The sequence below is a fragment of the Brenneria sp. hezel4-2-4 genome (assembly GCF_013155275.1).
Classification (GTDB): domain Bacteria; phylum Pseudomonadota; class Gammaproteobacteria; order Enterobacterales; family Enterobacteriaceae; genus Brenneria.
Genome location: NZ_JABJXS010000002.1, coordinates 287,880 through 403,222, shown reverse-complemented (window position 1 = coordinate 403,222; position 115,343 = coordinate 287,880). Strand labels below are relative to the sequence as shown.

The window sequence follows — 115,343 nt, the reverse complement described above, 5'->3', positions numbered from 1 at the left end:
AAACGTTTTCGGACTGCGCGCCATCAGCGGCGCATAGCTTTCCACCCCGGCCACCAGATAATCCCTCACCGGGCGTAAATAGCGGGTGTGATACAACTGTAGGAAGCGGGAGCGGAAGCCGGGTACGTCGATCTTAATCGGGCACTGCGTCGAACAGGCTTTACACGCCAGACACCCCGACATCGACTCTTTTACCTCATGAGAAAAATCATACTCTCCCTGTCGGGCATGCCAGGTATTGCGGGTTTTCTGGATTAGCGCGCGCAGGCTGAGTTTCTGCTGCGGCAGCGTTTTCTCCAGCGCTACCGGGTCGACCCCCTGCTCCGCCAGCAAACGCAGCCACTCGCGCACCAGCGTCGCCCGCCCTTTCGGCGAATGAATCCGGTTGCCGGTGATTTTCATCGACGGGCACATCGGGCTGCGGGCATCAAAATTAAAGCATAGCCCGTTGCCGTTACACTCCAGCGCGCCGCGAAACGACGTGCGAACCGCCAACGGAATGACGCGATCATAGGTTCCGCGCTTGGCGGCATCGACTTTCATCATCGGCGCATCGACATCCAGCGGCGCGCAGATTTTACCCGGATTCAGGCGGTTGTCAGGATCGAACGCCGCTTTGATGCGGCGCAATTCGGCATACAGTTCGGCGCCAAAAAACGCCGGACTGTACTCGGCGCGAAACCCTTTGCCGTGCTCGCCCCAGAGCAAGCCGCCGTATTTCGCCGTCAGGGCGACGATTTGATCGGAAAGCTGCTTCATCAGCATTTCCTGTCGCGGATCGCACATATCCAGTGCCGGACGCACATGCAAAACGCCCGCATCCACGTGACCGAACATGCCGTAGGTCAGATTATGGCTATCGAGCAACTCGCGGAATTCAACGATATAGTCCGCCAGATGCTGCGGCGGCACGCAGGTATCTTCGGCAAACGGGATCGGCTTAGCCAGCCCTTTGCTGTTGCCCAGCAAACCGACCGCTTTCTTGCGCATGCCGTAAATGCGTTCAATGCCCGCCAGATCGTTACAGGTTTGATAACCGATGACGCCCGCCTCACCGGCCGCCAGCAGCGCATCCAGCCGTTCACACAGCGTGGTCACCCGCTGGTTAATCAGGGTCTCGTCATCACCGGCAAACTCGACGATGTTCAGCCCCAGCATGTCCTGATTGGGAACATCGGTGATCAATTCGCTGACGGAGTGCCAGACAATATCCTCGCGCGCCAGATTTAACACCCGGGAATCGACGGTTTCGACCGACAGCGCTTTCGCCTCCACCATGAACGGCGCATTGCGCAGGGCTGAATTGAAAGAGTCATATTTGATATTGACCAGCCGCCGCACTTTCGGCAACGGCGTAATATCGAGTTTGGCTTCGGTAATAAACGCCAGCGTCCCTTCGGAGCCGGTAAGGATACGCGTCAGGTCAAAGGTTTGCAGGTCGTCGCTGAAAACGTGGCGCAAATCGTAGCCGGTCAGAAAACGGTTCAGTTTGGGGAATTTATCGAGGATCAACTGACGCTGTTCACGGCAGCGGTGGAGCACGGTACGGTATATCCGCCCCATCGGGGAGTCTTCCCGCGCCAGTTGCTCCGCCAGTTCAACCGGCATCGCCTGGGTATCCAGCATTTCGCCACCCAGCAGCAGAGCGCGCAGACCCAGCACATGATCGGACGTCTTGCCGTAGACCAGCGAGCCTTGTCCCGAGGCATCGGTATTAATCATGCCGCCCAGCGTCGCCCGGTTGCTGGTGGACAATTCAGGGGCAAAGAAATAACCGAAAGGTTTGAGATACTGGTTTAGCTGGTCTTTAATCACCCCCGCCTCGACCCTTACCCACCCCTGCTCCGGGTTAATCTCCAGAATGCGGTTCATGTAGCGTGACATATCCACCACAATGCCCCGGTTCAGGGCCTGGCCGTTGGTTCCGGTGCCGCCGCCACGGGGCGTGAATGTCAGACTGAGAAAGCGTTCCTCACCGGCCAGACGCGTCAAAATTGCAACATCGGCGGTGGAGCGGGGAAAAACAACGGCATCCGGCAATAGCTGATAAATACTGTTATCTGTCGCCATCGTCAGGCGATCGGCGTAGTTTGTCGCAGTATCGCCGGTGAATCCATTTTGTTTCAATGCTTCCAAAAAATTAAGTACCGGCTGAACCAGCCCGGGTGACTGAGAGATCTGTGGGATCATTATCTTTTGACCCTGTCCGTACAATAGAGAAGTGTTTGCCAATATGACGTTAGGTGCCGGTGAATGAATGATTTACGCTAGCTATCCCTGAAATCCCGCTTTCCGTTTATCCAACCAGCAGACTTAATACGTTTTATCATATTTCCCCTGGTCGCGCCGCTGGATCGATAAAAAACACATTGAGTATTGGGTTTATACTGTTTGACCGACAAAATGTTCAACAGACTGTCAAAAATCACGGAAATATCTCATGATAAATCATCGCCGTTTCCATCGCCTTGCTATAGCGGCGTTGCTTTCAGACATTATGTCTACTTACAGAGGTACTATTCATTGATAAGAAAATCTCAACAACAGCGTTTCGACCTGGCCAGGATATTGTTTAGCCTGCTGTTTATTACCATCATGATCATTGCCTGTTTTTGGGTCGTTCAGCCTTTCATTTTAGGCTTTGCCTGGGCCAGCATGGTGGTGATTGCAACCTGGCCGTTGTTAATCAAACTTCAAAATCTGCTGTGGGGGCGTCGCTCTCTGGCCGTTATCGCCATGACGCTACTGCTGATCCTGCTGTTCGTGATGCCGATCGCCATACTGGTCGGCAGCGCTATCGATAACAGCTCGGCATTAATGAACTGGGCGGCCAGCCAGGAAAATTTCTCACCGCCGAAGCTGGAATGGCTGACGTCGATTCCACTGGTTGGAGACCGGGTGTACAACAGTTGGCAAACCCTGCTGCAAAGCGGCGGCAGCGGCCTGTTTGCCAAAGCGCAGCCTTACGTCGGCAAAACGGCGACCTGGCTGGTGGCTCAGGCCGCGCATGTCGGCCGCTTCCTGATGCACTGCGCCCTGATGCTGGTATTCAGCGCACTGCTCTACTACAAAGGGGAAGCCGTCGCCAAATCGGTACGCCACTTCGCGATTCGTCTCGGGCATGAACGGGGCGATACCGCGGTCATTCTGGCCGCCCAATCCATTCGCGCGGTGGCGCTGGGCGTAGTGGTGACCGCCATTGTTCAGTCTCTGTTGGGCGGCCTCGGGCTGTTCATTTCCGGAATCCCCTATACCACTCTGCTGACCGTACTGATGTTTCTGTTCTGTCTGGTGCAGTTGGGGCCGCTTCCGGTACTGATCCCGGCCATTATCTGGCTTTACTGGAGTGGGGATACCACCTGGGGAACGGTGTTGCTGGTCTTGAGTTGCGTGGTCGGCACCATTGATAACTTCATCCGCCCGGTATTGATTCGCCTCGGCGCCGACCTGCCGCTGCTGCTGATTCTGTGCGGCGTGATCGGCGGATTACTGGCTTTTGGCATGATAGGGCTGTTTATCGGGCCGGTGGTGCTTGCCGTGTCCTATCGCCTGCTTTTCGCCTGGATGCGGGAGATCCCGGAACCCGGCGGAATCATCCGCGATCCTCTTAATCCGAACAGCAACAAAGAGTGACCGACGTCAAACGCCATCCATTGCCACGGGAATTTCTCTCGTGGCACCTTAATTGATAAATAAATTTAATGTTTAGCCTGCGTTTTTGCGGGATTATTCCTAAAAATTTTACTTATTTTATATTATTAGTTCAATTTCGCTGAAATCCGCCTTCTTTTTCCCATTCAAATATTAAAAAACGATTAACCATTAGGATGATTCTTAATGACTCCGACGGGCATAATCCCTAGCATGTATATCGGAGCTAGTTTTAACCTACTGTTTGTCAATGAGGTTTCCTCCTCGTCAGAGTTAGTAACGAATTGCTGTGTGTAGTCTTTGCCCATCCCATGAGATGGGCTTTTTTTTTATGGCGGGCTATCCCTGCCCGCCCCCTCCGCGCCGCCACTAGGTGACGTTGAAAAACGCTCCCGGCGTTTTTTTATGGCGAATAAATTGCGGCCAGCCAGGTTTTTGTCAATCTGCTATTTGCATTTCACGTACTTTGCTTTATTTGTTAGCAGGTTGCTTTGTTCCTGGGAGTTTTTTCATGACTAATCTTACTATTAAGGGATTAATACTGGGCGGCTTGCTCAGCCTGCTTACGGCCTGCGATAACGCGCCGCAGACCACATCACGTCCGTTGCTGACCATTGAAGGAAAAACGATGGGGACGTTTTACAGCGTAAAAATCAGTGGCGAACTGACGGAAAGCAAGGAGCAGCTTCAGCAGGAGATCGACGGTTTGTTGGAACAGGCAAACAACGAGATCTCGACCTACCGTAAAGATTCAACGCTATCGCAATTTAACCAATATCGCGGTTCCACCCCCCAGCCCATCAGCAACGGCATGGCGGATATCATTCTGGCCGCCCAGCGTATCGGCAGAGCAACCGGCGGCGCGATGGACATTACCGTTGGCCCGCTGGTCAATCTGTGGGGATTCGGGCCGGATAAACGGCCGGTGCAGATCCCCAGCCGGCAGCAGATTGATTTGGCAAGGCAAAACGTCGGGCTGAATCATCTGAAGCTAATCAGCGATGAGCATGGCGAATGGATACAGAAAGATCTGCCCGATCTGTATGTCGATTTATCGACGCTGGGCGAAGGCTATGGCGCCGATGTGCTGGCGCAGTTGATGGCGCGCAAAGGCATTACCAACTATCTGGTTTCCGTCGGCGGAGCGATATCCAGCCGAGGCGTCAATGGCGAAGGCATCCCCTGGCGCGTGGCGATCCAGAAACCGACCGACCGGGAAAATGCCATGCAGGCGGCCGTCGATTTACAGGGATACGCCATCAGCACAGCCGGCAGCTACCGCAATTACTTTGAGCAGGACGGCAAACGCTATTCCCATGTCATTGACCCGGCCACGGGGCAGCCGATCGCCCACCAATTGGTTTCGGTGACCGTTATCGCGCAAACGGCGTTGGAAGCCGACGGTTGGGATACCGGATTAATGGTGCTGGGCAGTGAAAAAGCGTTGAAACTGGCGGAGCAAAAAGGATTGGCCGTTTACCTGATCACCAAAACCGACAACGGTTTTAATGCCGTGATGACGCCGCAGTTCAGCTCTTTCCTGATTGCACAGTAAAAAACCCGCCTTCTCTGAAAGCGGGTTTGAGCGTGATGCCCCTGGCACAGAGGCTGGGAGGGGCATCACTCAATTACTTCTGGTGTTCAGCCAAATTCAACCAGGTCTGCACCACGGTATCCGGGTTCAGGGACAGGCTATCAATGCCCTGTTCCATCAACCAGATGGCGAAGTCTTCATGATCCGAAGGCCCCTGACCGCAGATGCCGACGTATTTACCCTGTTTTTTAGCGGCGTTAATCGCCATTGACAGCAATGCCTTCACCGCATCATTACGTTCGTCAAACAGCGCGGACACCACGCCTGAATCGCGATCCAGTCCCAACGCCAATTGCGTCATGTCGTTTGAACCGATGGAGAAGCCGTCAAAATGTTGCAGAAACGCGTCCGCCAGCAGCGCATTGGACGGAATTTCGCACATCATAATGATTTTCAGCCCGTCCTCGCCGCGGCGTAACCCTTGGCGAGCCAGCTCTTCAATCACGGCTTCCGCCTGCTCAACCGTGCGCACAAACGGGATCATGATCTCCAGGTTCTTCAGCCCCATATCGTTTCGTACCCGTTTAACCGCATCGCACTCCAGCGCAAAGCAGTCTTTAAAATCCGGGGAGACGTAACGGCCCGCGCCGCGGAAGCCCAGCATCGGGTTCTCTTCTTCCGGCTCATAGCGTTCGCCGCCCACCAGATTCGCATACTCGTTGGATTTAAAGTCGGATAAACGCACGATCACCCGTTTCGGCGAGAACGCCGCCGCCAGCGTGGCAATGCCTTCCGTCAGCCGGCCGACATAGAACTCCACCGGATCGTCATAACCGTTCATCAGCGCTTTGATTTCGCGTTGCAGTTCGGGCGGCTGTTGATCAAATTCCAGTAATGCGCGTGGATGCACGCCAATCATCCGGTTGATGATGAACTCCAGACGCGCCAGCCCGACGCCTTCGTTCGGTAAACAGGCGAAATCAAAGGCCCGATCGGGGTTGCCGACGTTCATCATGATTTTCAGCGGTAAATCCGGCATTTCATCGATTTGTGAGCTTTTGACGGTGAAATCGAGCAGATCCTGATAGACATAGCCGGTGTCCCCTTCGGCACAGGACACGGTCACTTTCTGCCCGTTATGCAGATGTTCGGTGGCGTCTCCGCAGCCGACGACCGCCGGGATCCCCAGCTCACGGGCAATGATGGCCGCATGACAGGTACGCCCGCCGCGGTTGGTTACGATGGCCGCCGCTTTTTTCATGATCGGCTCCCAGTCGGGGTCGGTCATGTCCGTAACCAGCACATCGCCCGCATTGATGAGATGCATTTCGCCGATGTCATGAATCACCTTGACCTCGCCGGCGCCAATACGATGGCCGATGGCGCGCCCCTCAACCAGCACGTTGCCGCCGGAGGGCAAATGATAGCGCTCCATCACCTGGCCATTGGATCGAACCGTTTCCGGGCGCGCCTGAACGATATACAGCTCGCCGTTGTGACCATCCTTCGCCCATTCGATATCCATCGGCCGGCCGTAGTGCCGCTCGATCAGCAACGCCTGACGCGCCAGCGCCTGCACTTCGTCATCCGTCAGGCTGAAACGGCTACGCTGCTGCTCGGGAACATCTTCAATCCTCACCTGCTTGCCATGCTCCCGGCTGTCGGCATAAACCATGCGGATTTTCTTCGACCCCATATTGCGGCGAACAATGGCCGGCTTGTTGTTGAGCAATGTGGGCTTATGCACATAAAACTCATCCGGGTTAACCGCCCCTTGCACCACCATCTCCCCTAAACCGTAGGCGGAGGTGATAAATACCACCTGATCAAATCCGGACTCCGTATCAATGGTAAACATTACCCCCGCGGCGGCCAGATCGGAACGCACCATCCGCTGCACGCCGGCCGACAGCGCGACGCCGCGATGGTCGTATCCCTGATGCACGCGGTAGGAAATGGCGCGATCGTTAAACAGGGAGGCAAAGACGTGCTTCACGGCGATCATCACCGCTTCGATGCCCTGTACATTCAGGAAAGTCTCCTGCTGCCCGGCGAACGAGGCGTCCGGCATATCTTCCGCCGTTGCGGAAGAACGCACGGCAAACGAGGCTTCTTTTTCACCGTCGGCCAATTGCCGGTACGCATCACGAAGCGCATTCTCAAGTTCAGGCTGGAATGGCGTATCAATAATCCACTGACGGATCTGCGTACCAGCTTTCGCCAATTGACTCACATCATCAATATCGGTGTTATCCAGCAACGTATAGATGCGCTGATTGATTCCGCTTTGATTAAGAAAATCATTAAACGCCTGTGCCGTTGTCGCAAAACCATTGGGAACGGCGACGCCGAGTTCTGAAAGGTTGGTAATCATCTCACCCAGAGAGGCATTTTTGCCGCCCACCCGCTCAACGTCGTGCATTCCGAGTTGGTTATACCAGAGGACATTACGCAAATCAGGGCCGTTATTGGACATCGGAAATAATCCTTTCTGCATACAATTAGGGTTTGAAAGCGTTTGATTGAGAATTTGTCTCAACTTAATCAGGGTAGCATAGCGTTTTATAAATCAGGGACAGGTGAATCGATCAACCTATAAAAAAAACTAATTTAATCGCCAATAATTGATTAACACGATAAAAATGCAATAGTGTAAAAGAATGTTATTTTTATCATTGAAATGATGAAATATCGTTTCAATAAAAGTATTTAAAAATGTAACTTTGGCGAAGTAGTGCTTTATTGTAGAAAACACCATAAGGGGTTCAGGTGGAAAGAAGCGTATTTTATGTCTCAGACGGTACGGCGATTACGGCAGAAGTGCTCGGCCATGCGGTGCTGTCACAATTTCCGGTGAATACCGTGAGTTATACTTTACCTTTCGTTGAAAGTGAAACTCGGGCCAAAGCCGTTCGTGAACAAATTAATCAGTCATACCGGCAGAGTGGTTTACGCCCGCTGGTATTTTATTCGATTGTTACTCCTACCGTGCGTGACATTATTATCAGCAGCGAGGGATTTTGTCAGGACATCGTGCAAGCGCTGGTCGCGCCGTTACAAAAAGAACTGAATATCGCCCCCACCCATGTGGCAAACCGAACTCATGGTCTGACCGCCAATAATCTGGGTAAATATGAGGCGCGCATCGCCGCCATCGACTATACGTTGGCGCATGACGACGGTATTTCATTGCGTAATCTCGATCAGGCCCAGGTCATTTTGCTCGGTGTATCACGCTGCGGTAAAACGCCGACCAGCCTTTATCTGGCGATGCAATTCGGTATTCGGGCCGCCAATTATCCTTTTATCGCCGATGATATGGATAATCTACGCCTGCCCGACGCGCTGAAACCTTTCCAGCACAAGCTGTTCGGCCTGACTATTGATGCTGAGCGGCTGGCGGCGATCCGTGAAGAGCGCAGGGGCAACAGCCGTTACGCGTCTCTGCGCCAGTGCCGTATGGAAATCAGCGAAGTCGAAGCCCTGTTTCGCAAACATCAGATTAAATACATCAATACCACCAATTATTCTGTAGAGGAAATTTCCGCCAAAATCATCGATATTCTTGGTATGAGTCGCCGTATGTATTAATACGGAAAATACAGTCGATATGACTTTAAATTTATTACGGCAAGGAGGCCGTTAAATAATAAACCTGCTAATAATGATTTTTATTTTTTAACATCAGTTTTAATTATTAATCTTATGACTACTTTGCCATCACGGAATTACAATAGTTATTGAGAATAAAAATTACATTTGCAATTATAAGTTGACCGTAACTGATTGCACTGTAAAACTTCCCCGCAGCCAATATTCGGCTAATTTCGATAGAAAATAATTCTATATCATAACTAATTATGAGTAATATATGACTATGGTTAAAAGACGTTTAAATATTAGTATCGCATTACTGGCGGGGTTAACTTTTTCTGGATTATGCAGTGCGCAGCCGCAGAATAATGCAGATGATGACTCGTCAGTCATCGCGATTAATGATGGCGTATCCGCTCGCCCGGCCTGGTGGAAAGAGGCCGTATTTTATCAGGTTTATCCACGCTCGTTTAAAGACAGCAATGGCGATGGTATCGGCGATCTTAAAGGGATTACCGAAAAGCTGGATTATTTAAAAGATCTTGGTATCAACGCTATCTGGATTAATCCCCATTACGACTCTCCCAATGTGGATAATGGTTACGATATTCGTGACTATCGCAAGATAATGAAAGAATACGGAAATATGGAGGATTTCGATCGCCTTATTTCTGAAATGAAAAAACGCGATATGCGCCTGATGATTGATGTTGTGGTCAATCACTCCAGCGCTGAGCACCATTGGTTCCAGGAAAGCAGAAAATCGAAAGATAATCCTTATCGTGACTATTATATCTGGCGCGACGGTAAGGACGGCAATCCGCCCAATAATTATCCCTCCTTTTTTGGCGGTTCCGCCTGGCAGAAAGATAACGCGACGAATCAATACTATCTGCATTACTTCGGTATTCAACAACCCGATCTGAACTGGGATAATCCCAAAGTGCGTGAAGATATCTACGACATGCTGCGCTTCTGGGTTAATAAAGGGGTGTCCGGTCTGCGGATGGATACCGTCGCCACGTTCTCGAAAAATCCGGCGTTTCCCGACCTCACTCCCGAGCAACGGGCAAACTTCGCCTACACCTACACTCAGGGGCCTAATCTTCACCGTTATATTCAGGAAATGCATCAGAAGGTGCTGGCAAAAAATGATCTGGTTTCCGCCGGCGAAATTTTCGGCGTGCCGATTGAAGAAGCCGCGCCGTTTATTGACCAGCGTCGTAAGGAACTCGATATGGCTTTTTCCTTCGATCTGATCCGTCTCGACCGCTCGGTTGAGGAAAGATGGCGGCACCATGACTGGACATTGTCTCAGTTCCGGCAGATAAACAATCGGCTGGTGGACATGGCCGGGGAATACGGCTGGAATACTTTCTTTCTCGGCAACCATGACAACCCGCGCGCCGTCTCACACTTTGGCGACGATCGTCCGCAGTGGCGCGCCCTTTCAGCCAAAGCGCTGGCGACGTTGGTATTAACCCAGCGCGCTACTCCGTTTATCTTTCAGGGGGAGGAATTGGCGATGACCAACTATCCTTTCCAAAATATCGACGAGTTTGATGATATTGAAGTGAAAGGCTTCTGGCAGGACTTTGTTGAAACCGGGAAAGCGAAGCCGGATGAGTTTCTGGAGAATGTGAAACAGACCAGCCGCGATAATAGCCGTACGCCGTTCCAGTGGAGCAATAGCAAGAATGCCGGCTTCACCGATGGCACGCCGTGGTTCCGCATTAACCCCAACTACAAAGAGATTAACGCCGCCGATCAAGCCAAAGATCCGGATTCCGTGTATAACTTCTATCGTCAGTTGATTGCCATCAGACATGCGACCCCGGCACTGACCTATGGCGCTTTTCAGGATCTCGATCCCGCCAATAATGATGTCTATGCCTACACCCGCATTCTTAACGGCGACAAATATCTGATCGTGGTGAATTTCAAGGAGCAGCCGATCGACTATGCGCTGCCCGCGGAGTTGTCGATCAAAAAAGCCGTAGTGGAGAGCGGCATGAAAGCCGCCGTGCAGCCAAATGCAACCAAACTTGAACTGCAACCGTGGCAGGCGGGCATTTACCAGCTTAATTAATCCGCCATCCTGACGGTATTAAGCTTAAATCCCGAACCGGCTAGCCCCTGATGGGTTAGCCGGCTTGCGTTTGCGGCCAAGCCGTCGTTTCCCTCGCCTCACAGGGCAAGTTTGTTGCGCTGCATATAAAAGTTCACCTGATAGTTATTCACGTTACAAAGCATGATGGAAAAATCAAGGTAAGCCCCTTCGACGGATTGCGTTAATGAGGTCATTTGCAATAGCGGCGAACCATCCTTTACGCGCAACAGCCTGGCAGCGGACGCATCCGCCAGCACCGGGGAAAAGGTTTCATAACAGCCGGCAATCACGATGTGCTTTTCATCTTCGATGTAAGCGAATTTAGAGCCTTGTAAATGTTTAATCGATAACTCTGGGAAGGGCTTCACCGGCAGGTAGCTGTCTTCAACCATCAGCGGTTTTTCATCAATAAAACGCACCCGCCGGGAAAAATAGATTTTCTCATCGACCCGCAAACGCAGTTGACTGGCGATGGAAGGCGGCGCCGGGATAATGCGAAAATCCACCACTTCATTCTGGGCGGTACGCCCGATGCGTCGCATATGCTCGGCAAAACTGTTCAACGCCCGGCTCTCATGCTGGAAGTCTTTTTGCTGGATATACGTACCGCTGCCATGACGGCGCTGCAATAAACCGTCCTTTACCAGGATCTCAATGGCCTTACGGATCGTCATCCGTGAAACACTGAACTGCGCCGCCAGCGTCTTTTCCGCCGGAATGGCGTCTCCCGCGCTAAACTCAACTGAATTTATCCGCGAACGGAGCTGTTCCGCGATAGATTTGTAGATCACTTTTAGACCTCTATTCCGCCTGTTTGGCCTTTATGCTGCCCGTATCCATTTCTAAATCACTATTTTTATCATAGCGTTAGATTGAAACCTTTTCTTCTGCACCCTTTCCCGCCGCCAGAGATCTGCAACAAAGCAAAAAAGCAGACCACTCAGGCTATCACCAATTCATGACCCGGCTCACAAATCTCTGGTTAATTTGCGACTCGCCGATGCGAATATTCATATTCTCAACGCACAGGAAACGAATTCCTATTTACAGAAAAAAATAATATCACCCTATGTAAATTACAATGAAGGACAATACCATGCTAAGTCAAATCCAACGATTTGGTGGAGCGATGTTTACTCCTGTTTTATTATTCCCCTTCGCCGGTATTATCGTCGGCATTGCCATTGTGTTGAGCAATCCGATGTTTGTCGGCGAATTAGCCAACCCGGACAGTCTATTTTTTCAGATCGTTAATGTTATTGAAGAAGGCGGATGGACGATATTTCGTAATATGCCGCTGATATTCGCCGTCAGCCTGCCCATCGGCCTTGCCGATCGGGCGCCGGCCAGAGCCTGCCTGGCCTCGCTAGTATCTTACCTCACATTTAATTATCTGATTCAGGCGATGGCGACGCAATGGGGAGGCTATTTTAATGTTGATTTCAGCGTTGAGGTCGGCGGCGTCAGCGGATTAACCACGATTGCCGGAATAAAAACGCTGGACACCAGTATTATTGGCGCTATTGCTATTTCCGGTCTGATAACGGCGATTCATAATCGTTTTTACGAGAAAATATTACCGGTTTATCTCGGTATATTTCAGGGAACGGCTTATGTAACGATGATTAGCTTCCTTATTATGATCCCAGCCGCTTGGTTAACCCTGCTTATTTGGCCGAAAATTCAAATGGGAATTTCGTCATTGCAAGACTTAATGCTGGCGTCTGGCGCGTTAGGGGTCTGGGTATATACCTTTTTAGAACGCATTCTGATCCCGACCGGCCTGCACCATTTTATCTACGGACCGTTTATCTTCGGCCCGGCGGCGGTGGAGAACGGGATTCAGATCAGCTGGATTGAGCATATCCAGGCCTTCAGCCAATCCACGCTTCCGTTGAAAGAGCTGTTTCCCGTGGGAGGATTCGCCCTGCACGGAAATTCAAAAATATTCGGCGCTATCGGTATCGCCGCTGCCATCTATTCGACCGCCAGCGCGGAGAATAAGTCCAAGATCGCCGGCCTGCTTATTCCAGCCGCGTTAACCTCGGCGTTGGTGGGGATCTCCGAACCGCTGGAGTTTACCTTTCTATTTATCGCCCCATTCCTGTTTGCCATTCACGCCATTCTGGCCGCGACCATGGCTACGATAATGTACATGATGGGCATCGTCGGCAATATGGGGGGCGGACTGATTGAAATCGTCACCCAAAACTGGCTGCCGATGTTTCATCACCATGCGATGAACATGGTGCTCCAGATCGGCATCGGCGTCGCGTTTTCATTCCTCTATTTTCTCATCTTCCGCAGCGTGATTTTGCGTTTCAACATCAAAACGCCGGGCCGCGAAGACAGCGAAGTCAAACTTTACTACAAAGCGGATCTACGTAATAAGCAGGCCAATCAAGCGGTTGTTCAACTTCAACAAGCGCAGGCTTACCTGGATGCGCTGGGCGGAACGGCCAATATCGTCACCCTGGCCAATTGCGCCACACGCTTACGCATCACCCTTGCCGATCCCGCGCTGATGCAGCCTGATGAGGTATTCCGCCAGCTCGGCGCGCACGGCGTCGTGCGTAACAGTAACGCTATTCAAATTATCGTCGGCCTGTCGGTTCCGCAGGTTCGCGATCGTCTGGAAAATCTGATGCAACATTCACGTCTTACGGAGGTTCACTCATGAAAAAATTCTCAATCGTTATCGCCGGCGGCGGCAGCACCTTTACCCCGGGTATCGTCCTTATGCTGCTACAGAATCAGGATCGCTTTCCTATCGGCAGCTTGAAATTTTATGACAATGACGGCGCAAGACAGGAAACCATCGCCGAAGCCTGCAAGATCCTGCTCAAGGAGCAAGCGCCGGATATCGCGTTCAGCTACACCACCGATCCGCAAGAAGCTTTTAGCGATGTGGATTTCGTAATGGCGCATATTCGCGTCGGGAAATACCCCATGCGCGAGCTGGATGAAAAAATCCCGTTGCGTCACGGCGTGGTCGGTCAGGAAACCTGCGGCCCGGGCGGGATTGCCTACGGTATGCGCTCCATCGGCGGCGTGCTGGAACTGGTGGATTATATGGAAAAATATTCGCCGCAGGCCTGGATGCTCAACTATTCAAACCCGGCGGCGATTGTGGCGGAAGCGACGCGAAAACTGCGCCCGCAGGCCAAGATCCTCAATATCTGCGATATGCCGATCGGCATCGAGGGACGGATGGCGGAAATCATCGGTCTGAAATCGCGTAAGGAGATGAAAGTCCGTTACTACGGGCTGAACCACTTTGGCTGGTGGACTTCCATTCAGGATAAAGACGGCAACGAACTGCTGCCGAAAATACGCGAACACGTGGCGAAATATGGCTATATTCCGCAAACCAGCGACACCAACATTGAGCCGAGCTGGAATGATACCTTTGCCAAGGCGAAAGATGTTTGCGCCCTCGATCCGCAAACGCTGCCAAACACCTACCTGAAATACTATTTTTTCCCCGACTATGTGGTGGCGCATTCCAACCCCGAATATACCCGCGCCAATGAGGTGATGGCCGGTCGTGAAAAACATGTTTTCGGCGCCTGTAATGCGATTATCAACGCCCGTTCCGGCGCGGCGGGCGATCTTGAAATTGACGAACACGCCTCCTATATCGTCGATTTGGCCCGGGCCATCGCCTTTAATACCCAGGAAAGGATGCTGCTGATCGTGGAGAACAACGGGGCGATCAATAATTTTGATGACGATGCGATGGTGGAAATTCCCTGCCTGGTCGGCAGTAACGGGCCGGAACCGTTGCAGGTGGGCGCTATCCCCACCTTCCAGAAAGGCTTGATGAGCCAGCAGGTGGCGGTGGAAAAACTGGTGGTAGAGGCCTGGGAGGAACACTCTTATCAAAAACTGTGGCAGGCCATCAGCCTGTCGAAAACCGTACCGAGCGCCAGCGTAGCCAAGGCGATTCTGGATGACTTGATTGAGGCCAACCGCGACTACTGGCCGGAACTGAACTAATCACCCCGCCCCTCTCTGGTCACGGTCGATTGATCAGAGAGGGGCTTGCTTTTCACTACCGGCGCGTGCGCATCTCTCCCTAACTGGCCGGCCTTCCCCTCCGATCCAGTGGTTATCATTCATTCCCGGCGGATTAAGAAAACTTCACTTGATGTAACTTTTTTGTTACATGAAAATGATTCTCATTCATTTCCGGCTATGCTGTGATTAATACCAAAGATAAGGAAGTAAGAATGCAGACGTCGATTTACCAACAATACCTGCAAGCCAAGATTGCGCACCCACGTAAATATGCCCGCGATCTGGCGGCCCAGCTCGGCATCAGCGAGGCGGAATTAACTCACGCCCGCGTCGGGCACGATGCTCAGCGTCTACAGGGCGATGCCAAAGCCTGGCTCGGCGCGCTGGAGCAGGTGGGGAATACCAAATCGATTACGCGTAACCACTACGCCGTACATGAGCATGTCGGCTACTATCGAAATCAGCATCTTGACGGTCACGCCGGCCTGATCCTTAATCCGCGCGAGCTGGATCTGCGCCTGTTTCTGCACCAATGGGCGTCGGCTTTCGCGCTGCGGGAAGTCACGCCGCGCGGAGAGCGTCACAGCATTCAGTTTTTTGATCGCCAGGGCGACGCCATCCTTAAAGTCTATACGACCGACACAACCGATATGCCGGCCTGGCAGCAGTTCATCGAGAAATTTGTCAGCGCTGAAAATCCGGCGCTGGCAATTGACGTTCTTCCCGCCAATCCCGCCGCCACGCCATCGGCGGAGCCTAACCCGCAATTTGAAGCGGAATGGCGGGCGATGACCGATGTACACCAATTCTTCATTCTGCTAAAACGCTATAATCTGACCCGCCAACAGGCTTTTCGCGCCGTCAGCGACGACCTGGCTTATCAGGTTGATAACGGCGCATTATCACAGATCCTGTTCGCCGCCAGAGAAGAGCAGAATGAAATCATGGTATTTGTTGGCAACCGTGGCTGCGTGCAGATTTTTACCGGTAAAATCGAACGCGTGGAACGCATGGAGCAGCATGCCGAATGGATCAACATTTTCAATCAGGATTTCACGCTGCATTTGATTGAAAATTCGATTGCCGAGAGCTGGATTACCCGCAAACCGACCGCCGACGGCATCGTGACCAGTCTGGAATTATACGCCGCGGACGGTACGCAGATTGCGCAGTTATTTGGGCAGCGTACCGAAGGCACGCCTGAACAACAGCAGTGGCGCGAGCAGATCGGCGCGCTGAAACCGCTTAAGGATCTTGCCGCATGAAAAACTGGTTAATACCGTTATTGATGGCGCTGCCGTTCAGCGTTTCAGCCGAGGAACGCATTGTGTCCATTGGCGGCGATGTGACGGAAATCATCTATGCGCTCGGCGCCGAAAAAGATCTGGTCGCCAGAGACAGCACCAGCCTGCATCCTGACGCCGCCACGGCGTTACCCGACGTTGGCTACATGCGTCAGCTCAACGCCGAAGGCATCCTGGCCATGAAACCCTCACTGGTCATTGCCAGCGAACTGGCCCAACCGTCTCTGGTATTAAAGCAGGTGGCGGACAGCGGAACCAAAGTGATTCACGTTCCGGCCAAACCAGCGGTGGAAACGGTGCCGCAAAAAATCAGCGTGATTTCCCAGGCCCTGCATAAAGAGGCCGAAGGCAAGAAGCTGACCGAGGCTTATCAACAACAAATCGCCAACGTCGCCCAAACGCCTCTGCCGGTTAAGGCGCTCTTTGTTCTCAGCCACGGCGGCATGACCGCCATGGCCGCCGGACAGAATACCCCTGCCGATACCATCATCCGGCGCGTTGGGTTAACCAACGCCATGCAGGGCATCGAACGTTATCAGCCCTTGTCGCAGGAAGGCGTGGTAGCCAGCGCGCCGGATTTGGTGCTGATCTCCAGCCAGGGGTTAAAAAGCTTGGGCGGCGAAGAACAGATATGGAAATTACCAGGCCTGGCGCTGACGCCGGCAGGTAAAGCGCGTCGGCTGCTGGTCGTTGACGACATGGCCATGCTCGGCTTTACGCTGGAGACGCCGGCGCTGATGGCGACGCTGCGCCAGGTCGCAGAAAAAATACAATGACGCAACGGTTCAATCCCCGCTATTTACTGGCGGGTTTGCTGGCGCTGATGCTGATACTGGTGGTGTGCGCGGCGAATATGGGCGCGCTCGCCCTGTCTTTCAAGACACTGTGGCAGACGCCGCTTGACGACCCGCTATGGCATATCTGGCTGAATATTCGTCTTCCCCGGGTGTTGCTGGCCGTGTTGGTCGGCGGCGCGTTAGCCTGTTCAGGCGCCATCATGCAGGGATTATTCCGCAATCCGCTGGCCGATCCCGGTCTGCTGGGGATCAGCGGCGGCGCGGCGCTTGCCGTGGCGTTGAGCATTATTCTGCCGCTCAGCCTTCCGCCGCTGTTGGCGCTTTACAGCCCGATGTTCGCGGCTTTTGCCGGCAGCCTGACGATTACCGCCATCATTTTCATCCTTAGCCGCAGCGAACAAGGCGGATTGACCCGGCTGTTGCTGGCGGGGATTGCGCTTAACGCTCTGTGCGGCGCGGCGGTCGGCGTGCTGACTTATATCAGTAACGACCAGCAACTGCGCCAACTTTCGCTGTGGGGCATGGGAAGTTTGGGACAGGCGCAGTGGCCGATGCTGTTGGTAGCGGCCACGCTGGCGCTTCCCGCCATCGTGATAACCCTGTTTCATACCCGCCGCTTAAACCTGCTACAGCTGGGCGATGAAGAAGCGCATTATCTTGGGGTTAACGTTAAACGAACCAAGTACACGCTGTTGCTATTAAGCTCGCTGCTGGTGGGCGTCGCCGTCGCAGTCAGCGGCGTTATCGGCTTTATCGGGCTGGTTATTCCGCATCTGATACGCTTGCATCTGGGCGCCGATCACCGCTGGCTTATTCCCGGTTCGATACTCGGCGGCGCCTGCCTGCTGGTGGCGGCGGATACGCTGGCCCGCACGGTGTTATCGCCGGCGGAAATGCCCGTCGGGCTGTTAACCAGCCTGATTGGCGGGCCTTACTTCTTATGGCTGATCGTGCAGCATAAAGGACGCGGCAATGAATAACCTCGTTCCGGATAACGCGCTGGTGGCGCGTAATCTCCATTTCCACACCGCCGGACGATGCCTGACTGACGATATTTCGCTGGAAATCAACTGCGGTGAGATCGTGGCCATTATCGGGCCGAATGGCGCAGGTAAATCCACGCTGCTGCGCTTATTGACCGGCTATCTGACGCCCGATCGGGGCGAATGCCGGTTAGCCGGTAAGCCATTTGCACAGTGGAACCCTACCGCGCTGGCGAAAACCCGTGCGGTGATGCGCCAGCACAGCGGCATGGCCTTCGCATTCAGCGTACAGGAGGTGGTCGCTATGGGGCGTTCACCCTATAGCCGCGATCGGCGGAATGATGAGGTCATCCGCCGGGTAATGGAGCAAACCGGCTGCTTAACGTTAGCCAATCGCGATTACCGCCAGCTCTCCGGCGGCGAACAGCAGCGCGTGCAGCTGGCGCGGGTACTGGCTCAGCTCTGGCACCCGCAGCCGACGCCGGGCTGGCTGTTTCTGGATGAACCGACGTCGGCGTTGGATCTCTATCATCAGCAACACCTGCTGCGGCTGTTGAAGCAGTTGACCCAACAGCAGCCGCTGGCGGTATGCTGCGTACTGCACGATCTCAATCTCGCCGCCCTCTATGCCGATCGGATTTTACTGCTGCACGACGGCAAACTGGTGGCGCAAGGCACGCCGGCTCAGGTACTGCAAGCAGAGATCCTGACCCGCTGGTATCAGGCCGACCTGAACGTCAGCCCGCACCCCGAATACCCGATCCCACAGGTTTACCTGCGCCAGTAGCCGGATTCAACTGGAACAGGATATCTCAAGATGTTTGCCCCACTCTGGCGGTAATGCCGCCAGGTCGTCCATCTCAGGACGATCCTCATAGGGTTGACACAGCGCCTGGTGTAATCGGGTCAGCACGCTGATATCATCTTTTTCCGCCTGCGCAATCGCGTTCTGCGCCAGATAGTTGCGCAGAATAAACCTCGGGTTGGCCGCTTTCATTCGCCGCTGGCGTTCGGCGTCGCCCCGCTCTTCCTGCATCAGCCGCTGGCGATAACCGCTAAACCAGTGGTCGAAAGCGGGACGATCGATAAACTCATCGCGCAACGGCGACTGCGCGCTGTGCTGCTCGCTCTGCGCCAACAGGCGAAAAGTACGGGTATAGTCGCTTCGTTCCTGCTGCATCAGGCGCAGTAACCCCTGAAGAATAGCGTTATCCGTCTCCTGTGCGCTGAACAGCCCGAGTTTCGCGCGCATCAGTTCGCCATATTTCTGCATCAGCGCCGGCTCATAACGGGCCAACGCCGTTTCCAGCTCGTCGGCGCTCATCAGCCCCGACAGCGACTGCGCCAGGCGATGCAGATTCCATAAACCAACCGCGGGTTGATTATCGAAAGCATAGCGTCCCTGATGGTCGGAGTGGTTGCAGATATAATCCGGCTGATAGTCATCCAAAAACCCGTAAGGGCCATAATCGATGGTCAAACCGAGAATCGACATATTATCGGTATTCATCACGCCATGGGCAAAACCGACCGCCTGCCACTGCGCCATCAGTCGTGCGGTGCGCTCCACCACGTCACCGAACCATAAGGCATACCGCTGGCCGTCATCCTGCCACTGCGGCCAGTGGCGGGCGATAACGAAATCCGCTAGTTGACGGACTTTTTCGCCTTCGCGACGATAATAGAAATGTTCAAAGTGGCCGAAGCGTATATGGCTCTCCGCCACCCGCAGCAGCATCGCCCCCGGTTCTTCCCGCTCGCGCTGTATGGTTTGATCGCTGGTGACAATGGTTAGGGCGCGTGTCGTCGGAATGCCCAGATGATGCATCGCTTCAGAAGCCAGAAACTCACGGATAACCGAGCGCAATACCGCACGGCCGTCTCCCATCCGGGAATACGGGGTCAGGCCGGCGCCTTTCAGGTGCCAGTCCATGCTGCGGCCGTCCGCCAGTTGCTGTTCACCCAGCAGAATGCCGCGTCCGTCGCCCAGTTGCCCGGCCCACATGCCAAACTGATGACCGCTGTAAACCTGCGCCAGCGGCGCCATGCCGGGCAATAATCGTTCGCCGCGCCAGACCGCTTCATGCTCGCGGGTAAACCACTCAGGCGATAGCCCGAGCTCATCCGCCAGTCCCGTACTGTGATACAGCAGACGCGCGCCCTGAAGCGGCGTAGGATGCAGTGCGGTATAAAACCCCGGCAGCTGTTGAAAATAGTGATTAACGAACGATAGTGTCTGCGGCATGTTCTCTCCCTTTACCGGAAAGTGTAGAGCGGTAAGCCGGGAATTAACACGGAGTAAGTCTGTGGTTATTATTTATCCAGCGCGCCGGCTGGCAAACTAAGCCGAATTGAAAAGAAATTCGCGAACGAAAAAAAGGGCTTATGAGAAAAAATCAGCCTGCGTTTTTAGTTCATCAAAGTGAACCGCCGGCCAAAGATTTCCCTGCACCGCGTCGATATCCAGCAGTCTGGCCTTGTTGAGATACTCAGGCGTGTCGATACCTTTGGCGATAATTCTTACCCCTTGATAATGGTTTTTAATGACTCGCAATAACGGTTCCATGATCAAGGTATTCGCCGATCGGGATAATAAATGCCCGACAAAGTTCGGATCCATTTTCACCGTATTAAGCAGCCCATCATGCAGCGGTTGCAGATTAATTTTCCCCGAACCAAAATTATCCAGCCACAGATCAAACCATTCACTCAGTTTTAAAAGGCGGGCATCTCTTTTACCCCGAGATAAATTCGGGAATAGCTCATTAATTTCTAACTGAATGAACGGCATGGTTTTAATCTCGTCGCACACGCTTTTCGAACCTACCAGGAAATCGGCTATTTCATGGTCAACCTTTAGCACCAGCAACGTGTTGTTCTGCGTAAACCAGTCGGCGCTGTTTTTTATAAAACCGAGTTGTTCTTTAACAAAATCATGTTTTTGCGATTTTTTCAGCATATTAATCAGAATATCTGGCGGTATACTCAGGTTCCCCGACAGGCTATTAAATCGGCTGATCATTTCTACCGCCAATAGCCTGCCTTCCAGGCTATACATAGGCCAGAAAACATAATCATTTACATAATCCACTTCCAGACGAATACGCATAAAGCCGTTATAGCCTATAAAAATACTCTCTAATTTATAGACTAAAAAATGCATCTTTCACACCGAGGGAAGATTTCAAACTAAAGTTTCTGTTTGTTAACGGCGCCGGTTCGCCGGCCACGCTTCCATTTGCCGCCCTTCACCACCGCTGATAGGCATCACGCCTGCCCTGAAATCGACGCTCTGATTAATAAAATAGATGAACGGCGAAAAAGTCATACTTGACGTTATCAAGAAGATAGTTGGACTTATATTTTATCAACTTGCATTTTTTCATTAAGCCTATTTTTTTATTATTTTGTATCTACTTTTCGTTGGATATGCGCCCTGAAGTGAAAAAATAATCCACTTATCAATAGCCGTTGTCGTGATGTTTATAATTGGAAAATACTGTGATTGCCCTGATAAAAAATAGAATAGCAATATATTCCTGTATCACTGCGCCACCATGCCAACGAGCTAAATAATAAAAACCATCAGATACGCCGCGCTTGCCAGTATGCCCGCTTCCAATAGACATTTTCCAGTGACGATCGAATAACGCCCTGGCTGGTGGAGGCATGGATAAACTGATCGTCTTTATCATAGATGCCGACATGCAGCCCGTTGCCGCCGCTGCCGGTTTTGAAAAACACCAGATCGCCGGGCAACAGGTTGTCGCGATCCACCCGTTCACCCAATTCGGTTTGATCCTCGGTGGTACGCGGCAACTGCAAGCCGAACCGATCGCGGAACGTCAAATAAACAAAACCGGAACAGTCAATACCGTTTCGATCTAATCCGCCGTAGCGATAAGGGGTGCGATACCATTGACTAAGCTGATCGTGAAGCTCCGCCACCACCATGATCGAATCACTCAGGCGCGCATTGGGCGGCGGGTTGTTGTGGCTGCTGCATCCCGCCATGATCAGGCTTGCCAATACCAGCCAGAGTCGTAAACGTATCATGCTTGTTACCTGAGAAATCTGCCGGATCGCGCCTGCGCTCGGCAGAGGTTATCTATCAGAATGATATTTCTGTTTAATTTAGCGTTGAAAGGGCATAACTGGCAAGTAAAGCCGGTTTCTGCTGATTTTCGCTCAGGCGCGACCCGCAATCACCCAGAAGCGGCCATCCACCATAAGGCGCTGGAAATCGACGCCAAACACCGGCGACAGCGTTTCCGGCGTCATTACCTCAGTGGCGTCGCCCTGCGCGACCAGTCGTCCGGCGGACATCAGCCAGATGCTGTCGGCATGGTGCAAACTGTGGTTTAGATCGTGGGCGCAGACAATCACGCTTAGCCCCGCCTGACGCAGCATATGCAGCAGTTCGTCCAACGCGGCCTGCTGCGCGACATCCAGACTGTTGGCGGGTTCATCCAGCAGCAGCAGCCGTCCGTTAGGATTCGCCGCCGGCCAAATCTGCAATAGCGCGGCGACCAGCCTGACGCGCTGCCACTCGCCGCCGGAAAGCCGGGTTAACGAACGCGTCAGTTTATCCGTCAGCATCAGGCGGGCGGCCAGAAAACCCACCGCCTCATCGACAACCGCCTCATCGGCCGTGGGAGGCTGGTGCAAACGCAAATATTGAAACACCGGCATCATCGATGACGGAGGCTGTTGCTGGGCGAGATAGGCCCGCCGCAGCGCCAGATCCGGCGCGGACCAGTCCGACAGCGGCTTACCGCACAGATAAACGCTCCCCTCGCCGGCCAGCATGCCCGCGACTCGGGCAAGCAAGGTGCTTTTCCCCGCGCCGTTCGGGCCAATAATATGCAGCAGTTGACCCGCGCGGCACTCGACATCAACCGGAGACAGGCGGGAGGAAACGCCGGCCTGCCTCAGTTGCAGCAAGGGCGTGGATTGCGCAGCCAATTACTTTGCCAGCGCCGCTTCAATGGCATCGGTAATCGTCGCGTCGTCGGGGGCCAGATCCGGGGCAAAACGCTGAATTACGCTGCCATCGCGGGCGATCAGGAATTTTTCAAAGTTCCAGAGGATATCTTCCGGATTCGCCGGCTTGCGGCCTTTATTGACTAAGCGAGCGTAAAACCCGCTCAGCAACGAGTTGGTCGCTTTAGGCTGTTCGCGGATCAATAGCTGGTACAGCGGATGTCGTTCGGCGCCGTTAACGTCGATTTTGCTGAACATCGGGAACTGAACGCCAAATGTCGTCCGGCAAAACGCCTGAATTTCTTCATCGCTACCCGGCTCCTGTCCGGCAAATTCATTCGATGGAAACCCCAGCACGACAAATCCCTGGTCACGATAGGTTTCGTAGATTTTCTCCAATGCGTCGTATTGCTTGGTCAAGCCGCACTTTGAAGCCACATTGACAATTAACGCCACCTTGCCCTGATAGGATTCAAGCGTCGTCTGTTGTCCGTCAATGGTTTTCAGTGGAATGGCGTAGATTTCATTACTCATCGTCTTAATCCTTTTTATTCTGTCAGATAGGGGCCGTCGGCCATTGCTGGCTGTGCGGTGAGCTAAATCCTGTTACGTAACAACAACCAGATAAACCATGGCGCTCCCAGCGTAGCGGTAACGACGCCAATCGGCAACTCGGCGGAAACCAGCGCCACCCGCGCCACGGTGTCGGCCAGCATAAGAATCGAACCGCCGGCCAGCGCGCAGCCGGTTAATAAATAACGCTGATCGGTTAACCCGCACAGCCGCAACATATGCGGAATAATTAATCCGACGAACCCAATCACCCCCGCCAGCGCCACGCTCACGCCGACCAGCGCGCCGATAACCAGCACCAGCACGTTGCGCCAATAGTAAACCGACACCCCCAGTTGGCGCGCCTGTATCTCATCCAGCGCCAGCCCGTTCAGCACAGTCCCCCGACGGCTCAGCCATAGGATCAAGGGCAGCAGCGTCAGCATCAGCCAGCCCTGCCGCCAGTCGATCCCGCTGAACCCGCCCATCATCCAGTACATTAGCTGCCGCAAATCCAGACTGGTGCTGAAGTAGACCGCCCAGGTCATCATCGCGCTACAGATAATTCCCAGCGAAACGCCAATCAGCAGCAGACGGGCATTGGATACTTGTCTACGGGCAAAACGCAGCAGCAGAAAGGTGATCAGCAGCGCACCGGCGATAGCGCTGAGGCTTAATACCCATATCGGCAGCATACCTTGTCCCAGCAGGACGGTAAGCACCAGCGCCACCCCCGCGCCGTTGGCGACGCCCAGTAATCCCGGCTCCGCCAGCGGGTTATCGAATATCGCCTGCATCACCGCGCCGGACATCGCCAGACTCGCGCCCACCAGCATCACGGCCAACGTTCTGGGCAAGCGCAACTGCCAGATAAAGATGCGCTGTGCGTCATCCAGCCAGTATAACGGCCAAATCCAGCGGTCGCCGGCGCACAGGCCGATCGTCAGCGTAAATAATGTCAGAAGAAACAGCAGGATTAATCGCCGACGATCATCAGTGCGCTGCTGTCGTTTTAACTGGGTATACCCCGGATTCAATGGCTGCATAGTCCATCCGCGACAAAGGAAAAGCGCCTGTCCCGACAGACGCCTGCGCTATGGTAACCGATTTTATCCGTCGCTTTCGCATTGGATTGTCATTCCCTGATTATCCGGATATCGACTACGCTTAATCCTATGAGAATAGCTCTCATTCATTTCGGTTGGTGGTGATCCACGGCAGGCTTCAGTGAGGGTATGGCGATGTTGACGAGTTTGCGGAATTTTGTCCAGCGGGTGGGCTCTCCCCGAGATATCCCCCCCGCGGAGACGGACACGCACGCACGCTGCCGCGAGTGCGAGTTCTGTTTCTTCAACCACTCGGCAACCTTTGCGTTTGACCAGGTCAACGAATGCGAGAATTACGCCTTGCCGCGGGAGGAAAAAACCACCTCGCCGAGCGTGCGGGATTGATGACGAAAGTCAACGATCTGGTTCGCCAGGAAGCTACCGAACCAGATCGTTTAAGCGAAGACAATAAAGCTTATTCGCTAATCGAATAAGCGGCAGGATAGACGAATCATCAGAACACGATCGTTTTCCGACGCGTCAACCAGGCGCTGACAAACTCGGGCACCACGGTACTGGCCGGGCCGTAAATTTTTTCGTCAAACTGACTCTCCACCAGGCTGGGTTCAAGATTCAGTTCCAGCGTATAGGCACCATGCGCATGCGCTTCATGCACAAACCCGGCGGCAGGATATACGTGCCCGGACGTACCGATGGCGATGAAATAATCCGCCTGCGCCAATGCCTGAGAAATTTTATCCATCTGAAGCGGCATTTCACCGAACCACACGATATGCGGACGTAAAGGCGCCGGGAACTGACAGCAGTGGCATCGCTCCTCGGCGGAAAGATCCCCCGTCCAGTCGAAAATCTGCCCGCTCTGACAGCAGCGCACCTTCAGTAACTCGCCGTGCATATGGATAATCCGCTCGCTGCCGGCCCGCTCATGCAAATTATCGATATTCTGCGTGATGAGTAAAAAGTTATCCCCCAGCAATGCTTCCAGATTAGCCAGCGCCAGATGAGCCGCATTGGGCACGATGTCGGGCTGCTGTAACTGGCGGCGGCGGGCGTTATAAAATGCCTGCACCAGCTCGGGGTTGCGATGAAATCCCTCGGGGGTGGCGACATCCTCAACCCGATGCTCTTCCCACAGACCGTCGGCCGCCCGAAAGGTACGGATGCCTGATTCCGCGGAAACCCCCGCGCCGGTCAACACCACTACTCTTGGCTTTTTCACTTCGGTCGCCGCCAGATAATCTCGGTGGAAAATACGTGCACGCAGACGCTGCTGACGCATTCGTTTCCCTTTATGAAAACGTCCTAACCGTTGATGCGTTTGCATATCTGCTCCTGCTATTGATCCATTAAGTGTAGCAATGCCGCGCCGCGAATGCCGCCCGCATCGCCATAACGCGCTTTTTCTATGCGTGGAAGTTTGGCAATCGGTAATAATCGCGCCGGCAAACGCGTCGGTAATATCTGATAAATTTCGTCGAAATTCGATAACCCGCCTCCCAGCACCAGCAGATGGGGATCGAGAAGCGTCAACAGATTGCCTAAACAGGCCGCCAGTAAATCCATAAACCGATCGACGAACGCCAGCGCATTGTTATCGCCCGCGCGATAGTGCCGGATGATGGTCACCGCCGGCAACGTCTGTTGATAAAAATGCGCATACAGCCATTCAAATCCGCGGCCTGAAATATAGTTTTCAATACACCCGGACTGCCCGCAGCCGCATTTAACCCGCGGAATATCCTCGCCGAGGATCGCCAACGCGTCGGACGGCAAACGGAAATGCCCCAGCTCCCCGGCAATGCCGTTTCGCCCGTCCACCGGACGTCCGTTCACCACCAATCCGCCGCCGACGCCCGTACCGAGGATTACGCCCAATACGACCGGGTAAGCGCGAAATTCCTCATTCCAGGCTTCAGACAGGGCAAAACAGTTGGCGTCGTTATTAATACGGATCTCGCGCTGTAATAACTGCCCCAGATCCGCGCCCAGCGGCCGCCCCATGGTCGCCGGCAAATTGGCGGTAAACAGGGCGCCGTTGTCGCCGGTTTGCATACCCGGCACGCCAATGCCGACCTTGCCTTCCATGCCTACCTGCGCATCGGCTTCTTTGGTCATTTCAACCAGCGTATTCAGCAGCGTTTCATAGCTGTTGCGAGGCGTGGGAAGGCGCTTTTGCCAAACCATATTTAGCCCGGCATCAAATACGCCCAGCTCGATTTTCGTGCCGCCCATGTCAAAACCGTAATACATGACCGCCCCTTAAATGGTTGATGACACATTTCCACGCCGCACGGCTGTGAGTGTGGATGTACAAGGTTACTGCCCGCTCAATACCCGCGCGGGATCAATCCGGCTGGCGCGCCGCGCCGGATACCAACTGGCGATCAGGCTCAGCGCCAGTGCCGTCGCCAAAACGCTGATAACATCGACCGCATGTAACTCTGACGGCAGGAAATCAATAAAATAGATATCGCCGGATAAGAAACGATGACCGGTTATTGATTCGATACCGCGAATAATATTGGTCAACTGTAGCGTGGCGATCACCCCCGCAATCACGCCGATCACGCTGCCCAACAGTCCGGCCAGCAAGCCATACCAGACAAATATAGCGCGGATCAACCCGTCCGTTGCTCCCAGGGTACGCAACACGGCAATATCGCCGCTCTTATCTTTAACCGCCATCACCAGCGTGGAAACAATATTAAAACACGCCACCCCAATCACCAGCACCATCGCCAGATACATAATGGTTCTCACCATCTGGATATCACGGTACATATAGCCATAGGTGCCGATCCAACTGCGGATATAGACATGGGCGTTGGTGACCTCGCCCGCATCGCGCACCAGTTTATTGGCGCTGAAAACATCCGTGGCTTTAATGGCGATCCCCGTGACGCTCTCCCCCATATCCAGATAGTGCTGCGCGTCGGCCAGCGGCACCAGCGCCAGACTGTGATCGAGCTGACCGCTGAGTTGCAGAATCCCGCTGACGTGCAGCCGGATACGCTTTGGCTGCATCAGCTTCATTTCCGGGTCATTATTGGGGATCATCACCGTCACCCAATCGCCTTCGCTGACGTTCAGCGCGTTTGCCACGCCCTGACCGATAATCACCTGCTGTTCGCCGGCGCGAAAGCGCTGCCAGGCATCGTTGATCACAAAACGGGGTAATGCGCTGAGCCGGCTCTCCTGTTGCGGGTCAACGCCTTTCATCTGAATGGCGCGCAGGTTGGCGCCGTATTCCAGCAGACCGGTAAAATTGATATAGGGCGCTGCCGCCGCCACGCCCGGCACCCGTTCTATTTTGGGCAACAGCGCCTGCCAGCCGGCAAAGGGTTGATTGACCGGTTCGATTTCACCGTGGGGAACCACGGCCAGAATACGGTTGTTCAGCTCACGCTCGAAACCGTTCATCGCGCTTAAGCCCACGATCAGCACCGCCACGCCCAATGCAATCCCGATCGTCGAAATAACCGAAATCAGCGAAACCATGCCGCCGCGCCGCCGGCCCCGGCTGAAACGCAGGCCAATCAACAGGGAAAGCGGAGGAAACGTCATTGCCCGACTCCCGTTAGCGTCAGTTCCTGCTGCAACTGACCGTCACGCATTTCCAACTGACGACTCAGGCGGCCGGCCAGTTGTAAATCATGGGTCACCACCAGAAACGCCGTCCCCTGCCGCACATTCAATTCGCCCAGCAGTTCAAAAATCGTATCCGCGGTACGCTGGTCGAGGTTGCCGGTCGGCTCGTCCGCCAATACCAGCGACGGACTGTTCACCAGCGCTCTGGCAATGGCGACGCGCTGACGTTCGCCGCCGGACAGCTCCGCCGAACGGTGATGGCTGCGATTTTCCAACCCAACCGCCGCCAGCATCTCACGGGCTTTGTCTTGCGCCTGCGACGCCGGCACATGACCGATCAACAAAGGCATAGCTACATTTTCCAGCGCGGTGAAATCCGGCAACAGGTGGTGAAACTGGTAAATAAAACCCAGCTCGCGGTTACGCAGCGCCGATTTGTCCGCCGCCGACAGCTTACTCATCTGCTGCCCTTTAAAAATCACCTCACCGGAGGTGGGCGAATCCAGCCCGCCTAACAGATGCAATAAGGTGCTTTTCCCCGAGCCGGAACTGCCGACAATCGCCATCATCTCCCCGTTGCGCATTTCAAAGGTCACATCGCGCAGGACATCCGTCGACAGCTTACCTTCCTGATAGCGTTTGCACAGGTTATTGCACTGCAACAACAGTAAATCATTCATAACGTAAAGCCTCAGCGGGTTGAACGGCGGCGGCGCGCCATGACGGATACAGCGTGGAGAGAAGAGCAATGACCATCGCGGTCAGCGCGATGGTGACGACCTGTAGCGGTTCTATCGCCACCGGCAACGCCGCGCCGTCAAGCAATAATCCCAACATCGGCATCAGCGTATTTAGCTGGCTGGCCAACAGCGCCCCCAGCAGCGCGCCGAGTAACGCCCCGACGATCCCGGCGCTGCCTCCCTGCACCATAAACACCGTCATAATCTGACGCTGGGTCAATCCTTGCGTTTGCAGAATAGCCACCTCGCCCTGTTTTTCCATCACCAGCAAACCCAGCGAGGTAATAATATTGAACGCGGCGACGGCGATAATCAGACTCAGCAGCAGCCCCATCATGTTTTTCTCCATCCTCACCGCCTGGAATAACTCCCCCTTGCGCTCACGCCAGTCTTTCCACACCAGCCCGTCCGGCAATGTCTGGCGGCTCAGCGTATCGACCGCCAGCGGTTGATCGAGCCACAGGCGCCAGCCGGTAATATTGCCGGCCGGATAGCGCATCAGCCGTGAGGCATCCTGCTGATTGACCAGCAGTTGGTAGCCATCAACCTCGCTGTTGGCGGCAAAGGTTCCGGCGACGGTGAATAACCGCTGGCTGGGGATACGCCCCATTGGGGTGAGCTGGCTGGCGCTGGGCACCATCAGACGCAGTTGTTCGCCGCGTTTTACGCCCAGTTGAGACGCCAGTTGATCGCCGAGAATGACCTGATAGCCTCCCGGCTGTAGCTGCTGTTGCCTTACGTTCACCAGATAGCGCGATAAAGGTTCCGCTTCATCCGGGTTGACGCCCAGCATTACGCCCACGGCGACGCTGCGGGCGCTTTGCAGCACCACCTCCCCGGTGGTTAAGGGCGCCGCGCGGTTAATCCCCCGCAACGCATCCAGGTTCGAGGCTGGCTGGGCCTGCGGATCAAGCGAGCCTTGTGGCGTGGTGATCAACGCCTGCGGCATCAGCCCCAGGATATTGTTCTCCAGTTCACGCTCGAAACCATTCATAACCGACAGTACGGTTACCAGCGCCATCACCCCCAGGGTGATGCCAATGGCCGATAACCAGGAGACAAACCGCCCGAAGCGGTCCGATGCTCGGCCGCGCATATAACGCAGGCCAATGAATAATGCGACAGGTTGATACATGAAATCCGTCTGGATGAGGTTGCCAAAGCAAAGTGATCAAGGATAATAAAGGGTAGCACCGCTTTATGGAACCCTAACACCCTCACTCTCCGGCTTTTTCTTAGCGGACACCGGGGTCGAGACCTGATAATCAGATTATGCCTGAAAAATATCGTTATCCGTTGCCGCTCAAATCGGGTGAGCAACGCCTGCTGGGGCAATTAACCGGCGCCGCCTGCGCCGTAGAATGTGCAGAGATCATTGACCGCCATAGTGGACTGGTCGTGCTTATCGCCCCTGATATGCAGAACGCCTTGCGTCTGCGCGATGAAATTCAACAATTTACCGAACAACCCGTCACCAGCTTGCCTGATTGGGAAACGCTGCCTTACGACAGCTTTTCTCCCCATCAGGAAATTATTTCCAGTCGGCTTTCCACCCTGTATCAGTTGCCGTCGCTGGATCGGGGCGTCTTGATCCTGCCGGTCAACACCCTGATGCAGCGGGTATGCCCGCATAATTTCCTGCACGGTCATGCGCTGATGCTGAAAAAAGGCCAGCGCCTATCGCGCGACAAACTGCGTTCGCAGCTGGAACAGGCGGGCTACCGCAGCGTCGATCAGGTGATGGAGCACGGGGAGTTCGCCACCCGCGGCGCGCTGCTGGATCTGTTCCCGATGGGCAGCGAGGAGCCGTACCGAATTGATTTCTTTGATGATGAAATCGATAGCCTGCGGCTGTTTGATGTCGATACGCAGCGGACATTAAATGAAGTGCCGCACATCAATCTGCTGCCCGCGCATGAATTTCCAACCGATAAAACCGCCATCGAATTGTTTCGCAGCCAGTGGCGGGAACAATTTGACGTGCGCCGCGATGCGGAGCACATCTATCAGCAGGTGAGCAAAAGCGCCTGGCCCGCCGGTATTGAATACTGGCAACCGCTGTTTTTTAATCAGCCGCTGCCTTCGCTGTTCAGCTACTTCCCCGACAATACGCTGGTGGTGAATACCGGCGATATCGAACAGAGCGCCGAACGTTTCTGGCAGGATGTTCAGCAGCGCTTTGAAAGCCGTCGCGTCGATCCCATGCGCCCGCTTCTGCCGCCGGAATCGTTATGGCTGCGGGTTGACGGCCTGTTTTCCGAGCTAAAAGCCTGGCCGCGGGTGCAATTGCGCACCGACACCCTGCCGGAAAAAGCCGCCAATGTGAATCTTGGCTATCTGCCGTTGCCGGATCTGGCGATTCAGCACCAGCAAAAAGCGCCGCTGGACACGCTGCGCCGCTTTATCGAACAATTTGACGGGCAGATCATCTTTTCCGTCGAAAGCGAAGGCCGGCGCGAAACCCTGCAAGAGTTGCTGGCGCGAATCAAGCTCAACCCCACGCCGATTAACCATCTGGATCAGGCCAAAAAACGCGGCGCCAATCTGATCATCGGCGCCAGCGAGCACGGTTTTATCGATACCCTCCGCCAGCGGGCGCTGATTTGTGAAAGCGATCTGCTGGGTGAGCGGGTCAGTCGCCGGCGGCAGGATAACCGGCGGGCCATCAATACCGAGACGTTGATTCGTAACCTGGCGGAGCTTCGGCCTGGGCAGCCGGTAGTGCATCTTGAACACGGCGTGGGGCGCTATGCCGGATTAACCACGCTGGAAGCGGGCGGCATTAAAGCCGAATATCTGATTCTGACCTATGCCGGCGAAGATAAACTTTATGTACCGGTATCCTCGTTGCATTTGATCAGCCGTTATGCCGGCGGCGCAGACGAAAGCGCGCCGCTGCACAAACTCGGCGGCGAGGCCTGGTCGCGCGCGCGACAGAGAGCGGCCGAAAAAGTACGCGACGTCGCCGCCGAATTATTGGATGTCTACGCGCAACGCGCCGCCAAAAGCGGTTTTGCCTTTAAGCATGACAAAGGGCAGTATCAGCTGTTCTGCGAAAGTTTTCCCTTTGAAACCACGCCCGACCAGGCGCAGGCCATTAATGCCGTGCTGAGCGACATGTGCCAGCCGCTGGCGATGGATCGTCTGGTATGCGGCGATGTGGGCTTTGGTAAAACCGAAGTCGCGATGCGCGCCGCGTTCCTGGCCGTGGAAAACCATAAACAAGTGGCGGTGTTGGTGCCGACCACCCTGCTGGCGCAGCAACACTACGATAACTTCCGCGATCGCTTTGCCAACTGGCCGGTTAAAATCGAAATGATCTCCCGGTTTCGCAGCGCACGCGAACAAACGCAGATCCTGGAAGAAACGCGGCAAGGCAAAGTCGACATTCTGATCGGCACCCATAAGCTGTTGCAGAACGATGTCCACTGGCACGATCTGGGATTGCTGATTGTGGATGAAGAGCACCGCTTCGGCGTGCGCCATAAAGAGCGGATTAAAGCGATGCGCGCCAACGTGGATATTCTTACGCTGACCGCCACGCCGATCCCCCGCACGTTGAATATGGCGATGAGCGGAATGCGCGATCTGTCGATTATCGCCACCCCCCCGGCGCGTCGGCTGGCGGTGAAAACCTTTGTGCGGGAATACGACAATCTGGTGGTGCGCGAGGCCATTCTGCGTGAAATTCTGCGCGGCGGTCAGGTTTATTATCTCTACAATGATGTGGAAAACATCGAAAAGGCCACCCAGCGACTGGCTGAACTGGTGCCGGAAGCGCGCATCACCATCGGCCACGGCCAGATGCGTGAACGCGATCTGGAACGGGTGATGAATGATTTTCATCACCAGCGGTTCAACGTACTGGTTTGCACCACCATCATTGAGACCGGCATCGATATTCCCAGCGCCAATACCATTATCATTGAACGGGCCGACCACTTCGGGCTGGCGCAGTTGCACCAGCTACGCGGCCGCGTCGGGCGCTCGCATCATCAGGCCTATGCCTATCTGCTGACGCCGAATCCCAAGGCGATGAGCACCGATGCGCACAAGCGTCTGGAAGCAATCGCCTCGCTGGAAGATTTGGGCGCGGGCTTTGCGCTCGCCACCCACGATCTGGAAATTCGCGGGGCGGGCGAGCTGTTGGGTGAAGACCAAAGCGGTCAGATGACCAGCGTGGGCTTCTCGCTGTATATGGAGTTGCTGGAAAGCGCCGTTGAAGCGCTGAAGGCCGGTCGTGAACCGTCGCTGGAAGACCTGATCAGCAGTCAGACGGACGTTGAACTGCGGTTACCCGCCCTGCTGCCGGAAGACTTTATCCCTGACGTTAATACCCGGCTGTCCTTTTACAAACGCATCGCCAGCGCCAAACAACCGCATGAGCTGGATGAACTCAAAGTCGAGCTTATCGATCGTTTCGGCCTGCTGCCGGACGCCACCCGACATCTGTTACAGATTGCCGCGCTGCGTCAACAGGCCCAGTCGCTGGGGATAAAACGCATTGAAGGCCATGAAAAAGGCGGGTTTATCGAATTCAGCGAGCAAAACCGCGTCGATCCGACCCATCTTATCGGGCTGCTTCAGAATAACCCGGGCATTTACCGATTAGACGGCCCGACGCGCCTGAAATTCATTACCGATTTAAGCGCCCGACCGCAGCGCATTGAGTTTATCCATTCACTGTTAACCAATATGTCCCAGCATACGCTGGCCGCCTGAGCTATAGAAACCGCCTCGCCCTTCCTTACACCGGAAGGGCATAACGCCGGCAACCGGCGTATGTCGTTCTTCCCCCTTTACAACCACGGGATTAACGCAGTAAAGTCCCCACCCTTTTTTATGACGGGCCGTTGCTGCGCAACGTTGAAAAACGTTCCAGACGTTTTTTATGACATGGGTAATTCAGGATGTTTATAGGTTTTGACTATGGCACGGCCAACTGTTCCGTGGCGGTAATGAATGCCGGTACACCGCAACTGGTGCCGCTGGAAAACAAGTCCCCTTATCTATCCTCACTGCTCTGCGCCCCGGCGCGCGAAGCGGTCAGCGAGTGGCTATGGCGCTGCCATCAGGTAGAGGCCACGGGAGAAAACGCCCAGTTGCTGCGGCGCGCCATCAGCGTTAACCGCGACGAAGATATTCGTGTGCAGTCGGACAGCGTGAAATTCGGACGCGCCGCGTTAGCGCACTATATCGTCGATCCTGAAGAGACCTGGTTCGTTAAGTCCCCCAAATCGTTTCTTGGCGCTGTCGGCCTCAAGCCTCAGCAGATCGCGCTGTTTGAGGATCTGGTCTGCGCCATGATGCTGCACATACGCCGGCAGGCCGAGCAACAGCTTGGGCAATCCATCACACAGGCGGTGATCGGCCGGCCGATCAACTTCCAGAGTATTGGCGGCGAAGAAGCCAACCAGCAAGCCCAGGGCATTCTGGATCGCGCCGCGCAGCGCGCAGGTTTCCAACAGGTGATGTTTCAGTTTGAACCGGTCGCCGCCGGATTGGATTTTGAAGCTACGCTCAGCAGTGAAACCCGCGTGCTGGTAGTGGATATCGGCGGAGGAACCACCGACTGCTCAATGCTGTTGATGGGCCCTGACTGGCGCCATCAACGAGAGCGTCAACAAAGTTTGTTAGGGCACAGCGGCTGCCGGGTAGGCGGTAACGATCTGGATATCATGCTGGCCTTCAGGCAATTGATGCCCATGCTGGGTATGAACGGCGAGACGGAAAAAGGCATCCCCCTGCCCAGCCTGCCCTGGTGGAATGCGGTGGCGATCAACGATATTCCGGCGCAGAAAGACTTTTACAGTGCGGCGTGTCGTACCCTGATCGATGAAATGATACGCGATGCACAACGACCCGATGCAGTAAGACGCCTGCTTAGCGTCTGGCGTCAGCGGCTGGGCTATCGCCTGGTACAGCTGGCGGAAGAGAGCAAAATCACCTTATCCGACGCAGAACAGACAAACGCCGACCTGCACTTTGTCGAACCGGGCCTGACGACCATCATCGACAATAGCGAATTGAACGCGGCGATAGCCCAGCCGTTGCTGCGCATTCAGCAGCAGATCGAACAAGCGCTGAAGACCAGCCAAACCCGGCCGGATGTCATCTATCTGACCGGCGGTAGCGCCCGCTCCCCGCTGCTGCGCCAGGCAATTGAACGCCAGTTGCCGGGTATTCCTATCGCCAGTGGAAACGATTTTGGCTCCGTCACTGCCGGCCTGGCCCGTTGGGCGGAGATTTTATTCCGCGATTAACGCCCCAATGCCGGATGAGGTTATCCTGCCGCGGCCCCCGGCAGCCAGTGTATTCGCAAGCGGTGCACCGCACCGCCCCCCGATAGTGCATCGCATCATTCAGCCCTGCTCTATCCATCAACCTGCCGCGATTATGCCTGCGCGTTATTAAGACTCCGTGCCCATTTCCCGCGCGCCATAGCCCGGGAGATGATTTGCCGCCTGTCCAGAGTCCACATATGGCACTAATATTGCTTTATACCCGGCACCCTAAGCAGGCGATCCTGCCTATTCGATGTCGTTTTACCGCGGGCACTCGCCCCTGCCAACAAGCCTTACCGCGCTCGCCACACGTATAGGCAAGCGCTCAGACATCACAACGGAGAACGTAATGAAAATACAAACGCTGGTATCGCTGGTTCTGTTCGGAGTCGTCGGCAACGCCGCCCAGGCTGCGAACGCCGAAACCGGAGCGGTTCAAACCGACACGCTTAAGAAGATTCAGGATACCGGCACCATCGTCGTCGGCCATCGTGAATCCTCCGTGCCCTTTTCCTACTATGATAACCAGCAGAAAGTCGTCGGATACTCGCAGGAATATGCCAATGCGATTGTCGAAGCGGTGAAAAAACAGCTTAATCAGCCCAATCTGACGGTGAAAATGCTGCCTATCACCTCACAGACGCGTATTCCGCTGCTGCAAAACGGCACCATTGATTTTGAATGCGGCTCCACCACCAACAATGCGGAACGTCAGAAACAGGTGGCGTTCTCCAACTCCATCTTTATTGTCGGGGGGAAATTATTGGTTAAAAAAGACAGCGGCATCAACGATTTTCAGGATCTGTCAGGAAAACCGGTCACGACGACCGCCGGCACCACCAACGAAATTCTACTCAACCAGTTGAATGATAAAAACAGCATGAAGATGCGCATCATTTCGTCCAAAGATCACAGCGATGCATTCCGTACGCTGGAAAGCGGACGGGCCGTTGCTTTCTACATGGACGATCCGTTGCTGGCCGGTGAACGCGCCAAGGCGAAAAAACCCGACCAATGGGAAATCGTGGGAACCCCGCAGTCTCATGAAGCCTATGGCTGCATGTTGCGTAAAAACGATCCCGCCTTTAAAAAGCTGATGGATGAAACTATCGAGCAGGCGCAAACCACGGGTGAGGCGGAAAAATGGTATCAGCGCTGGTTTACCCAGCCGATCCCACCCAAAAATATCAATATGAATTTTGCCATGTCGGATGATATGAAAACGCTGTTCAAAGCCCCCAACGATCATATCCTGTAACACGAGGAAAGCCGGTTACAGCGCTTACGCGACACTCCCGCCCGATAAATACCGGGCGGGACGACCGTCGATAGGACGAGATGGGCGTGTCTTAAAAGGTTTCCCAGTTATCGTTCGACGGCCGGGCGGCGGATGCCGTCGCCAGCCGCGGCACCGACGGCCGGGGCACCGCGGCAACCGGCAATGCCCTGTCGGATGAGGCGACCGAACGGCCCTGTTTGAGTTGGAAACTGGCAACGGACTGCATTAACTGCCGCGCCTGCTCTTCAAGCGAGGCCGCGGCTGCGGCCGATTCTTCAACCAGTGCGGCGTTCTGCTGGGTAGATTGCTCCATTTCGCCAATCGCCAGCGCGACCTGATGGATGCCTTTACTTTGCTCGTCGGAAGCAATACTAATCTCACCCATAAGATCGTTCACCTGCGTAACCGACTGCACGATATCCTGCACCGTCTGCCCGCCATTTTCCGCCTGTGTGGCGCCGCTGCTGATCTGAATAACGGACTCGCCAATCAACCCTTCGATCTCCTTGGCGGCCTGCGCGCTACGCTGAGCAAGATTGCGAACCTCGCCAGCCACCACGGCAAACCCGCGCCCGGACTCGCCGGCACGCGCCGCTTCCACCGCCGCATTAAGGGCCAGAATATTGGTCTGAAAGGCGATGCTGTTGATTACCGAGGTGATTTCACCGATACGCCGGGATCCCCGTTCAATGTCGCCCATCGTTGCGACGATACCGCCGACCTGTTCGCCGCCTTTTTTGGCCGTCTGCGCCGCCTGGTCGGACAGTTTATTGGCGATCTGGGCATTGTCGGCATTCTTCTTCACCGTGCCGGTGAGCTGTTCCATACTGGCGGCGGTTTCTTCAATGGCTGACGCCTGCTCTTCGGTTCGCGCCGCCAAATCCGTATTGCCGGCCAGAATCTGCCCCGATGCGTTGAATACTTGCTCAGCACTGCGGCGAATATTATCGATCATACCGTGCAGATTATCGCTCATCTCCGACATCGCACCGATCAGTTGCCCCAGCTCATCACGACGTTCACTGTGCAACGCCACGGTCAGATTACCGGCCGCAATGGCGCGGGCGGCCTGAACCGCCTCCCCCAGCGGGCGGACGATCTGTCCGGACAGTACAACCGCCGCCAATACGCCGAGCGCAATGGCGGCCAGCGTAATGATCAGCAGTCGGTAATTCCCGGAAGAAATATTTTGGGCGACACGCTCCCCTTCCTTGTAATACACCTTGTTGATATCTTCCTGAATCGCGCCGAGAAGTCCGTTAAGCATTAACAGATCGTCTTTGCTGACGGCCGTGGCTCTCGTATCCCGGTAGCTGACCAGGTAGTTATCCACATGGGTATTCAGCTGTTTTACCAACTCAAGGTCTTCCGCCGGCCAGTCGCCGGAGGCAATTTCGTCCTGTAACAATCGCAGGGTTTTAACAATATTATCAAGGGATTGCATATGCCTTTCGATGTGTTGCGGATTGTTATCCAGCGCATACATAAAGTTGGCGTCACGGGCGGCGACGCTTCCGTCGTAAAGCAAACTCAGCCGATCCAGCCGCTGCGTGGATTGTCCGCTATTATGCAGCCCCCAAAGACCAACTAGCGATAGCCCCAGCGCCACTACCAGCAATAAGCCGAAACCAAGAGAAAGTTTTTTTGACACGGAAAGATTTTTGATTGAAAGGCTGTGTGACATATAAGTTTACTCATTCCCCATTATTGTATTTTTTTATCACTATATAGATGCAGGTAGATCCGAAGCGGATAATACAGGGTCTGATTTATTTGTTGCTAATTGTTTTTCCTTTTGTTAACAAGAACCCTAAAAAACTCGGTAATTACGTTTTTCGTCAGCGTAATTTACTGCAATATATAAAGATTCTTTTATTTCACCGGGAGGCAGGCGAGTGAGAAAAGAGAAGGCAAGCGGAGGAGTGACGGAAGAAAAACGCTGCTCAGAGAATGGCGCTATCTGCGCAGCGTAAAAAAGAGCGCTCGCTCGAACTGACGCGTATCAGGTCTGCTGGTTAAGAATCAGCTGACCCTTTTTGTCTACCGGGATCTGTGTGCCGGGATCGCGGTCCATACGAATTTTCCCCTGCTGATCGCCAATTTTATAGGTAACGTCATAACCCAATACTTTTTGCGATTTGTCATACACGGTCTGACAGCGCTGCTGCGTCGTCGTGTAAGTATCATTATCCTGCATGCTGCCCTGAACTTTGTTGCCGGCATATCCCCCCGCTAACGCGCCGGCCACCGTCGCCACATCTTTGCCGCGACCGCCGCCAATCTGGTGGCCCAGCACACCGCCCGCCACCGCGCCCAACACTGAACCGGCGATTTTATGTTCATCCTGAACCGGACGACGATGCGTAGCCGTGACGTTACGGCACTCCTGGCGAGGCGTCTTAACCGTTTCTTTGATTGGTGTTGCCGTAAGCACCTGCGCAAACTGCGGCTTAGATGAAAAAACATCCATACTCGCTACCGCCGCCACACCCAACGCGGCGGCCACACCGATACCCACACCCGCTAACATTGACTTGTTCACAGGATACCTCCCGAATATATTCTCACGCATTCCCACCTGCAATACCGCATTGATGAAGATTCACATCAAATACCTTGGATCCGGTGATTTTTTCCTGAATACCCCGGCATTCAGGATGTGCGACGTGCGTACTACGCCGTCTGTAAACGGTGAAAAGTCTGCACAATGTTGCTGAGCGCCGCAATAAGACTAATTAACCAAATATGTTATTTCGATGATAAAAAGTCTTTATTTGAGAATTATCTTAACAGGAAGGGCTAATCGGCAATATTTTATACTACCGGAAGGCCTGTCTGGCAGTGCGGAATAATACCGCCTGCGGCAGGCAGGCGGCGGGGAACGACAGCATCAATGCAATTTAAGGCGGGGACGAATAACCCGGTTAATACCGCCCACCAACATCATCAGACCGGTTTTAACATAGCCGTGCAGCGCAACCTGGTGCATGCGATACAGCGAGATATAGACGAAACGGGCGATGCGCCCTTCCACCATCACCGAGCCGCGCATCAGGTTCCCCATCAGGCTGCCGACCGTACTGAATTTAGACAGCGAAACCAGCGAACCGTGATCTTTATAGACGTAGGGTTTCAGCGTATGACCGTTCAGCAACGCGACGATATTGGCATGGCAGCGCGACGCCATCTGGTGAGCCGCCTGCGCCCGCGGCGGCACAAACCCGCCGCCCTCTTGCGGACAGGAGGCACAGTCGCCAATGGCGAAAATATCGGGATCGCGGGTAGTCTGTAAGGTTGGTTCCACCACCAGTTGATTGATGCGGTTGGTTTCCAGACCGGCGATCTCTTTCATGGCGTCCGGCGCTTTAATCCCGGCGGCCCAGACCATCAGATCGGCGTCGATAAACTCGCCGTCTTTGGTATTCAGCCCACCCGCTTCGGCGCTGGTCACCATCGTTTTGGTTAACACCCGGACGCCGATATTGGTCAGTTCCTGATGGGCGGCCGCGGAAATGCGCGGCGGCAAAGCGGGCAAAATACGCTCGCCGGCTTCCACCAGCGTGACATTCAGCGTTTCTTTATCCAGACCATTAAAACCATAGCTATGCAGTTGTTTCACCGCATTATGCAGCTCGGCCGACAGTTCAACGCCGGTCGCTCCGCCGCCGACGATGGCGATATTAACCCGGTCTTTCTCATCCGTTCTGGCCGTGAATTTCAGGAACAGATTCAGCATTTCATTATGGAAACGTCGCGCCTGTTTCGGGTTGTCCAGGAAGATACAGTGATCTTTTACGCCCGGCGTGCCGAAGTCGTTCGAGGTACTGCCTAACGCAATCACCAGAATGTCATAGGGAATTTTACGGGCGCTCACCAGCACGTCGCCCTGCTCATCACAGATTTCCGCCAGTTGAATCGTCTTCTGTTGGCGATCGATATCCGTCAGCATTCCGAGCTGGAACTGGAAATAGTGATTACGCGCATGGGCCAGATAGCTCAATGCATCCATATCATCATCCAGCGATCCGGTCGCAACTTCATGCAGCAGCGGTTTCCACAGATGGCTATGGTTACGATCCACCAGCGTCACTTCCGCTTTCTTCTTACGGCCTAACGTGTGGCCCAGACTGGTCGCCAGTTCAAGTCCACCGGCTCCCCCGCCGACAATCACGATTTTTTTACTTGGTAATGTCAAAATGACCCCCTAAATTGTGAACCAATGGTTAATAAAGGGTAAAATAATAATATCCTTATATTACATAGGGTTCGAGTAGGTTAAATTCGATATCTGCCGCAAGAATAGCATGCCAGGTTATTTGGTCATACCAAAATTGATATATATCAATTTATTTTCAGTTAGAGGAACGGACAGCCTGAAATTTCATTTTTATTTCAGCAAATTAGCCGTTTTGACAAGCATAATAAAGTGACAGCGTCACTACAAACGGCGCAACGCGCGACCTCAACCGGTCGCTGGTCAGCCCAGCACTTTAAACGCTTTCATACGTTGCAGATGAGGAGAGATGTTTTTGAATTTGTGCGTCTGGATATCATCCCAAATGATTTCATAGTAGTCGCTCAGCGTCTGCTCGCTACGCTGACTGTCGAGCATTTCGTCCTCACGCGATAACACCACCAGGCAGCGTTTGCGGTTTTTCTCACGAAAATTGGCGACACATTTAGTCGCAATATCCAGATATTCTTCCGGACGATCGATTTTACCCGCCATATTTTCCTGCGGGTAAAGGTTGGGGTTAAAGATCACCTGCCGTATATTACACAGAAAACCTATCCGTTCAGCCCAGAAACCGCCCAATCCGACGCCGCATATCAGCGGATGTTCGTCGTCAACCTGCTGGATCATTTTATCTACCTGTTTCAGCAGGTGTTGCATATCATGACGCGGATGCAGCGTGCTATAGCTCAGCAACCGAACGTCATCATCGATGAACTCAAGCTGTAGCACTTTCTCATGGTTGCCGGGACTGGTTGAATCAAAACCATGCAAGTAGATAATCATCGGTATCCTCACTACTGTTTTGAGTACGCCGCGTGGCAGACGACGTACCTAAGTACCCTATTTCCCGTTGTCTTTGTACGCTTGCCAGCGCGCGCTGAGTTCCGTAAGCGCCTGATTTGCCTGTTTCCATCGCGGCGAATCCAACAACTGCCGACGGGAGAACGCTCCCTGATGATATAAGCGGCTCAAGCGATCCGCTTTGACCGGGGACAGATTATCCAAAATACTTACCGCGCCGCCCCGCTGGTTACATACCAGAATCATGTCACAGCCGGCCTCTATCGAAGCCTGCGCACGCTGCGGATAACTTCCCATCACCGCCGCGCCTTCCATTGACAAATCATCGGAAAAGATGATCCCGTCAAAGTCCAGTTCCTGCCGCAGCACCTGCTTTAACCAGAACGGCGATCCGCTGGCCGGGCGTGGATCGACGTCGGTATAAATCACGTGGGCGGGCATAATCGCATCCAATTGCCGTTGCTGAATCAGTTCTCTGAAGATCAGCATATCACGGGCGCGGATTTCATCCAGCGGCCGCGGATCCAGAGGCGTCTCTTTATGCGAGTCTGCGCTGACCGCGCCATGACCGGGAAAATGTTTACCCGTCGCTTTCATTCCGGCAAGGTGCATACCGCGAATAAAGCTTTGGGCCATCATGAGCGCCGTCTCCGGGCGATCATGGAACGACCGCTCGCCAATCGCGGCGCTTTGATGACCGATATCCAATACCGGCGCAAAGCTGATATCAATATCCATAGCGATCATCTCCGCCGCCATTACCCAACCGGCGTCCTCGGCCAGTCGACGCGCTTCAGGTTCGGCATTCAACGCGGCAAAAGCCTGGGCGGCCGGCAGGCGGGTAAATCCTTCACGGAAACGCTGAACCCGCCCGCCTTCCTGATCGACCGCGACAATCAGACGATCGCGCGATGCGGCGCGGATCTGCCGCACCAGCTCACGCAGTTGTTCGGCATCGTGAAAATTTCGGCTAAATAAAATCACTCCGCCAACCAGCGGATGCGCCAACACGTCTCGATCTTCTGCATCCAGCTCATAGCTGGCCACATCTAACATTACCGGGCCCACGGAAACCTCATTCAATACTTAATGCAATTAATTCATCATCCTGACAGGATGCGAACGCCATTATTCGCCAATCCCCAACTGCCGACGCAACGGCGCCAGCGCGCGCAGAAAGCGATCCTGTCCGGTTTGACGCCAGCGGACTTCGTACCACATCAGCGCCAGATAATCGACCCACGGCAACCACTGCGCCGTATGCTGTTGCAGGCAGGCAATGGAAAATCCCGGACGCTGCTGGCGATAGGTGTGCAAAAAACGCCGCTGCGTCTCAGGATCCAGTTGATTAGCGCGAAAAATAAACGCCAGTTCCAGCGCGATATCGCCATCCGCCGCATATTCCCAATCGATAAGCATCATCTTCCCGTCCGCCAGCAACAGATTTTCCGCATGAATATCCAGATGCAGCGGCGCAACGGCCAGCATGCGGGGCAACGCCTCCCGCTGGAAATGCTGATGAAGGCGCAGCAGCGACGGTGAACGGCGGCGGCCGTCCATCTGTTGCCAATGGCGGGCAAATAGCGGCTTTAACGCCAAAGGGCAGCCACTGCGCGGCCGTTGATGAATACGGACGAGATAGCGCGCCAGATCGCCATTGCACAGCAGGTCAAAAAACTCCGCCGCCGTCGCCGCGCGTCCCGCCGCCCATTCGACAATCAGCCAACGGCCGTCCCACAGCAACGGACGCGGCGCCAGTCCTGCGCCCGCCATCTGCCGCAATAGACGAAACTCCCGCTGACGATCGGTGCCAGACAAGCGCCCGGCCGCCGACTGCCGGCGAGCAAGCCCGGCGAAACCCGGCGCGCTGATGCGCCAGCTTTCGCTGCTTAATCCGCTCACCGGGGCAAAATGAAAACCTGCGGGTTCCACCGCCGGAAAGTGCTTACCGAGCGTGTCGATAAGCTGTTGCTTAATGTTGGACGGCGCCATTACCCGACCATACGATTTCCCCGGTCTGAACCAACATCAACTGCATATCCAACACGGGTGATTTCACATCGCCGCTCACATCGCTATACAGCACATACTGCGCGCTGACATAGCGAGCCAGGCCGATCGCTTTACTGCGCGACCCCAGACTGTCGTCAACCGACAGGCCCAGGGTTTGTTTAGCCGCGGCCATCTGTTCACGCGGCACCAGCGTGAAAGCCTTGCCGTTTGACAGCGCATTGTACAGCGCGTTGTTGGCCTTCGCCGTCTGCAATGCGCCATTGGTATTATTTTTTACGCTGTCCAGCAGCAGGATGCTGCCCGGCGTTACGCCATCGGCTTGCAACATCTGGGCGACCAGTGGATTAATGGTGGCATCCCAATTCAAGGTTTGAATTTTGGGCGGTGGCGGAACCGGCTCACCCGGCGGCGGAGTGGTCGGAACCTGAGGTTCCGCCGGCTCGATCGTTGCGGGCGGCTCAGTCGGTTCCGGCGGGCGACTAGGACACCCCGTCAGCACCAGCGTTGCCAGTACCACCCATAGATACTTTTTCATGTTTCCTCTCTCAACACACCATTATAAAAATAGATGAAGGCGGACCTGACGCACATCCGGACTGCTGCGTAGTGAAAAAACGCGAACTTCCGCCTGAGGTGGGATCACGATGGTTTGTACTTCTTCGTAAGGCAATACATCCAATCCACTGCCATCATACCAATAGAAACGATAATGCACGGCGACGGGTTGCCCCATCTCGTTGCCGACAACCGCGGACGCGCGTTTTGCATCGTTTACGGTATCCAGCACAGGCTTGCCTGCCGTAATCCCCGCCGTTAGCAAAGGCGCATCCATTATCAGCGTTTGCCGTTCGTTGATCGTCAGCACCTTAGGCGCGCTGCATCCAGCCAGCAGCAACGCCATCAGGAATACGGGCAGATATTGAGTCATGAGATTATATCCGCTCAGCCAGCAACGGCCCTAATGGCTGGCCCCCGAGCAGGTGCATATGAATATGATAAACCTCCTGCCCGCCGTGTCGGTTGCAGTTGATAATCAATCGATAACCCTCTTCAGCAATCCCTTCCTGCTCGGCGATTTTCCCGGCGACCGTAATCATCCGCCCCAGCGCGGCTTCATGTTCAGCCGTGGTCTCATTGACCGTCGGGATCAGTATGTTCGGTACGATCAGAACATGTGTCGGCGTGCGTGGCGCAATATCACGAAAGGCTGTCACCAGTTCATCCTGATAAACGATATCGGCAGGAATTTCCCGGCGGATAATTTTACTAAAAATGGTTTCTTCAGCCATGATTGATTTCCTTTTTAAAACAAGCGCAGAACAAAGTCGTATAGGCAGTATGAGTGACATATTCCGTTTCTTTCAACCTTCTTCGACGATTTCTGGCGCAGGTGGTCAAAATACGACGGGTAGTACGCGCGCATCGTCTGCTTTCGCCGAGTGATACTCGCTTATCGCACGTATAAAAAAAGGGGCTTTCGCCCCTTGGAAACTCTCCAACACCCGATTAGTTATTACGGATGTAATCGTCCATATCGGTTTTCAGGTTATCGGATTTGGTGCCGAAAATTGCCTGAACCCCCGAACCCGCGACAACCACGCCGGCGGCGCCCAGTTGTTTCAGCCCCGTCTGATCCACCTTGGACACGTCCGCCACGCTGACGCGCAGACGCGTGATGCAGGCATCCAGGTTAGTGATGTTTTCTTTGCCGCCGAACGCGATAACCAGCGCAGAGGCCATCTCCGTGCCGCTCTGAGCGGACTGTTCGGAAGTGGAATCTTCACGACCCGGTGTTTTCAGATTCAGCTTGGCAATCAACACGCGGAAAATAGTGTAATAAACCAACGCATAGCCCAGACCAACAATCGGGAACAGCCATAGATTACTGCCGTTGCCGCTCAGTACGATGAAGTCAATCAGACCGTGGGAGAAGCTTGTTCCGTCACGCATGCCCAGCAGAATACAGATCGGGAACGCCAGACCGGCCAGAATCGCATGGATCACATACAGGATCGGCGCAACAAACAGGAAAGAGAACTCGATAGGCTCGGTGATACCGGTCAGGAATGCCGTCAAGGCGGCGGAGATCATAATGCCCCCCACTTTGGCGCGATTTTCCGGTTTAGCCGAGTGCCAGATGGCGATAGCCGCCGCCGGCAGGCCATACATTTTAAACAGGAAACCACCGGATAATTTACCCGCGGTCGGGTCGCCGGCCATGTAGCGAGGAATATCGCCATGGAACACCTGACCGGCCGCATTGGTGAATTCGCCGATTTGCATCTGGAAAGGGACATTCCAGATATGATGCAGGCCGAAAGGCACCAGCGAACGCTCCACCAAACCATACAGACCGAATGCCACAACCGGGTTCTGATAGGCGCCCCATTGAGAGAACGCCTGAATTGCGCGTCCGATCGGCGGCCAGATAAAGGACAGAAGCACACCCAGGAGAATCGCGGCCAGACCGGAAATGATCGGCACAAAGCGTTTGCCGGCGAAGAATCCGAGATATTCCGGAAGTTGAATGCGATAGAAACGGTTAAACATATAAGCCGCGACTGAACCAGCGATAATACCGCCTAATACGCCGGTATCGGCCAGATGCTGCGATTCAATCTCCGTCGCCGACAGATGCAGAACCAGCGGCGCAACCACTGCTATCGTTTTCACCATGATGCCGTACGCCACGACCGCGGCCAAAGCCGATACGCCATCGTTATTGGTGAAGCCCAATGCCACACCGATAGCGAAAATCAACGGCATATTGGCGAAAACCGATCCGCCGGCTTCCGCCATCACATGGGAAACCACCGCAGGCAACCAGCTAAAATTTGCCGCCCCGACGCCCAGCAGAATACCTGCGATAGGCAATACGGATACCGGCAGCATTAGCGACTTACCTACTTTTTGCAGGTTTGCGAATGCATTCTTGAACATAATTGAGTGTGCTCCTGAGTAATAGTGCTTTTACTTCTGATGTTTCATAGACGCAAAGGTGGAGAAAATAGCCTTTACAGTTTGAGGTGTCTTAGCACCCTTTTAATTTTTACGAAGAGTAAAATAAATAGCGCGACTAATGTTTGACTGCTATCACGTTTCAATGAGCCGACATGTCGGAACAGAACATAAATTGAGCATATTTGCGATATATCGCTAAAAAATACACATTCCTGGCAAGGGATCAGCAAGCCAGGACACATATTCTTCGCTATTAATTACACAGCAGAAAAAAACTCGGCTATTCTCAACCACTATGACGCAGCGGTCAACCGTGCCGGATCGATATGAAACAGACGGGAAAAATTCTCGGTGGTGGCCACAGCCAGATTTTCCAGCGTGACGCCTTTCAGTACCGAGAGATACTCCGCCACCTCGCGCACATAGGCGGGTTGATTTTCCTTTCCACGAAAAGGAACCGGCGCCAGCCAGGGAGAGTCTGTTTCTATCAGCATGCGATCCAGCGGTACATAACGGGCGACGTCGCGCAATTCTTCCGCAGTGCGGAAAGTGACGATGCCGGAAAAGGAAATATAGAATCCCATATCCAACAGCGTCTTGGCGGTGGCTAAATCTTCCGTGAAGCAATGCAACACGCCGCCGCACCTCTCCGCGCGTTCTTCTTTCAGAATCGCCAGCGTATCTTCCCGCGCCGCCCGGGTGTGGACGATCACCGGCTTATTCAGATCGTTGCCAATACGGATGTGCTCGCGAAAAGACGCCTGCTGCTGCGCTTTTGTCTCTTCCTGGTAATGATAATCCAGCCCCGTTTCCCCCATCGCCACCACCTGACTGGCCGCGGCAAGTTGACGCAACTCGGCGTAATCATAGGATTCGGCCTGATTTAATGGATGAACGCCGCAGGAAAACGCCACATTGTCCCGGTCGCCGATCAGTTCGGTCATGGCGCGAAATCCGGGCAGCGTAGTCGCGACGGCCAGGACGAAGCCAACGTCACGGCTTTTGGCTTTATCCAGTACGTCAGAGACATTTCTATGTAAGGACTGATAATCCAGCCCATCCAGATGACAGTGGGAATCAACTAACAACATGATAATTACTCGAAATTAATTAAGCAGAAAAGGGATGAAAACGCCGCTGAACAGCGGTTGACAGGCTTTGTTCGCCATCAAGCAATCGTTCCGTTAACAGTAACTCACGGTTCACGCCGGTTACCGTCAGTAATTTTTGTCGGCAGGTCAGCCACTGGTGCAGCTCGTACTGTAGCTGAGGATTTCCTGATTGCGCAGCCAAACGTTCAACCAGCGCGACCTGATCCTGATTCACCAGATACTCCCCCGCCCCTTGCTGCCATTTTACGGCATCCAATAGCAACGATGCCAACCAGTGGATCCGCTCATCGGCATCATCATGGTTAAGCTGCGGCGTTAAGAAAAGCAGATCGTGCGAGGTAAGCGCGGCAGAGAATGCCTGGCATAAAGCGGCGCGCTGTTTCCAGCGTTCCGCTTGCAAGAGTTTCTCCGCCGCCAGCGGGGCGCCCGCCTGTAGCCTCAATGCGGTACGCAACGCCTGAATATCATGCTTATGGCGTGAATTCAGCCATAGCACGCTCTGCGTTTCACTCGGAACGGCCAGATAATGGTATAGACAGCGGCTGCGCAAGGTTGCCAACAGCCGCGCCGGCTCACGGCAGCCAAACAAAAAATAGGTACTCCGCGGCGGCTCTTCCAGCGTTTTCAGCAAGGCATTGGCCGCGGCTTCCGTCAGTTGCTCCGCCGACGGCAGCCAGATAACTTTAACCCCGCCCTGGCGGGAATGCTGATACAGCTTATCCAGCACCTCTCGCACCGGGTCAATTCCCAAACTCTGTTTGCCTTTTTCCGGACTCAGCACATACCAGTCGGGGTGCGTCCCGGCCATCATCAGATGACAGGAATGGCACTTACCGCAACTCTTCATCCCTTCGGGATGCTGGCACATTAACCAGCGGCTCAGCGCGTAAACCAGCGAGTCATCTCCCATGCCCGGCAATGCATGTAGCAATAAAGCGTGATGACCTCTTCCCGCCTGATATTGGCCAATCATTTGACGGTAAGGCGCATTAAGCCACGGATACCAGTCCATCAGGCGCGATCCTGTGTCAGCGCCTGCGGCTGAAATCCCTGGCTTTGCAGCCATTGCCCTAGTGCCGTCTGAATGTCGGCGCTGACGTTTTCCATCGGCTGCGCGGCGTCAATCGTCACAATACTGCGGTCTTCCGCCGCCAGGGCCTGATAGCGCGCCCGGGTACGCTCAAAGAACGCAAACGACTCCTGCTCGATGCGATCCAGCTCTCCGCGCTGGCGGGCGCGTTGTAATCCAACAGCCGGCGGTAGATCAAGATAGAGCGTCAGATCGGGGCGAAAATCGCCCAGTACCGTATCGCGCAGCGACAGCAACAAGTGTTGATCGATCCCGCGCCCTCCCCCTTGATACGCCTGAGAGGAGAGATCGTGCCGATCGCCGATTACCCAGTTCCCTTGCGCCAGCGCCGGTTTAATCACATTTTCGACCAGTTGTACTCGGGCGGCATACAACATCAGAATTTCAGCTTTATCCGTCACCTTTTCATCGGCAATGCCCTGCTTGATCAACTCACGTAGCTTTTCAGCCAGCGGCGTACCGCCGGGTTCGCGGGTAAAAATCACCTTATGAATGCCATAGGCGTGTAGCGTCTCAACCACGCTGTTTCTGGCGCTGGTCTTGCCCGCGCCTTCCAAACCTTCCAAGACGATAAATTTACTGTTGTTCATCCCGTTCCTTTAACGCTGAGCGGTATAGCCTCACAGCACGGTTATGGTCTGCAAGGTTGGTGGTGAAACTATGTCCGCCTTTACCGTCCGCCACGAAGTAAAGGTATGACGTTTTAGCCGGGTGGGCGGCCGCATCCAATGAGGCTTTTCCCGGCATCGCGATCGGCGTTGGCGGTAACCCGGAAATTACGTAGGTATTATAAGGCGTCGGCGTATCCAGTGCTTTACGGGTAATGACCCCCGCATATTCATCGCCCATGCCATAAATGACGGTGGGATCGGTTTGCAAACGCATACCCACGCGCAATCGATTGATGAAAACAGAAGCGACCTGAGTACGTTCCTGGCTAATCGCCGTTTCTTTCTCAATGATCGATGCCATGGTTAACAGATCATCCGGCGTTTTATACGGTAATCCTTCCTCACGCCCCTGCCAGACATCATCCAGCGTTTTCTTCATGCGCTGATGAGCGCGTTGTAGCAACGCGCTATCGGTCGTATTGGCCGTATACAGATAAGTATCGGGATAGAACCATCCTTCAGGATTGGGTTTATCCTTCATGCCAAGCTGCTCGGCAATCTCCCGCACGCTTTTATCCGTCAGCGTCTGCTTAATATAGGATGACTGACGCAAGGTTTCGAGCCATTCCTTCAGCCGGGAACCCTCAACAAAACGAATGGCAAATTGCGCCTCTTTTCCGCTGGATAGCAATGCCAGCATCTCGCGCACCGTCATCGCCGCCGTGAAACGGTATGTTCCGGCCTTAAAATTCGCCAGTTCCGGTTCGACGCGCAGCAACCAGGGGAAAAAGGTTCCGTCGTTAATAATTTTCTGATCGAGTAGTAAGGTTTCTAATCCATCACGACCGGTACCGGCCGGGAGGGTAAAAATGGTTTCCTGCTTGATGGCAAGCGGCGAAACGGCGAAATGCTGTATTTTCTGCCACAGAAACAGCAGAATCAGCAGCAATAGCGCCACAACCACAATACCGATCTTTTTTATGTTCATAAATCAACCAACAACTAACAGTTAGGGCTCAGGAACCGATACAGTTCTCTGGAGCGATAACACCAGGATTGCGCCTGGTTTACGGGAACAATCGGCATCAAGGCGTTACAAATCACCACCTCATCCGCATCCGCCAACGCCGACACCGGCTCGGTAACGACGCGCAATTCGAAAGCCGAGTCAGCCAGCAGCGCGATAATATGCCGCCTGGCGACCCCATCGACGCCGGCGTAGGATAAGTCCGGCGTATAAACCTGATTTCCTTTACGCCAGAACAAATTAGCCGCACAGCATTCCACTAGCGCCCCGGAGGTGTCAAGCACCAATGCCTCATCAGCGGAGGTCTGCTCAAGATGAGTGCGGATCAATACCTGTTCCAGCCGGTTCAGATGCTTTATTCCCGCCAAAAGCGTACTTCTGGCTAACGCCACCGGGCTTAGACTCAGGGTGATGCCTTGCTCGCGCCAGCGAACATAATGATCGGGGTAATCCGCTTGCATAACAATGCGTGTCGGATCATCACATCCCCGGGCGCTATATCCTCGCCCACCGCGTCCCCGTGTCAGTATTGCCTTAACGATGCCCTCGTCACGGCCTTGCGCCGCCCGATTCATTTCAATCTCCAACAACGGCCAGTCAATGGCGGGCAGCATCAAACGGCGCGCCGCCTGCTGTAATCGCGCCAAATGGCGCTCATGCCATACGATTTGTCCATTGCAGACTCTGGCGGTGGTAAAACAACCGTCGCCAAACTGGGTACTCCGGTCTGATACCGCTAGCTGCTCCTGCAACCGACCATTTATCCAGATCATGTTTTTCTTCCATTGGGCAGTGTGTTGTCAGCTTGCCAGCAAACAGGATAGCCGTACAAGTCATGCTATCTGATTTTATGCAGGCAAAAAACTTCCGGGAGCGGTTTTTGACGTCGCGCCAGCGACGGCCGTAAGGGGACGGCCAAGAATGGTACGCCACAAAAAACCGCAACCCGGGTTTTTCAGACGTGTGATCAAGCAGGTTATTAGGGAGAGCGTACCGAGGGGCGCTCCGCCGGCTTACGCCGCCACGCCCCTCGGTACGGTAGGCCCGGATATCACTGGCCTACAGACGACTTTATCAGCGACCTCGTTTTTCACAGGGTTTGATCATCAAACCTTACGGAATAACAGAGAGCCGTTAGTCCCGCCGAATCCAAAGGAGTTACATAACGTATACTCCATATTGCTGACCTGACGTGCCTCATGAGGCACAAAATCCAGATCGCAACCTTCATCCGGGTTGTCCAGATTGATCGTCGGGGGAACGGACCGATCGCGCAGCGCAAGAATGCTGAAGATAGATTCGATCGCCCCTGCCGCGCCCAATAAATGCCCGGTCATCGATTTTGTCGAACTGACCAGTACGCGGCTGGCATCTGCGCCAAACACAGACTTGACGGCCTGCGTTTCGGCTTTATCACCCGCAGATGTCGAGGTGCCATGCGCGTTGATATAACCGACCTGCGAGGTGCAAATCCCGGCGTCGCGTAAGGCGTTTTCCATCGCCAAGGCGGCTCCAGCGCCGTTTTCCGGCGGCGACGTCATATGATAGGCGTCGCTGCTCATGCCAAACCCGACCACTTCCGCATAAATCCTGGCGCCGCGTTTTTTCGCATGCTCGTACTCTTCCAGCACCAACATACCGGCGCCGTCGCCCAGCACAAAACCATCGCGGTCTTTATCCCACGGGCGGCTTGCCGCCTGAGGATCGTCATTACGCGTTGATAACGCGCGGGCCGCGCCGAAGCCGCCCACGCCGAGCGGCGTACTGGCTTTTTCCGCGCCGCCGGCAACCATGACGTCGGCGTCATTATAAGCAATGATGCGGGCCGCATGACCGATGTTATGCACACCGGAGGTACAGGCGGTGGCGATGGAAATACTCGGGCCGCGTAAGCCGTACATAATGGAGAGATGCCCGGCAACCATGTTAACAATGGTTGAAGGTACGAAGAACGGACTGATTTTACGCGGTCCCCCCTTCACCAGCGAACTGTGGTTCTCTTCAATGAGACCCAGGCCGCCAATGCCGGAACCAATCGCCGCACCGATGCGTGACGCGTTTTCTTCCGTTACTTCAAGACCGGAATCCTGCATAGCCTGAATGCCAGCGGCGATTCCGTATTGAATAAAGGCATCCATTTTGCGTGCTTCTTTACGCGAAATGAATTCCTCACAATTAAAATTCTTTACTAAGCCAGCAAAACGCGTTGCATAGGCACTAGTATCAAAATGGTCGATCAGGCTGATGCCACTCTGACCGGCAAGAAGAGCACTCCAGGTAGACTCAACTGTATTGCCGACAGGAGATAACATGCCCAGTCCAGTCACAACTACTCGACGCTTAGACACGCTTGTCCTCCAGGGAGGGAAAATATGACACTGCGGGACAAAAAACTTAGGCGGTCGAGTGACCGCCTAGATATGTTCGCTTACTGCTGGTTAGCCTGAATGAAATCAATGGCTGCCTGAACAGTCGTGATTTTTTCAGCTTCTTCATCTGGAATCTCAGTATCAAACTCTTCTTCCAGAGCCATTACCAGCTCAACAGTGTCAAGAGAATCAGCGCCGAGGTCGTCAACGAAAGAAGCATTGTTTACGACTTCTTCCTGCTTAACGCCAAGCTGTTCAACGATGATTTTCTTAACGCGTTCTTCGATAGTGCTCATACTCTTAAATTTCCTATCAAAACTCGCTTTCGCGATGGTTTTCGTAGTTTATAAAATGTTGAAAAAGATGCAACAAAATCCCGGCTGGTCGAACCACGATTTTGTGCTATTTTGCGGTTATTACCGCAAATAACGCAAATAATTTCGTGCTTTTTAGATCATATACATGCCGCCATTGACATGCAATGTTTCACCGGTAATGTAACCTGCCTCGTCAGAGGCTAAAAATGCAACAGCACTGGCGATTTCTTTAGCATCACCAAGCCGGTTAGCGGGAACCTGGCTCAAAATGCCTGCTCGCTGCTCTTCTGTCAACGCCTGAGTCATATCAGTTTCAATAAACCCAGGCGCAACAACGTTGACCGTAATCCCCCGGGAAGCCACTTCACGCGCAAGAGACTTGCTGAAACCTATCAGCCCAGCCTTTGCCGCCGCGTAGTTTGCCTGTCCGGCATTGCCCATCGTTCCAACCACGGACCCGATGGTAATGATACGACCATAGCGTTTTTTCATCATAGCGCGCATTACAGCTTTAGACAGACGGAATACGGATGTCAAATTCGTATCCAGAATATCCTGCCATTCATCTTCTTTCATACGCATCAACAGGTTGTCGCGAGTAATCCCGGCGTTATTGACTAAAATATCAATTGCGCCAAACTCGGCGTACATCTCCGCCAATGTTTTTTCCACTGACGCCGCATCCGCGACATTCAGCATATATCCTTTACCGTTCTCGCCCAGCCATGCGCTGATAGCCTCAGCGCCTTTTTCGCTGGTTGCCGTGCCGATAACCTTCGCCCCGCGAGCAACGAGCGTCTCAGCAATCGCTCGCCCTATGCCGCGGCTGGCGCCGGTAACCAGCGCAATTTTTCCTTCAAGACTCATTGTCTTCTCCGTTCCTATTTTTCAAGCGCCACTGACAGAGAAGCAGGATCATTCACCGCAGACGCTGTCAGAGTATCAACGATGCGTTTAGTCAGACCGGTAAGAACTTTACCTGGCCCAACTTCAAGTAACGATTCAACGCCCTGAGAGGAGATGAATTCCACACATTCAGTCCAACGCACCGGGCAGTATAGCTGGCGTACCAGTGCGCTGCGGATCGCCTCCGGCGCCGTCTCGATGCGGGCATCAACGTTATTTACCACCGGAATTTCCGGCGCATTAACATCCACGGACTCAAGCGCGACAGCCAGCTTTTTCGCCGCCGGCTCCATCAGCGCACAGTGAGAAGGCACGCTCACCGGCAATGGCAACGCACGTTTGGCGCCGGCGGCCTTACAAGCTGCGCCGGCACGTTCCACCGCGTCTTTGTTCCCGGCAATCACTACCTGCCCGGGAGAATTAAAGTTTACCGGCGAAACAACCTCGCCTTGCGCGGATTCTTCACACGCTTTGGCGATGGCGTCATTATCAAGACCGATAATCGCATACATCGCGCCAGTACCTTCCGGCACCGCTTCCTGCATAAGTTTGCCGCGCAATTCAACCAGGCGTACCGCCTGCTGGAAATCGAGCGCGCCGGCACAAACCAGAGCGGAATACTCGCCCAGACTATGCCCGGACATCAAGGCCGGCGTTTTACCGCCCTGCTGCCGCCAGACACGCCAGATAGCGACAGAGGCCGTTAACAGAGCAGGCTGGGTTTGCCAGGTTTTATTCAGTTCTTCAACCGGCCCCTGCTGCGTCAGTTGCCACAAATCATAACCTAAAACGGCGGAAGCCTGAGCAAACGTGTCGATAACAACCGGATACTCCGTCGCCAGTTCAGCCAGCATACCAACGGCTTGCGATCCCTGACCTGGGAATACCATTGCAAATTGCGTCATATCAGAATCCTGTTTAATCAAAAACGAATCAGCGCGGAACCCCAGGTAAAACCGCCGCCGAAAGCTTCAAGCAATACCAGTTGTCCGGGTTTAATCCGCCCGTCCCGCACCGCTTCATCCAGCGCTGAAGGCACGGAGGCCGCCGATGTATTGCCGTGACGATCCAGTGTCACAACAACTTTGTCCATTCCCATGCCTAATTTTTTGGCTGTGGCGCTGATAATGCGCAAATTAGCCTGATGCGGCACCAGCCAGTCTAGTTCACTTTTATCCAGTTGAGACGCCCGCAGCGTTTCCTCAACAATGTGCGCCAATTCGGTTACCGCAACTTTAAATACTTCATTGCCCGCCATCGTCAGATACGCCGGCTTTTCCAGGTTGTTGCGATCCTGATGCGGCAGCGTTAGCAGTTCGCCATAGCGTCCATCCGCATGCAGATGCGTGGACAAAATACCCGGCTGCTCTGACGCCGTCAGCAAAACGGCGCCCGCGCCATCGCCGAACAGGATCAGCGTACCGCGATCGTCAGGGTCCAACGTGCGGGACAACATATCAGAACCGATAACCAAAGCATAATCCACCGCGCCATTTTTGATATATTGATCGGCAACGCTGAGCGCATAGGTAAAACCCGCGCAGGCTGCGGCCAAATCAAAGGCGATGGTATCTTCGATTTCAAGCAGTTGCTGAATCTGGCAGGCGGCGCTGGGGAATGCATAACCTGAAGAGGTGGTCGCGACGATCAGTAAACCGACCTGCGATTTATCAATGCCCGCCATTTCCAACGCTTTCTGCGCGGCATGGCAGCCCATCGTAGCCACATTTTCATCCGGCGCCGCAATGCGACGCTCACGGATCCCGGTACGCGTGACGATCCATTCGTCAGACGTATCCACCATCTTCTCTAAATCAGCGTTCGTCCTGATTTGTTCAGGCAGAAAGCTGCCCGTTCCGATTATTTTTGTATACATGTACGCTTAATCACTCTTGGGTAATACAGCTTCTAGACGGGCAGCGATTCGCTCAGGGAGTTGCCGCTGTACCGTCTGCATTGCCTGTTCGATGGCAACCGCGAATGCTCGCGGGTTCGCTGCACCGTGACTTTTAATTACGATGCCGCGTAATCCTAACAGACACGCGCCATTATATTGGTCTGGATTCAAATGACCGAAACGCTTCGCCAGTCGTTTTTGTAACAAACGTCCCACCCACCGTATCCACCAGGGTTGTTTCCGCCTGCGATCCGTATCGGCGGATGAGGATTTCAACAGCGACAGAAACATCCTGACCACGCCTTCCATCGTCTTCAACGTGACATTGCCGACAAAGCCGTCACAGACCATGACATCCGTCTTTCCTGTCAGCAATTCGTTACCTTCAAGATAACCAATATAGTTGATTGCCGGCGTACTTCTTAATTTGGCCGCCGCATCGCGGATATTATCCAGGCCTTTGCTTTCTTCTTCGCCGATGTTCAGTAACGCCACCCGCGGGTTTTTCAATCCCAAAACCTCTTCTGCCATTACCGAGCCCATTACCGCGAATTGAACCAGCATAGTGCTGTCGCATTCGACGTTCGCGCCTAAATCCAGCACCACGGTTTTCCCCTGTTGCTGATGCGGTAAAACAGAAACCAATGCAGGGCGTTCAATGCCATCGAGCGGTTTAATCAGAAGCTTCGCCAGCCCCATCAGCGCGCCGGTATTGCCCGCACTGACGCAAGCCTGGGCTTTTCCGTCTTTAATCAGCTCAAGCGCGATGCGCATCGACGTTCCGCGGCTCGCGCGGATGGCCTGAGACGGTCGGGCATCACTGGCAATAACCGATTCGGCTGGAACAATGTCTAACCGAGACAATAGTTCAGAATCGACTTTGGCAAGTAATGGAGCGATCGCAGCAGGGTCGCCAACGAGCATCAGGTTGAGATTTGAATTAGAAGCCAGTGCCTGCAATGCAGCAGGCACTGTTACGCAGGGACCAAAGTCCCCGCCCATCGCATCTAACGCCAGAGTTAGGCGTGTCAAAGTATTGCCTTGCTAATAATTCGCAAGAATTACTTGGCAATAACCTTGCGACCGCGGTAGTAACCATCCGCAGTGATGTGGTGACGCAGATGAGTTTCGCCAGAAACTTTATCTACGGATACAGAAGAAGTGGTCAGCGCATCGTGAGCACGACGCATACCACGTTTGGAACGGCTAGGTTTATTCTGTTGTACGGCCATGGACCTTACTCCTTAATTACTTATGCTTTAAACTGGCTAATACGGCAAACGGATTCGGTTTTTCTGCCTCTTCAGGCAACTTACCGAACACCATGTCCGCTTCGGACACTTCACAGTGTTCAGAATCATGTACCGGGGCGATAGGCAACGTAAGGATGATTTCATCTTCAATCATTGCCAGCAGATCGACTTCGCCAAACTCATCAACTTCGATCGGCTCGTACGCTTCCGGTAAAGCTTCGGCCTGTTCATCATTGATGACCGGGCTAAAACAAAACGTCGCATGAACCTGATGTTCGAATAGCTTTCCGCAGCGCTGACACATTAATGTGACATTGACATCCGCACTACCGTCAATCACCGCCAGGCGCTGATTATCGATATTGAAAGACAAAGAAGCCTGAACATCACTATCCACACTCACCACTGATCCGGCAACACGCGTCACCTGCTCAGGCGAATAGATGCCAACATAATCTAAACGCTTTTGAGCAGTGCGAACCGCATCAAGGGTTAGGGGTAATTTTACCTTTTGCATAGGGCGCGCATATTAACGTCGTAACGACATAGAGTCAAAGAAAAAGGCAGTGAAGCACGACCTTTCACCAATATTCGCTTCCAGAGCGGCGCACAGTTTAAAATGCCTTTCATCATTACGCTACGGTTTATAAAAAAATTATGTATCAGATCGTTCTTGCTTCAACCTCGCCCTATCGCAAAGCCTTGCTGGAAAAGCTGAATATTCCTTTTATTTGCGCATCGCCCGACATTGATGAAACGCCGCACTGTGATGAAGATGTCATAACATTAGTCACTCGGCTGGCGGAAAGCAAAGCCAGAGCATTAAGCGCACGGTATCCCCATCATCTGATCATTGGCGGCGATCAGGTTTGCGTATTGGGCAATGACATTACCGGAAAACCGCACAATAAAGCCAACGCCGTTTGGCAACTGCAACGGGCAAGCGGACGGCGCGTCTCTTTCTTTACCGGTTTAGCCCTTTTCAACAGCGCGCAACGGCGAATGCAAAGCCTGGTTGAACCTTTCGACGTCCATTTCAGGCAACTGACCGATGCTGAAATTAACGGCTATCTGGAAAAAGAACAGCCCTGGAACTGCGCGGGCAGCTTTAAAAGCGAAGGGTTGGGCATTGCCTTATTCGACAGATTATCCGGTCGCGATCCCAATACATTGGTTGGGCTGCCGTTGATCGCCTTGACGCAGATGCTGCAAAAAGAAGGGATTAACCCGCTGACGCTGAGATAGTCCGACGGAATACCCGCCGATGCAGGTATTCCGCAGGATAACTGAATTACGCTTTCGTCTTACGCAACACCAGCAGACAATGGCGCAGTTGATCGTCGAGAGGCGCTTCAACGCGCAGCGTTTCTCCGCTATTGGGATGTTCAAAGCGTAACGCCTGCGCGTGCAAAAACAGACGTTTCAGACCGGTTCCGGCCAGTTGACGATCAAAATCGCGATCGCCATAGCGATCGTCAAAGGCAATCGGATGGCCGGCATGCAGCGTATGCACCCGGATCTGATGGGTTCTGCCGGTTACCGGACTGGCGCGCACCAGCGTCGCCCGTTCAAAACGCTCTTCGACTTTGAACCGCGTCTCTGACGGCTTCCCTTCGCTGTTTACCCGCACGATACGTTCGCCGCTTTGCAGAATATTCTTCAGCAATGGCGCCTGTACGACTTTGCAATGCGACGGCCAGTTCCCGCGCACCAGCGCCAGATAATCCTTTTGCATCCCTTTGAGACGCAATTGCTCATGCAGCGAACGCAAAGCCGAACGTTTCTTGGCGACCAGCAGCACCCCGGAGGTATCGCGATCCAGTCGATGCACCAACTCAAGGAAACGCGCCTCGGGACGCAACGCGCGCAATCCTTCAATCACGCCGAAGCTCAGCCCGCTGCCGCCATGCACCGCCGTGCCGGAAGGTTTGTTCAGCACCAGCAAATAATCATCCTCATAGAGGATGCATTCCGCTAATGCGGCAACTTTTCCCAGGCTGGCGGAGACCGGGGCGGCGTCTCGCTCGGCCTGTCGAACCGGGGGGATGCGGATTTCGTCGCCGCCAAGCAATTTGTATTCCGGTTTTACCCGTTTTTTATTTACCCTCACCTCGCCTTTACGCAAGATGCGGTAAACCATACTTTTCGGCACGCCTTTTAAGCGAGTATGCAAAAAGTTATCGATGCGCTGTCCGGCCTCATCGGCGGATATCGTCACAAATTGTACTGAAGGATTGTCTGTTTTCATGATGCGCGATTCTAAATAGAGCAGTTGGATAGCGCCACTTCTTTTTCTGTGCTTAACTGTGAGTCTGACGAATGAAAATAGCGTTATAGCAGCAGTTTTGGCTGAATTTGGTCTCAACCATGACGGGTTTGCACACTATCTTCATACCGACAGGCAAAGTCACCTTGCTATAACGGTGTCAGCAATGGAATAATGCTTTTGCATTTTCCGTGCTGATTTGCATTAAAACAGGGGAAATTGCGGAATTATTAAGTTTGCCTGATGACGCACAAACGCAGCAATGGCGTAAGACGTAATGTGAAATCAAGCAGTTAGCGGGCTGCGGATTGCAGCTTGGCCGGCAAATGGAATCAGATCTGGCGAAATTTTCAGAAGCTGTTCCCTCAGTAAATGCGCTGTTTTCCATCAGGAAAAACAGGCTACCGAAACATGCGCCTCTATGCAGGCGACAACCGGGAGGTTGACGTCCCTGCGATAAGCCACGAGGCCATCGGTTCATTCCGGTCATGCGGTTCTTTTGTCCGCAGCTCTATCAATAATGTAAGTAAAAATAACGAGTAAGTTAAAGATGAAGAGAATGTTGATTAACGCGACTCAACAGGAAGAGTTGCGTGTTGCCTTGGTTGATGGTCAGCGGCTGTATGATCTGGATATTGAAAGTCCCGGTCATGAGCAGAAGAAAGCAAATATCTACAAAGGTAAAATCACCCGTATTGAACCCAGTCTTGAGGCCGCTTTTGTCGATTATGGCGCGGAAAGACACGGTTTTCTCCCTCTTAAAGAAATCGCTCGCGAATATTTCCCCAGCAACTACTCCTCTCATGGCCGCCCTAACATTAAAGACGTGTTGCGCGAAGGCCAGGAAGTCATTGTTCAGGTGGATAAAGAAGAGCGAGGCAACAAAGGCGCAGCACTGACAACGTTTATCAGTCTGGCCGGCAGTTATCTGGTACTGATGCCGAACAACCCTCGCGCGGGCGGAATTTCACGCCGTATCGAGGGCGATGACCGTACCGAGTTGAAAGAAGCGCTGGGTTCTTTGCAGTTGCCCGACGGCATGGGGCTGATTGTTCGTACCGCCGGCGTCGGTAAGTCCGCCGAAGCATTGCAGTGGGATCTGGCTTTCCGCCTAAAGCACTGGGAAGCGATTAAGAAAGCGGCGGAAGGCCGCCCTGCGCCGTTCCTGATTCACCAGGAAAGCAACGTGATTGTTCGCGCTTTCCGCGATTATCTACGTCCGGATATCGGCGAGATCCTGATCGATAATCCGAAAATCCTCGATTTGGCCAAAGAGCACATTTCCGCGCTGGGCCGCCCCGACTTCACCAGTAAAATCAAACTTTACAGCGGCGAAATCCCGCTGTTCAGTCATTATCAGATTGAGTCTCAGATTGAATCCGCCTTCCAGCGTGAAGTCCGTCTGCCTTCCGGCGGCTCCATTGTTATCGATACCACGGAAGCCCTGACGGCGATCGATATCAACTCCGCCCGTGCGACGCGCGGCGGCGATATTGAAGAGACCGCATTTAACACCAACCTGGAAGCGGCGGATGAAATCGCCCGTCAGTTGCGGTTGCGTGACCTGGGCGGCCTGATCGTCATCGACTTTATCGATATGACGCCGGTACGCCACCAGCGCGAAGTAGAAAACCGCCTGCGGGATTCCGTCCGTCAGGATCGCGCCCGTATTCAAATCGGCCGGATTTCGCGCTTTGGCCTGCTGGAAATGTCCCGTCAGCGCCTCAGCCCGTCGCTGGGCGAATCCAGTCACCATGTTTGTCCGCGCTGTGGTGGAACCGGTACCGTTCGCGATAATGAATCGCTTTCGCTGTCCATTCTGCGTTTGATTGAAGAAGAAGCGCTGAAAGAGAACACCAAAGAGGTTCACGCCATCGTTCCGGTACAGATCGCCTCTTACCTGCTGAACGAGAAGCGTGACGCAGTCAATGCCATTGAGACGCGTCAGGGCGGCGTTCGCGCCATCATCGTCCCGCATGATGGCATGCAAACACCGCACTATTCCGTTGTTCGAGTCCGTAAAGGCGAAGAAAAACCGACGCTTAGCTATCTATTGCCGCAGTTGCTGGAAACTGAAGCGCAGCAGTTGCAGGAAGAACAGACGGTCGAGCGTAAACAACCCGAACAGCCGGCGTTAGCAACCTTCACCATGCCCGACATGCCTGCGGAAGAGAAAGCGCCGGCAGCGGCGGCAACCGCGCCGGTTTCAAGCCCGGCCGCTGCCGCTCAATCCGGGTTTGTCGGCCGTCTTCTGGGCGCGCTGAAAGGTATCTTCGCCTCTGAACCTGCCGCCGAATCTGCTAATACAGCAGATGAGAAGACGGCGCCAGCGACGGCCAGCGAAGGTCAACGTCAGGATCGCCGTAATTCACGTCGCCAGGGCAATAACCGCCGCGACCGTGGTTCGCGAGATAACCGCGACAATCGTGATAATCGCGAACCGCGCGAAGAGCAGCGCCGCAATAAGCGTCAGAATACGGAAGTTGCACCGGAAACCCGCGTAGCGGAAGACACGGAAAAAACCACGACTGACGAGCAGCCGCGTCGCGAACCGCGCCAGCGCCGCCGTCAAGAAGACAAACGTCAACCACAGCAGGAAGCGAAAGTCCAAAATGCCGTGGTCGATGAAGTGGAAGAGAGCAGCGCCGAGCAGGATAAACCTACGCCGGTCATGCCGCGCCGCCAGCGTCGCCAACTGACGCAAAAGGTGCGCGTTCAGTCTGACAGCGCACCGAGTGAAGCGGTCGAAAATGCGGCCCCTGCCGTGACAGCGGAGATTGCGCCGCCGCAGTCCGCACGGGTTGATGAGCCGGCGAACGAAGCGGAAAATACGCAAACCGTCGATACCAATCGCGGCGCCAGCACGGAAAACGGCGGAATGCCGCGCCGTTCGCGTCGTTCGCCGCGCCATCTGCGCGTCAGCGGTCAGCGTCGTCGTCGTTACCGTGATGAACGCTATCCGTCACAGTCGCCGATGCAAGTGGAATATGCCGTCGCGTCGCCGGAAATGGCATCGGGTAAAGTGTGGGTCAACTATTCTGTCGCCCAACCTCAGCAGTTGGAACAGGCCCCCGAGCCGTTGCCGGAAGAAAATATCGCCCCGGCAACGGCGCTTCTGCCTGCCATTGTGGAGGTCGCTCCGGTTATCGAAACCGCAGCGCAGGAAGCACCAGCCCCGGCGGTTGCAGAAGAAACCGTTAACGCCGCCCCTGAAACAACGGAACAGGATGATGCGACGGTTTCTTTCGCCGAACCCGAGCAACAGGTACAGGCTGAACCCGCCCCTCAAGCTGAGCAAGAGGAATCAGCCGCCGAAACAGCAGAGATCGCCGCCGTTGAAACCACGGTTACGGAAGAACACGCTGCGGATGAAACAACAATCGTTGCTGAAACCAACGTTGCTGAAACCGCCGCTGTTGAGCTGTCGGCTTCTGAAGCCACGCCGGTTGCCGTCAGCGTTACCGACGCCGTGGTCGAAACGTCCGAGCACAAGCCTGACGCTGCGGACGCCATTGCGCATGAAGAGGAAAAGGTAACGGCGGAGATAACCCCGCAGGCGGTCGATACAAGCCCTGTGGTTGAACAGCCGGCCGTTTCAACTCAGCAAGTTCCGGAACCAGCGGTCAGTTCGGCACAACCTCGCTATAAGCTTCACGCGACGGCGCCGATGACCAAAGCGCCAGCGCCGGATTACCAGCCAGCCCCAGCGCGTCAAAGCGACTGGAAGCGCCCTGATTATGAGTTTTCAGGTAAAGGTTCTGCCGGGGGGCATGCCGCCGTTAATCAGGCTGCGGCGCCCGCGACCAAGCCGACGCCAATTAGTGAATAATCAACTACCGGTTAGTTAAACCGACACCCGCCAATCGGCGGGTGTTTTTTTATGACGGGCCGTCAGCAAGCGGGCTTATTAGTCCAAATACTTCAGCAGTTTGATATCCATTTGTTCCGTTTTCCCTTCAAGCTGGGAAACCAGACGCTGGAAGTGCTCAGTCTGTTCATGCTCTGTCAGCGCCGTCTGGCTTTTCCAACGTTCAAAAAAGACAAAAGCCTCCGGCTTGTCGATCTCTTGATGCAGATCGTATTGCAAGTTACCTGGCTCCTGACGGCTGGGCGCCACAACCTGCCTCAAAGCGGCAGTCACCTCTGCAATAAACTCAGCTTTCGCCTGTACACTGGCGACGATACGGATTTCCATGGTTGTCCCTATTTAATTTATGTTTCGTGTTTAAAAAGAAGGCATAGAGATGCCTATTGGTGATGGTAGCTATAGTAGTTAATTTCAAGCATTCATCAACTAACGGATGCATTCAGGCGGCTTTACACTTATGCTTATTCCCCGCCGTATCCGTCCCAAAACTACTGATCGATGATGTTTTCTACTGACCGCCGGAGCACACTCCATGACCGCACAGCCTGATATTCTGAAAATCCGCCGCCCTGACGATTGGCACATTCATTTACGTGACGATCGGATGCTTGAAACTGTTCTTCCGTATACCAGTCGTTTTTTCGGCCGTGCTATCGTCATGCCAAATCTGACGCCGCCAATCACCAGCGTAGCAAGCGCAATCGCTTATCGTAAGCGTATTCTTGCCGCCATTCCCGCAGGGGATAACTTTCAGCCGTTGATGACCTGTTACCTGACTGACTCACTGGATGCCGAAGAGATTGCAAGCGGTTATGAGCAAGGGGTTTTCACGGCCGCCAAGTTATATCCCGCCAATGCGACGACCAACTCCAGTCATGGCGTAACAAACATCGCCGCTATTTTTCCCATCCTGGAAAGGATGCAGAAAATAGGCATGCCGTTGCTAATACACGGCGAAGTGACCGATCCCGCTGTCGATATTTTTGATCGGGAAGCCCGGTTTATTGAGTCCGTGATGGAACCATTACGTCAGCAGTTTCCCGAACTGAAAGTCGTATTCGAGCACATCACCACCAAAGAGGCCGCACAGTACGTTGTATCAGGCAATGAGTATCTCGCGGCCACCATTACCCCTCAGCATTTAATGTTCAACCGTAACCATATGTTGGTCGGCGGGATCCGCCCACATCTGTATTGCCTGCCGATCCTCAAAAGAAATATTCATCAGCAGGCGCTGCGTGATGCCGTCGCCAGCGGTTGCAATCGGCTGTTTCTCGGTACGGATTCCGCCCCTCATGCTAAACAGCGCAAAGAGTCCAACTGCGGCTGTGCCGGGGTATTTAACGCTCAGGCGGCATTAAGCGCCTATGCGACCGTTTTTGATGAAATGCATGCGTTGGATAAACTTGAAGCATTTTGTTCGTTGAACGGCCCGCGCTTTTATGGCTTGCCCGTTAATGAAGACTGGATCGAGCTGCAACGCAAGCCGGTTACCTTCCCGGAAGAGATTTCGCTGGGAAGTGAAGCATTGATTCCATTCCTCGCCGGGCAAAGCCTTAACTGGTCGGTTAAATAATTTACCGGGCCCAGCGTCTTCCCGATGGGCCTTTTTCTTTTGCGTCAAACGCGTATAAATCTCTCTTTGATGCTTGTTCTCCCCAAAGAATGACTGTATAAATAAACAGTTAAAACTTGGAGGCCATCATGCGTGTAGAAATTACCCTAGCAAAGTCATCTCCCTTGCCGGCAGGCGCCATTGAGGCGCTGACGAATGAACTGGGGCAACGAATTCATCGGCATTACCCCGATATCCCGGTTCAGGTTCGTTATGCGGCGGCCAATAGCCTTACCGTGATGGGCGCCGGTAAAGATGACAAAGAGCGCATATCTGAAATTCTGCAAGAAACCTGGGAAAGTGCGGACGACTGGTTTATACCTGAATAGACTGGTTTCTGAATAATAGTATCGATCGTGAATATTTTACACCATCGTTTTTAGGCAGGGACTCGCTTTATACGCTGTGTTCTGGCATGTTGTTGAGTCTGTTGAAAGATTGGGCTTAAATGATAAGTTATAAGCGCGAATAACGCTCACCATTAGGCTCTCACCATCCTGTTGGTACGACTGAGGATATCTGTTATGGCAGTAGAAAAACCAGAAGAAGCAATGACATTCGGTGAGCTGCTGGCGTTGATTGGTGCCCAGCAGCGCAAAATTGACGCATTGGAGCTTGCATTTTCATCTCTGGTCTTCTGTCTTGATGAAAAAGCAAACCAGCTTCTGATCCATAATCTGAAACTGGAATCTCAAAATGAGAACCGGGATCCGTTGATGAAAAAACACCTGGCCCATTTTGCCGCGACATTAGAGAAAAATGCCGGTTTAAATACCGAATAGCATTTTCATTTTTCCTATTCATTAACAGGATCCGGGGCGAATGTATTTTCGCCCCGGCTGCTTAATTATTAAACAAAAAAATTTTTACACATTTTCTGCAAATATTTCCCATAAATTAAATAAGCGACGATATACTAATAGAGCTCTTCTAAATAAGGAGCCACCTTAAACCTCGTTAGTCACTCATGTTAGTAACTAGTCAATAAGGGGTATTTATGGATAGAAAAAATGAAGTTATTCAGACACATCCTCTTGTAGGTTGGGACATAAGCACTGTTGACAGTTATGACGCCATGATGATCCGCTTACACTATTTAGCCACGGCGGATCAGGCTCCGGACGAAGCGCAAGTTGACCGAACGCTATGGTTAACGACAGATGTCGCCAGACAACTTATATACATACTTGAAGCTGGCATTGCTAAAATCGAATCAACCGACAGTCAGTCCCTTGATTATCGAAAACATTAGTTATTGATATAGTTTGTTAATATTATTATTTTATACCAGATTTATTGATTTTTGATTCACTGTCACCAATAACGGCGCCGTCTTACTGACGGCGCCGTTATTTCAAGCGTTCAACCACATTTCTTTTTTTCTTCTTTGCCTCAGTTATTCAGTTAAAACAATAATCCAACCCAATTTGATACTCACGGCGGGCAGCCAAGGCGACATAATTATTCAATGGATAAAACACATCGCGCTTAGCGATATTTTTTATCCGCCTCGATTTTTCATACCGATGCGATTGAAAAGGTAAGTAATCAAAGGATTTTTACCTCGATAATTACAATAATAAAATTGAATAAGATATGAATTTAAATTCAAAAAAACTGTTCAATGTTGCGCTATTGTTATGATAGATGATTTTATATTGATTTTACGTTTTTATCTGTTTAGCTTTTCCAGGTGCCTATGTTACTCGATCAGGAGCCATCACCATGCTTTGGCGTAATACTACATCTCGTTACGGTCATATCAGCATTCTTCTCCACTGGACTGCCGCACTGACCATCTATGGTATGTTTGCGCTCGGACTTTGGATGGTATCACTGGGATACTATGATGTCTGGTATCACCGCGCGCCTGAAATTCATAAAAGCGTCGGTATGCTGCTTTTTGCCGTTATGATCTTTCGGGTTATCTGGCGCTTCATTTCCCCGCCGCCTCCGCCGCTAAGCAGCTATTCAACCTTTACCCGCATCAGCGCGACGCTGGCGCACATTACCCTCTATGTCGTGCTGTTTGCGATATTAATCAGCGGCTATCTGATTTCCACGGCCGAGGGACAACCTATTTCAGTTTTTGGCTGGTTTTCCATTCCAGCCAGCGTAACCGGTTTGACGGATCAAGCCGATATTGCCGGCACCGTGCATCTTTATCTTGCCTGGGTGGTGGTGGCTTTGTCAGCACTGCACGGTTTAGCCGCATTAAAGCATCACTTTATCGATAGAGATATCACCTTGAAGCGGATGTTGGGTCGCAACATCCCATAACTTTCTGGATTTATGGAGAAATACCAATGCTGAAGAAAACACTACTGGGCCTGACTGTCGCGTCCTTGCTTGCCTCTGCCGGATCGGCGCTGGCTGCCGATTACAAGTTTGATAAGGAAGGCCAGCACGCGTTTATTCAATTCCGCATTAATCATCTGGGCTATAGCTGGATTTATGGCGGTTTTAACGATTTTGACGGTTCGTTTACTTTTGATGAAAACAACCCTGCCGCCGATAAAGTCAATGTCACCATCAATACCAACAGCGTCAATACCAACCACGCTGAACGCGACAAACACATCCGCAGTGCGGACTTCCTGAACGTATCCAAATATCCGCAGGCGACGTTCACCTCGACGGAAGTGAAAAAAGACGGCGATGAATACGATATCACCGGTAACCTGACCTTAAACGGCGTAACCAAGCCGGTTAAGCTGGATGCGAAATTGATTGGTCAGGGTAGCGATCCGTGGGGTAATCATCGCGCCGGCTTTGAAGCAGAAGGCGCGATCAAGCTGAAAGACTTTAATATTACGACCGATCTGGGGCCGGCGTCCCAGGAAGTTGAATTGATCATTTCCGTCGAAGGCATTCGTCAGTAATAATCCACCGCCGAAATGTTGATTAAAGCCCTTTCGACGCCTGAAAGGGCTTTTTTTATCGGGTTACTTCGCTGCGTCGCCCTCCGCAGGCGGCGATGGAATCGCTAATGTCGACTGCAATAATCCTCTCGATTTATTGAAAATCTTCATACCGTTTTCACGCCCGCTGCGCCGCGCGCGTTGCTCTTCCAGTGGAAGCTTGCATTCTTCCTGGCAGCTTGCGCTACAACAGCCTTCATATTTTTCCGCACATGCCGGGCACTGGATAAACAACAAGTGACAGCCTTCATTACGGCAGTTGGTATGGCTGTCGCAAGAAGCGCCGCACTGATGACAATGCGCAATCACTTGATCAGAAATTCGCTCTCCCAGTCGCTCGTCAAACACAAAGTTTTTACCGATAAACTTCAGCGGCAACCCCTGCGCTTTTGCCTGACGGGCATATTCGATAATCCCGCCCTCGACGTGGTAGACATGTTTAAAACCGTGATGGAGCATATAAGCACTCGCCTTTTCACAGCGGATCCCCCCGGTGCAATACATGACGATATTCTTATCACGCGCCGTATTAAGCATTTCCACCGCCATTGGAAGCTGCTCGCGGAAGGTATCCGAGGGAACCTCCAACGCATTTTCAAAGTGCCCGACTTCGTATTCATAGTGATTGCGCATATCAACGAATAGCGTATCGGGATCGTCCGCCATGGCATTGACCTGTTCGGCTTTCAGATACTGACCGACATTCGCCGGGTTAAATGTGGGATCATCAATGCCATCGGCCACGATGCGGTCACGCACCTTCATGCGCAAAACCCAGAACGATTTTCCGTCGTCGTCCAATGCAATGTTCAGCCGTACCTGGTCAAGCGCCGGGTGGGCGCCAAACAACACGGTTTTAAACGCATCAAACTGATTATTCGGTACGCTGATCTGAGCATTGATGCCCTCCGCCGCAATGTAGATCCGCCCAAACACCTTTAGCTGCGCAAACTGGCTATACAGAAGGTCGCGAAATGCTTTCGGCTCATCAATGGTGAAATATTTATAGAAAGAGACTGTGGTACGCGGCTCGGTTTCAGCAAGCATTCGCGCTTTCAGCTCCTCATTGGAAACCCGGTTATGTAACACTGGCATGGTGTACTTTCCTGTCTTCACTGAGGTTAATCGTTACTGTTTACCGCCAGGATTATCCTGACAGACTGAATCGCCCGGCATCATACCCGATAGCGGCATCGCTGTCAGGAGGTCAAATGGCGCTCCCCCCGCGCAATGCCGGTGAAGATCCGTTTCATTAGATAGCCGCGATTCATCCATTTTGCCGCCATTAAAACTGACGAACGCCTCGTTGCCGCTATTGCCATTTTCGATTCACTTATTTTTTGTATAAAAATCAGGCTATAGCGCGCCGCAAATTTGTTTTCTAAGCAAACTCCCGCAATAATCTATCCTATTGAGAGGAAATTCTATTTATCCTTTAACAGTATGAGTGCCTGCAAGCACCAGAATTTGATACTGAGGCCATGACACAAATCCCCGTTTTTAATCGTTCCCTACTGCACCCGCGTTACTGGTTGACCTGGTTGGGTGTTGGCATGCTGTACCTGGTGGTATTGTTACCTTATCCCCTGCTCTACCGTATCGGTACCGGGCTTGGTCATCTATCGATGCGACTTCTGCCGCGCCGTGTTGAAATCACCACCCGGAATATTGAGCTATGTTTCCCTGATATGCCGCTGGCGGAGCGAGACGGATTAGTCAGAAAAAATTTTGAAGCCGTTGGGATGGGAGTAATTGAAACCGGCATGGCATGGTTCTGGCCTGACTGGCGTATAGACCGTTGGTTTACGGTAAAAGGTCTGGAACATATGCATCAGGCGCGCAAGGAAAATCGAGGCGTATTGCTGATCGGTCTGCACTTCCTGACGTTGGAGCTCGGCGCACGCATTTTTGGCATTTATAATGCGGGCATCGGTGTCTATCGCCCCAACGACAACAAACTGATTGACTGGTTACAGACCTGGGGAAGAATGCGTTCAAACAAATCCATGCTGGACCGCAAGGATCTGAAAGGCATGATCCGAGCGCTTAAGCAGGGTGAGATTATCTGGTACGCCCCCGATCACGATTATGGCCCGCGCAGCAGCGTATTCGTGCCTCTGTTTGCCGTTGATAAAGCCGCCACCACGGTGGGAAGTTACATGCTGGCCAAAGCGGCCAAACCGGCGATTGTTCCGTTTGTGCCGCGCCGCCTGCCGAATGGTAAAGGCTATGAGTTATTGATTCAGCCGGCGGAATCAGACATCCCGCTGGAAAGCCAAGAGGCTGCCGCAGCGTGGATGAATAAGATCGTGGAAAAAAATATCCTCTTGGCGCCCGACCAGTATATGTGGTTACACCGTCGCTTTAAAACCCGGCCGGAAGGTGAGCCGTCGCTATATTAAAACGATTCCCCCTCCACGGAGGCTGGCGTGGAGGGCAGGCCGCCCAGCGGCGCTACCCGACTGAAAAACCGCCGTATTTTTATCCATCCATGATGATTATCTTGCCGATAGCCGGTAAGCGGCACATACTTAATGCATTGCCTGCTATGCAATAATTAACTTGTTGCCTTTTCGTTTGCGCTCTCACACAAAAAACACCAACAACATTATCGGAAACTTATGACACCAGAAGCGGAGCCTATTGATTGGAAGCGTAATCTTTATGTTACCTGGTTAGGTTGCTTTTTCACCGGTGCCGCATTCAGTCTGGTTATGCCATTTCTTCCGCTTTATGTGGAGCTTTTGGGCGTCACCGGCCACGAAGCGTTGAATTTATGGTCTGGCGTGGTCTTCAGCATCACGTTTCTCTTCTCCGCCATCGCTTCTCCTTTTTGGGGACGGCTTGCCGATCGCAAAGGCCGCAAGCTGATGCTGTTACGTTCGGCGCTGGGCATGTGCATCGTGATGCTACTCATGGGGCTGGCGCAAAATATCTGGCAATTTCTATTTCTGCGCGCCGCCCTCGGCATACTGGGGGGATTTGTTCCTAATGCCAATGCCTTGATCGCCACCCAGGTTCCGCGCAATAAAAGCGGCTGGGCGCTGGGAACGTTGTCAACCGGAGCCGTCAGCGGCGCGCTTATCGGCCCCCTTATCGGCGGCTATTTAGCGGATAGCTATGGATTACGTCCGGTATTCTTTATCACGGCCGCCGTGCTGTTGGTCTGTTTTCTGATCACGCTGATTTTCGTTCAGGAACGTTTTACCACCATTCGCAAAAAAGACATGTTAAACGGCCGGCAGGTGATGACATCGCTGAAAAACCCCAGGCTGGTTTTAAGTCTGTTTATTACTACGTTAATTATCCAGGTAGCCACAGGGTCCGTCGCGCCGATACTCACGCTGTTCGTTCGAGAGTTGGCGGGACATACTCAAAATCTGGCCTTTATCAGCGGCATGATCGCCGCTATTCCCGGCGTATCCGCGCTGATCAGCGCCCCGAAATTAGGCAAGCTAGGTGATAAAATCGGCCCTGAGCGTATTCTGATCGCCATGCTGATAGTGTCCGTTTTACTGCTTATTCCCATGGCTTTCGTACAGACGCCGTGGCAGTTGGGCGTACTGCGCTTCCTGCTGGGGGCGGCGGATGGGGCGTTACTGCCGGCGGTGCAAACGCTGCTGATTTATCACTCCTCCAATCATGTCGCAGGACGAATATTCAGCTATAACCAGTCGTTCCGTGATGTAGGTAATGTGGCAGGCCCCATATTGGGGGCATCCATTTCCGCCACCTATGGCTTTCGGGCGGTCTTTATCGTTACCGCCTTGATTGTCATGATCAACGTCGTCTACTCCTGGCGAAGTTTACAACGTCGCGCGTCAAGGCTTGAGCTTCCCGGCGACTAACCGACCGATACGTTATCGGGCGTAAAAAAAAGCAACGGATATATATGCCGTTGCTTTTTATCGGTTACGCCCAGCCGTGCATTATTGCTTAATAAACGGCGAGGGTAGATTGCGGTAATAATCGGACCACGCCGCATACTGTTCCGGCATCTGCCATAAACGGTAATGAAGGCGGGATATCGTCACCGGATCGCTCAGCAGCATTAGCCGCTGATTATCGCCGACCTCTTGCGGTTTTCGGCTGAGCGCATCACTGACATTCTGCTCACGCACATCCTCAATAGCCTGACTGAAACGATGGCGGGCCGTCGCCATCGCGCTGGCCAGCGCATTAATCGACGGGTCAAAAACCGCCTGAATAAAGCCATGATCCAGCTTGCGCTGACGGTTCAATCGACAATATTCATCGGTCGCAACCAGTTCGCGCGGCGGCGCATATTCTTCAGGGATCAGTAACAGTTTGGCTCGTTTACAGGCCAGCCCCAATGAAGCCCGGCTGGAATAAACGGAGACGAACGGCGACAGAATCAGTGAGAACACGATGGGGGAAAGCCACCACAGGAAACGCAGGTCCAACCACGCCATCCCTATCGCCCAAACCAGTCCCAACGCTAACTGCGAACCATGGCGAACAAAAGCCTCACCCCATGGCGTAGCGTCATCATCACGCTGTGGCGAGTTCCACTGTACCGACCACCCCAGAAATGCGCTGACCACAAAGACGGTATGAAACAGCATCCTGACCGGCGCTAATAAAACAGAGAACAGCATTTCCAACAGCAGTGAAACAAACAGGCGCAACACACCGCCATAGGCTTTCGCGCCTTTGGCGCACACCAGGATCACGCTTAACAGTTTGGGTAAGAACAACAACACCAGCGTGGTTGAGAATAGCGCGATGGCCAACTCCGGGCGCCACTGCGGCCACACGGGAAATAGCTGTCTGGGTTGCAGGAAATACTGCGGCTCCATCAAGGTATGCACCACCTGCAACGCCGTAGACAGCGCCAGAAACATGAACCATAACGGCGCCGACAGGTAGGACATGACGCCAGTCAGGAACACCGCACGGTGCACCGGATGCATGCCTTTAACCAGGAACAGCCGGAAGTTCATCAGATTGCCATGACACCAGCGGCGATCGCGTTTCAGCTCATCCAACAGGTTAGGCGGCAATTCCTCATAGCTGCCCGGCAGGTCGTAGGCGATCCAGACTCCCCATCCGGCCCGGCGCATCAACGCCGCTTCGACAAAATCATGCGAAAGGATGGCCCCCGCGAATGAACCCTCGCCTGGCAACGGCGCCAACGCGCAATGTTCGATAAACGGCTTCACCCGGATGATGGCGTTATGCCCCCAGTAATGGGATTCGCCCAACTGCCAGAAATGTAGACCGGCGGTAAACAGCGGGCCGTAGACGCGGGTTGCAAACTGCTGGCAGCGCGCATACAACGTATCCATACCCGATGCTTTCGGCGAGGACTGGATAATCCCCGCATTGGGATTCGCTTCCATCAGCCTGACGAGAGAAGTCAGACACTCGCCGCTCATTACGCTGTCGGCATCCAGAATCACCATATAACTGTATTGATTGCCCCAGCGGCGGCAAAAGTCGTCAATGTTGCCGCTCTTGCGTTTTACGCGGCGGCGGCGTCGACGGTAAAAAATACGCCCTGCTCCGCCCACGTCGCGGCAAAGCTCCATCCAGGCCTTTTGCTCTGCGATGCAGGTATCCGGATCGTTACTGTCGCTTAACACATAAATATCGAAGTGCTCGATCATCCCGGTGGCTTCCACGGATTCATACGTGGCGCGCAGGCCGGCAAATACGCGCTCTACATCTTCGTTACAGATAGGCATGATCAGCGCGGTACGATGTTCCGGATTAAGCGGTTCATCGCCAACCGTGGTGGAGGAAATACTGTACTTGTCCCGGCCAATCAGCAGTTGCAGGAATCCCATCAGCGCAGTCCAGAAGCCCGCGGAAACCCAGCAGAATAGAACCGCAAACAGGATAAGAATGCCGCTCTGCAACACATACGGCAGCAATTGCAGGAATGATTGCATCAAGGGCTGATCGGCCATCTCAAACGGGTCGATCAACGCCCAGCCTTGATAGGGCAGGATGGTTTTCATATACCACGTTGCAATCGCCGTCTGAAAAAGCGTCAGAATCAGCAAGACATAGCGCCGGATCGTACCGACCATACGCCATCTGTTTTCAGAGATCGTTTCTTCCGGGCTGGAATGATGGCGAGGCGGAACAGTTCGTCCCAACAGACTTTCCCACCAGCGAACCAGCGGGTTGGTGCGCCAGACATCGGGAAACATCGAAGAACGGGTGATTGTCGGCATGGCCTTCAATGCCGTCCGCCCTTCGGTATCCTTGCCCAGTTGCTTCCCGTCATTCAAACCATCCGGCCAGGCCATTTCCAGACGAGTCTGAACCGAATTCAGCGCAGCATCTTCTTCTCGCTGAATCCTGGCCTGGCTGTCGCCAGACAATGCCTGATGTAATGCGGACTGATCGATATTATCCGACGGCGGTAGTTTTTCGCGCAGAGCCCTTGCCTGCTCGGCAGACAAGGGCAGTTTCCCGATATAATCGAGAGAAGAAGTTGACTTATTCATTAGCAGGTAGCTGATAGCTCCAGGTTTCGGTCAATGTTGTTTCACCATTAACCAACGCTGCTCTCATTTCTGTTGGCTGTTTATTATCTTTCACACGCAGACGCAGCGTCAGACGCCAGCCATTCGTCACCGGATTATAGCGCACGCTGTTTTCCACAATCTCGCCGTTGTCGCCAATACTGGCCTGAGCGGCGACAGGCGTCGCTTCATCCATCGCTTTTAGCGTCGGGCCGACAAAGTCCACGATGAAAGCGATCGTACCGTCGGGCTGGCGAATCAGGTTCGACTGCTTAACATCGCCGGTCGAGCGGCGGGTCTGCTGAACATAGGCGATATCCGGCGAATGCAACTGATCTTCATCGCGGGTGAAATGCAAACGATATCTCAGTTCCAGAGGCTTACCCGTTTCCGGTAAAACATCCGGCGTCCAGAAAGCGACGATGTTATCGTTGGTTTCATCGGCGGTCGGGATCTCAACCAGCTCGACTTTACCTTTGCCCCATTCGCCTTTTGGTTCTATCCAGCCGCTCGGACGCAAATCATAACGATCATCAAGATCCTCATAAGCGGCGAAATCGCGCCCGCGCTGCAACAACCCAAATCCTTTCGGATTCTCCACCGCATAGGTACTGACGGACAGGTGCCGAGGATTATTCAGCGGCCGCCAAATCCACTCGCCATTGCCGGCATGGATCGACAAGCCATTGGAATCATGTAACGCGGGACGGTAGTTCAAGGTTGAAGACGGCTGATTCGGCCCAAACAGGTACATGCTGGTCAGCGGCGCCACGCCCAGCTTGCCCACGTTATCACGCAGGAATACCTTAGATTGAACATCGATGATGCTGTCGCGCCCCGGATAGACCACAAAGCGGTATGCCCCTGTCGCGCGCGGCGAATCAAGCAAGGCATAAATCACCAGATGTTTATCATTCTGTTTCGGACGTTCGATCCAAAACTCGCGGAAGCGCGGAAACTCCTCACCGGAAGGCAACGCCGTATCAATCGCCAAACCGCGCGCGGACAACCCATAAATCTGGCCTTTGCCGACGACGCGGAAATAACTGGCGCCCAACATACTGACGATTTCATCGTCCTTACCCGCTTTATTAATCGGATAGAGCACTTTAAACCCGGCAAAACCGAGGTTCTTCACGGTGTCAGGGTCGTGGTTGACTGAACCAAAATTAAAGTAATCCGCCGAGTATTTAATTTCCTTTACCGTTGTCGCAGTCACTTCATTAATTTTCACCGGCGTATCGAAATACATCCCCTGGTGATAGAACTGTAGCTTGAACGGCGTCTGTAAGTTATTCCAGTATGATTTTTCGTGATTGAACAGAATTTGCTGGTAATCAGCAAATTTCATATCACGGAATTGCGCCGGAAGATTGCTTTTCGGCGCTTCAAAACCTTTCGCCGCCAATTTTTCCGCTTGTTGCGCAACATCATCAATCGAAAATGCCCAAGCCGGTACCGAACTTAAAGACAACATGACTACCGCCGAAAGCCAGCGAAGGCTAGCAACCCGCTGTTTAACTCGAAATTTATTAACCAGCACAACTCCCCCTGTTCGTGTGCTTCAATCAACTAAAATCCATATTAATGGATAAGTTAGCTTTCCGACAACTTGATAAAGATATGGTTCATCATAATAGGTCAGCGTTTAAACAACGCGAACGCCAATAGATGATAAATCGGGTTGATAAGTGGAAAACCGATAAAATTCACCGCTTTCCGCGTTAAAAACGCATCAACCGTCTTTTTCTCAAAATCAGCGCGATATTGACACCGATCGTCGCCGATTACTCCCCAATTCAAACGATGTCGGCAAACCCATTGTTGCCTGAAACAGCTGAAGATTCACTTCCGAAAGCACATACTAAGAAAAGTCTTAATATGTACCGGCCCATTTCGACGCCAACGAGACCAAATACCTCCTTTACCCGGCTTCGGCCATATTCCGTTTGCTGAACGGCGAAATTTATTTATTATCAATGGCGTAACAGCGTTAACGACGGTATTTATCCGTCAGCGATAACGGGCATACCACCGGTGTATACGCTGTTCTTTCATATTCAAAAAACGCCACATAAACATTTATTTAACTAAAAGAGAGTAAATAAGGTACAGTATCACCACTGAATTCGATATAGCTTAATCATCCACGTCATGCTTTTGTCTCTGTTGCGGCGGCGAGGTTTCCCGGCCTGGCTCGGTATCTTTGCCATATTGACCCTTTCCATTGCCCCAGTGATTTCACAAACGCTGGCGTACGGCAATGATGGCACAGAGCAAGCACTAAACACATCGCCGATTTCAGCCGAGCATCATCACGCCGGACATACGCCGTCTGGATCTCACGCTAGTCATCCACAGCATTCGTCTTCCCCTCAGCCAGCCTCCATGACGGATCATGCCGCCTGTGGCTATTGTGTGCTTTTGGCCCACACGCCGGTATTAGCTGCCGTAGATAGCATCATCATTGTGCTGAAACCGTCTATATCCAATATCCAGGCGGTAACGTTCGTATCCCTCAGCATTCCGATCGCCAGATTTGCCTCTCCCGTTCCACGCGCCCCGCCCCATTGAGTCTATCCCGATAAGCCCGTATGCATTTATTACCAAGCCAGACGACGCTATCTTGTTCCGGGTACTGCGTCGCGTTGGTCGTTTTTCTGCTAACTGACTTCAGAAGGTTTTATGACGTTTCGTAAAACGCAGGCATCTGTTCCCCCGGGTTCGCCACTCTCGACGGCCGCGCAATCCAGGATCGCCGAGGCAGCATCGTTGCGTACCGCGATGATTGCCTTATTTATTCGTCTTCATTTTTATATTGGTATTTTTGTCGGGCCTTTCATTTTCATTGCGGCGCTCACGGGGACGTTATATGTCCTGACGCCGCAGATAGAAAACCGGCTATATGCGCATCAGCTCTTTACCGAAAGCCACGCGGCGCCTCGTCCGCTGGCAGATCAAATCGTGGCGGCTCAGGCGGTGCTCGGACATCAGCATGAAGCGCGCTTAGCCGCCGTCCGTCCGGCGCCCACGCAAGGTGAAACCACCAGAGTGATGTTTGCGTCTCCTGAACTGGGGCCATCGGAAAGCCGGGCCATATTTATCGATCCCGCCACACTGGAAATTCGAGGCGATGAAACCGTTTATGGCACCAGCGGCATTCTGCCCTTTCGTACCTGGCTTGATTACCTGCATCGAGAATTGCTACTCGGTGAGATTGGACGCAATTACAGCGAACTGGCCGCCTCCTGGCTATGGGTTGCCGCATTAGGCGGCGCACTGATTTGGGGGGCGACACGACATTCGACGACATCGACCAGGCAGCGAAAAACCCAAAAACGCCAGACGCCGGCGACCACGCATCGCCGCCTGCGCCGTTGGCACACTACCCTGGGGCTGAGCCTTATTGTCGGTCTGTTATTCTTTTCCGCCACCGGTCTGACCTGGTCAAAGTGGGCCGGCAGTAATATTTCCGTGGCGCGAAACCTGTTAGGCTGGCAAACCCCGTCGGTGAAAACGCAGCTCATCACCGGGCCGACGACGGTATCCACTCATGCGCATATGTCTGACCACGGCCATATGACCGCCAGCGAACATGCCGAACATCATTCTTCGATGCCCATGACGCCTGCAATATATAGCCCGCCGGATAGATTTGATCGGGTTTTAGCCATAGCTAGGGCGGCAGGCATTGATGCAAAAAAAATCGAAATAAAACCTGCCGGCAAACCTAATCAGGCCTGGACGGTCACGGAAATCGACCGCGCCTGGCCTACGCAGGTTGATGCGGTTTCGGTGAATCCTTCTACCCTTGAAATTATCGACAAAACAGATTTCAGCACCTTTCCGCTGGCCGCCAAACTGACCCGCTGGGGCGTTGATGCGCATATGGGGATTCTGTTCGGATTGGCGAATCAACTGCTGCTTGCGGCTTTCGGGATCGGACTCTGCGCCATGATTGTGTGGGGATATCGAATGTGGTGGATCCGTCGTCCCAAACACCCCGGCAATAATCCCGTTAAAACGCTGACCAGCGCACTATTGCTGGTTCGCCTTTTTCCCAGACTAGTATTGATAACGACATCCGCTCTGCTTGCGGTGTGCTTGCCGGTTATGGGGATAAGCCTGCTGCTGTTTATACTGATTGATGTCATTCGCTGGCAGCGGAATCGAACGGCTGATCCGTCGCAGTGACCTGGTAAATCGACGGACAGGGATGTCCGCCATAAAAAAGCCGCCATTGAACCCTTCAATGGCGGCCTGAAATACGAAGAATTAATAACGGGTTATCTTAAAAAGAGGCCCAATCCGCCAGTTCTCCCGACTTCTTCTCTTTTGTGGTTCCCGCGCTTTCCGGGGAAATCAACGCCGGCGCTGGCGCTTTTCTGTTGGATAGCGATCCCGCATACGCCGATCCCAGATTGAACACGCTTACCGTTCGGGTAAGGCTATGCGCCTGATCCTGCAAAGAGAGCGCCGCAGCGGCAGACTCTTCAACCAATGCCGCATTTTGCTGGGTTGTAGTATCGATCTGCCCGACAGCCAGGTTAATTTGGTTAATGCCGTCACTCTGCTCACGACTCGCTTGAGCAATTTCACTGATGATCCCGTTAACCCCTTCAACGTTCGTCACCAGTGAATTCATCGTGACGCCCGTTTTCTCTACCAACCCCATACCGCCCTGCACTTTATTGAAAGAATCATCGATCAACTCTTTAATCTCTTTAGCGGCGGTTGCACTTCTTTGCGCCAGAGCACGAACTTCGCTGGCGACGACGGCAAAGCCCCGGCCTTGTTCCCCGGCCCGCGCCGCCTCTACCGCCGCGTTCAACGCCAGGATATTGGTCTGGAAAGCAATACTATCAATCACGCCAATAATTTCGGCCATTCGCTGTGATGAATCTCTGATGCCACGCATTTCCTGTGTCACCATCTCCATCATTTCACCACTTTTCTTCACGGTTTCCGATGCATCGGCAGCAAGTTCTGTGGCCTGTGCCGTGTTGTCAGCCGTATTCTTTATGGTCGACGTCAATTGTTCCATCGATGCTGCCGTTTCCTCCAGAGAGCTGGCTTGCTCCTCCGTTCTGGCCGAAAGATCCTGGTTACCTGCCGCAATCTGCGAGGCTGCGCTTGAAATCGTTTCCGCGCCATCCCGCACCTGGCTGACAATTTGCCGCAAACTGGTATTCATATTATGCAAAGCCGCTAGCAACATCCCGGTTTCATCTTTGCGGTTGATACGGATTTCAGAGGTTAAATCGCCTTTGGCAACGTTCTCGGCTACGACCAGCGCGTCCTGTATCGGACGAGTAACGCTGCGCGTGATCAGCGCGGCAATAACCAGCCCGCTGATGACGCCGGCAATGATGACGATGACCATGAGGATAAGCGTTTCTTTATAACTTTCAGCCACATCCTGTGCAGACGCCTTCATTTTCTCATTTTGAGAATCAATAAGCTCAGTAACCTTGTCCTTGTACTTCTGCTGGACGACGCGAGAGACATTGAAATACTCATTAGTCGCGCCGTCTATGTCGCCTGCGACAGCGAACGCCGTCAGTTTATTTGCCGAGGCCAGGAAGTCCCTGCGGATATCTCCGATGGCATTCAATATCGCCAGCGATTTTTCATCCTCGACATGCTTTTGCAGATAATCCATTAATCTGGATACGTTTACTGAGCTTGCTTTCATAAGCTCTAATTGCTGCTTAACTTCTGCTTCCGATTTCAGCAATAACAACAATTGCTGATTATTGAGAAAAGCATTCAACTCATCAATCAACTGATTGCTTTCCACCGTTAAGGGATAATCCTGGGAGACAATATCATCCATTTTATTATTAAAGTCAGTCAGCTTTGTTATAGCAACACTACCGACAACCAAAAGCATTAACGCCAGGAAAGAGAATCCTGCTCCTAATCGATATCCGATACGCCAGTTGGATAAATTCATTGAAATCTCCTTTATTCATCCTTTCTATCTGCATCAAGGAAATAGCTAACCCTCAGTCTCAAATGAGACCGAGTAAAATATAATTACTGCCCCTGATACCTATAGTTCCAATGTTACTTCTCATATTTAACAAAAGATATGAACCCTGGACATCGTGTTTATTAAGCCCGGTGACAAACCTAAACAACATGCCAAGATGCAATATCACTAAACAACGTTTGCCATAGTGAAAGCAGGAAGAAAGGCCAACCAATCGCCAAACCCGACAACGAGACGCACGCCTACCGACGAGACGCAAAAACAGTGGACCCCGGAAAGTCACTCTGTGACAAAAAAGCATCATCCCTTACACCCCTTCATTGCCAAAAACCACCATCCGATACAACTCGGTTTCCCACGTTTTGCCTGTGCCCGGAAAAGCGCTCAACCCCCCTACCTGAGATAAATGTTGAATAACTACAAAAGCAGGACGATCTGCCAATCAGCTTAATCCCTCTATCACCGAGTGGTGAGTATCGGCGCTGTGGCAATAATCTTTATATCTTCTTTATTTATATTCTATGAATTTCATATCTATTTAATCGATCGTTTTTTCATAATTTATCTATTTATAAGATAAATGAGGTTATAAGATGAAAAAAAATGAAGATAAAAATAAAGTCAATAACCTTTAGAGTTTAAATACTTAAAATAAAAAACTCGGGCGTAATTACTATAAAAATGATATAGAAATAAAGAATTGATGATGTGATTTTATGAAAAAACAATGAATGCCATAAAAGCATTATGGTCATTCATTGTATTTATATCAGGCGACTAAAGCTCGGTATGTTTCTTTCCAGTGAACCTCACACTCCATCCGGGCATTAGGAATATAGTGTGATTTCAAGCACCAATGCGGATTGTCGATTACCCAGGTTGTCACTGCCGTATCATTAAAAAAAATAGTTTTCTGAACATAGATAACAACAAAATACCCTGCTTTATGGTCACTCTTGTAGATCTCGTACCGATGAAGTCCGACGTTATCATCTTGTACAAAAACCAGCGTTTCTTTAAGAGTTCCCATTAACATAATTGCCTCCACGAATGATATGAATATCTTTTATCGGCAAAAGGCGGATAAACCTTATGATCTATATCGCAAAAAATTGATTTTAGCCGACGGGGAATCCTAGATTGCCGGCCTATGGCTCTGGCACCCGGAGAATCAGATTTGAGATGCGGTATATTGAATCGCCGAGTTAAAAAATTGATCATAAAATATTAACGGCATAGAATGCAGGGGCATCAAGAAAAAAAGGAAATAAACGTGCCAAACCAACCTGTGTGGGAGTTAATCAAGCTTATTTACTTCATCGGTTTTGCTATTTCAACGCTCGTTACTTTCCTGCTAAGTAAAGACAAGTCGTTGGCTATTCGGCTTTTGGCATCTTTGCTGATAGGGTTCACATGGCCATTGAGTTTTCCTGTTGTTTTGCTGTTCTCCATTTTCTAATGGCGCAATCATCGCTGAAAACGACTTGCGCCAGCCAATGGCCCGATTATGATGGTTATTTTTACGCCGTCTCCCGTCTATGAAAAACATTCTGATAAGCGCCTGCCTGTCTGGTTTCACGGTGCGTTATAACGGTTCAGCTAAAAAATCGGTCGAAGCGTACCTTGCACAATGGCGTCAGCAATCCAGACTGGTGACGTTTTGTCCTGAATTGGCGGCGGGGTTCGCCACGCCTCGTCCTTGCGCAGAAATTCACCCTTCACGGGAAGGGAACGCGGTAATCGCTCAAGGGGCCAGAGTGATAGAGGCGACCGGCGCCGACGTTACTGAACGTTATATTTTAGGCGCCTGGTTAACCTTACAAATGGCCAAACAACATGCATGTCGCTTTGCGTTACTGACGGAAGGCAGTCCCTCGTGCGGTAGCAACGTCATTTACAGCGGCAGATTTGACGGGACTCAAGTCCCCGGAAATGGCGTAACCGCTGAACTGCTGCGAACACATGGCATAGAAGTTTTCTCAGATAACGAAATTGTTCGGTTAATCGAGCGTGTTGAATACGCGGATCGTTATGAAAGTCAGACTTGAATCGCTCAAAATATCCCCAATACTAAGCACAAGCTCACTATTTCTCTGGAGGTAATCATGGCTAGTGGCTGGTCAAATGACGGAGCCGTTCAAGATCAAATCGATGCTACGATTGATGATGCCGTCGCACGGGCGCGCAGTCAGTTAAATAACGGCGAAAGCGCGCAATATTGTGAAGAGTGCGGCGCACCGATCCCTGAAGCCCGACGCAAAGCCTTGCCAGGCGTGCAATATTGCATCCATTGCCAGGAAAAATTCGACAAAAAAAAGACATTGAACAGCGGTTATAACCGCCGTGGCAGTAAAGACAGTCAGCTAAGATAGCCTAGCTTATCCCCGGGGCAGGAATAAGCTGGGTAGACTGCTTAGCGAACAACCAATACTGATGTTTTAGCATGTCGCACAATAGCAGCGGCATTCGATCCGAGAAGATAAGTTTTGACGTCAGGTCGTCGAGAGCCAACGACGATCAGGTCGGCGTTGATCTCCTCCGCCAACTGCAATGCTTCATCTCTTGGCGAACCAAAGCTCACGCTGAATGACAAACGCGATGATGGAAGATCGATAGTTTTAACCAGAGCTTTTAGTTTATCGTTGGCTTTTACTACCGCTTCATTTTCAAACTCTTTGATCCCGAAAGAATAAGCCGATAAAAATGCCGCTGCATCTGGAAGCGCATGAAAAAGATGCACTGTCGCCTCTGACGTTTTTGCCAGCTTTACCACATGGATAAGGGCTTTCTCGGTTAATTCATCTTCTTCAATATCAACTGGCACTAAAATGGTCGTATACATGACAGCTCCTTATTATATGAACCGTTGTACAAAAGATTAGCCTGCCCGACTCTTGAGTAACATGATCTTGTTCACTTTTGCGGGGCAAGGATGGCAAAAAATGAGTATTCCGTTAGCAAACAGGCCACTGCGTCAAAATTTTCGACCTTGCTTTCACACGGTTAGATTTTCAGGAATAATAAAATCACGTCTATACGTCATTATAGTGGGCAATCAATCGTCCAGCCTGGAAAGTACGACGATTCGCCGTCGTATGAACATCAGATGCAATAGTCAAGCATAGCCACCAACCATCAGGCGCGTGACGCCAAAGTCTGCGAGCGGTTCAGCGAAAGGTATGCATCACAAGCCATTTGGATCACAAACAGACTATCTTCAGGCTGATAGAGATAAAAATAGCCAATCTCATATTCATCATTCTGGATATTGATTTCTTTGACGATATTTTATTTTTAGATTTTCTGGTTTTATGCCAGACATGAACTAATGTTAATAAGCCATGTTGTCACAGGCGAGCAATTCTCTAACGATCGTTTTCAATGATCCTATGTGATTTGTCACATTAACGTGAATGAGTGATGAGCTACATATGAAGAGGAAAAACTAATGCACGCAAACACCCCACAAACTGATAAAGAGATATCTGATTATTTTAAGGCGACAACGCCAATGAGTGAAATGGAAATACTTGGCAACATTGTCGATGAAATACTCCAGTCCGGCCATACAGTTACTAACAAATCCATCATCTCAAAGTTAGTAACTAAAATTGAACTTGAGACTGACACAGCCTTTCTGGACCGGTATCGAGCCCTTCTGGATCTGGTGGTACATAAAACACAGGATGATTTCCTGGTTTAATCAGAGCGCCATGGAAGGATGCTCTGACTCCGGATAAACATCAGCAATTAACCAAACATGTAACCTGCTGTTGTGCATGCCTTATATTTCCGTTAACAAAACGCAGGGACATTTTTATACTTCGTTATTTTATCTTCACCGCGAAACGCATTGCATAGGCTAAACCAAGCTCCCAATTTATATACTGACATCACTGAATTTTATCAGTGTTACGTTATTACTCATAATCATTAACTTTTCTCCACGAGTCCTTTCTTGTTATTATCTTAGCCAAGACAATAAATCGCTTGCATAATTAGAATCAGAATTGAAAAAGCAGAAACACGCTATTGAACCAATAGAGACCGATTATCTTTATCGAATCGGCACTTCCCATCAGGTATTGACGAAGCTCGACCTATGCGATGCCGACGTTCTTTGTTATAAAAAACCAGGGAAAGGCGCTAAAACACAATTAATGCTCTGCATTACCGCTTTTATGACAAATCTTTATCATATTGATGCGTCAAGTGTTAGAGTGTTTACCCATACATCGAATTAGTGGAAAGTATGTCTATCTTTGATGCCTTAAAGATGTTCAGTAGCACATCCATTAACGTGACCTGTCCTGAATGCGCTTTTGTTACTCTGCAACAGCGCAGCAAAATACGCAGGAATACCACCCTTATTTGTCCGAAGTGCGGTCACTTTTTTCTTCCCAAAGCGCCGCGAGCAGATAAAGCATAAACACACGTTCTATCCTACCCACTCAATAAGCACTGTTATAAGTCAATCATATCAATACTAATGCCTGACGCATTAGGCGACCTTGATAGCAGAATTAGCGCGCCAAAACGTTTATCCGTTCAGTTTGCTTATGCTCCGCTTTTATCTGAGGGCAATACATTCAGATGGAATTGGCGTGTGCGTGATCAATGTAGATCATGCCTGTATACCAGGCAACGATTCCAGCGGGATGACAATCCCCGATATGAAAACGGGCTAGCCTTAAGCTAACCCGTTGAATTGATTGGCGGAGGAGTAGAGATTCGAACTCTAGAACGCTTTCGCGTCGCCGGTTTTCAAGACCGGTGCCTTCAACCACTCGGCCACTCCTCCGCAATGACGCGCACTATAAACAGAGAGCTGAGTCTTGTAAAGCACCATCGTGTTCAACTGCCTGAAAAATAATCTCCCATGATTCAAATGGGCGCAAAATCACCATAATGCTCATAAATATAGCGATTTACAGCGTAAAGAAGGGTAAAACATCTTTAATAACCTTCAGTAACTATTTACCCTTTGACACTGGATAATGGCACCCTGAAAGAGAGAGTCGCTGATATGGATCGTATTGTTGTTTCATCAACCCGTGAAAGTTCGTTACTTAGCACCCATAAGGTGCTGCGTAATACCTATTTCCTGCTATCGCTGACGTTAGGCTTTTCCGCCGTCACCGCTACGGCCAGTACGGTATTTAACCTGCCGGCGCCTGGCTTGCTGTTAATGCTGGTCGGTTTTTATGGCTTGATGTTCCTGACCCACAAGCTGGCGAACAGTCCGGCCGGTATTCTGGCCGCCTTTGCGCTGACCGGATTCATGGGATACACGCTAGGCCCATTATTAAGTACGTTGATATCTTCCGGCGCGGGCGACATTATTACGCTTGCTCTGGGTGGTACGGCGCTGGTCTTCTTCTGCTGTTCAGCCTATGTATTGACAACCCGTAAGGACATGTCTTTCCTGTCCGGCATGCTGATGACCGGGTTTGTCGTACTGGTGGTTGCCGTCATTGCTAACCTGTTCCTGCAAATCCCGGCACTGCATCTGGCTATCAGTGCGATGTTTATCCTGTTTTCTGCCGGTGCGATCCTCTGGGAAACCAGCAATATCATCCACGGTGGCGAAACCAACTACATTCGGGCGACCGTCAGCCTCTATGTCGCGATATATAACATTTTCGTTAGTCTGTTGAGCATCCTGGGCATTATGCGCAACGATTAACCAGCACCAATCCTGAATGATCAACGCCCCATCTACCTAGATGGGGCGTTTTTTTAGGCGTTGCGTGCATTCTTAGTACAAGAAATTTTTGCTAAACTGCCGTGAAATTCCATTACCCATGAGGAAATATGTTGCAGTTTGAAGACCGTATTATTGAAACGGATGCGCAGGGATACCTGATGGACAGCGCTGACTGGAGTGAGGCGCTGGCCCCGGTATTAGCCGAGCAAGAAAGTATTGAGCTTACTGAGGCGCACTGGGAGGTTGTCCGATTTGTTCGGGCATTCTATCTGGAGTTTAATACGTCGCCGGCCATTCGCATGTTGGTAAAAGCGATGGCGCAAAAATATGGTGAAGAAAAAGGCAATAGCCGCTACCTGTACCGTCTGTTCCCCCAAGGGCCGGCCAAGCAAGCGACCAAGATTGCGGGCCTGCCTAAGCCCGTCAAATGCATATAAATTTAATAGCGAATATTGAAACCTTCGTAATCCGCTTTGCCATGCGGTTCTGTGACGACGTTCGCCACACTGGCGCTACGCGGGCCGCCTTGCTTCAGCCATGCGACCAATTGCTCAACCGCCTGATGTTCGCCACAGGCGACAACTTCCACGCTGCCATCGTCACTGTTACGAACATAGCCGCTAAGACCTAGCTGTACCGCCTGATACTGTGTGCTATAACGAAAACCAACCCCCTGAACCACACCGTAAACCTGGGCAGCTATAGATACTGTTGGCATTCCTCACTCCCTTTTAATCATTGGATTCTGGCGATCTGAAGCCGTGATTCATGCATCAGCCTAATGGTGTCTTCTGAAAAATGGCACCATACTATTATAGTATTCAGCCGGTGAATGTTGTACAAAAAACGAGCTCACGCGCCGTTTAGCCTACTTGAAAAAACGCAAAAGCCCCCCATTTAGAGAGTGTTATAAGATTTCTCAGGAGGTTATATGATCATCTGCAAATTTGGTATCGGGCAACAGATCCGCCACAAACTTCTGGGCTATCCGGGTGTGATTATCGATATCGACCCCGAGTATTCATTGGCGGCTCCCGCATGGGAGGAGTTAGATGCCAACGATACGTTGCGGACAGCGCCTTGGTATCATGTCGTGATGGAAGATGAAAAAGGGCAGCCTATTCATACCTATCTGGCAGAGGCTCAACTGATCAAGGAAGAACCCTATCAGGATGATCATCCCTCATTAGATGAATTGGCTAAGGTGATCAGACACCGTGCGCCACAACTTCGCCACTGATTTATGCGGCACGAGAGGTCAATCAGCATTGCTCTGTTGCGGCGATAAACCGGTAACTTACTTCTCTAAACCAAGACGTGGGATTTCAATTTTAGGGCAACGATCCATGATCACCTCCAATCCCGCATCTTTTGCCAGAACAGCGGCCTGCTCATTGATGACGCCAATCTGTAGCCATAATACGTTAACCCCGATGGCTATCGCCTCTTTGGCAATGTCATAAGCCGCTTCAGGCTGACGAAACACATCAACCATATCAACATGCTGCGGAATTTCATCCAAACTGGCGTAGACTTTCTGCCCGAGTAAAGTCTGACCGGCCAGTTTGGGGCTTACCGGTATAACCTCATACCCCTGCTCAAGCAGATAAGCCATGACGCTATAACTTGGCCGGGTGGTTTTCTCGCTGGCCCCGACAAGCGCAATGGTTTTTACTGTTTTAAGTACGGATTCAATGTCGCTGTCTTTCATCATGCTCAGCCTCTTTTGCCTCATTCTTTATAGTGTATCGCACATTCATCAACATAAAAGTGCGTTGCAATACTGATTTAAAACATCCTTTATCAACGATGAATAAATAACGAATGGGAAAACCGCGCCGTCATATTAATCATAAAAAATAACACTACATTTCAAATTGAAATCTTTGACACATTATGACAATTACTCAACAATATCCGGATTAATGATCATTTGGGGATACCAATGAAATTCGGCCTTGTTATTGCGTGCTTTTTTATGACAGGTATAGGCATGCCAGCCATCGCCACGACGTTGCAATTAGACCAGAACATTGATTTGATCGTGGTTGATGGAAAAAAGGTATCCGGTTCGCTTTTGAAAGGCGCCGATAGTCTTGAGCTCGATAACGGGCAACATCAAATTCTGTTTAACGTTGTAAAAATCATCAACAGCGCTAACGGTGTTAAAAACAGCTATCGTTCCCCAGCCTTGATCGCAACGTTCAATACCGAGAACCTGGCGTCAGTTTCCTTTAAATTACCGTCTCTGGAAACCACAAAAGAGCGTAAAAACTTTGATCGACAAACAAATTATCAGTTAGTCGATGAACGCCTTCACCCCATCCCTGCCCGTGTCGATATACTGACCGTTACCGATGATGAATTGGCGCATGAGCATGATATAGAGAAGAAGATGTCTGAATATAACGCGGCAAACCATGACGCATCGGTTGCCGGTTTGATTTCATCTTCACAACCAACCGACTGGGCGATAACAGAAGACCCCGCCGCCCCCTCCTCGTCCTCCATAATCAGCAGCACGCTGTTTTCAATTATGCAGTACTGGTTCCAGCAGGCAGATAAAGAGACTCAGCAGCGTTTTCTGCATTGGGTAAAAGAAAAAGACAGCCATTGAAGCCTTAATCTGATGGTTTTGCGCGCAGTTGCAGCGGATTTTTGGCGGCTATTCGCATTTTTGCTTTTTATCACTTTGCACTGAAACACGGTTTCCGTAATCTGCTGTTTCCCCATCGATAGCATTACCATACCGATTGAAGGACTAACCATGGAGTTCACCACCCGCACCATCGGCGCACATAAACATATCGCTTTAGTGGCGCACGATCACTGTAAGCAATCTCTGCTGGATTGGGTCGGTACGAATAAAGCCGTGCTAGCTGAGCATAAGCTTTATGCCACAGGCACAACCGGTAATTTAATTCAGCTAAATACCGGTCTTCCCGTTACGAGTATGCTGAGCGGGCCGATGGGCGGCGACCAACAGGTTGGCGCCTTGATCTCTGAAGGGAAAATAGATTTGATGATTTTCTTTTGGGATCCGCTTAACGCCGTACCGCACGATCCGGATGTTAAAGCACTACTGCGACTGGCCACGGTCTGGAATATTCCGGTAGCGACAAACCGCTCAACCGCTGATTTTTTGATCAATTCGGAAATATTTAAACATCCGGTTCAAATCACCATTCCGGATTATCAGCGCTATTTGCAGGAACGTTTGAAGTAACCTGTCACCTCTTTCAGCAGGCCGACGAAACATCGCCGGCCCTATCGTTTCGCTCGTCACGGCTTGCGCTGCAACGGTACGCCCAGTTTACGAAGTTGTTCGATAAATACTGACGGTTTTTTACTGTCCTGTAATAACCAAACCCGGTGCTTGGCCCTGGTCAAGGCGACATATAGCAAGCGGCGCTCTTCCGCATCAGGGAAATCCTCAGGTTCAGGCAAAAGAACCTGTTCCAGAATGGACTCGCGGGCCGGTGCGGGAAAACCATCGTTGCCATCATGCATACCGACGATAATCACATATTCCGCCTGCTGACCTTTGCTGGCGTGGACCGTCATAAAGTCAATAGGCAGGTTCGGCCATTTTGTCGCCGCTTTCTGCAACACCGGCGGACGTAAATGATGATAACGGGACAGCAGCAGAACCCGTTCATCAGGCTTAACGAAACTACTTAATTTATCCAGCAAGGGTTCTAATTGTTCATAAGGAAGAATCGTCACCGCTTTTTTATCCCCTTTACTCAGGCTGTTAAGCGGTTTTTTTAGCTGATAGGGATTTTGCTGAATAAACTGGTTGGCGACTTCGCCAATACGCTGGTTAAATCGATAAGTCGTATCCAGCGCACACTGTTCACTTACGCCAAAGTTTTGTTCAAATGCGGTTGTCAGCGACAACGACGCCCCGCTGAAGCGATAGATGGCCTGCCAGTCATCGCCCACGGCAAACAGGTTTGTTCTACTGTTTTGTCTGCGCAATGCCGTCAACAGGCGCGCTCGCTGGGGGGAAATATCCTGAAATTCATCCACTAAAATATGTTTCCACGGACTGACAAAACGCCCGTTATCCAACAGGTTGACCGCCTGATGGATCAAACCGGAGAAGTCCACGGCATTTTCATCTTTCAGGGCCTTTTTCCAGGCTTTCAATAAAGGCGCCATCAGCCGGATGCGCTGCTGAAATAGCGGACGCAAATCTTCCGAAGCCTGTTCAATCATCTCACTCTGGCTGCCGCCGTGCATTCGCATCAGGCCGACCCAGCGCTCCAACCGGCCGGCCAAACGTTCAGCCAACGCCTGATCATGCCAGAAATCCCCTTCGGGAATCGACCACGCCAGTTCGTCGGTCAACCATTGCCGCCAGCCTTTAGCCTGCGTTTTTTTCTCCGTGCATTGCTGCCGCCAATTCTGTATCAGTAACTCACGACGCATTTTACCATTGCTTTCCAACCGGCTAATCATGGGAACTTTACGGCTGGACTGTTCAATGATGTGCAATGCCAATGCATGAAACGTTTTCGCCTGAATATCATCCGTATACAGTCGGGCCTGAATGCGCTCATTCATTTCTTCCGCCGCTTTTCGCCCAAATGCCAACAGCAGAATTTGTTCGGGAATAGCCTCGCCACGGTGAATTAACCAAGCAGCTCTGGCCACCAATACCGACGTTTTACCACTGCCGGCTCCGGCCAGCACCAATACGGCATCTTCACCGTTCATCACCGCCTTACACTGGGCTACATTCAGCGCCGCCGACTCCACCGACTGGAAAAACTCCTGTTGCGCCGTCAGCATACGTTCCATCCATTGCTGATTACACTCGGTACGTTGCCCGTCTCCGCGCTCAAGCCACTGCCGGCACAACTGATAGTTATCCCGGCAAATATCAAATTCATCAAGCCGGGCGACAGGCAAAGGAAGCGACGCCAGCGTGCTGCGAATACCTTCCTGTAACTGCTCCAGCGCCTTACGGCCGAACCAGTTATCCTGTTGTTCCAGCGCCCGGATTTCGTCTGCTTGTGTTTGTAAAACGTCAGCGCTCACCACACTCATTTCCTCGCTCCACGATTGCCAGGATTTGAGTAATAAACGGTAAAATGCCTGAGTTTCCTGCCATTCGGTGCCATGTAAACGCACGACTTTGTCAGCCGGTAATTCAAACTCCAGTTCTCCCCATACCAACCCTCTTTTACAACGAATATCGAGCAGCTGATTAAAGGGGATAATGTATTCGTGTTTATCGCCACTCACCTCGACGCCCGCATTAAGCAGCCGCACCCGGTTATACGGATGTTGCGCCAAATGTTTACCTAAAGATGTTGATTTAAGTTCCATTATGTTTGCGCCATGAAGTTGTGAGATTTTTATCGTCCATCACCGTAGTTTACCTGTTATCTGCATTTACGCTCCAGCCTTAAAAACAGGTTAGGATATCCAGGTGTTTGATGTGATAATTCTTTTATCATCATAGGGTTTGGTTGCCCTGGGAAATACAGGAGAAATTATGCGCGCCGTATTGAATATCCTTAATTTCGTGTTAGGCGGATTCTTCACCACCCTATCCTGGCTTTTGGCCACGGTGGTGAGCATCCTGCTGATCTTTACGCTACCGTTAACGCGCTCATGCTGGGAGATCACCAAGTTGTCCTTGCTGCCCTATGGCAACGAAGCCATTCACGTTGACGAACTACGTCCGGAGGGGAAAAATGCCGTTTTAAACGTCGGCGGTTCGCTGCTGAACATCTTCTGGTTCATTTTCTTTGGCTGGTGGCTGTGCCTGTCGCATATTGTCACCGGTATCGCACAATGTATAACCATCATCGGCATTCCTGTCGGCATCGCCAACTTTAAAATCGCCGCCATTGCACTCTGGCCCGTCGGTCGTCGTGTCGTACCGGTTGAACTGGCGCAGGCCGCCAGAGAAGAAAACGCCCGCCGCCATTATCGTTAACCAAGCCGAGGATATAGCGTTGTTTGTATTCACACCAGGGATCCGCCGCTACATTTATAACAGCAGTTGGCTGTATAACATCCGTATATTTATTGCGCTTACCGGCGCGGTAGCGGTGCCCTGGTGGCTTGGTCAGCCGACGTCGACGATCCCGGTGACGCTCGGCGTCGTTGCCGCCGCATTAGCCGATCTTGACGACCGTTTGACCGGCCGCCTGCGTAATCTGTTTATTACCCTGACTTGTTTTTTTATCGCTTCCGTCTCGATTGAATTGCTGTTTCCCTATCCCTGGCTGTTTGGCATCGGGCTGGCCTTGTCAACCTGCGGCTTTATTTTGCTCGGCGCATTGGGGCAACGCTATGCCACCATCGCTTTCGGCGCGTTGCTGATTGCGGTGTATACCATGTTGGGTATCACACTTTACAATAGTTGGTATCAGCAACCCATGATGCTGCTGGTCGGGGCGTCCTGGTACAACCTGCTGACGCTGCTTGGGCACCTGATTTTCCCGATCCGCCCGTTACAGGACAATCTGGCGCAGTGTTATCAGCAGCTTGCGCGCTATCTGGACGCCAAAGCCAATTTATTCGATCCCGATATCGAAGATGAAACAGATAAGCCCTTGATTGAAGTCGCAATGGTCAACAGTCAGTTGGTCGCTACCCTGAATCAGACCAAATCGTCATTACTCACCAGGTTGCGCGGCGATCGTGGGCAGAGAGGCACCCGCCAAACATTGCATTACTACTTTGTCGCTCAGGATATACACGAACGGGCCAGTTCATCCCATGTGTATTATCCGCAGCTACGTGAGAAATTCCGTTATAGCGATATATTGTTCCGCTTCCAGCGGTTGCTCTCGATGCAGGCGAGAGCCTGTCAACAACTGGCGCAATCCATCTTATTACATCAAAAGTATCAGCATGACAGTCGTATAGAACGCGCATTCGTTCATCTTGAATCAGCGATCGCGCGGATTTCTGACGGCGCGCAGGCCAATGTTTCACAAATCAAGGCATTACAATACTTATTAAATAATCTGCGCGCCATCGACGCCCAGTTGGCGACCATTGAATCAGAACAAACTATCGAACAGGAAAGTAATCCGGAAAATACCCTGGCCGATGACAAGCTTACCGGCTGGAGCGATATCCGGCTGAGGATCAGCCGCCATCTGACCCCGCAATCCGCCCTGTTTCGTCATGCCGTGCGTATGTCGGTATTACTGTGCAGCGGCTATGCCTTTATTCAGATCACGGGAATGCAGCATGGGTACTGGATACTGCTGACCAGCTTATTTGTTTGTCAGCCCAACTATAACGCGACCCGTCGGCGACTGGCGCTGAGGATCATTGGAACACTGACCGGTATTTTACTGGGGCTGCCCATTTTATATTTTGTCCCTTCGCTTGAGGGACAATTGGTTCTCATCGTGATTAGCGGCGTGCTTTTTTTTGCTTTTCGGAATGTGCAGTACGCCCATGCCACCATGTTTATTACGCTATTGGTTTTGCTGTGTTTCAACCTGCTGGGCGAGGGGTTTGACGTCGCTGCCCCACGCGTAATTGATACATTACTCGGGTGCGCCATTGCCTGGGCGGCGGTTAGCTTTATCTGGCCCGACTGGCGCTTTCGCGGACTACCTGCGGTTATCAATAAAACACTGGATGCCAATTGCCGCTATCTTGACGCGGTAATGACGCAGTACCATCAGGGGAAAGATAACAGTCTGACCTACCGTATTGCTCGTCGGGATGCCCATAACTGTGATGCGGAATTAGCGTCGGTTATTTCTAATATGTCATCGGAACCGCATATTACCAGTAATAAAATGGACGGCGCTTTTCGCTTACTGTGCCTTAATCATACCTTGCTGAGTTATATCTCCACATTAGGCGCTCACCGCGAAAAAATTTCATCTCCGGCAATTCTGCAACTACTGGACGATACCGTGCGTTATGTTGATGATATGTTGCATCTGCATGAAACGGACAACCCGCGCATAAATCAGGAATTGGATGCCATAGCCAGCCGCATCCAATCCCTGTCGCCCGAGTCAGAAAGCAAAGCACTATTGGTGCTTCAACAGATTGGTTTGCTCATTGAACTGCTGCCCGAACTGACTCAATTAAAAAATGACATGGTTAAGTTGTAAAACAACGAAGGCGGTATTCCATCAATGCTTGTACCTTTTAAAAGAAGAAGGCGCATGGTGCTCATACCATTCCAACAGCTCCTTACGAATACCATTTGGCAATGCCGCCTGATGCGTGCCGCATATTGCGCCAGCAAGCGCCAACAATATATTGACGCTGAGATTGCCTTTGACCGCCCGCAATTTCAGATAACTGTTTTTGGCGCCATATTGCTGCAACTCGTCAATGTTCTTTATGCCTACCTTCCATAGTAAACGTTCAAGATCGTGATTGAGATTAGGTAAATCCTTTAGGCGTCCACCTCCGCTTTTAGCCGATTTGTCATACTGCGCGCCCGCCAGGGACAATCTGGCGAAGTTCAACAGTTGCATATGGTTTTCCCATAGCGATTCATCAACAAGATAATAACTTAGCGGAATAGGTATTCCCCGTTTGGTATAGATAAGATGAGGCATATTACGATCGTGGAAGTGCTTTTCATCTCTTTTGCTGGCACGCAGATAAAGCTCGCCGCCCAATACTAATCCGAAAATAATATTATTTGCTGCGATACTGTAGCCACCGAATTGGGAACGCGAGGTGATGTCCCCTAAAGATGCAAAATAGCACTTAGATTGCAAAATCCTTTTTTTACTTAACTGTTTCATTACTGTGATCCTTAGTATTGAAATAACCAATCCCTGTCAGACTGCAATATCTCTAACAGGAACAAGTAATTAACCACAGGGTAAAGGCGGCTTCAAACATAAAATGAGCTTGCTGAGCGTTGCATGCTGAATATGCGAGGCGCTTTGAAAAAATCAGGTTGATTTTCACCCACGCACAGGATACTGTATATGCATACAGTAACACTATGGGTGGAGCTCATTATGCGTACTCAATCATTCAGTTCTTACAAGATTCAACAGTCGCCGTTTTCCGATCACCAACCTGCCGTGACCCCTTCTGCATCCTGTGGAGGAATTATCAGCGAAATAGTTTACAGTGCCGATCAACCCATAGTTACGCATTTGCTGCTCCCCCTGTTGCAGCAGTTAGCCACTCAATCACGCTGGCTGCTTTGGTTGTCTCCCCAACAAAAGATTAGCCGTCCCTGGTTACAACAATCGGGGCTGCCGCTAGATAAAATTATTCAGTTGAATCACATCAACCCCGTATTGACGGTTGATGCCATGGAAAAAGCCTTATTGACGGGAAATTACAGTGCCGTACTGTGCTGGCTTCCTACCGAGTTGACCGAAGAAGAAAGGGTAAGATTGCGTCAGGCAGCCCAGTCAGGAAACACGTATGGTTTCATTATGCGGCCGGAAAACGCAAATTTTAGCCCCTATAGACTGTTTCCCAGCATGAAAATTCACTCAACTTTGTATCATTAATAAAATTAAGAATTTTCTCATGCGTTTCAATGGGAAATTAGAACATATCCCGGCAGAGCGCCATTTCACGGCCTCCGGGATGCGTTTGGTTCGAAAGAAAACCAGTGATATCTGTCAAAATCATCTACTATTTGTTAGTAAGTATGTATGAATCGTTAATTTTTTTATGATACGAATCACATCATACTTGTAACTTTCTCATCTCGTTGTAGACTTTAACACGCTGGAGTTGCTCTTTTATAACGCCAATTTACTTGGTAGTGAGTAATAAATAAGAGCAAAGTCTCCTGTTAAAGGATTTTAACCAAAGGTTGATTAGCCTTCCGAGTTAATGGCCGATTTGGATGATAATGAGGCGTAAAATGAAAAAAACAGCTATCGCAATTGCAGTGGCACTGGCAGGCTTCGCTACCGTAGCTCAAGCCGCACCAAAAGATAATACCTGGTACACCGGTGGTAAACTGGGCTGGTCTCAGTACCATGATACTGCTTTATATGGCAATGGGTATCAAGTGACTAACAACCCGCATGAAAGCCAATTGGGTGCAGGTGCATTCCTGGGTTATCAAGCTAACCAATACTTAGGTTTTGAACTGGGTTATGACTGGCTGGGCCGTATGAAATATACCGGCGCTAGCCATGGCGACTTCAAAGCCCAAGGCGTTCAGCTTGCAGCTAAACTGAGCTACCCGGTAGCCACCGATCTGGACGTTTATACCCGTCTGGGCGGAATGGTATGGCGTGTTGATAGTAGTGATGACGTTGGTCACAGCAACGATGACACCGGCGTTTCCCCGTTGGCCGCGGCTGGTTTTGAGTACGCAATCGACAAAAACTGGGCTACCCGTCTGGAATACCAATGGGTTAACAATATCGGTGACGCCGCGACAGTTGGCGGCCGTCCTGATAATGGCATGCTGAGCGTTGGTGTTTCTTACCGTTTCGGTCAGGATGACTACGTAGCGCCGGCACCAGCTCCAGCTCCAGCACCGGCTCCGGTAGTTGAAACCAAACGTTTCACTCTGAAGTCTGACGTACTGTTCAACTTCAACAAGTCCACGCTGAAAGCAGAAGGCCAGCAATCACTGGATCAACTGTACACTCAGTTGAGCTCTCTGGATCCGAAAGACGGTTCCGTTGTAGTTCTAGGCTTCACAGACCGTCTGGGTTCCGATCAGTACAATCAGGCCCTGTCTGAAAAACGCGCACAGAGCGTTGTGGATTACCTGGTTGCTAAAGGCATCCCGGCGAACAAAATCTCTGCTCGCGGTCAAGGCGAATCTAACCCTGTTACCGGTTCTACCTGTGACAGCGTGAAAGGTCGTGCTGCACTGATTGAATGTCTGGCTCCCGATCGTCGCGTAGAGATCGAAGTTAAAGGCATTAAAGATGTGGTAACTCAGCCTCAGGCTTAAGTGTTATCAATGCAAAAAACCTCGCTTCGGCGAGGTTTTTTTATTCATGCATGTGCGGATTATTTATCTAATTGCTTTCTTTATTCAGAATCGCTTTAAGATCCTGTTTAAGCAATGACATCTGACTGGCATATTTCTCTTTATGTTCTGCATCCTCAATCAGTTGCACAATGGTGTCCGATAACGTACTGCCGCGACGTTGAGCCAATCCAGCCAATCGCTGCCAGACCAAATACTCCAAATCAATCGATTTCTTGCGCGTATGTTGATGCTCTGCATTGAAATGGCGTTTACGCCGCGCACGAATAGTTTGCTTCATGCGGTTTTCCAGCGCCGGACTCATACACCGCTCTATCCATTCCAATACCTTCACCGGCTGATTTTCGATTTTCAGCAGTGCATCCACCGCTTCTTCAGCCGCGCTTTGCTCTAAGAAACGGGTGATGGGTTCACCTTCACGGTGCTTCTTCACCAGATATTTCCATTTCCACCCGCACTCAAGATTTTCTAATTGTTGATATTTCATGTTGGGTTCTTCAGTGACCGTGTAACGTTGTTATTAGCATAACAGTTTTTTTATGACTTTCACCGATCATAGGTTATTTTTAAGACCATTTTCTGCACAAAACACGCTCATCGCACGGGGTCATTTTTTATCATATGACTATCCTCATGTGCAGCCTGCATTATTCTTGTATAATCACGTTTTTCCTTCAGACGATTACATTTGATACTTTGACCAGTAACCGACTCGCATGGCAGCATTTACTGCCCAACCATACGCCTTATCAAACTTTATTCGCTCAGGCCGCACAGCTTACCCCAGCTGAATTTTCTGCTATTCAACCGCGTTTGGCTGACAGTTTGACGCTTTTTTGCCATCCTCGTGCGCCTTCACGCTTTATGCTGCTGAAAGCACAGGAGAATAGCGAATACATAGCGTTGATTGAACGCGCCGTGAATACCATCAGGCCTGGCGTCGAAACCTTATACGGCAGCAAATATATCATCGAAGGCCGCGATATTCAGGTACAGCCGGCAACACACGCCACTGATAATTTTGCGTCGCAGCGCGCCTGTTGCAGTCAGGAGTGGATAGAGCCGGAGCAACTGTTTGGATGTGTTCGTTATTTTCAGGATGAAATTACTCTTCATCCTGGATTAATCCATCAGGTAAATGGAGGCACGCTGATTCTTTCCGCCAGAGCCTTACTGGCACAGCCGCTGATGTGGTTACGTCTAAAGCAAATTATTACGGAAGGGGTTTATCGCTGGCTTTCCCCTGATGAACGCCGACCGCTGCCTGTCGCTATTCCCCCCATGCCGATGGATATTCATTTAATCATCCTGGGCGATCGGGAAAGTTTAGGTGATATTCATGATATGGAGCCGGAGCTGGGTGAGCTGTCAATATATGGTGAATTTGAAGCACAGTTGCAGCTTATTGAAACCGACGACATGGCGCGTTGGTGCGCCTATGTCAATTCGCTGTGTCTAGAACACGCTCTGCCCTTGCTGACCGCCGATGCATGGCCTGAATTCTTTAATTTGTCAGTGCGCTACAGCGGAGATCAAGGTTGCCTGCCGCTATGCCCGCTATGGCTGACCCACCAGCTAAAATATGCCGCGCTCTACGCGCAAGATCAGGAAATCAGCGCTCAGACGCTCATCGACGCAGTGACGGCCCGTCGCTGGCGCGAAGGCTACCTTCGCGAACGCATGCAGGATGAAATCGAACTGGGTCAAATACTGATTGAAACCGACGGCTATGTCATCGGGCAGGTCAACGGCCTGTCCGTATTGGAATATCCGGGTTACCCAATAATGTTTGGCGAACCAACGCGAATCAGCTGTGTGGTGCACCCCGGCGACGGCGAGTTTACCGATGTCGAACGCAAAGCCGAACTTGGCGGCAATCTGCATGCCAAAGGCATGATGATTATGCAGGCGTTCCTGATATCGGAGCTGGAGCTTGATCAACAACTGCCGTTCTCGGCCTCTATTGTGTTCGAACAATCTTACGGCGAAGTTGACGGCGACAGCGCCTCGCTGGCTGAACTAAGCGCCTTGATCAGCGCCCTTGCCTTGCAACCCATTAACCAGCAGATTGCCGTAACGGGTTCTGTTGATCAATTCGGTCATGTGCAACCTATCGGTGGCGTCAATGAGAAGATTGAAGGCTTCTTTGAAGTTTGTCAGCGCCGCGGCTTAACCGGGCAACAAGGGGTGATACTGCCAGCGGCCAATCTTCGTCACTTGTGCCTTCAGGAAGACGTTATTGCCGCCGTTCGTGACGGGCAATTCCATCTTTTCCCTGTAGAAACGGCGCCGGAAGCAATATCATTACTGACAAATCTGGCTTACGACGATGCGCAACAGCCCAATTTGCTGGCGGCAATTCGTGAACGAATCGGACAATTAAATCCGCAGGAACGGCGACGCTTTCCCTGGTTTTTCCGTTAATCGCACTGGTTTAACCAGATGTAACGGACTTGCTCAGCGTACAGCTGTACGCTAACCTGCGTGCTTCACTAAAACAAGGCTTACAGAGAACATGGTAGATAAACGCGAATCCTATACAAAAGAAGACCTTCTTGCCTCCAGCCGTGGTGAACTGTTTGGCCCGCAAGGACCACAGTTACCGGCGCCCAATATGCTGATGATGGACCGAGTCGTAAAAATGACGGAAGACGGCGGCCATCATGGAAAAGGCTATGTCGAAGCAGAGCTGGATATCAACGCTGACCTATGGTTCTTTGGTTGCCATTTTATCGGCGATCCCGTGATGCCGGGTTGCCTGGGTCTGGATGCCATGTGGCAACTGGTTGGTTTCTATCTGGGCTGGCTGGGCGGCGAAGGAAAAGGACGCGCGCTGGGCGTAGGTGAAGTCAAATTCACCGGACAGGTTTTACCTACGGCGAAAAAAGTCACCTACCGTATTCATTTCAAACGCGTCATTAATCGTCGTTTAGTTATGGGGATTGCTGATGGCGAAGTCTTGGTAGACGGACACTTAATCTACACCGCACATGAGCTGAAAGTGGGCTTATTTAAAGATACAAGTTCTTTCTGATTTAATCTGCGGGCGAAAAACGGTCTGGTTTTTCGCCCGCGGTAATCCAAAACCGTTCTCAGACCAACGTTATCCGTCTTATTTCTGATTATTCATCTCGTTTGCGATCGACTGGCGTACATCCTGAGGGATTTTAAGCGACGTCGCCAATGCATCCAGATAGCTTTTCTCCATAAAATGGTCGACATCAATCACCGCACAGCTCAGGAAATAGACTTCCAGAGCCTCTTCCTCATTCTTAACATCCCTGGCTAGCAATTCCGGATCCAGAGGCTGTTCGATAGCATCCTGCACCCAGCGTTGAGCCTCATGTCCCAACTGCAACTGCTGGATATTTTCATCAATCCGCTGTTTCTCTGAAGCATCAATATGACCATCGCTCTTCGCGGCGAATACCAGCGCTTGGATCAAACGCCGCGCACGTATATTGTCGGATGATGACTGCACACCGAATTGCGGGTCGTCCTGATGAGTATCCCGTACACGCTTCTTATACTGATTCCATAGCACAACACCAGCGGCAGCGCTGCCGCCAATAATCAACGCATTCTTACCTAACGATCCCATCATTTTTCTGGCTGATTTATTCGATAACAACACACCTGCAAGCCCCCCTAACGCGGCAGGTTTCAGCATATCGCCTAAATTGCCATTACTGCCGCCTTGATGATTGCCTTGTTTAGGACTGCCAGAGTTTAATAGGCCCTGAATCTGTTGTAACCAGTTGTTCATTTTTACACCTCGAGAAAATAGCGTTACAGGCATTCACGCTGCCTGATCATAGTAAGACCCGGGAGGCTTTTTTTTGTCAGGTTATGTATATCAATGAAAAGTATTCGGCGCTCTTTATCACATTCTAACGCGTTATGCCGCATTCTTCGATTCGACGGTTTGCGCTTTATTTTTGAAACGGTATACTGCACCCATTAAATTGAAATGCGGTTTTAAAAAATTAAGCTACCCGTCACAAAAAAGGAACGAACATGAAAATTGCTCTGATTAATGAGAACAGCCAGGCGGCCAAGAACGAATTGATTGCCGCAACCCTGACTAAAGTTGTTGAGCCTATGGGCCACACTGTTTTCAACTACGGCCAATATTCTGCTGAAGATACCGCCCAGTTGACTTATGTACAGAACGGTATTCTGGCTGCCATTCTGCTAAACTCGGGTGCGGCCGATTACGTGGTCACTGGCTGTGGTACTGGCGCTGGCGCGATGTTGGCGTGTAATTCTTTTCCCGGCGTGATCTGCGGTCTGGTAGTTGATCCTTCTGATGGTTATATGTTTGCTCAGATCAACGACGGTAACGCTATCTCTCTTCCTTTCGCTAAAGGTTTTGGCTGGGGAGCGGAACTGAACCTGCAATATATCTTCGAAAAACTGTTCGAATGTGAAGGCGGTCAAGGGTATCCGCGCGATCGCGTCATTCCAGAACAGCGCAACAAGAAGATTCTGGATGCCGTTAAAGCGGTTGCCTACAAAGATCTGATCGCGATTCTGAAGGATATCGATCAGGAACTGCTGAAAGGCGCCATCAGCGGCCCTAAATTCCAGGAATACTTCTTTGCCAACAGCAAAGATGAAGCACTAAGCAGCTACATTAAAAGCCTGCTGGCCTAACGCCCATAAAAAGACCACAGGCCGTTTTGGCCTGTGGCTCTTTCTTTTTGAGTTTATGTTTTAGGCAACAGAAAGCATAAATCTCTCTTATGCCAAGCCGCCTTAACCCATCGGCGTTCAATGCTTGACCAGATACGCCGAAACCATCAAATACTGCTTGACCGACGTAGAGCGACTGCCTATAGTAGCGCCCCGTTGCCACCTATGCGGCAACCCCCGGTGAGGTGTCCGAGAGGCTGAAGGAGCACGCCTGGAAAGTGTGTATACGTGAAAACGTATCGAGGGTTCGAATCCCTCCCTCACCGCCATATAAAAGAAAACGCCCTTAGCTTTTGTTAAGGGCGTTTTCTTTTATATGTTGATGGGACGCCAGGGTTCGACAAAACGGCAGGAAGGCCGTTTTGTCGTTAATTTACTGATTACCTCCGGTTAACCGGCGCTGCAATTGATCGCGCAGATTTGGCGGCGTCCCTTTTATGGTTAACGTATCCGTTGCCGGATCCCAGAAAATACGTTCCCCTAGCAATAACGCATCGAAATTCAAACTGATGCCGCCACCGCTTCCGGCAAATTTTGTCAACTGTCGCAACGTGCTGCGATCGGCTGGAAAGCTCTCTTCCAGTTCATACCCCTGCTCGGTTGAAAACTGCTGGAAGGTTTTGTCACCCAACGGGGGCACATCCTGAGACAGCGCCGCCAACTCAATTTCCTCACCCGATTGCAACTGCTCATTACAGTAGCTGTAAACCTGCTGGCGGTAGTTCTGACGCTCATTTTTATCCAGTTGCGCATCAGCACAGTATTCATCCACGGCTTTTAACAGACCGCGGTTTTGCGCTTTGGCGTCCAACCCTTCAGCCGCCGCCAGGAAATCCATAAAAAAGTCAGAGACTTTACGTCCTACCCGCCCTTTCAGAAAAGTCAGATAACGCGTTGACGCCGGATTGGTTTCCCACTCGGTCAAATCAATCCGTGCGACGATGTCCGCATGATTGATATCCAGATAATGCGTACTGCTGATATCAAGCTGTTCATTGACCCGCATGCTGTTGCAGCTATTGAGAACCGCAATCAACAAATATTCAACGGCCAGATAACGATACTGACAAAACAGGACTATGCCGCCCTCGGCAAACGGATATTTGGCCAGTTCGTCACGCAAGCGCCCGGTGGCTGCCCGTGTGAATTCCAGAAAGCCTTCGTCGCCTTTACGGCAGGCTCTGAGCGCATCCGCCAGTTCGCTTTGCTCATTAAACAAGCCATACGCTTTATTTTTGGCGCTATAGACGCGATGCAGCTCAGCCATCATTTCTTCTACGGTTGCATTGGTCGACAGCAGTGAATCACGCAACACCAGTTCCAGCGTTTGCTCGTCACGTTTAATCAGTTGATGCAGGGCAATCTGGCCGATATCCAGACTCATGATAAACTCTCCTTTTAGCAAGGAACGTATTCAAACACCGAACCAGTGTGCCTGCAACCAAAAAGCCGTACTTCATCTGTCGTAAACACGCAAGCGGTGTAAAATGATAAAAGTGCGGAAAAGGATGTGCCTATACGGTAAGATATGCGACTTTAACAGCTTGAGAAACGCCATTTTATGCCACAATCATCCCGTTACAGTGACGAACACGTTGAACAATTGCTCTCCGAGCTGGTCAATGTTCTGGAAAAGCACCATGCTCCAACCGATCTTGCTTTAATGGTGCTGGGTAATATGGTGACCAACCTGATTAATACCAGTGTCGCTCCGGCTCAGCGTCAGGTCTTGGCCCGCTCTTTCGCCGAAGCATTACAGGCTTCAATTAAAAAAGCAGATAAAGCTCACTAATTTTTGACCAACTTATGGTAACCAACCGTCAGCGCTACCGTGAAAAAGTTTCCCAGATGATCAGTTGGGGACACTGGTTCGCCTTATTTAATATTTTGCTCAGTCTGGGGCTGGGTAGCCGCTATCTGTTTGTTGTCGACTGGCCATCTTCTCTGTTTGGCCGCCTTTATGCGTTGGTGAGCTGGCTCGGGCATTTCAGTTTCATTGGATTTGCCGCCTATCTGTTGGTCATTTTCCCGCTGACATTCATTGTGATGTCTCAGCGCCTGCTGCGCTTTCTTTCCGCTGCGCTGGCGACGGCAGGGCTTACGCTGCTTCTGGTGGATATTGAGGTTTTCACACGCTTTCATCTGCACCTCAACACCACCGTCTGGGAATTGGTGATAAACCCGGATCAAAGCGAGCTGGCGCGAGACTGGCAACTTATGTTCATCGGCATTCCGCTTATTTTTCTGGTGGAAATGCTGTTTGGCACCTGGTGCTGGCAAAAGCTGCGTAGCCTTGGCCGCCGCAGTTTCGGCAAGCCTTTGGCCGCGGTTTTTATTTCGGCTTTCTTAGCCTCGCATCTGATGTATATCTGGGCGGATGCGAATTTCTATCGTCCGATTACGATGCAACGCGCCAACCTGCCCTTGTCTTACCCTATGACGGCACGCCGTTTTCTGGAAAAACATGGGTTGCTTGATGCGCAAGAGTATCAGCGTCGTCTGGCGCAGCAGGGAAACCCTGAAGCGATGACGGTGGAATATCCGCTGAACGACATCACCTTCCGTGACGGCGGCAGCAAATATAACCTACTAATGATTGTCATCGCCGATACGCCGTCCGACAGCGTGCAGAATGACATGCCGAACCTGACCCGTTTTGCTGAACAGAATATCCGCTTCAGCGATCATTACGATTCAGGCACCCAGCCAAACGCCGGGTTATTCAATCTTTTCTACGGGATCTCGACGACGTATATGGACGGTATCCTGAGCGCCCGTAAACCCTCTGCCCTGATGACCGCATTAAGTCAGCAGGGTTATCAGCTTGGGCTGTTCTCTACCAACGGCTTTGATAATTCCCTTTACCGCCAGGCGTTGCTGTCCGATTTCTCTCTCCCGTCGCCACAGGAACAGAGTAACGAAGCGATTACCGCTCAATGGCAACAATGGCTGAACCACGATAGCAATACCGCGCCCTGGTTCTCTTATATTGAGTTGAACAGCGCTACGCAAAATGGGGAAACAAGAGCGGAACAATCCCGTCGCGACCGCGCCAACAATCAACATGTCGATCAACAAATCGAGCGCATTCTCAGTACATTACAGGAAAAAAATGTGCTGGATAATACCGTCATAATTATTACTTCCATGCAAAAAAATCCCGTCAATGGTGACAAGGCACAGGTTTTCCATCGCGCACAATGGCAAATTCCGCTTATCGTTCACTGGCCGGGTACGCCAGCGCAGACGATTACAAAAATGACGGATAACAAAGATGTCATGACCACCTTGATGCAGCGTTTACTGCATGTCAAAAACGCCGCCGACGATTATTCTCAGGGTGAGGATCTGTTTTCAGCCCAACGGCGTAATAACTGGCTGGCGAATGGCAATGGCGGCGATTTAATGATCACTACGCCGGAGCAGATCATTATGTTGGAAAGCAACGGCAGCTATCGCGCCTACGATCGGGAAGGACATAAGCTGAATGATGAAAAACCCCAGCTTACCCTGCTCTTACAGGTGCTAACCAATGAAAGACGCTTTATTGCGAACTAACTGCTTAAAACTAAAGCAGTCATTCTGCCTGGCTCTTGCAATCGACGTAATAAGCGGTAGTATAAGCACCCGCAGCATCGGCACGTAGCGCAGCCTGGTAGCGCACCGTCATGGGGTGTCGGGGGTCGGAGGTTCAAATCCTCTCGTGCCGACCAAATACATATTCGGTAAGTATCGTTTACTACCGGAAACCCCACAGAAACCCGCATTCTCACTGAGTTTGCGGGTTTTTTGTTGCCTGTTATCTATCGGGATACCCCGTTTACAGCCGGAAAGTTTGGGACTACATTTGGGACTATGCCGCTATAGTCCCTTAAAAACATAGTCCCAAAGGTCACGATCATGGCAATCCAGGCAAAGCCCCTCACCAATACGGAAGTCAAAGCCGCTAAAGCAATAGACAAAGAATTGTCACTGCATGATGGTGGCGGGCTGCTATTGTTCGTCAAACCTTCCGGCACAAAGACATGGCGTTTTCGCTATTACCATCCACAAACCAAAAAACGCACTACGCTGACATTTGGCAGCTATCCGGCAATCTCTTTGGCTGATGCCAGGCAAATGCGGGAAGCTGCCAAAGCGCTCTTAGAAAAATGTATTGATCCGCAATTCCACCAGCAACAGCAGCGCGAACAAGAGCAAGCCATCAATCTGAACACGTTCGCCAAAGTTTCCGCCGACTGGTACGAAGTGAAAAAATCCCAACCGCTGGCCGAGAACACCATTAAAGATATCTGGCGTTCGTTGGAAAAATACGTGTTCCCGTTCATCGGAACCTTACCGATCACCCAACTTACCGCCCGGCAATTCATCACCGCGCTGGAGCCGATACAGGCCAGCGGCAAACTGGAAACCGTCAAACGGGTAAGCCAGCGAATTAACGAGGTAATGGATTACGCGGTTAACTCCGGGCTGATTCCCGCTAACCCCGCAGCCAAGATCCGCAAAGCGTTTCAGACGCCGGTTAAAACCCATATGCCGACCATCCGGCCAGAGGCATTACCTGGCTTGATGAAAACGCTATCGGTCGCAGCATTGAGTTACAGACCCGTTTATTGATTGAATGGCAGCTACTGACTGTTACCCGCCCCGCCGAAGCCGCAGAAACCCGCTGGAGCGAAATAAATCTCGCAGAGAAAACCTGGACGATCCCCGCCGGCCGCATGAAGATGCGCCGTGAACACGTTATTCCCCTGCCCCCGCAGGCATTAGCCATTCTGGACGCCATGAAGCCAATCAGCGGACACAGGGAATACCTATTTCCTTCCAGTAAAGATCCCAAGCAACCGATGAACAGCCAGACCGCTAACGCCGCATTACGTCGTATGGGCTACAAAGGCGTGCTGGTGTCCCACGGCCTACGTGCCATATTCAGCACTGCCGCCAACGAAGAAGGTTTCCCGCCGGACGTGATCGAAGCCGCCCTAGCCCACGTTGACACCAACGAAGTGCGCCGCGCCTATAACCGTTCCACCTATCTTGAACAGCGCAAAGTGTTGATGTGCTGGTGGGGTGAATTTGTGGAAACAGCCGCAACAGGAAAAGTCATGGCATCGGAAGGAGCCAGGGGCTTACGTGCTGTTAATGATTAACACTGTATTTATATACAGTTAATTATTGATTCCTGTTAACTGCCCTCCTAAAATGTCGTTATCCGGTACAAACCGAAAGAAACCTACGCCTGAGATAATATTCGAGTGACCTTTTCCCTATTAGCAGGCATGGGGTTCTTTATGAGGGAGAGTCATGAAAAAGCTATTTAAGTTAAAAGAGTGGTTAACCTTAGAAGAAACTGCACGCAGGCTAACGAACCGACTTTCACACGTCATGAACCGACCCATAGGTCGGTTCAATTATGAAAATAATTACTCTATCTATCAATCAGTTGACTACGTGAACCGACTGAACCTACCAAACCGACCCACTTTTGCTTATCTATAAGAATTTTGCACACACAAAAATCATGATCGGGTAACTCACTGCGCAGTGAGAAAGTGCGCAAAACGAAACTGAACGGCTACGGTAAAATTCGCAATTGGTACGCATTTCTGTGCACAATGGCAATCTCTGCGAACCACGCTGTAAGCCGTGCTGCGCCTGATTTTATTAAATTTAAAATCAATTTTTTGGGCGGTACGCATGTATAGAAATGTTAAGGTTTTTTACGCAGTCGCCACAGTGGGGAATAGAAGTAGTGTTAGATATTGCATATTTTCATTGTGAATTTAAAATGTTAGGTTCTAAGTAAAAAAGAGAACACATGTGATGAAAAATGATGGGAAAAAATACGAAGAGTTCGTAAAAAAAATTCAAAAATCGTTAATTGAAGCGGAAAAAATATCTCATTTAATTAATATAAATATCGAAACTAATAAAAAAATAAAAGATAGATCTGGAATAGATAGAGAGTTTGATATTTATTGGGAATTTGAACTGGGTGGACAAAAATATAAAACCATCATAGAGTGTAAAGATTACTCATCTCCTATATCTATAGATAAAATAGATGCACTAATTGGGAAAACAAATGACATACCCGGTCTGAAGTTAATTTATGCAACAAAAACAGGCTACCAAAATGGAGCAAAAATAAAGGCGAAACAGTATAATATTGACCTTTTAATTGTAAGGGATATTGCCGATACAGATTGGTTTGGTGATGATGGAACACCTTTTCTGAAAGAAGTTCACCTTAAAATAGTAGCAATAACACCTCCGACTATAACTGGATTCAACCCTACAGTTGATATTGAATGGTTCAAAAATCAAAACACTTACACCAAAAAAAATTTAGAGAATATATTTGGACACCGCCTAACCAATGAAGTTTTTATAAATGAAGTTTCCGCAGGGAAAAAATACAGCATCCATGAATTAGAAAAAATACTGATCAAGAAAATACCAAATATAGAATATGGCTCTGGTGAATATAGCGAAAAATTAGATAATGCATTTATTGAAAGCTCAGACGGTCAGATTATAGTAAAAATAACTGGTTATTCTTTAACATATATACATAGAAAACCGATAGAAAGCGTAGCTATTATTGACTATTCTAAACAGATAATGGGAATAGTTGAAAACTACTTAACAAAAGAGAAAAAGTGGATTTTGCAAGATGGTTCTATTAAATAGAAACTTGCCACTATCTTTATTTATAACTACAATGTATACAAAAAACACACTGTAGTGAGGTAAATAGTATGGGTGTCATGTCCGTTCGATTGAATGATGAAACAACCGCACAGCTTGATGCGCTGGCTAAAGCCACAGGACGTACTCGCTCTTTTCTGGCCGGACAAGCCATTGAAGACTATCTTGCACGGGAAGCCTGGCAGATTACAGAGATCGAGCAAGCCATTAAAGAAGCCGATGCGGGTGATTTTGTCTCATCAGATGAGATAAGCAATCTGTTTAAAAAGTTAGGTACGGCAAGACATGGAAATTAAATGGCTGCGTAAAGCCGCGGCCAATTTGGAAGCCGAGTATCTCTATATTGCGCAAGACGATCCACAAGCTGCCAGCGAGTTTGTGGATGAAGTTCAAAGGTTAACGGAATTACTTCCGCAACAGCCAGCAATGGGAAGACCTGGCCGAGTGTCAGGAACGCGTGAACTGGTGTTAACTCACTATCCCTACATCATCCCCTACCGCGTGAAAGATAATATGATCCAGATTCTACGCGTCTTTCATACGCACAGGCGTTTACCATCAAAATGGTGAACAGCCGCTTTCCTGAATTTTAGCGAAAGTACATCCACCAACTAACCATCACGCAGCCATGGCAGACGATAAAAAACATAACCAACAATCAAGATCGTCCGGCTGGGGCGGGAAACGTGCCGGTGCAGGCGCTCCCGTTGGTAACACTAATGCGGTGAAACATGAAGGAAGCCAGCCGCCGGCATTCTTTGCTTTGGCTAGTGATAATGGGCAACTCACTCCGCTGGAATGACTGCGTGTAAGAAATCTGCCGCTTGCGAAACGCGCGGGCGAGTTGATGCACAGTCCCCCCTTTCCTTTAGTTCAGCCAATACCGTGGCATGCATATAGGCATCAACAAGTTAGAGTTAACATATACATAAATAACAAAAATTAAATTTCCCTCGTATCATCGCCTGTGCTGTTAAGTTATTAATTCAACTTCAACTGGAGCGAACAATGATCGTAAGAACATGGCATGGTTGTGTACCGCAGGAGTACGCAGAGGGTTTCGCCATCCACCTTGAATTAACGGGTGTCAAGCATTCTCAAGGCATCAAGGGCAATCAGGGCGCTTTTGTAAAAAGGGTCGCCCAAGGAAGTTGGGAGCATTTCTTTCTTGCCACATATTGGGCGGATATTGAAGCGGTTAAGGCTTTCGCAGGTGAAGATTATCATATCGCCGTTACCTACCCCGATGATGACAAGTTTTGCCTGTTGTCCGATCCCTATGTTTTTCAGCATGAAGTTCAGGTTGTTCATCCTCTTTAATCAACGTGATGTGCGCCGCTAACGCGGCGTCCGTATGGCGCTGGTCAAGATGCGGGTGATTTTGCTTTAGCCGATAAGATGAACCATCAGTTCAAAAATTTTGGTCAGATGCACGATTTTATCACCGTCATCAATTCTCGACTGGAGCAACGATCCGGCTACTGCTACTCTGTTGATCGAGTATCGAACTTTTCAAAAAAACGATGGCGTTGTAACCGACAAAATCATCCGTATTTTATCACCTACGGAGCACTGTTCATGGATTCGACCGTCGGGCATCGCACTACGCCGCTGTAGATTTTGGGCTACCCGTTGGTTGCCCGCTTGTTGCATAGATAACCCATTGCATAAATGACACCATTTGCTGAACGGCTGGCGAATAAGGCTGCCGTTATTAAATCTCAGCGGGGAAAATTTGGGATACAACCACGACCGTTTCATGAAAAAACTAAAAGATACCGACTGGTATAAGAAACGATACTCAAACCGAGTCCTATTCTGGCGAGAAATCTCACCCCTTGCATTTCCCATCTTTATTGAGGGCTTGTGCGTTGTCCTGATGGGGGTATTCAGTACCTTCCTGGTAAGTTGGTTAGGCAAAGAAGCGATGGCCGCCGTCGGTCTGGCAGATAGCTTCAACATGCTGATTATTGCTTTCTTTACGGCGGTTGCGCTGGGTACGGCCGTTGTTGTCGCCTTCAGTTTAGGCCAGCGAAACCGTAAACAAGCCCGTTCCGCCTCTCGCCAATCAATATCACTACTCGTTTTGGTGTCATTGCTGCTGGTGGTGCTCGTCGAGTTTGTCGGCCCTACGATTATTGATCTGATTGCCGCACAGGCAGATGACTATGTTAAAAGTCTGGCGTTGACCTTCTTGCGATGGACAGTATGGGGTTATCCGGCGCTGGCGGTCACCCTGGTCGGGTGCGGCGCGCTGCGTGGCACAGGTAATACCAAACTGCCGATGGTCATTAATATCGGAATGAATATCCTCAATATCGCTATCAGCAGCGTATTGATTTACGGCGTTTTTTCCTGGGATGGCTTTGGTTTTATCGGCGCCGGCATCGGGATAACCATTTCCCGTTATATTGGCGCGCTGTTTGTTATCCTGACGCTGATGCACGGCTTTAATGGCGCACTCAGGATACCGTTTAAATCCTACTTTGCGCCTTTTACCGTCGCTATTTTATATGAGGTGCTCAGTATTGGCGTGCCCGCCAGCATCGAGTCCGTGATGTTCAACGTCGGCAAACTGATCACCCAACGTTTTGTGGCAGGCATGGGCACCGAAGTCATTGCCGGGAATTTCATTGCCTTTTCGATTGTGGCGTTGATTAATCTGCCGGGCAACTCGCTTGGTTCGGCCGCCACCATTATTGTCGGTACGCGGTTGGGGAAAGGGCAAATCATGCAATCCATCCGGCAACTGAATTACATGTTCTGGCTTTCAAACATCGGATTGTGCTTTCTGGCGGTGCTTTCCATCCCCAGCGCAGGATTTCTGGCCTCCTTTTACACTGATGAGCCTGAAGTTATTGAGGTGGTGAAGCACCTCATTTGGCTCAATGCGTTGTTTATGCCCATCTGGGCCGCATCATGGGTGCTTCCAGCGGGATTGAAGGGTGCAAAAGATGCTAATTATACCATGTGGGTCGCCATGGCCGGTATGTGGGGATGCCGTGTTATTGCCGGCTATATCCTTGGCGTCATGCTCGGATTCGGGGTAATCGGCGTCTGGATGGGGATGTTTTTCGACTGGATTGTGCGCGGCTTTTTTTACTACCGCCGTATGGAAAGCGGGCGATGGCTGTGGCGTTACCGAACTCAGGACACGCCACAACGATGAGCGGGTTATCCCCGCTCGTCACGCCATAAACACGGCATTAATTTTACTCAAACAGATTGCCGTTTTTGCGGTGCAAACCGGGTTGCCATGATAATTAACACCACCACGCCCACCGTCATTATCATCCACGCTTGCTGTAAGCCCGCCGTATGTTGACGGATAAATCCGGCGAGTAACGGCATCAGGCTGGCAAGAATATATCCGCCTCCTTGAACAAAGCCCATCAACGCTCCGGTTTTATGGGAATCGGTCACCTGATCAAGTGCGACAATCAGCGATAAGGGGAATAAAGCTCCGATCCCGATACCCAACATAATGATGATAGGATAAGTCATTGTCAGCGGCGCGATAATCAAACCGACCATGCCGGCGAGTAAGATCACCAATATCGGCAAGAGCAATTTGCGACGGTCAGGGAAATAGTTGATGAAAGCCGATACCAGTAATCCCGAAGTCACTTCCGCCAACGTCAGGCCGCCCAGCATCAAACCGCTTTGCGTCGCATTCCAGCCTAACTGGATGTAGTAAGGCGGTAGCCACGCCAGCACTAACGTATACGCCCCGGTGCCGATACCGAAAAACGCCATCAATAACCAATCCATTGACGTCCTGTGCGAAATTGATGGCAGGTTCCCCTCATTTTTCGCCGCATAGGCGTTGGGGATGCTCATCCAGGCAAGCGTGGCTACGACCGCCAACAGCCCCCAGCACGCCAACGCGCTTTTCCAGCCGAATGCATTGGCCAACGGGGAAACGGAAGAGGCGGCGATGGCGGCTCCGCCCATAATCGCCGTGGTATAAAGCCCCATCAGCAAACTGCTGCGCCGATTGAAATGGCGCTTAATAAACGACGGCACCAGCGCCTGGATCAGGGCAATCCCTACCCCGGCCAATGCCGCGGTCAGCAATAACCCGGCACCGCTATTGATCCACCAGCGCGCGCCGCACGCAATGGCAATAACCACAATTCCCAGCGTGATCCCACGGTATTCGCCAAGACGAGACTGTAGCTGACCGCCATACAACGCACACCACCCCATAGCAAAAACCGGTAATGTAGTGAGCAACCCCGCCATAGTGTCGCTTAGCCCCGTGGCGCTCTGGATCTGCGCCAGCAATGGCCCTATTCCCGCCAATACCGGTCGCAGATTCAGTCCCAGCAAAATGACCGTAATAAAGATAAATAAGCGGACTCTGGCCGTTGATGCCGCAACCATATAAAAACCTCAGAACTTGAGCTGTAATAAAATAATAAGTGCGATCCCGCCGTTCGGCGCGCCATGCCCTGTCGCACCGACATCGGGAACGTTAATCGAAAAAGCCGATCGTGCCGTATAGCGATAATGACGCGCGGAGTGTATCTATTCCCGATCGCAATAACCAGCAACCGTCGGGGATGGCGCTGATAAGACTTGAGAATCATTTGAAAAACACGCTGCCATCCTATTTTGTCCATAAAAAAATCCGCCTCTGGAGGCGGATTTTATCGACACATCTAACAACCAAAACTGGGTGCGAATGCCCGAAGCGATGGATTAGAAACGGTAACCTACACCAACAGCCCAGGTACCGACATCAACGCTACGGATACGGCTTTGTTCGTAACCGACATCCAGAGCGACATCTTCGATCGGGTTGAACTGTAGACCGGCGCCATAAGTGAAGCCATAATCATCGTTATGTCTGTTATCTGAACCGTCAGAAGCGTTACTGGTCAATTTACCGTGGCTAAAACCGACCACGCCATAAACGCTGGCCCAATCATTCAAACGATAAGCAGGACCGGCGGTGAAGCCCATATATTGTCCTTTATCGTAAAAACCGTCGTTGCTGCCGGTTTTTTCCAGATAAGTGAAAGAACCGATAGCGCCAAGCGGGCTGTTATCCCACTCGTAACGGTATTTGAGGTTAAAACCTTTAACTTTGTTAGCTACGCCCTGAGCATCACCCTGAGCATAACCCGCCGATACGGTACTTTGACCAGCCAGAGCGGAACCTGCGCTAACGGCTAATACACAAGCCAGTGCTGAAAGACACGCGATTTTTTTCATATATACAGCCTCGAATTCATCTTATGAGAGAAGACTAACGACATAAATATAACAAGAAAAAGGTGAACTTGCTGCCTGATAAATATTTTTCAATTGCACTTTAGATGTAACAAATATTTTCAATATGACGCTATTACGCTAATTACATTGGTTTTTTTTATCCGACAGTAAGAATAAAAATTAATTCAGAATATCCGCTTAAAACAGAATATTCTTAATATATCGTTCAGTTTTTGCGCTCACCAATTTATGATAAAATAAATCAATTAAATATAGCGTAAATAAAAGTCAATAAAAGTAAGCGCCAACCGGGCAGATCCTTTACAATTGGTCATTCCAACAGCGCTAAATTTTTGAAAACAGCCGTTATTTCATATTTTATTAAGGCCGAAAGAATGACCTTATCTTCTCCTCGCGTATCAACGTTACTTCCCGTGCTGCTCATTATTGTGTCAATGGTGTCGATTCAAAGCGGCGTCGCGCTGGCTAAAAGCCTGTTTCCGCTGATCGGCGCGTCTGGCGTGACCGCTCTACGACTGAGCATTGGCGCGCTAATTCTCTGTCTCATTTTTAAACCGTGGCGTATGCACTTTCGCGGCAATCGTTTGCCGCTGGTAATTTATGGCATCACGTTAGGGGGAATGAATTTTTTATTTTACCTCTCACTGCGCACTGTCCCGCTGGGTATTGCCGTGGCCCTGGAATTTACCGGCCCGCTGGCTGTCGCGATGTTATCATCACGCAAAGCAATTGATTTTTTATGGATTATTCTGGCTGTTCTAGGGCTAGGATTGTTATTGCCGCTCGGGCAGCATAGCGGCCATGTCGATTTACCTGGCGCCCTATGCGCCCTTGGGGCCGGCGCCTGCTGGGCGCTGTATATTCTTTTCGGACAAAAGGCAGGGGCTAATCACGGCGCTGGAACGGCGGCTGTGGGGTCACTTATTGCGGCAATGATATTTTGCCCTATCGGTTTGATCTATTCTGAAGCCTCATTATTTTCATCCGCTGTTTTACCACTCGGTATTGCCGTCGCCATTCTTTCTACCGCGCTCCCCTATTCTCTGGAAATGATCGCATTAACCCGCTTGCCGACCAGAACATTCAGTACGCTAATGAGTATGGAGCCGGCGATTGCTGCGCTTTCCGGCCTGCTATTTCTCAGCGAGCATTTATCCCTCATCCAGTGGATGGCGCTGCTTTTTATTATTACCTCCTCCATGGGCGCAAGCCTGACCATTAAATCGGCGGAATACGTTGATATTAAAAATAATCACTCTGCGCCATTATAAATGAGACTCTGCGGGAAAGGGCGCAACAATGCGTCGCCTTCCCACAGGGCCGAGGAATCCCAACAAATTTTGGGAAAAATTGCTGCCAGTCAGTAGAGTTTCGCGCGCGCTAACCAATGCGGATTTTTGCAACCGTGCATACGCTAAATAATTGACAAGATGCGAATAAAGAATAATTATCATTAAGATTGACATTACCATAAATAAACACGCATATTTATAACCCGACACCTGCGACATTCAGTTATTTTCTTATAAATCATACTGATGTTCGCACTGATTCGCTGAATAAAGTCTTAGTAAATGCGCCATAAGAAAACCTTTGCTAATAAAAATCAGTTTTATATTCGCTATGGCTATTTATGCAATAGGTAATTCTTTTCAATATTTTGTTTTATTACTGCTATAATTAATCCCGTTGAACAGTAAGATTACGAAAAATTAAATAAAGAGGATAATATTATGCGTACCGCTAAACTGGTAAACCCCGCATCTTCCGATCTTATCTACACGCGTAATGATTTGAACGACGAAGTC

The 115,343-nt window shown here is 51.5% G+C and carries 106 protein-coding genes, 3 tRNA genes, 1 other RNA gene and 1 pseudogene (2 of these 111 cut by a window edge); 56 read left to right on the top strand and 55 right to left on the bottom strand.

Annotated features, from left to right (window positions below):
• Positions 1–2,190: the 5' portion of an FAD-binding and (Fe-S)-binding domain-containing protein gene (locus HOY33_RS05830; RefSeq protein ID WP_172289260.1), read on the bottom strand. Its footprint begins 864 nt before the window's first position; 2,190 of the gene's 3,054 nt are visible here — the first part of the coding sequence; its start codon is at positions 2,188–2,190; its stop codon lies beyond the left edge, outside the window.
• Positions 2,191–2,523: 333 nt separating this feature from the next.
• Here HOY33_RS05830 and ydiK point away from each other — a divergent pair, with 333 nt between their 5' ends.
• From ydiK to apbE, 3 genes are all read left to right on the top strand, one after another.
• Positions 2,524–3,633, top strand: a complete 1,110-nt coding sequence (gene ydiK, locus HOY33_RS05825; protein ID WP_172289259.1) for an AI-2E family transporter YdiK — start codon at positions 2,524–2,526, stop codon at positions 3,631–3,633.
• A 238-nt stretch (positions 3,634–3,871) separates the two neighbouring features.
• An RNA gene (gene rprA / locus HOY33_RS05820) (antisense sRNA RprA) lies at positions 3,872–3,983 on the top strand.
• A 179-nt stretch (positions 3,984–4,162) separates the two neighbouring features.
• Positions 4,163–5,206, top strand: coding sequence for an FAD:protein FMN transferase ApbE (apbE, locus tag HOY33_RS05815; RefSeq protein WP_172289258.1), 1,044 nt, complete (start codon positions 4,163–4,165; stop codon positions 5,204–5,206).
• A 73-nt stretch (positions 5,207–5,279) separates the two neighbouring features.
• On the opposite strand, the gene ppsA is transcribed toward apbE, so the two are convergent.
• A complete protein-coding gene (gene ppsA, locus HOY33_RS05810) occupies positions 5,280–7,661 on the bottom strand; it encodes a phosphoenolpyruvate synthase (RefSeq protein WP_172289257.1) in 2,382 nt (793 codons plus the stop codon).
• Between the two features lie 293 nt (positions 7,662–7,954).
• On the opposite strand from ppsA, the gene HOY33_RS05805 reads away from it, so the two are divergent.
• The gene (locus HOY33_RS05805; protein ID WP_172289256.1) at positions 7,955–8,776 is read left to right on the top strand and encodes a pyruvate, water dikinase regulatory protein; all 822 of its coding nucleotides are present in this window, start codon (positions 7,955–7,957) and stop codon (positions 8,774–8,776) included.
• 280 nt (positions 8,777–9,056) lie between these two features.
• On the top strand, positions 9,057–10,868 hold the full coding sequence (locus tag HOY33_RS05800; RefSeq protein WP_371734379.1) for an alpha-glucosidase: 1,812 nt from the start codon (positions 9,057–9,059) through the stop codon (positions 10,866–10,868).
• A gap of 98 nt (positions 10,869–10,966) precedes the next feature.
• Here the strand turns inward: HOY33_RS05800 and HOY33_RS05795 are convergent, their stop codons facing one another.
• Entirely contained in the window at positions 10,967–11,680 is a 714-nt protein-coding gene (locus tag HOY33_RS05795) for a GntR family transcriptional regulator (RefSeq protein ID WP_172289255.1), read from the bottom strand.
• Between the two features lie 305 nt (positions 11,681–11,985).
• On the opposite strand from HOY33_RS05795, the gene HOY33_RS05790 reads away from it, so the two are divergent.
• The 6 genes from HOY33_RS05790 to HOY33_RS05765 all read left to right on the top strand — a co-directional run bounded on the left by HOY33_RS05790 (position 11,986) and on the right by HOY33_RS05765 (position 18,780).
• Positions 11,986–13,569, top strand: coding sequence for an alpha-glucoside-specific PTS transporter subunit IIBC (locus HOY33_RS05790; RefSeq protein WP_172289254.1), 1,584 nt, complete (start codon positions 11,986–11,988; stop codon positions 13,567–13,569).
• A complete protein-coding gene (locus HOY33_RS05785) occupies positions 13,566–14,888 on the top strand; it encodes a 6-phospho-alpha-glucosidase (RefSeq protein WP_172289253.1) in 1,323 nt (440 codons plus the stop codon). The genes HOY33_RS05790 and HOY33_RS05785 overlap by 4 nt, the downstream gene beginning before the upstream one ends.
• Before the next feature lie 233 nt (positions 14,889–15,121).
• Positions 15,122–16,174: a hemin-degrading factor gene (locus HOY33_RS05780; RefSeq protein ID WP_172289252.1), complete on the top strand. Its 1,053-nt coding sequence runs from the start codon at positions 15,122–15,124 to the stop codon at positions 16,172–16,174.
• Positions 16,171–16,989, top strand: a complete 819-nt coding sequence (locus HOY33_RS05775) for a hemin ABC transporter substrate-binding protein (RefSeq protein WP_172289251.1) — start codon at positions 16,171–16,173, stop codon at positions 16,987–16,989. The genes HOY33_RS05780 and HOY33_RS05775 overlap by 4 nt, the downstream gene beginning before the upstream one ends.
• Positions 16,986–17,990: an iron ABC transporter permease gene (locus HOY33_RS05770; protein ID WP_172289250.1), complete on the top strand. Its 1,005-nt coding sequence runs from the start codon at positions 16,986–16,988 to the stop codon at positions 17,988–17,990. The genes HOY33_RS05775 and HOY33_RS05770 overlap by 4 nt, the downstream gene beginning before the upstream one ends.
• A complete protein-coding gene (locus HOY33_RS05765; protein ID WP_172289249.1) occupies positions 17,983–18,780 on the top strand; it encodes a heme ABC transporter ATP-binding protein in 798 nt (265 codons plus the stop codon). Before HOY33_RS05770 ends, HOY33_RS05765 begins: the two co-directional genes overlap by 8 nt.
• A gap of 6 nt (positions 18,781–18,786) precedes the next feature.
• Here the strand turns inward: HOY33_RS05765 and HOY33_RS05760 are convergent, their stop codons facing one another.
• The 6 genes from HOY33_RS05760 to btuC all read right to left on the bottom strand — a co-directional run bounded on the left by HOY33_RS05760 (position 18,787) and on the right by btuC (position 24,574).
• A complete protein-coding gene (locus HOY33_RS05760) occupies positions 18,787–20,238 on the bottom strand; it encodes a YdiU family protein (RefSeq protein ID WP_172289248.1) in 1,452 nt (483 codons plus the stop codon).
• 138 nt (positions 20,239–20,376) lie between these two features.
• Positions 20,377–21,156, bottom strand: a complete 780-nt coding sequence (locus HOY33_RS05755; protein ID WP_330527462.1) for an EAL domain-containing protein — start codon at positions 21,154–21,156, stop codon at positions 20,377–20,379.
• Positions 21,157–21,578: 422 nt separating this feature from the next.
• Positions 21,579–22,049: a C40 family peptidase gene (locus tag HOY33_RS05750; RefSeq protein WP_172289247.1), complete on the bottom strand. Its 471-nt coding sequence runs from the start codon at positions 22,047–22,049 to the stop codon at positions 21,579–21,581.
• A gap of 132 nt (positions 22,050–22,181) precedes the next feature.
• Positions 22,182–22,937, bottom strand: a complete 756-nt coding sequence (btuD, locus tag HOY33_RS05745; protein WP_172289462.1) for a vitamin B12 ABC transporter ATP-binding protein BtuD — start codon at positions 22,935–22,937, stop codon at positions 22,182–22,184.
• Positions 22,938–22,958: 21 nt separating this feature from the next.
• Complete coding sequence (locus tag HOY33_RS05740; protein WP_172289246.1) at positions 22,959–23,510, bottom strand: glutathione peroxidase; 552 nt, start codon at positions 23,508–23,510, stop codon at positions 22,959–22,961.
• Between the two features lie 62 nt (positions 23,511–23,572).
• The gene (btuC, locus tag HOY33_RS05735; protein ID WP_172289245.1) at positions 23,573–24,574 is read right to left on the bottom strand and encodes a vitamin B12 ABC transporter permease BtuC; all 1,002 of its coding nucleotides are present in this window, start codon (positions 24,572–24,574) and stop codon (positions 23,573–23,575) included.
• Positions 24,575–24,918: 344 nt separating this feature from the next.
• Here btuC and HOY33_RS05730 point away from each other — a divergent pair, with 344 nt between their 5' ends.
• Positions 24,919–25,068 (top strand): hypothetical protein, encoded by a 150-nt coding sequence (locus HOY33_RS05730; RefSeq protein WP_172289244.1) that lies wholly within the window; start codon positions 24,919–24,921, stop codon positions 25,066–25,068.
• Positions 25,069–25,088: 20 nt separating this feature from the next.
• Here HOY33_RS05730 and cobB read toward each other — a convergent pair whose 3' ends face one another.
• The 5 genes from cobB to lolC all read right to left on the bottom strand — a co-directional run bounded on the left by cobB (position 25,089) and on the right by lolC (position 30,058).
• Entirely contained in the window at positions 25,089–25,919 is an 831-nt protein-coding gene (gene cobB, locus HOY33_RS05725; protein WP_172289243.1) for a Sir2 family NAD+-dependent deacetylase, read from the bottom strand.
• 11 nt (positions 25,920–25,930) lie between these two features.
• The gene (gene nagK / locus HOY33_RS05720; protein WP_172289242.1) at positions 25,931–26,845 is read right to left on the bottom strand and encodes an N-acetylglucosamine kinase; all 915 of its coding nucleotides are present in this window, start codon (positions 26,843–26,845) and stop codon (positions 25,931–25,933) included.
• A 66-nt stretch (positions 26,846–26,911) separates the two neighbouring features.
• Positions 26,912–28,159 carry a lipoprotein-releasing ABC transporter permease subunit LolE gene (lolE, locus tag HOY33_RS05715; RefSeq protein WP_172289241.1) on the bottom strand — a complete coding sequence of 416 codons (1,248 nt, stop codon included), beginning with the start codon at positions 28,157–28,159 and terminating at the stop codon, positions 26,912–26,914.
• Positions 28,156–28,863 (bottom strand): lipoprotein-releasing ABC transporter ATP-binding protein LolD, encoded by a 708-nt coding sequence (lolD, locus tag HOY33_RS05710; protein ID WP_172289240.1) that lies wholly within the window; start codon positions 28,861–28,863, stop codon positions 28,156–28,158. Before lolD ends, lolE begins: the two co-directional genes overlap by 4 nt.
• The gene (gene lolC / locus HOY33_RS05705) at positions 28,856–30,058 is read right to left on the bottom strand and encodes a lipoprotein-releasing ABC transporter permease subunit LolC (RefSeq protein ID WP_172289239.1); all 1,203 of its coding nucleotides are present in this window, start codon (positions 30,056–30,058) and stop codon (positions 28,856–28,858) included. Before lolC ends, lolD begins: the two co-directional genes overlap by 8 nt.
• Before the next feature lie 137 nt (positions 30,059–30,195).
• Here lolC and mfd point away from each other — a divergent pair, with 137 nt between their 5' ends.
• From mfd to HOY33_RS05690, 3 genes are all read left to right on the top strand, one after another.
• Positions 30,196–33,645, top strand: coding sequence for a transcription-repair coupling factor (gene mfd / locus HOY33_RS05700; RefSeq protein WP_172289238.1), 3,450 nt, complete (start codon positions 30,196–30,198; stop codon positions 33,643–33,645).
• A gap of 188 nt (positions 33,646–33,833) precedes the next feature.
• Positions 33,834–35,186 carry a molecular chaperone gene (yegD, locus tag HOY33_RS05695; RefSeq protein WP_172289237.1) on the top strand — a complete coding sequence of 451 codons (1,353 nt, stop codon included), beginning with the start codon at positions 33,834–33,836 and terminating at the stop codon, positions 35,184–35,186.
• A gap of 370 nt (positions 35,187–35,556) precedes the next feature.
• A complete protein-coding gene (locus HOY33_RS05690) occupies positions 35,557–36,465 on the top strand; it encodes a glutamate/aspartate ABC transporter substrate-binding protein (RefSeq protein ID WP_172289236.1) in 909 nt (302 codons plus the stop codon).
• Positions 36,466–36,556: 91 nt separating this feature from the next.
• Here the strand turns inward: HOY33_RS05690 and HOY33_RS05685 are convergent, their stop codons facing one another.
• From HOY33_RS05685 to yceD, 23 genes are all read right to left on the bottom strand, one after another.
• On the bottom strand, positions 36,557–38,170 hold the full coding sequence (locus tag HOY33_RS05685) for a methyl-accepting chemotaxis protein (RefSeq protein WP_172289235.1): 1,614 nt from the start codon (positions 38,168–38,170) through the stop codon (positions 36,557–36,559).
• Positions 38,171–38,488: 318 nt separating this feature from the next.
• Positions 38,489–39,028 (bottom strand): glycine zipper 2TM domain-containing protein, encoded by a 540-nt coding sequence (locus HOY33_RS05680; protein ID WP_172289234.1) that lies wholly within the window; start codon positions 39,026–39,028, stop codon positions 38,489–38,491.
• 348 nt (positions 39,029–39,376) lie between these two features.
• Positions 39,377–40,681, bottom strand: coding sequence for an NAD(P)/FAD-dependent oxidoreductase (locus HOY33_RS05675; protein WP_172289233.1), 1,305 nt, complete (start codon positions 40,679–40,681; stop codon positions 39,377–39,379).
• A gap of 282 nt (positions 40,682–40,963) precedes the next feature.
• Positions 40,964–41,506, bottom strand: coding sequence for an alpha/beta hydrolase YcfP (gene ycfP, locus HOY33_RS05670; RefSeq protein WP_172289232.1), 543 nt, complete (start codon positions 41,504–41,506; stop codon positions 40,964–40,966).
• A 57-nt stretch (positions 41,507–41,563) separates the two neighbouring features.
• A complete protein-coding gene (gene nagZ, locus HOY33_RS05665) occupies positions 41,564–42,592 on the bottom strand; it encodes a beta-N-acetylhexosaminidase (RefSeq protein WP_172289231.1) in 1,029 nt (342 codons plus the stop codon).
• A gap of 60 nt (positions 42,593–42,652) precedes the next feature.
• On the bottom strand, positions 42,653–43,516 hold the full coding sequence (locus HOY33_RS05660; protein ID WP_172289230.1) for a phosphotransferase: 864 nt from the start codon (positions 43,514–43,516) through the stop codon (positions 42,653–42,655).
• On the bottom strand, positions 43,497–44,072 hold the full coding sequence (gene lpoB, locus HOY33_RS05655) for a penicillin-binding protein activator LpoB (RefSeq protein WP_172289229.1): 576 nt from the start codon (positions 44,070–44,072) through the stop codon (positions 43,497–43,499). The genes HOY33_RS05660 and lpoB overlap by 20 nt, the downstream gene beginning before the upstream one ends.
• Positions 44,073–44,093: 21 nt before the next feature.
• Entirely contained in the window at positions 44,094–44,465 is a 372-nt protein-coding gene (locus tag HOY33_RS05650) for a YcfL family protein (protein ID WP_172289228.1), read from the bottom strand.
• A 4-nt stretch (positions 44,466–44,469) separates the two neighbouring features.
• On the bottom strand, positions 44,470–44,826 hold the full coding sequence (hinT, locus tag HOY33_RS05645; RefSeq protein ID WP_172289227.1) for a purine nucleoside phosphoramidase: 357 nt from the start codon (positions 44,824–44,826) through the stop codon (positions 44,470–44,472).
• A 217-nt stretch (positions 44,827–45,043) separates the two neighbouring features.
• The gene (gene ptsG, locus HOY33_RS05640; RefSeq protein WP_172289226.1) at positions 45,044–46,477 is read right to left on the bottom strand and encodes a PTS glucose transporter subunit IIBC; all 1,434 of its coding nucleotides are present in this window, start codon (positions 46,475–46,477) and stop codon (positions 45,044–45,046) included.
• Positions 46,478–46,791: 314 nt separating this feature from the next.
• Positions 46,792–47,589 carry a metal-dependent hydrolase gene (locus HOY33_RS05635; protein WP_172289225.1) on the bottom strand — a complete coding sequence of 266 codons (798 nt, stop codon included), beginning with the start codon at positions 47,587–47,589 and terminating at the stop codon, positions 46,792–46,794.
• Positions 47,590–47,608: 19 nt separating this feature from the next.
• Entirely contained in the window at positions 47,609–48,622 is a 1,014-nt protein-coding gene (holB, locus tag HOY33_RS05630) for a DNA polymerase III subunit delta' (protein WP_172289224.1), read from the bottom strand.
• Positions 48,622–49,290 carry a dTMP kinase gene (tmk, locus tag HOY33_RS05625; protein WP_172289223.1) on the bottom strand — a complete coding sequence of 223 codons (669 nt, stop codon included), beginning with the start codon at positions 49,288–49,290 and terminating at the stop codon, positions 48,622–48,624. Before tmk ends, holB begins: the two co-directional genes overlap by 1 nt.
• Positions 49,277–50,299 (bottom strand): endolytic transglycosylase MltG, encoded by a 1,023-nt coding sequence (gene mltG / locus HOY33_RS05620; RefSeq protein WP_172289222.1) that lies wholly within the window; start codon positions 50,297–50,299, stop codon positions 49,277–49,279. The genes tmk and mltG overlap by 14 nt, the downstream gene beginning before the upstream one ends.
• Before the next feature lie 14 nt (positions 50,300–50,313).
• A complete protein-coding gene (gene pabC, locus HOY33_RS05615; protein ID WP_172289221.1) occupies positions 50,314–51,111 on the bottom strand; it encodes an aminodeoxychorismate lyase in 798 nt (265 codons plus the stop codon).
• A gap of 333 nt (positions 51,112–51,444) precedes the next feature.
• Entirely contained in the window at positions 51,445–52,686 is a 1,242-nt protein-coding gene (fabF, locus tag HOY33_RS05610) for a beta-ketoacyl-ACP synthase II (RefSeq protein WP_172289220.1), read from the bottom strand.
• A gap of 80 nt (positions 52,687–52,766) precedes the next feature.
• A complete protein-coding gene (gene acpP, locus HOY33_RS05605) occupies positions 52,767–53,003 on the bottom strand; it encodes an acyl carrier protein (RefSeq protein ID WP_005970506.1) in 237 nt (78 codons plus the stop codon).
• Positions 53,004–53,156: 153 nt separating this feature from the next.
• Positions 53,157–53,891 carry a 3-oxoacyl-ACP reductase FabG gene (fabG, locus tag HOY33_RS05600; protein ID WP_172289219.1) on the bottom strand — a complete coding sequence of 245 codons (735 nt, stop codon included), beginning with the start codon at positions 53,889–53,891 and terminating at the stop codon, positions 53,157–53,159.
• 14 nt (positions 53,892–53,905) lie between these two features.
• Positions 53,906–54,835, bottom strand: a complete 930-nt coding sequence (gene fabD, locus HOY33_RS05595) for an ACP S-malonyltransferase (RefSeq protein ID WP_172289218.1) — start codon at positions 54,833–54,835, stop codon at positions 53,906–53,908.
• 17 nt (positions 54,836–54,852) lie between these two features.
• On the bottom strand, positions 54,853–55,806 hold the full coding sequence (locus tag HOY33_RS05590) for a beta-ketoacyl-ACP synthase III (protein ID WP_172289217.1): 954 nt from the start codon (positions 55,804–55,806) through the stop codon (positions 54,853–54,855).
• 6 nt (positions 55,807–55,812) lie between these two features.
• Entirely contained in the window at positions 55,813–56,859 is a 1,047-nt protein-coding gene (gene plsX, locus HOY33_RS05585) for a phosphate acyltransferase PlsX (protein WP_172289216.1), read from the bottom strand.
• A gap of 29 nt (positions 56,860–56,888) precedes the next feature.
• Positions 56,889–57,059, bottom strand: a complete 171-nt coding sequence (gene rpmF / locus HOY33_RS05580) for a 50S ribosomal protein L32 (RefSeq protein ID WP_009112338.1) — start codon at positions 57,057–57,059, stop codon at positions 56,889–56,891.
• 16 nt (positions 57,060–57,075) lie between these two features.
• Positions 57,076–57,597 carry a 23S rRNA accumulation protein YceD gene (gene yceD / locus HOY33_RS05575; protein ID WP_172289215.1) on the bottom strand — a complete coding sequence of 174 codons (522 nt, stop codon included), beginning with the start codon at positions 57,595–57,597 and terminating at the stop codon, positions 57,076–57,078.
• A gap of 140 nt (positions 57,598–57,737) precedes the next feature.
• On the opposite strand from yceD, the gene HOY33_RS05570 reads away from it, so the two are divergent.
• A complete protein-coding gene (locus HOY33_RS05570; RefSeq protein ID WP_172289214.1) occupies positions 57,738–58,325 on the top strand; it encodes a nucleoside triphosphate pyrophosphatase in 588 nt (195 codons plus the stop codon).
• A gap of 46 nt (positions 58,326–58,371) precedes the next feature.
• On the opposite strand, the gene rluC is transcribed toward HOY33_RS05570, so the two are convergent.
• The gene (gene rluC / locus HOY33_RS05565; protein WP_172289213.1) at positions 58,372–59,328 is read right to left on the bottom strand and encodes a 23S rRNA pseudouridine(955/2504/2580) synthase RluC; all 957 of its coding nucleotides are present in this window, start codon (positions 59,326–59,328) and stop codon (positions 58,372–58,374) included.
• 568 nt (positions 59,329–59,896) lie between these two features.
• Here rluC and rne point away from each other — a divergent pair.
• Positions 59,897–63,175, top strand: coding sequence for a ribonuclease E (gene rne, locus HOY33_RS05560; RefSeq protein ID WP_172289212.1), 3,279 nt, complete (start codon positions 59,897–59,899; stop codon positions 63,173–63,175).
• 78 nt (positions 63,176–63,253) lie between these two features.
• Here rne and HOY33_RS05555 read toward each other — a convergent pair whose 3' ends face one another.
• Positions 63,254–63,541: a putative quinol monooxygenase gene (locus tag HOY33_RS05555; protein WP_172289211.1), complete on the bottom strand. Its 288-nt coding sequence runs from the start codon at positions 63,539–63,541 to the stop codon at positions 63,254–63,256.
• A gap of 205 nt (positions 63,542–63,746) precedes the next feature.
• Between HOY33_RS05555 and pyrC the strand changes: the two genes are divergently transcribed.
• From pyrC to HOY33_RS05525, 6 genes are all read left to right on the top strand, one after another.
• Positions 63,747–64,790, top strand: a complete 1,044-nt coding sequence (pyrC, locus tag HOY33_RS05550; RefSeq protein ID WP_172289210.1) for a dihydroorotase — start codon at positions 63,747–63,749, stop codon at positions 64,788–64,790.
• Between the two features lie 128 nt (positions 64,791–64,918).
• Positions 64,919–65,158: a DNA damage-inducible protein I gene (gene dinI / locus HOY33_RS05545; RefSeq protein ID WP_172289209.1), complete on the top strand. Its 240-nt coding sequence runs from the start codon at positions 64,919–64,921 to the stop codon at positions 65,156–65,158.
• Between the two features lie 195 nt (positions 65,159–65,353).
• Positions 65,354–65,611: a hypothetical protein gene (locus HOY33_RS05540; RefSeq protein ID WP_172289208.1), complete on the top strand. Its 258-nt coding sequence runs from the start codon at positions 65,354–65,356 to the stop codon at positions 65,609–65,611.
• A 215-nt stretch (positions 65,612–65,826) separates the two neighbouring features.
• Positions 65,827–66,081: a biofilm formation regulator BssS gene (bssS, locus tag HOY33_RS05535; RefSeq protein WP_172289207.1), complete on the top strand. Its 255-nt coding sequence runs from the start codon at positions 65,827–65,829 to the stop codon at positions 66,079–66,081.
• Positions 66,082–66,554: 473 nt separating this feature from the next.
• On the top strand, positions 66,555–67,109 hold the full coding sequence (locus HOY33_RS05530; RefSeq protein WP_172289206.1) for a cytochrome b: 555 nt from the start codon (positions 66,555–66,557) through the stop codon (positions 67,107–67,109).
• Positions 67,110–67,138: 29 nt separating this feature from the next.
• Positions 67,139–67,711 carry a YceI family protein gene (locus HOY33_RS05525; RefSeq protein WP_172289461.1) on the top strand — a complete coding sequence of 191 codons (573 nt, stop codon included), beginning with the start codon at positions 67,139–67,141 and terminating at the stop codon, positions 67,709–67,711.
• Positions 67,712–67,774: 63 nt separating this feature from the next.
• Here HOY33_RS05525 and HOY33_RS05520 read toward each other — a convergent pair whose 3' ends face one another.
• Positions 67,775–68,845 carry a rhodanese-related sulfurtransferase gene (locus HOY33_RS05520; protein ID WP_172289205.1) on the bottom strand — a complete coding sequence of 357 codons (1,071 nt, stop codon included), beginning with the start codon at positions 68,843–68,845 and terminating at the stop codon, positions 67,775–67,777.
• A 386-nt stretch (positions 68,846–69,231) separates the two neighbouring features.
• Between HOY33_RS05520 and HOY33_RS05515 the strand changes: the two genes are divergently transcribed.
• Together HOY33_RS05515 and mdtG are read left to right on the top strand one after the other, a co-directional pair.
• Positions 69,232–70,152 carry a Kdo(2)-lipid IV(A) acyltransferase gene (locus HOY33_RS05515; protein ID WP_172289204.1) on the top strand — a complete coding sequence of 307 codons (921 nt, stop codon included), beginning with the start codon at positions 69,232–69,234 and terminating at the stop codon, positions 70,150–70,152.
• 219 nt (positions 70,153–70,371) lie between these two features.
• The gene (gene mdtG / locus HOY33_RS05510) at positions 70,372–71,598 is read left to right on the top strand and encodes a multidrug efflux MFS transporter MdtG (RefSeq protein ID WP_172289203.1); all 1,227 of its coding nucleotides are present in this window, start codon (positions 70,372–70,374) and stop codon (positions 71,596–71,598) included.
• A gap of 81 nt (positions 71,599–71,679) precedes the next feature.
• Here mdtG and mdoH read toward each other — a convergent pair whose 3' ends face one another.
• Together mdoH and HOY33_RS05500 are read right to left on the bottom strand one after the other, a co-directional pair.
• Entirely contained in the window at positions 71,680–74,229 is a 2,550-nt protein-coding gene (gene mdoH, locus HOY33_RS05505) for a glucans biosynthesis glucosyltransferase MdoH (protein WP_172289202.1), read from the bottom strand.
• Complete coding sequence (locus HOY33_RS05500; protein WP_216660411.1) at positions 74,222–75,724, bottom strand: glucan biosynthesis protein G; 1,503 nt, start codon at positions 75,722–75,724, stop codon at positions 74,222–74,224. Before HOY33_RS05500 ends, mdoH begins: the two co-directional genes overlap by 8 nt.
• 677 nt (positions 75,725–76,401) lie before the next feature.
• Here HOY33_RS05500 and HOY33_RS05495 point away from each other — a divergent pair.
• Together HOY33_RS05495 and HOY33_RS05490 are read left to right on the top strand one after the other, a co-directional pair.
• Positions 76,402–76,821 (top strand): DUF2946 domain-containing protein, encoded by a 420-nt coding sequence (locus tag HOY33_RS05495; RefSeq protein WP_172289200.1) that lies wholly within the window; start codon positions 76,402–76,404, stop codon positions 76,819–76,821.
• 111 nt (positions 76,822–76,932) lie between these two features.
• Complete coding sequence (locus HOY33_RS05490) at positions 76,933–78,441, top strand: PepSY domain-containing protein (RefSeq protein ID WP_172289199.1); 1,509 nt, start codon at positions 76,933–76,935, stop codon at positions 78,439–78,441.
• A 97-nt stretch (positions 78,442–78,538) separates the two neighbouring features.
• On the opposite strand, the gene HOY33_RS05485 is transcribed toward HOY33_RS05490, so the two are convergent.
• Complete coding sequence (locus tag HOY33_RS05485) at positions 78,539–80,203, bottom strand: methyl-accepting chemotaxis protein (RefSeq protein ID WP_172289198.1); 1,665 nt, start codon at positions 80,201–80,203, stop codon at positions 78,539–78,541.
• A gap of 808 nt (positions 80,204–81,011) precedes the next feature.
• The gene (locus HOY33_RS05480) at positions 81,012–81,278 is read right to left on the bottom strand and encodes a hypothetical protein (RefSeq protein WP_172289197.1); all 267 of its coding nucleotides are present in this window, start codon (positions 81,276–81,278) and stop codon (positions 81,012–81,014) included.
• A 204-nt stretch (positions 81,279–81,482) separates the two neighbouring features.
• Here HOY33_RS05480 and HOY33_RS05475 point away from each other — a divergent pair, with 204 nt between their 5' ends.
• The 3 genes from HOY33_RS05475 to HOY33_RS05465 all read left to right on the top strand — a co-directional run bounded on the left by HOY33_RS05475 (position 81,483) and on the right by HOY33_RS05465 (position 82,614).
• Positions 81,483–81,701: a GhoT/OrtT family toxin gene (locus HOY33_RS05475; RefSeq protein WP_216660410.1), complete on the top strand. Its 219-nt coding sequence runs from the start codon at positions 81,483–81,485 to the stop codon at positions 81,699–81,701.
• Between the two features lie 79 nt (positions 81,702–81,780).
• Entirely contained in the window at positions 81,781–82,290 is a 510-nt protein-coding gene (locus tag HOY33_RS05470; protein WP_172289195.1) for a DUF523 domain-containing protein, read from the top strand.
• A 57-nt stretch (positions 82,291–82,347) separates the two neighbouring features.
• The gene (locus HOY33_RS05465) at positions 82,348–82,614 is read left to right on the top strand and encodes a DksA/TraR family C4-type zinc finger protein (protein WP_172289194.1); all 267 of its coding nucleotides are present in this window, start codon (positions 82,348–82,350) and stop codon (positions 82,612–82,614) included.
• A gap of 41 nt (positions 82,615–82,655) precedes the next feature.
• Here HOY33_RS05465 and HOY33_RS05460 read toward each other — a convergent pair whose 3' ends face one another.
• The gene (locus tag HOY33_RS05460) at positions 82,656–83,084 is read right to left on the bottom strand and encodes a universal stress protein (protein ID WP_172289193.1); all 429 of its coding nucleotides are present in this window, start codon (positions 83,082–83,084) and stop codon (positions 82,656–82,658) included.
• 606 nt (positions 83,085–83,690) lie between these two features.
• Between HOY33_RS05460 and HOY33_RS05455 the strand changes: the two genes are divergently transcribed.
• Together HOY33_RS05455 and HOY33_RS20490 are read left to right on the top strand one after the other, a co-directional pair.
• Positions 83,691–83,945, top strand: a complete 255-nt coding sequence (locus HOY33_RS05455) for a biofilm/acid-resistance regulator YmgB/AriR (protein ID WP_172289192.1) — start codon at positions 83,691–83,693, stop codon at positions 83,943–83,945.
• A 549-nt stretch (positions 83,946–84,494) separates the two neighbouring features.
• Positions 84,495–84,671, top strand: a complete 177-nt coding sequence (locus tag HOY33_RS20490; protein WP_216660409.1) for a YnfU family zinc-binding protein — start codon at positions 84,495–84,497, stop codon at positions 84,669–84,671.
• Between the two features lie 284 nt (positions 84,672–84,955).
• On the opposite strand, the gene HOY33_RS05450 is transcribed toward HOY33_RS20490, so the two are convergent.
• Positions 84,956–85,043, bottom strand: a tRNA-Ser gene (locus HOY33_RS05450).
• 225 nt (positions 85,044–85,268) lie between these two features.
• Here HOY33_RS05450 and yccA point away from each other — a divergent pair.
• The gene (gene yccA, locus HOY33_RS05445) at positions 85,269–85,928 is read left to right on the top strand and encodes an FtsH protease modulator YccA (protein WP_172289191.1); all 660 of its coding nucleotides are present in this window, start codon (positions 85,269–85,271) and stop codon (positions 85,926–85,928) included.
• 128 nt (positions 85,929–86,056) lie between these two features.
• Positions 86,057–86,386, top strand: a complete 330-nt coding sequence (tusE, locus tag HOY33_RS05440; protein WP_172289190.1) for a sulfurtransferase TusE — start codon at positions 86,057–86,059, stop codon at positions 86,384–86,386.
• A 2-nt stretch (positions 86,387–86,388) separates the two neighbouring features.
• On the opposite strand, the gene yccX is transcribed toward tusE, so the two are convergent.
• Complete coding sequence (yccX, locus tag HOY33_RS05435) at positions 86,389–86,667, bottom strand: acylphosphatase (protein WP_172289189.1); 279 nt, start codon at positions 86,665–86,667, stop codon at positions 86,389–86,391.
• A gap of 213 nt (positions 86,668–86,880) precedes the next feature.
• On the opposite strand from yccX, the gene hspQ reads away from it, so the two are divergent.
• A complete protein-coding gene (gene hspQ, locus HOY33_RS05430; protein ID WP_172289188.1) occupies positions 86,881–87,189 on the top strand; it encodes a heat shock protein HspQ in 309 nt (102 codons plus the stop codon).
• Positions 87,190–87,246: 57 nt separating this feature from the next.
• On the opposite strand, the gene HOY33_RS05425 is transcribed toward hspQ, so the two are convergent.
• Complete coding sequence (locus HOY33_RS05425) at positions 87,247–87,660, bottom strand: CoA-binding protein (RefSeq protein ID WP_172289460.1); 414 nt, start codon at positions 87,658–87,660, stop codon at positions 87,247–87,249.
• Positions 87,661–87,894: 234 nt separating this feature from the next.
• Between HOY33_RS05425 and HOY33_RS05420 the strand changes: the two genes are divergently transcribed.
• Complete coding sequence (locus HOY33_RS05420) at positions 87,895–88,566, top strand: DUF2057 family protein (RefSeq protein ID WP_172289187.1); 672 nt, start codon at positions 87,895–87,897, stop codon at positions 88,564–88,566.
• 150 nt (positions 88,567–88,716) lie between these two features.
• Positions 88,717–89,175 (top strand): methylglyoxal synthase, encoded by a 459-nt coding sequence (locus HOY33_RS05415; RefSeq protein ID WP_172289186.1) that lies wholly within the window; start codon positions 88,717–88,719, stop codon positions 89,173–89,175.
• A 56-nt stretch (positions 89,176–89,231) separates the two neighbouring features.
• On the opposite strand, the gene helD is transcribed toward HOY33_RS05415, so the two are convergent.
• Positions 89,232–91,286 carry a DNA helicase IV gene (gene helD, locus HOY33_RS05410; RefSeq protein ID WP_172289185.1) on the bottom strand — a complete coding sequence of 685 codons (2,055 nt, stop codon included), beginning with the start codon at positions 91,284–91,286 and terminating at the stop codon, positions 89,232–89,234.
• A gap of 169 nt (positions 91,287–91,455) precedes the next feature.
• Here helD and HOY33_RS05405 point away from each other — a divergent pair, with 169 nt between their 5' ends.
• Both HOY33_RS05405 and yccS read left to right on the top strand, forming a co-directional pair.
• Positions 91,456–91,902, top strand: a complete 447-nt coding sequence (locus HOY33_RS05405; protein WP_172289184.1) for a YccF domain-containing protein — start codon at positions 91,456–91,458, stop codon at positions 91,900–91,902.
• Positions 91,903–91,921: 19 nt separating this feature from the next.
• Positions 91,922–94,057: a YccS family putative transporter gene (gene yccS / locus HOY33_RS05400; protein WP_172289183.1), complete on the top strand. Its 2,136-nt coding sequence runs from the start codon at positions 91,922–91,924 to the stop codon at positions 94,055–94,057.
• A 21-nt stretch (positions 94,058–94,078) separates the two neighbouring features.
• On the opposite strand, the gene HOY33_RS05395 is transcribed toward yccS, so the two are convergent.
• The gene (locus HOY33_RS05395; protein ID WP_172289182.1) at positions 94,079–94,705 is read right to left on the bottom strand and encodes a TfoX/Sxy family DNA transformation protein; all 627 of its coding nucleotides are present in this window, start codon (positions 94,703–94,705) and stop codon (positions 94,079–94,081) included.
• Positions 94,706–94,927: 222 nt separating this feature from the next.
• On the opposite strand from HOY33_RS05395, the gene sulA reads away from it, so the two are divergent.
• Both sulA and ompA read left to right on the top strand, forming a co-directional pair.
• Complete coding sequence (gene sulA, locus HOY33_RS05390) at positions 94,928–95,434, top strand: SOS-induced cell division inhibitor SulA (RefSeq protein WP_172289459.1); 507 nt, start codon at positions 94,928–94,930, stop codon at positions 95,432–95,434.
• Positions 95,435–95,796: 362 nt separating this feature from the next.
• Complete coding sequence (gene ompA, locus HOY33_RS05385) at positions 95,797–96,849, top strand: porin OmpA (RefSeq protein ID WP_172289181.1); 1,053 nt, start codon at positions 95,797–95,799, stop codon at positions 96,847–96,849.
• A 67-nt stretch (positions 96,850–96,916) separates the two neighbouring features.
• Here the strand turns inward: ompA and matP are convergent, their stop codons facing one another.
• Positions 96,917–97,375: a macrodomain Ter protein MatP gene (matP, locus tag HOY33_RS05380; RefSeq protein ID WP_172289180.1), complete on the bottom strand. Its 459-nt coding sequence runs from the start codon at positions 97,373–97,375 to the stop codon at positions 96,917–96,919.
• A gap of 209 nt (positions 97,376–97,584) precedes the next feature.
• Between matP and HOY33_RS05375 the strand changes: the two genes are divergently transcribed.
• Positions 97,585–99,312, top strand: a complete 1,728-nt coding sequence (locus HOY33_RS05375) for a Lon protease family protein (RefSeq protein WP_172289179.1) — start codon at positions 97,585–97,587, stop codon at positions 99,310–99,312.
• 91 nt (positions 99,313–99,403) lie between these two features.
• Positions 99,404–99,922 (top strand): bifunctional 3-hydroxydecanoyl-ACP dehydratase/trans-2-decenoyl-ACP isomerase, encoded by a 519-nt coding sequence (gene fabA / locus HOY33_RS05370; RefSeq protein WP_172289178.1) that lies wholly within the window; start codon positions 99,404–99,406, stop codon positions 99,920–99,922.
• A 78-nt stretch (positions 99,923–100,000) separates the two neighbouring features.
• On the opposite strand, the gene HOY33_RS05365 is transcribed toward fabA, so the two are convergent.
• The gene (locus tag HOY33_RS05365) at positions 100,001–100,654 is read right to left on the bottom strand and encodes a tellurite resistance TerB family protein (RefSeq protein WP_172289177.1); all 654 of its coding nucleotides are present in this window, start codon (positions 100,652–100,654) and stop codon (positions 100,001–100,003) included.
• Between the two features lie 251 nt (positions 100,655–100,905).
• Here HOY33_RS05365 and HOY33_RS05360 point away from each other — a divergent pair, with 251 nt between their 5' ends.
• Together HOY33_RS05360 and HOY33_RS05355 are read left to right on the top strand one after the other, a co-directional pair.
• On the top strand, positions 100,906–101,544 hold the full coding sequence (locus HOY33_RS05360; protein WP_172289176.1) for an RpiB/LacA/LacB family sugar-phosphate isomerase: 639 nt from the start codon (positions 100,906–100,908) through the stop codon (positions 101,542–101,544).
• A 218-nt stretch (positions 101,545–101,762) separates the two neighbouring features.
• Positions 101,763–101,852: transfer RNA gene (locus tag HOY33_RS05355), tRNA-Ser, on the top strand.
• Positions 101,853–101,956: 104 nt separating this feature from the next.
• On the opposite strand, the gene yejK is transcribed toward HOY33_RS05355, so the two are convergent.
• Positions 101,957–102,967 carry a nucleoid-associated protein YejK gene (gene yejK, locus HOY33_RS05350; RefSeq protein ID WP_172289175.1) on the bottom strand — a complete coding sequence of 337 codons (1,011 nt, stop codon included), beginning with the start codon at positions 102,965–102,967 and terminating at the stop codon, positions 101,957–101,959.
• 177 nt (positions 102,968–103,144) lie between these two features.
• On the opposite strand from yejK, the gene HOY33_RS05345 reads away from it, so the two are divergent.
• The 9 genes and pseudogenes from HOY33_RS05345 (at position 103,145) to HOY33_RS05305 (ending at position 111,463) form a co-directional block, all read left to right on the top strand.
• The gene (locus HOY33_RS05345; RefSeq protein WP_172289174.1) at positions 103,145–103,375 is read left to right on the top strand and encodes a YejL family protein; all 231 of its coding nucleotides are present in this window, start codon (positions 103,145–103,147) and stop codon (positions 103,373–103,375) included.
• Between the two features lie 14 nt (positions 103,376–103,389).
• Entirely contained in the window at positions 103,390–105,141 is a 1,752-nt protein-coding gene (gene yejM / locus HOY33_RS05340; RefSeq protein ID WP_172289173.1) for an LPS biosynthesis-modulating metalloenzyme YejM, read from the top strand.
• 78 nt (positions 105,142–105,219) lie between these two features.
• A tRNA-Pro gene (locus HOY33_RS05335) sits at positions 105,220–105,296 on the top strand.
• A 187-nt stretch (positions 105,297–105,483) separates the two neighbouring features.
• Positions 105,484–106,733 (top strand): annotated as a pseudogene (locus HOY33_RS05330) (integrase domain-containing protein).
• A gap of 673 nt (positions 106,734–107,406) precedes the next feature.
• Positions 107,407–108,276, top strand: a complete 870-nt coding sequence (locus HOY33_RS05325; protein ID WP_172289458.1) for a restriction endonuclease — start codon at positions 107,407–107,409, stop codon at positions 108,274–108,276.
• A 68-nt stretch (positions 108,277–108,344) separates the two neighbouring features.
• Positions 108,345–108,590, top strand: a complete 246-nt coding sequence (locus tag HOY33_RS05320) for a CopG family ribbon-helix-helix protein (protein ID WP_172289172.1) — start codon at positions 108,345–108,347, stop codon at positions 108,588–108,590.
• Positions 108,580–108,864 (top strand): type II toxin-antitoxin system RelE/ParE family toxin, encoded by a 285-nt coding sequence (locus HOY33_RS05315; protein ID WP_172289171.1) that lies wholly within the window; start codon positions 108,580–108,582, stop codon positions 108,862–108,864. Before HOY33_RS05320 ends, HOY33_RS05315 begins: the two co-directional genes overlap by 11 nt.
• 438 nt (positions 108,865–109,302) lie before the next feature.
• On the top strand, positions 109,303–109,614 hold the full coding sequence (locus tag HOY33_RS05310; protein WP_172289170.1) for a hypothetical protein: 312 nt from the start codon (positions 109,303–109,305) through the stop codon (positions 109,612–109,614).
• Positions 109,615–110,053: 439 nt separating this feature from the next.
• Positions 110,054–111,463 carry an EmmdR/YeeO family multidrug/toxin efflux MATE transporter gene (locus HOY33_RS05305; RefSeq protein ID WP_172289169.1) on the top strand — a complete coding sequence of 470 codons (1,410 nt, stop codon included), beginning with the start codon at positions 110,054–110,056 and terminating at the stop codon, positions 111,461–111,463.
• A 47-nt stretch (positions 111,464–111,510) separates the two neighbouring features.
• On the opposite strand, the gene HOY33_RS05300 is transcribed toward HOY33_RS05305, so the two are convergent.
• Complete coding sequence (locus HOY33_RS05300) at positions 111,511–112,680, bottom strand: MFS transporter (RefSeq protein WP_172289168.1); 1,170 nt, start codon at positions 112,678–112,680, stop codon at positions 111,511–111,513.
• 318 nt (positions 112,681–112,998) lie between these two features.
• Positions 112,999–113,514, bottom strand: a complete 516-nt coding sequence (gene ompX, locus HOY33_RS05295) for an outer membrane protein OmpX (RefSeq protein WP_172289167.1) — start codon at positions 113,512–113,514, stop codon at positions 112,999–113,001.
• Positions 113,515–113,909: 395 nt separating this feature from the next.
• On the opposite strand from ompX, the gene rhtA reads away from it, so the two are divergent.
• Both rhtA and dps read left to right on the top strand, forming a co-directional pair.
• The gene (gene rhtA / locus HOY33_RS05290) at positions 113,910–114,806 is read left to right on the top strand and encodes a threonine/homoserine exporter RhtA (RefSeq protein WP_172289166.1); all 897 of its coding nucleotides are present in this window, start codon (positions 113,910–113,912) and stop codon (positions 114,804–114,806) included.
• A gap of 462 nt (positions 114,807–115,268) precedes the next feature.
• On the top strand, positions 115,269–115,343 hold the beginning of the coding sequence (dps, locus tag HOY33_RS05285; protein ID WP_172289165.1) for a DNA starvation/stationary phase protection protein Dps. Its footprint extends 429 nt past the window's final position; only the first 75 of its 504 coding nucleotides appear in the window; the start codon lies at positions 115,269–115,271; the stop codon falls past the right edge of the window.

Excerpts from the sequence above, each read along its gene's own strand:
- HOY33_RS05485 (WP_172289198.1), bottom strand. The coding sequence starts at position 80,203 with ATGAATTTATCCAACTGGCGTATCGGATATCGATTAGGAGCAGGATTC.
- HOY33_RS05780 (WP_172289252.1), top strand. The coding sequence starts at position 15,122 with ATGCAGACGTCGATTTACCAACAATACCTGCAAGCCAAGATTGCGCAC.
- mdtG (WP_172289203.1), top strand. The coding sequence starts at position 70,372 with ATGACACCAGAAGCGGAGCCTATTGATTGGAAGCGTAATCTTTATGTT.
- HOY33_RS05750 (WP_172289247.1), bottom strand. The coding sequence starts at position 22,049 with ATGATACGTTTACGACTCTGGCTGGTATTGGCAAGCCTGATCATGGCG.
- lolE (WP_172289241.1), bottom strand. The coding sequence starts at position 28,159 with ATGACGTTTCCTCCGCTTTCCCTGTTGATTGGCCTGCGTTTCAGCCGG.
- HOY33_RS05770 (WP_172289250.1), top strand. The coding sequence starts at position 16,986 with ATGACGCAACGGTTCAATCCCCGCTATTTACTGGCGGGTTTGCTGGCG.
- HOY33_RS05730 (WP_172289244.1), top strand. The coding sequence starts at position 24,919 with ATGCGAGAATTACGCCTTGCCGCGGGAGGAAAAAACCACCTCGCCGAG.
- HOY33_RS05530 (WP_172289206.1), top strand. The coding sequence starts at position 66,555 with ATGCTTTGGCGTAATACTACATCTCGTTACGGTCATATCAGCATTCTT.
- rpmF (WP_009112338.1), bottom strand. The coding sequence starts at position 57,059 with ATGGCCGTACAACAGAATAAACCTAGCCGTTCCAAACGTGGTATGCGT.
- matP (WP_172289180.1), bottom strand. The coding sequence starts at position 97,375 with ATGAAATATCAACAATTAGAAAATCTTGAGTGCGGGTGGAAATGGAAA.
- yceD (WP_172289215.1), bottom strand. The coding sequence starts at position 57,597 with ATGCAAAAGGTAAAATTACCCCTAACCCTTGATGCGGTTCGCACTGCT.
- HOY33_RS05345 (WP_172289174.1), top strand. The coding sequence starts at position 103,145 with ATGCCACAATCATCCCGTTACAGTGACGAACACGTTGAACAATTGCTC.
- yegD (WP_172289237.1), top strand. The coding sequence starts at position 33,834 with ATGTTTATAGGTTTTGACTATGGCACGGCCAACTGTTCCGTGGCGGTA.
- HOY33_RS05425 (WP_172289460.1), bottom strand. The coding sequence starts at position 87,660 with ATGAAAGACAGCGACATTGAATCCGTACTTAAAACAGTAAAAACCATT.
- HOY33_RS05660 (WP_172289230.1), bottom strand. The coding sequence starts at position 43,516 with ATGGCGCCGTCCAACATTAAGCAACAGCTTATCGACACGCTCGGTAAG.
- btuC (WP_172289245.1), bottom strand. The coding sequence starts at position 24,574 with ATGCAGCCATTGAATCCGGGGTATACCCAGTTAAAACGACAGCAGCGC.
- HOY33_RS05420 (WP_172289187.1), top strand. The coding sequence starts at position 87,895 with ATGAAATTCGGCCTTGTTATTGCGTGCTTTTTTATGACAGGTATAGGC.
- HOY33_RS05360 (WP_172289176.1), top strand. The coding sequence starts at position 100,906 with ATGAAAATTGCTCTGATTAATGAGAACAGCCAGGCGGCCAAGAACGAA.
- HOY33_RS05590 (WP_172289217.1), bottom strand. The coding sequence starts at position 55,806 with ATGTATACAAAAATAATCGGAACGGGCAGCTTTCTGCCTGAACAAATC.
- HOY33_RS05325 (WP_172289458.1), top strand. The coding sequence starts at position 107,407 with ATGAAAAATGATGGGAAAAAATACGAAGAGTTCGTAAAAAAAATTCAA.
- HOY33_RS05310 (WP_172289170.1), top strand. The coding sequence starts at position 109,303 with ATGATCGTAAGAACATGGCATGGTTGTGTACCGCAGGAGTACGCAGAG.
- HOY33_RS05465 (WP_172289194.1), top strand. The coding sequence starts at position 82,348 with ATGGCTAGTGGCTGGTCAAATGACGGAGCCGTTCAAGATCAAATCGAT.
- HOY33_RS05405 (WP_172289184.1), top strand. The coding sequence starts at position 91,456 with ATGCGCGCCGTATTGAATATCCTTAATTTCGTGTTAGGCGGATTCTTC.
- HOY33_RS05395 (WP_172289182.1), bottom strand. The coding sequence starts at position 94,705 with ATGAAACAGTTAAGTAAAAAAAGGATTTTGCAATCTAAGTGCTATTTT.
- HOY33_RS05320 (WP_172289172.1), top strand. The coding sequence starts at position 108,345 with ATGGGTGTCATGTCCGTTCGATTGAATGATGAAACAACCGCACAGCTT.
- rne (WP_172289212.1), top strand. The coding sequence starts at position 59,897 with ATGAAGAGAATGTTGATTAACGCGACTCAACAGGAAGAGTTGCGTGTT.
- fabA (WP_172289178.1), top strand. The coding sequence starts at position 99,404 with ATGGTAGATAAACGCGAATCCTATACAAAAGAAGACCTTCTTGCCTCC.
- nagK (WP_172289242.1), bottom strand. The coding sequence starts at position 26,845 with ATGTATTACGGTTTTGACATGGGCGGCACGAAAATCGAGCTGGGCGTA.
- yejK (WP_172289175.1), bottom strand. The coding sequence starts at position 102,967 with ATGAGTCTGGATATCGGCCAGATTGCCCTGCATCAACTGATTAAACGT.
- dinI (WP_172289209.1), top strand. The coding sequence starts at position 64,919 with ATGCGTGTAGAAATTACCCTAGCAAAGTCATCTCCCTTGCCGGCAGGC.
- tmk (WP_172289223.1), bottom strand. The coding sequence starts at position 49,290 with ATGAACAACAGTAAATTTATCGTCTTGGAAGGTTTGGAAGGCGCGGGC.
- HOY33_RS05790 (WP_172289254.1), top strand. The coding sequence starts at position 11,986 with ATGCTAAGTCAAATCCAACGATTTGGTGGAGCGATGTTTACTCCTGTT.
- HOY33_RS05650 (WP_172289228.1), bottom strand. The coding sequence starts at position 44,465 with ATGACTCAATATCTGCCCGTATTCCTGATGGCGTTGCTGCTGGCTGGA.
- hspQ (WP_172289188.1), top strand. The coding sequence starts at position 86,881 with ATGATCATCTGCAAATTTGGTATCGGGCAACAGATCCGCCACAAACTT.
- HOY33_RS05765 (WP_172289249.1), top strand. The coding sequence starts at position 17,983 with ATGAATAACCTCGTTCCGGATAACGCGCTGGTGGCGCGTAATCTCCAT.
- HOY33_RS05800 (WP_371734379.1), top strand. The coding sequence starts at position 9,057 with ATGACTATGGTTAAAAGACGTTTAAATATTAGTATCGCATTACTGGCG.
- hinT (WP_172289227.1), bottom strand. The coding sequence starts at position 44,826 with ATGGCTGAAGAAACCATTTTTAGTAAAATTATCCGCCGGGAAATTCCT.
- cobB (WP_172289243.1), bottom strand. The coding sequence starts at position 25,919 with ATGCAAACGCATCAACGGTTAGGACGTTTTCATAAAGGGAAACGAATG.
- lpoB (WP_172289229.1), bottom strand. The coding sequence starts at position 44,072 with ATGAAAAAGTATCTATGGGTGGTACTGGCAACGCTGGTGCTGACGGGG.
- HOY33_RS05755 (WP_330527462.1), bottom strand. The coding sequence starts at position 21,156 with ATGCATTTTTTAGTCTATAAATTAGAGAGTATTTTTATAGGCTATAAC.
- ycfP (WP_172289232.1), bottom strand. The coding sequence starts at position 41,506 with ATGATTATCTACTTGCATGGTTTTGATTCAACCAGTCCCGGCAACCAT.
- yccA (WP_172289191.1), top strand. The coding sequence starts at position 85,269 with ATGGATCGTATTGTTGTTTCATCAACCCGTGAAAGTTCGTTACTTAGC.
- ppsA (WP_172289257.1), bottom strand. The coding sequence starts at position 7,661 with ATGTCCAATAACGGCCCTGATTTGCGTAATGTCCTCTGGTATAACCAA.
- HOY33_RS05455 (WP_172289192.1), top strand. The coding sequence starts at position 83,691 with ATGCACGCAAACACCCCACAAACTGATAAAGAGATATCTGATTATTTT.
- HOY33_RS05775 (WP_172289251.1), top strand. The coding sequence starts at position 16,171 with ATGAAAAACTGGTTAATACCGTTATTGATGGCGCTGCCGTTCAGCGTT.
- HOY33_RS05520 (WP_172289205.1), bottom strand. The coding sequence starts at position 68,845 with ATGCCAGTGTTACATAACCGGGTTTCCAATGAGGAGCTGAAAGCGCGA.
- HOY33_RS05570 (WP_172289214.1), top strand. The coding sequence starts at position 57,738 with ATGTATCAGATCGTTCTTGCTTCAACCTCGCCCTATCGCAAAGCCTTG.
- HOY33_RS05495 (WP_172289200.1), top strand. The coding sequence starts at position 76,402 with ATGCTTTTGTCTCTGTTGCGGCGGCGAGGTTTCCCGGCCTGGCTCGGT.
- mfd (WP_172289238.1), top strand. The coding sequence starts at position 30,196 with ATGCCTGAAAAATATCGTTATCCGTTGCCGCTCAAATCGGGTGAGCAA.
- rluC (WP_172289213.1), bottom strand. The coding sequence starts at position 59,328 with ATGAAAACAGACAATCCTTCAGTACAATTTGTGACGATATCCGCCGAT.
- lolD (WP_172289240.1), bottom strand. The coding sequence starts at position 28,863 with ATGAATGATTTACTGTTGTTGCAGTGCAATAACCTGTGCAAACGCTAT.
- sulA (WP_172289459.1), top strand. The coding sequence starts at position 94,928 with ATGCGTACTCAATCATTCAGTTCTTACAAGATTCAACAGTCGCCGTTT.
- HOY33_RS05690 (WP_172289236.1), top strand. The coding sequence starts at position 35,557 with ATGAAAATACAAACGCTGGTATCGCTGGTTCTGTTCGGAGTCGTCGGC.
- HOY33_RS05300 (WP_172289168.1), bottom strand. The coding sequence starts at position 112,680 with ATGGTTGCGGCATCAACGGCCAGAGTCCGCTTATTTATCTTTATTACG.
- HOY33_RS05365 (WP_172289177.1), bottom strand. The coding sequence starts at position 100,654 with ATGAACAACTGGTTACAACAGATTCAGGGCCTATTAAACTCTGGCAGT.
- tusE (WP_172289190.1), top strand. The coding sequence starts at position 86,057 with ATGTTGCAGTTTGAAGACCGTATTATTGAAACGGATGCGCAGGGATAC.
- acpP (WP_005970506.1), bottom strand. The coding sequence starts at position 53,003 with ATGAGCACTATCGAAGAACGCGTTAAGAAAATCATCGTTGAACAGCTT.
- HOY33_RS05475 (WP_216660410.1), top strand. The coding sequence starts at position 81,483 with ATGCAGGGGCATCAAGAAAAAAAGGAAATAAACGTGCCAAACCAACCT.
- holB (WP_172289224.1), bottom strand. The coding sequence starts at position 48,622 with ATGGACTGGTATCCGTGGCTTAATGCGCCTTACCGTCAAATGATTGGC.
- rhtA (WP_172289166.1), top strand. The coding sequence starts at position 113,910 with ATGACCTTATCTTCTCCTCGCGTATCAACGTTACTTCCCGTGCTGCTC.
- HOY33_RS05635 (WP_172289225.1), bottom strand. The coding sequence starts at position 47,589 with ATGTTGTTAGTTGATTCCCACTGTCATCTGGATGGGCTGGATTATCAG.
- HOY33_RS05415 (WP_172289186.1), top strand. The coding sequence starts at position 88,717 with ATGGAGTTCACCACCCGCACCATCGGCGCACATAAACATATCGCTTTA.
- HOY33_RS05515 (WP_172289204.1), top strand. The coding sequence starts at position 69,232 with ATGACACAAATCCCCGTTTTTAATCGTTCCCTACTGCACCCGCGTTAC.
- pabC (WP_172289221.1), bottom strand. The coding sequence starts at position 51,111 with ATGATCTGGATAAATGGTCGGTTGCAGGAGCAGCTAGCGGTATCAGAC.
- yccX (WP_172289189.1), bottom strand. The coding sequence starts at position 86,667 with ATGCCAACAGTATCTATAGCTGCCCAGGTTTACGGTGTGGTTCAGGGG.
- pyrC (WP_172289210.1), top strand. The coding sequence starts at position 63,747 with ATGACCGCACAGCCTGATATTCTGAAAATCCGCCGCCCTGACGATTGG.
- HOY33_RS05555 (WP_172289211.1), bottom strand. The coding sequence starts at position 63,541 with ATGGAAATCCGTATCGTCGCCAGTGTACAGGCGAAAGCTGAGTTTATT.
- HOY33_RS05760 (WP_172289248.1), bottom strand. The coding sequence starts at position 20,238 with ATGCCGCAGACACTATCGTTCGTTAATCACTATTTTCAACAGCTGCCG.
- HOY33_RS05685 (WP_172289235.1), bottom strand. The coding sequence starts at position 38,170 with ATGTCACACAGCCTTTCAATCAAAAATCTTTCCGTGTCAAAAAAACTT.
- HOY33_RS05540 (WP_172289208.1), top strand. The coding sequence starts at position 65,354 with ATGGCAGTAGAAAAACCAGAAGAAGCAATGACATTCGGTGAGCTGCTG.
- HOY33_RS05785 (WP_172289253.1), top strand. The coding sequence starts at position 13,566 with ATGAAAAAATTCTCAATCGTTATCGCCGGCGGCGGCAGCACCTTTACC.
- HOY33_RS05315 (WP_172289171.1), top strand. The coding sequence starts at position 108,580 with ATGGAAATTAAATGGCTGCGTAAAGCCGCGGCCAATTTGGAAGCCGAG.
- ompA (WP_172289181.1), top strand. The coding sequence starts at position 95,797 with ATGAAAAAAACAGCTATCGCAATTGCAGTGGCACTGGCAGGCTTCGCT.
- ptsG (WP_172289226.1), bottom strand. The coding sequence starts at position 46,477 with ATGTTCAAGAATGCATTCGCAAACCTGCAAAAAGTAGGTAAGTCGCTA.
- mdoH (WP_172289202.1), bottom strand. The coding sequence starts at position 74,229 with ATGAATAAGTCAACTTCTTCTCTCGATTATATCGGGAAACTGCCCTTG.
- fabG (WP_172289219.1), bottom strand. The coding sequence starts at position 53,891 with ATGAGTCTTGAAGGAAAAATTGCGCTGGTTACCGGCGCCAGCCGCGGC.
- lolC (WP_172289239.1), bottom strand. The coding sequence starts at position 30,058 with ATGTATCAACCTGTCGCATTATTCATTGGCCTGCGTTATATGCGCGGC.
- yejM (WP_172289173.1), top strand. The coding sequence starts at position 103,390 with ATGGTAACCAACCGTCAGCGCTACCGTGAAAAAGTTTCCCAGATGATC.
- ompX (WP_172289167.1), bottom strand. The coding sequence starts at position 113,514 with ATGAAAAAAATCGCGTGTCTTTCAGCACTGGCTTGTGTATTAGCCGTT.
- HOY33_RS05490 (WP_172289199.1), top strand. The coding sequence starts at position 76,933 with ATGACGTTTCGTAAAACGCAGGCATCTGTTCCCCCGGGTTCGCCACTC.
- HOY33_RS05740 (WP_172289246.1), bottom strand. The coding sequence starts at position 23,510 with ATGAGTAATGAAATCTACGCCATTCCACTGAAAACCATTGACGGACAA.
- apbE (WP_172289258.1), top strand. The coding sequence starts at position 4,163 with ATGACTAATCTTACTATTAAGGGATTAATACTGGGCGGCTTGCTCAGC.
- HOY33_RS05305 (WP_172289169.1), top strand. The coding sequence starts at position 110,054 with ATGAAAAAACTAAAAGATACCGACTGGTATAAGAAACGATACTCAAAC.
- bssS (WP_172289207.1), top strand. The coding sequence starts at position 65,827 with ATGGATAGAAAAAATGAAGTTATTCAGACACATCCTCTTGTAGGTTGG.
- HOY33_RS05480 (WP_172289197.1), bottom strand. The coding sequence starts at position 81,278 with ATGTTAATGGGAACTCTTAAAGAAACGCTGGTTTTTGTACAAGATGAT.
- HOY33_RS05460 (WP_172289193.1), bottom strand. The coding sequence starts at position 83,084 with ATGTATACGACCATTTTAGTGCCAGTTGATATTGAAGAAGATGAATTA.
- mltG (WP_172289222.1), bottom strand. The coding sequence starts at position 50,299 with ATGAACATAAAAAAGATCGGTATTGTGGTTGTGGCGCTATTGCTGCTG.
- HOY33_RS05470 (WP_172289195.1), top strand. The coding sequence starts at position 81,781 with ATGAAAAACATTCTGATAAGCGCCTGCCTGTCTGGTTTCACGGTGCGT.
- fabD (WP_172289218.1), bottom strand. The coding sequence starts at position 54,835 with ATGACGCAATTTGCAATGGTATTCCCAGGTCAGGGATCGCAAGCCGTT.
- helD (WP_172289185.1), bottom strand. The coding sequence starts at position 91,286 with ATGGAACTTAAATCAACATCTTTAGGTAAACATTTGGCGCAACATCCG.
- HOY33_RS20490 (WP_216660409.1), top strand. The coding sequence starts at position 84,495 with ATGTCTATCTTTGATGCCTTAAAGATGTTCAGTAGCACATCCATTAAC.
- HOY33_RS05500 (WP_216660411.1), bottom strand. The coding sequence starts at position 75,724 with ATGTTGTCTTTAAGTTCGGTACCGGCTTGGGCATTTTCGATTGATGAT.